This is a genomic window from Humibacter albus DSM 18994, assembly GCF_000421825.1.
Classification (GTDB): domain Bacteria; phylum Actinomycetota; class Actinomycetes; order Actinomycetales; family Microbacteriaceae; genus Humibacter; species Humibacter albus.
The window spans coordinates 57,672-173,014 of sequence record NZ_ATXT01000017.1; the positions used below are offsets into that span (position 1 = coordinate 57,672).

Genomic DNA, 115,343 nt, shown 5'->3' on the forward strand with positions numbered 1-115,343 from the left:
CTTCGGTGCAGATCTTTCGTGCAGAGAGTCGGAACGGAACGTCCCGTGACACCCTAAGCCCGGCACCGACCCGAAACCGGCAGCCGCGTCGGCCCGCCCGTGGCGACGGTCGTCCGATGCTTCGGTCGAGGTTGCCGGCCCGTCGACGGATGCGCGTCTCGAACGCGATCCGGGTGTCCCGTCTCGGTGCTCCGTCCCTGCGCGCGACCTAAGGTGGACGCATGAGCGCATTGCCCATCGACGACTTCTACTGCGTGATCCCCGCGGGGGGCGTGGGCTCCCGCCTCTGGCCGCTCTCGCGGGCCGATGCGCCCAAGTTCCTGCACGACCTCACCGGGTCGGGGACCACGCTCTTGCGCGCCACCTGGGATCGCCTCGCGCCTCTGGCAGGACCACAGCGTGTGATGGTCGTCACGGGGCGTGCGCACCGGGCTGCAGTGGAAGCGCAGATCCCTGCGCTCGCCGACGAGAACGTCGTGCTCGAGAGCGAGCCGCGCGACTCGACCGCCGCGATCGGTCTGGCTGCGGCGATTCTCGAGCACCGGCATCCGGGCGTGATCATCGGCTCCTTCGCGGCCGACCACGTCATCGGCAACATCCCGCTCTTCCGTGCGGCAGTGGTCGAGGCGGTCAACGCCGCGCGTGCCGGATACATCGCCACCGTGGGCATCACGCCCACGGAGCCGGCGGTGGGATTCGGCTACATCCATGTCGGCACACCGCTGGGAATCGACGACGCCGCTTCCGCCAAGCAGGTGCTCTCGTTCGTGGAGAAGCCCGATCTGAAGACCGCGAGGAAGTACCTGCACAGTGGCGACTACCTGTGGAACGCGAGCATGTTCATCGCGAAGGCATCGGTGCTCCTGGAGGAGATCGGTCGCTCCAATCCGGAGCTGCTCGCCGGCCTGCTCGAGCTCGCAGCGGCGTGGGACGATCCGGCCACGCGCGGTCCGGCCGTCGACCGCATCTGGCCGACCCTGAAGAAGGTCGCGCTGGACTACTCGGTCGCCGAACCGGCGGCGGCGGCGGGCAAGCTCGCCGTCGTTCCCGGCCACTTCTCCTGGGACGACGTGGGCGACTTCGCCTCGCTCACCAAGCTGAACTCCGGTGGCAGGGCCACCGACCTCGCCATCCTCGGCGAGAACGCCCGCGTGCTGTCGGATGCCTCCAGCGGCATCGTGGTCAGCCAGACCGGCCGCGTGATCAGCCTGATCGGCATCCAGAACGTGGTGATCGTCGATACCCCCGACGCGCTGCTCGTGACGACGAGCGAGAACGCGCAACGCGTGAAGTCCGTGGTGGAAGCCCTGCGGCTGACCGGTTCCACCGAGGTGTTGTAGCCCGCCATCTGCACTTTTGAGCACCCGGCTACCGGATCCTGCTCAAAAGAAACAAGATGATAACGGCGACGCGGGGAACTCGATGCCGCTGTCAAAGCCATTCGTAACGTTGAGTAACGCCGCTCGCCGATGTTCGGTGCGCTCGGCGCAGACACTTGACCTGGAGGACAACGTGACATCCAAAGTTCGCAAGGTGGCGCTCGCGGGGCTCGCCGCCGCCAGTGCGCTCGCTCTGCTCGCCGGCTGCGGCCAGGCGCCGTCGGAGAGCAAGTCGACCAAGGCGGCATCGAAGTTCCTGCCGTGCATGGTCTCCGACTCGGGCGGCTTCGACGACCACTCGTTCAACCAGCTCGGCTACGAGGGTCTCGTCGCCACGGCGAAGAAGCTGAACTCCAAGTTCAAGACCGCCGAGTCGAAGACGGCGAGCGACTTCGCGCCGAACATCAACAGCATGGTCGACCAGAACTGCAACCTGATCATCACGGTCGGCTTCAACCTCGCCGACGCGACGAAGAAGGCCGCGAAGTCGAACAGCGACACCGACTTCGCGATCATCGACGACAACTCGATCGATGCTCCGAACGTCAAGCCGATCATCTTCGACACCGCGCAGGCGGCGTTCCTCGGCGGCTACGCGGCGGCGAGCTTCTCCAAGACCGGCGTCGTCGGCACCTTCGGCGGCCAGCAGATCCCGACCGTGACCATCTTCATGGATGGCTTCGCCGATGGCGTCAAGTACTACAACCAGCAGAAGGGCAAGAACGTTCAGGTCGTCGGCTGGAACGTCGACAGCCAGAAGGGCTCCTTCACCGGTGGGTTCGACGCGAACGACACCGCCAAGCAGGTCGCACAGGGCATCATCGACCAGGGCGCTGACGTGATCATGCCGGTCGGCGGTCCGATCTACCAGTCGGCGGCGCAGGCCATCGACGAGGCGAACAGCGCGGGCAAGAGCATCTCGATGATCGGCGTGGACGCGGATGTCTACAACACCGACAAGAGCGTGCGCTCGATTCTGCTCACCTCGGTCATGAAGGGCATCAAGCCGTCGACCTCCGCGGTGATCGAGCAGTCCGCCAAGGGCGACTTCTCGAACACGCCCTACGTCGGCACCCTGAAGAACGATGGCGTAGGCCTCGCCCCGTTCCACGACTTCGCGTCGAAGGTCGACTCCAACCTCAAGGCGGAGCTCGACAAGATCAAGGCCGGCATCATCGACGGATCCATCACGGTCACGTCGCCGGCGTCGCCGAAGTCCTGATCGGCTCCACCCCTGCTCCCCGAGCGAGGCGCAGCCGAGTCGAAGGGCGCCGTAGTCGGCGCCCTTCGACTCGTTGCGCTCGCGCAGGGCGCATGACAGCACAACAGCAAGTCCGCGATGCCCGTTCGAGAAACGCACGAGCATGTCGGCGCCGCTCGCTCGGCACCGGTCCGGGCGCGGAGGCGTTCCACCGCCGAACGCTGCTTGCCGGCCCGCAGCGCAGCGGCCGGCGAAAGGTAGATTGACCCCTATGAAGCTCGAACTTCGCGGCATCACGAAGCGATTCGGCTCTCTCACCGCCAACGACCACATCTCGCTCACCGTCGAGCCGGGAGAGATCCACTGCATCCTCGGTGAGAACGGCGCGGGCAAGTCCACGCTGATGAACGTGCTCTACGGGCTGCTCGAGGCCGACGAGGGCGAGATCCTCCTCGATGACGTCGAGCAGCGCTTCGATGGACCGGGCGACGCGATGAAGGCCGGCATCGGCATGGTGCACCAGCACTTCATGCTCATCCCGGTGTTCACCGTGGCCGAGAACGTCATGCTCGGGCACGAGAGCACCGGATTCGCCGGGTTCCTCAACCAGAACCAAGCGCGTGCGCGAGTGCGCGACATCTCCTCGCGCTTCGGGTTCGACGTCGATCCCGACGCGCTCATCGAAGACCTTCCGGTCGGCGTGCAGCAGCGCGTCGAGATCATCAAGGCGCTCTCCCGCGACGCGAAGGTCCTCGTGTTCGACGAGCCGACTGCGGTGCTTACGCCGCAGGAGACCGACGAGCTGATGTCGATCATGAAGCAGCTGCGCGACGCTGGAACCGCCATCGTCTTCATCACCCACAAGCTGCGCGAGGTGCGCGAGGTCGCCGACCGCATCACCGTGATGCGACTCGGCAAGGTGGTGGGCGAGGCATCCCCGAGCGCGAGCAACGCGGAGCTGGCGTCGCTCATGGTCGGCCGTTCCGTCGAGCTCACCGTGCAGAAGCAACCCGCGAAGCCCGGCGAGCCGGCCCTGACGGTGAAGGGTCTCACGGTCGTCGATCCGATCGGCCAGCTCGTCGTGAACAACGTCGACTTCGAAGTGCACGCCGGCGAGGTGCTGGCCATCGCGGGCGTGCAGGGCAACGGGCAGACCGAGCTCACCGAGGCCATCCTCGGCCTGCAGCCTCGCGTCAAGGGCAGCATCGCGCTCGACGGCAAGGAACTGACTGGTCTGAACGTGCGCAAGGTGCTGGATGCCGGCGTCGGGTTCATTCCGGAAGACCGCAATGAAGACGGTCTGGTCGCCGAGTTCTCGATCGCCGAGAACCTGATGCTCGACCGAGCCGACGGAGCCCCCTTCGCCAAGGGCGGCAGCCTGCAGCTGCGGTTCCGCAACACGTTCGCCACCGAGAAGGTGCGCGAGTTCGACGTGCGGGCGCAGAGCATCGACACCCCGGTGGGCACGCTCTCCGGCGGCAACCAGCAGAAGGTGGTGCTCGCCCGTGAGCTCAGCCGCGAACTGCGGCTGCTCGTGGCGGCACAGCCGACGCGCGGTCTCGACGTCGGCTCCATCGAGTTCGTGCACAAACGCGTGATCGAGGCGCGGGACTCGGGCATCCCGGTCGTCGTCGTCTCCACGGAGCTCGACGAGGTGGATGCCCTCGCCGACCGCATCGCGGTCATGTACCGCGGCGGGATCGTCGGCATCGTCCCCGGCGGCACCGACCGCGAGACGCTCGGCATCATGATGGCGGGCGAGCAGCCGGAGACCCCCGCGCCGCAGGGCGACCCGAGAGGAGAGGCCGCGTGAGCCAGGAGCAGGACGGCGCACAGGCATCCGTCGACGAGTCTGCACTGCAGCAGGCCGGCGACGCGGATGTCGCGCTCGAGACGGGCGCGCAAGTCCCGCCGGAGCAGCAGGAACCGAACCGGTGGAACGAGGCGCTGCGCCAGATCATGGGCGGAAGCGTGGTCATCTCGATCCTTGCCGTGGTGCTCGCGCTCATCGTCGGCGCGATCCTCATCGCGGTCACGGACCCCGGCGTGCAGCAGGCGGCCGGGTACTTCTTCTCCCGGCCCTCCGACACGTTCGAGGCGATCTGGAATGTCGTTTCCGGCGCGTACACCTCGCTGTTCCAGGGCTCGATCTACAACTTCGGCCGCCCGACGTTCGCCTCCGGCATCCGGCCGTTCATGGACACGCTGACGTACGCCACACCGCTGATCGTCGCCGGTCTCGGTGTCGGCCTCGGGTTCCGCACCGGCATGTTCAACATCGGTGGTCAGGGGCAGATGCTCATCGCCGCCGCCTTCTGCGGCTGGGTGGGCTGGTCGTTCGACCTGCCGCCGGTCATCCACCTGGTCGTGGCCGTCGCCGCCGGCGTCGTCGGTGGCGCGCTGTGGGCCGGCATCGCCGGCGTGCTCAAGGCGCGAACGGGCGCGCACGAGGTGATCGTGACGATCATGCTCAACTGGATCGCGTTCTACCTCATCTCCTACCTGCTGCGCACGCCCGGCGCTCTGCAGGCGCACGGCTCGAACAACCCGAAGTCGCCGGCGATTCTGCCGAACGCGATCCTGCCGCAGATCCTCGGTCCGCAGTATCAGCTGCACTTCGGCTTCATCATCGCCATTGCGGCGACCATCTTCGTCTGGTGGCTGCTGGAACGCTCGAGCCTCGGCTTCAAGTTCCGTGCTGTCGGCGAGAACCCGCACGCCGCCCGCGTGGCCGGCATCAGCGTGAACAGCGCGATCATCTGGTCGATGGTCATCGGCGGTGGCCTCGTCGGCCTCGCCGGCGTGGATCAGGTGCTCGGCACCACGACAGGCGGATTCGGGTCGGCCATCGACGCCGGCATCGGATTCGACGCGATCACGGTCGCCCTGCTCGGCCGCTCGCGTCCGCTCGGCACCTTCATTGCAGGCGTGCTGTTCGGCGCCTTCAAGGCCGGCGGCTTCCTCATGCAGGCGGCCAACAGCATCCCGATCGACATCGTGTTGGTGGTGCAGTCGCTGATCGTGCTGTTCATCGCCGCGCCGCCCCTGGTGCGGGCCATCTTCCGGTTGCCCAAGCCGGGCCCGCGCCCACCACGCAAGCAGAAGCCGGCCACGCCGGCGCCCGTCGCCGAGGAGGTGGCCGCCCGATGACCACGACCGCCGAACACACCGTTCCGGATGCCACCCCGATCGTTCTCGAGAAGACCGTCGTTCGCAGCAGGAAGACGCCGATCACCCTGTCGGTCGTCGCCGTGCTCTCCATCGTGCTGTTCGTGATCTTCCGTCGAGGAGGAGACACGACGTTCACGTTCGCGGGCGGTCGGGTGGCGCCGTCGCTGCCCCAGGTGGTGCTGCCGACCACGCTGACCTGCGTGATCCTCACGGTCGTGCTGGTTCTCATGGCGGCAGCGAGCTGGTGGATCCTCGCTCGGCGCACGAAGGTGCCGCTGTGGTACTCGAGCGTGTTCGCGTTCCTCTTCGTCGTCGCGTTCCTCACCTGGGCCGCCGGCGCCAACTCGCGGCCGCTTCCCATCACGAGCCTGCTGCTCGGCGCAGTCAGCCTGAGCGTGCCGTACATCTTCGGCGCCCTCGGCGGGGTGCTCTCCGAACGCAGCGGTGTGGTGAACATCGCGATCGAAGGCCAGCTGCTCGCCGGCGCGTTCCTCGCGGCCATGGTCGCCAGCATGACGGGGTCGATGTGGCTCGGGCTGGTCGCGGCGCTCGTCGCCGGCGTGCTGGTCTCGTTCATCCTGGCCGCGTTCGCCATCAAGTACTACGTCGACCAGGTCATCGTCGGCGTCGTGATCAACGTGCTGGTGCTGGGGCTGACGAACTTCCTCTACAGCCAGGTGCTCGCCAAGGACCCCGAGTTCCTCAACAACCCGCCGCTGCTGCCGGCCATCCCGATCCCCGGTCTCAGCGCGATCCCGGTGATCGGCCCCGTGCTGTTCGACCAGTCGATCATCGTGTACCTCATGTACATCGCGGTCGTGGCCGTGTACGTCGGGCTGTTCCACACGCGATGGGGGCTGCGTCTGCGGTCGGTGGGCGAGCATCCTCAGGCCGCCGACACGGTGGGCATCAACGTGACGGGAACGCGGTTCTGGAACGTGTCGCTCGCCGGCGCGATCGTCGGTCTCGGCGGCGCATACTTCACGCTCGGCTCCGTCGGCTCCTTCAGCGAGGACATGACGGGCGGGCAGGGCTATATCGCCCTCGCCGCCGTCATCTTCGGCCGCTGGGATCCGGTGCGCGCCACGCTCGCCGCCCTGCTCTTCGGCTTCGCCAGCAACCTGCAGTACACGCTCGCCGCGGTCGGTTCGCCGGTGCCGAGCGAGTTCCTGCTGATGCTGCCCTACGTGGTGACGATCCTGGCCGTGGCAGGGTTCGTCGGCTACGTGCGCGGCCCGGCGGCATCCGGAAAGCCCTACATCAAGTCCTGACGTCGCCCCCGCGTGATCAGGCACAACCTCAAGGAACGGAAATCGACACGACGATGAGTGACGATACGACGCCCTTCTCGGGCGAGGTCGACTGGGGCGCGCTGCGCACCGAGGCCGAAGAGGCCATGAGAAGGGCGTACGTGCCGTACTCGAAGTACCCGGTCGGCGCCGCCGCGCTGGCCACCGACGGGCGCATCATCGCCGGATGCAACGTGGAGAATGCAAGCTACGGCCTCACGTTGTGCGCGGAGTGCTCGCTCGTCTCCATGCTGCACATGACCGGCGGCGGTCAGCTCGTCGCGTTCACCTGTGTGAACGGCGAAAGCGACGTCATCATGCCGTGCGGTCGCTGCCGTCAGCTGCTCTACGAGCACTCGGTGCCGGGGATGATGCTCGAGACCGTCTCGGGCATCCGCACCATCGACGAGGTGCTGCCCGACGCGTTCGGTCCGCGCGACCTCCAGCAGTACTCCGCCTGAATACCACAACACTGAATATCGCAACACTGAGCGACACAGCGCCGAATGCCGACCGAGTGCCACGAGCGCTCACCACCACTCGCTGCTCAGTGCCACTGGTCGCCCAGCACCACTGGGCGCTCAGCATCAGCGGCACGGGGCGACAAGTCCGACAAGGAGCTTCACATCATGGCTGAACGGTTCGACGCCGTCGATCTCATCCGCGCCAAGCGGGACAAGGGCGAGCTCAGCACATCCCAGATCGACTGGCTGGTGGATGCCTACACGCGCGGCTTCGTCGCCGACGAGCAGATGTCGGCGTGGGCGATGGCCGTGCTCCTGAACGGCATGACGCGACGCGAGATCCGGGACCTCACGCTGGCCATGATCGCCAGCGGCGACCGCATGAGCTTCGCCGACCTGGGCAAGCCGACAGTCGACAAGCACTCCACGGGCGGCGTCGGCGACAAGATCACGCTTCCGCTCGTGCCGCTCGTCGCCTCGTTCGGCGTCGCCGTGCCGCAGCTCTCCGGCCGCGGCCTCGGACACACCGGTGGCACGCTCGACAAGCTCGAAAGCATCTCCGGCTGGCGTGCAGCGCTCACCACCGACGAGCTCTTCGCCCAGCTGCGCGACGTCGGCGGCGCCATCTGTGCGGCCGGCCCGGGGCTCGCGCCGGCCGACAAGAAGCTGTACGCGCTGCGCGACATCACCGGCACCGTCGAGGCGATTCCGCTGATCGCCTCGTCGATCATGAGCAAGAAGATCGCCGAGGGAACGGGCGCGCTCGTACTCGACGTGAAGTTCGGCTCAGGCGCCTTCATGCACGACCTCGACAAGGCCCGTGAGCTCGCCCGCACCATGGTGGAACTCGGACAGGATGCCGGTGTCGCCACCTCCGCGCTGCTCACCGACATGAACGCCCCGCTCGGCCGCGCGATCGGCAACGCGAACGAGGTGCAGGAGTCGGTCGAGGTGCTCGCCGGCGGCGGACCGGATGACATCGTCGAGCTGACGCTCGCGCTCGCCCGCGAGATGCTGCGCCTCGCAGGCAAGCCCGACGCCGACGTCGAGGAGGCGCTGCGCTCCGGCCGGGCGATGGACTCCTGGCGCGCACTCATCCGAGCGCAGGACGGCGATCCGGACGCGCCGCTGCCGCACCCACGGGAGACCCACACCGTCGTGGCACCGCGAGACGGCGTGGTGACGCGGCAGGACGCCCTGTCGTTCGGGGTCGCCGCGTGGCGGCTCGGGGCGGGACGCGCACGACAGCAGGATCCGGTTCTGCATGCTGCCGGCATCCAGTTGCACGCCAAGGTCGGCGAGAGCGTCGCTGCCGGCGATCCGGTGTTCACGCTGGCGACCGACGACGAGGTGCGGTTCGAGCGCGCGCTCGAAGCGCTCGACGGCGCCTGGGAGCTGGGCGACAGCGCGCCGGAGCGCGGCCCGATCGTCGTCGACCGCGTCGGCTGAGCGGCCGACTAGGTGGGCTGCGTGGCTGGCGCGGCCGCGCGGGACTTCGCGAACCGCCCGAACCGCGTGAGCCTAGGGCCGAACGGGCATCACCGCTCAGAAGTGGCCGATGCCCTTGCCGATCAGGTTCACGCCCAGTACGAGGAACAGCACGGCCATGATCACGGCGTTCTCCTGCGCGAGCCAGCCGCGTAGCGAATCGAGCGGTGAGCGCAGCCGGTCGGCGGCGACCAGGTAACCGAGCACCGGCACGAGCACGGTGCAGGCCGCGATCACGGTGAAAATCACGATCGTCACGATGACCGCGCCCACACCGAGCTGTGCCGATCCGATCTCGACGCCGGCGCTCACCGCCATCAAGAGGTTCTTGGGATTGATCGCCGAGAGCAGGAACGCGAGCCCGAACGCGGCGATGAACGAGAAGCCGTCGATCGCCTGCATCCACTTCGGCAGCACCGGCTTGGCGCCGGGCTTCGGACGATGTCGCCACTGGCGCACGGCGAGCAGGAGCAGGAGCACGCCGAGCACGAGCTGGATGACGCCCTGGACCGGCTTGGAGGCATCCGGGTCGGTCGCGGGTATCACGCTGGCCAGCAGGATGAACACGATCACGGCGACGAGGATGCCCACCACCCAGCCGAGCAGGAACCCCACAGCGGTGACCCTGGCTCGCGGGGAGAGCAGCATGAGGATCGCCGCGATGATCGGTATCGGGCTGATCGCGATGCCGAGGGCCTGCGGCAGGATGCCTCCGATGACCTGGATCATTCCCGCCCTTCCTTTCGCGCGCACGTCGTCGCGTCACCAGAACGTACTCCCGCACGAGAAAGACGGCGCGGCCGCGGGCATCCGTTCGCCCGGATCGGACGAGAACGACGACCGTCGTGCGGCAGCCGTTCGTGCGGCGCGAACGCGGGTCATCGTGCGCCATCGATATCGACGGGAATCGGCGCCGATCGGGGAGTACGCAGCACCCGTCCGGTCGGTACGCTGGAACGATGAGTCCAGAGCCGGGCCGACAGGAGCCCCCCAGTAACCTCTCCCATGCCGCGCCCCTGGTCGATGGCGTGGATGTGCGCACGCTGCCGAAGGTGTCGCTGCACGATCACCTCGACGGCGGCCTGAGGCCGCAGACCATCATCGACCTGGCGGACGAGATCGACCTCGACCTGCCGGAGAGCGATGCCGACGCGCTCGGCGCCTGGTTCGAGAAGCAGTCGAACTCGGGTTCGCTCGTCGAATACCTGAAGACGTTCGACATCACCACCGCCGTGATGCAGACGCACTACGGTCTGGCCCGCGTGGCGCGCGAGTTCGTGCTCGACCTCGCCGCGGACGGTGTTGTGTACGGCGAGGTCCGCTGGGCGCCGGAGCAGCACCTCGGGCGCGGCCTGAGCCTCGACGACGCGGTCGAGGCAGTGCAGAGCGGCCTCGAGCAGGGCGTGGCGGATGTGCGCAACGGTGGCGCGGACATCCGCGTCGGGCAGCTCGTCACCGCCATGCGCCACGCCGACCGCGCGGTCGAGATCGCGGAGCTCGCCGTGCGGCATCGCGACTCCGGAGTCGTCGGCTTCGACATCGCGGGCGCGGAGGCCGGGTTCCCGCCCGCGAACCACCGGATCGCGTTCGACTACCTGGCCGAGAACTTCCTGCCCGTGACGGTGCACGCAGGCGAGGCCGACGGGCTGGACAGCATCCGGGGCGCACTGTTCGACGGTCGTGCCCTGCGCCTGGGGCACGGCGTGCGCCTGGCCGAGGACATCACCATCGAGCGCCAGGACGACGAGAACATCTACGTCTCGCTCGGCAGGCTCTCGCAGTGGGTGAAGGACCGGGAGATCACGCTCGAGCTGAGCCCGTCGTCGAATCTGCAGACCGGCGCGATCGCGGCCTGGGGGGACGAGCTCGTCGATCACCCGTTCGACCTCCTCTACCAACTGGGCTTCCGCGTCACGGTGAACACCGACAATCGGCTGATGAGCGCCACGACGATCAGCCGCGAGCTCGCCCTGCTGGCGGATGCGTTCGGGTACGACCTCGACGATCTCGAGACGTTCCAGGTGAACGCGGCACGGGCATCCTTCCTGCCGCTGGAAGACCGGGAAGACCTCGTGGAGACGATCGCCGACGGATTCGACGAGGTCTGACGCCGGCGCGGCCGTCGCACAGGCGCGCATCGAATCTGCTCGGCGTCTCCCCACGTCGCTTTCAGCGAGTGTGGAACATGCGTCGCGATACGCTTGAACACATGTCGCTTCCGCCGCTGCCCGACTCTGCCATCGACCTCGGTGTGCACGCGTCGGATTGGCGCGCCGCGGTGCGGTTCGCCGGTGTCGCGTTGCGTCGGTCGGGTGCGACGCGCGACAGCTACACGGAGCGCATGATCCAGGTCGTCGACGAGTTCGGCGCCTACATCGTGATCGCTCCCGGGCTCGCTCTGGCGCACGCCCGGCCGGGTCCCGATGTGCTCGCGGACGGCCTCTCGGTGGTGACGCTGGCGACACCGGTGACATTCGGGCATCCGCACAACGATCCCGTCAGCGTCGTCATCGGTCTCGCCGTCTCGACGCCGGATGCCCACGTCAACTCGGTCGCGGAGCTCGCGAACGTGTTCAACGACCCCCAGGCGATCCCGGCCCTCGCGCAGGCGACGTCGGCCGACGAGGTGTGGCGCGTCATCCAGGCGCCGACGGTGTCGGACGACGCCGAGCCCGTGCGCTGACGACCCGCTCGATGATGTCGAAGGAGGCACGGTGAAGATCGTCGCGATCTGCGGAGCCGGTGTGGGAACATCGGCCATTCTCAAACTGAACGCGGAGCGGGTGCTCGACCGGCTCGGCATCTCGGCCGACGTCAGCGCGTCCGACGTCGCGAGCGTGTCCACCTCGGGCGCCGACGCCCAGGTGATCCTGACGTCGCCCGAATTGGTCTCGCGCATTCCGAAGACCAACGCCGACATCGTCGTCATCGACAACTACTTCGACACCGACGAGCTCGAGCGCAAGCTCGAGGATGCCGTGGGCTGAGTCCGGCTCCGCCCGGCGGCCCGGCCTCCGCACGCTTCAGCTCGTGAGCGCGCGCATCCCGTCGGCGAGCACCGCGACCCGCGCCTGCGCGGCCGCCCGGCGCCCGGCGACGTCGGAGGCGGCGTCATCGAACGCGTCGATGTAGATCTTCAGCTTCGGCTCCGTGCCACTCGGACGAACCATGACACGGGATCCGTCGTCGAGCACGATGCGCAGTACGTCGCTCGGCGGAAGGTCGGCGGATCCACCGCTCAGGTCGTCGATCCGTGTCACGGTCACGCCACCGACTTCGCGCGGGGGAGCTTCCCGCAATGACGCCATGATGCGGGCGATGCGATCGAGGTCGGTCACCCGGATCGAGATCTGGTCAGAGGCGTAGGCGCCGAAGCGCTCCGTGAACTCGTCGAGCCGGTCGGCGATCGTGCGCCCCTGCGCGTGCAGCCGCTGGGCAAGAGCGATCGCGACGGTCGCCGCCGAGATGCCGTCCTTGTCGCGCACCGTCTGCGGGTTCACCAGGTAGCCCAGCGCCTCTTCGTAGCCGAACACGAGGCCGGGTACGCGGCTGACCCACTTGAATCCGGTGAGGGTCTCGACGAAACGCAGGCCGTAGGCATCCGCCACGGCACTCAGTGCGGGGGACGAGACGATGGATGCCGCGAGCGCCCCCTCGACATCGCCTCCCGCCGTCTGCTCCGCCGCGGTCCATCCCAGCAGCGTTCCGACCTCGTTGCCGCTCAGCCGGCGGTAGCCCTCCGGGCTCGACGCGTCAGGGATGCCGATGGCCAGGCGATCCGCATCCGGGTCGTTCGCGATCACCAGGTCGGCGTCCGAGTCGCGGGCGAGGGCGAACGCGAGGTCGAGTGCGCCCGGCTCCTCCGGGTTGGGGAACGAGACGGTCGGGAAGTCGGGGTCGGGGTCCTGTTGCTCGGCCACCGGGATCGGTGCGGGAAGGCCCGCGGCCGCGAACACGGCGCGCGCGGTCTGCCATCCGACGCCGTGCATGGCCGTGTAGACGTAGCGGAGTGCGGGGGAGGAGCTGCCGGTACCGTCGGCCGTACTCTCCGCACCCGGCGTGCGCGCCGCGCCTGCCGTGCCCTCCGCACCCGGGGTCCGTCCGGCCCTCAGCACTTCGCTCGCCACCGCCGCGGTCTCGGCCACGTACGCGTCGATCAGGGATTCGGCGGCGGTGTCATAGGCATCCGATCGGGGCAGGTCGGAGACGTGACCGGCAGCCACCCGCTCGATGTGCGCGGCGATCGCGGAGTCCGCGGGCGGCACGATCTGCGAGCCTGCATCCGCGCCGCCGAGGTACACCTTGTAGCCGTTGTCGCGCGCCGGGTTGTGGCTGGCGGTGACCATCACGCCCGCCGAGGCGTTCAGGTGCCGCACCGCGAACGCGAGCACCGGCGTCGGTAGCAGGCGCGGCAGCAAGACTGCCCGCACTCCAGCACCGGCCATCAGCTCGGCGGTGTCGCGGGCGAACACGGCAGAGTTCTTGCGTCCGTCGTAGCCGATCACGATCGACGGCGCGTCGTCACCGCGTTCGGATGCCTGCTCCACCAGATAGGCGGCGAGCCCGGCCGCTGCCTGTGCCACCAGCACGCGGTTCATGCGGTTCGGTCCCGCGGCGAGCTCGCCGCGTAGCCCGGCGGTGCCGAACGCGAGGCGCGTGTCGAAGCGCGAGTGCAGATCGGCGAGCGCATCGGCTTCGCCATCGACGGCGCGGTCGAGCACCGCCTGCAGTTCGGCGCGTGTTTCCGCGTCGGGGTCGTCGGAGATCCAGGCACGGGCGGTCGCGATGACCGAGTCGGCGGCCACGCCACCGCTCGTTCCTCCCGTCGCCGCGCTCACAGCTTCTCCACGATGCGCGCGAGCAGGTCGCTGATGACGGGCTCGGCGGCCACGCCGGCGGCGAGCACCTCCGCATGGTCCAGCGGCACCGGCGAGATGCCGGCGGCCGGATTGGTGATGAGCGACATGCCGAGCACCTCCATCCCCGCGTGCCGGGCGGCGATGGCCTCCAGCGCGGTCGACATGCCGACGATGTCGCCGCCGATGCGGCCGGCCATGCCCACTTCGGCGGGCGTCTCGTAGTGCGGACCGCGGAACTGCACGTATACGCCTTCGTCGAGCGAGGCATCCACCTGCCGGGCGATGTCGCGCAGGCGGCGCGCGTAGAGGTCGGTGAGATCGACGAACGTCGCGCCCTCCAGGGGCGAGCTCGCCGTGAGGTTGATGTGGTCCGAGATCAGCACGGGGGTGCCCGGTGCCCACTCGGGCTTGAGGCCGCCCGCGCCGTTGGTGAGGACCATGATCTTCGCACCGGTCGCCGCGGCCGTGCGCACGCTGTGCACCACGCGCCGCACGCCGTGACCCTCGTAGAAGTGCGTGCGTGCGCCGATCACCAGGGCACGCTTGCCGCTGGGCAGCAGAACGGAGCGGATCGTGCCGACGTGCCCCACGACGCTCGGGCGGCTGAATCCGACGATGTCGGTCGCAGGCACGCATGCCGTCGTCTCGCCGATCAGATCGGCCGCCTTGCCCCAGCCGCTGCCGAGCGTGAGGGCGATGTCGTGGTGCTCGACGCCGGTGCGCTCGGCGATCTGCTCCGCGGCGATGCGGGCGATCTCGAACGGGTCGGCGGCGGGGTCGTCGAAGGGATTCGCGAGGTCCTCTGATGCCATTGCACCACTCTAAACAGCGTCGGTGCCCCTCCGTCGCACGCGCTCACCTGCGCACGCGTGCGGGCCCGAGCGCGCTCACCTGCGCACGCGTGCGGCTGTGAACGGGCATCCTCAGGATTTGCGAGAATGGATGCCATGGCTTTCGAGTTCGAGCGCAAACAGAGGATCGCCGTACTCGGGGGCGGCCCGGGCGGGTATGAAGCGGCACTGGCGGGAGCCCAACTGGGCGCCGACGTGACGCTCGTCGAGCGCGTCGGTGTCGGCGGGGCCGCGGTCATCACGGACGTCGTGCCGTCGAAGACGCTGATCGCGACGGCGGATGCCACGCGCGCCATCGGAGAGGCCGCCGACCTGGGCGTGCAGTTCTTCGGCCGCACCGAGACGGGCAAGCCGATTCGACCCGAGGTCGCGGTCAACCTGTCTGCGGTGAACAAGCGTCTCCTCGGCTTGGCGCGACAGCAGTCCGAAGACATGCGCAGCGAGCTGGTGCACGCCGGCGTGCGGATCGTCACCGGCGAGGGACGCCTCGACGGACCCAACGCCCTCATCGTCGCCACCGCAAAGGACAACGGCACCGACTTCGACCGCGTCGAGGCCGACACGATGGTCGTCGCAGTCGGTGCGAGCCCGCGGCTGCTTCCGGCGGCGATGCCCGACGGGGAGCGCATCCTCACCTGGACCCAGCTCTACTCGCTCAACTCCGTTCCCGATCACCTCATCGTGGTGGGCTCCGGCGTGACCGGGGCCGAGTTTGCCAGCGCGTACACGTATCTGGGGGCGAAGGTCACGCTCATCTCCAGTCGCGACCGGGTGCTGCCCGGCGAGGACGCCGACGCTGCCACGGTGCTCGAGAAAGTCTTCAAGCGCAACGGCATGAAGCTGCTCTCCAAATCGCGTGCCGAGTCGGTGGAGCGCACCGACGACGGGGTGCTGGTCACGCTGAGCGACGGCCGCACTGTCGAGGGATCGCACTGCCTGCTCGCGGTCGGCTCCATCCCGAACACGGCCGGCATCGGCCTCGAGGATGCCGGTGTGCAGCTGACGCCGCGCGGCCAGGTACGCGTCAATCGCGTCGCCCGCACGTCCATGCCGAACATCTACGCGGCGGGAGACTGCTCGGATGTGCTGCCACTGGCATCCGTCGCCTCGATGCAGGGCCGCACGGCGATCTTCCACGCGCTGGGCGATTCGGTGACGCCGATCGAGTTGCGCAACGTGGCATCCAACATCTTCACGACGCCGGAGATCGCGACCGTCGGCTGGAACCAGCGCGAGATCGAGGAGGGCATCGCGCAGGGCGACATCTACAAGCTGGCACTGAAGTCCAACCCGCGCGCCAAGATGCAGGGCATCAAGGACGGCTTCGTCAAGCTGTTCGCGCGCACCGGCAGTGGCACCGTGATCGGCGGCGTGATCGTGGCGCCGAGGGCGAGCGAGCTGATCCTGCCGCTGGCGCTCGCCGTGGAGCACCGCCTCACGGTCGACCAGGTCGCCCGCGCGTTCTCGGTGTATCCGTCGCTGTCGAACTCGATCACCGACGCCGCGCGCGCGATGCACATCGTCCTGTAGCGGGCCCGCGTCTGTAATCTGCGCTCCGCGCCTCCGCGCCTCCGCGCTCCCGCGCCTCCGCGCTGCGCTCCCGTGTCCGACGTCCGTCCTGCGCGCCGTGTCACCGCGCTGCCGCGCCTCCGCGATCCCGCGTGCTGCGCTCCGCGCCCGGCGTCCGTCCCGCGCTCCGTGCTGGCGGGATCGTTAGGCCACCCCGCATCGAGCCACCCCTGAACCGTCGAGCCACCCCTGAATCGTCGGGCCACCCCTGAATTACCGGGCCACCCCGTTGTTCGCGCGAATTCGAGGGTGGCTCGTCGATTCAGGGGTTGCTCGATGCGGTAGGGGCGCGCAGTATCCGGCTGGACGCGGCGACGGCAGATCGGCCGGAATCGCTTCAGATCGAGACTGGGCGTCCGGCCCACCTGAGAAGACTCACAGGTGCCATCAGCCCACGCTCAGCGCGGAGTAACGTCCGCGTGGGGGCGCTCGTGATGCGAGTGCCCTACGCGCAATCCGAGACGGATCCGCCGAGTAAGGAGACGACGATGTCGAACACCCTGAAGCAACCCAGTACGAATCCGGTGGAGGTGAAACTCAAGCGGCACGTGGGCCCGATCGGCCTGTTGTTCGCCGCGATCGGCTCCATCATCGGTTCGGGGTGGTTGTTCGGTGCGTTCAACGCATCCGCGATCGCGGGCCCGGCGGCGATCTTCTCCTGGCTGATCGCCGGCGTGATGATCATGCTGATCGCGCTCTGCTACGCGGAGCTGGGGCCGATGTTCCCGATCTCCGGCGGCGTCGTGCGCTACCCGCACATGGTGTGGGGATCGTTCGGCAGCTACACGATGGGGTGGATCACCTGGATCGCCTCCGCCGCTGTGCCGGCCATCGAGGTCGAGGGCGCGCTGACATACGGAACCAAGTACGCGCCGTTCACCGTGCTCGCGAAGGACAGCGGAGCATCCGCTCACGTTCTGACGCCACTCGGCATCGTGGTCGCGATCATCCTGCTGGCCGTGTTCGGCGTGATCAACTACTTCGGTGTGCGGCTCTTCTCGCAGGTGAACACCGTGATCGTGTGGTGGAAGATCTTCGTCATCTGCCTCGTGATCGTGGTCTTCATTCTCACGGCGCTCGCCACGACCGCGCCGCAGGCGATCGGCAACTTCACGTCGCACGGCTTCGCTCCGAAGGGCTTCGCGGCCATCTTCGTCTGCATCTCCACCGCGGGCATCACGTTCTCGTTCCTCGGCTTCCGGCAGGGCATCGAGCTCGCCGGTGAGACGACGAAGCCGAAGCGCAACATCCCGCTGGCCGTGATCGGCTCCGTGGGCATCACCGCCATCCTGTACGCGCTGCTGCAGGTGGCGTTCACCATGATGGTTCCCTCGTCGGCGCTGGCGCACGAGGGCGGCTGGGCCGGTCTGGCGTTCAAGAACGACTTCGGTCCTCTCGCCGCACTCGCCACGATCGCCGGACTCGGGTGGCTGGCGTACATCCTGTACTTCGACGCCATCGTCTCGCCGCTCGACACCGGCCTCATCTACACCACGGTGACGTCGCGTGTGTCTTACGCGGTGGGCCGCAACAACAACGGTCCGCGTTGGCTGGCGACGAACAACAAGTTCGGCGTGCCGGTCTGGAGCCTCCTGCTCTCGTTCCTGGTGAGCATCGTTCTGCTGCTGCCGTTCCCGAGCTGGCAGCAGCTCGTCGGGTTCATCACCAGCGCGACAGTGCTGTCGTTCGGCACCGGGCCCCTCGTGCTGGCCGTGATGCGCCGCAAGCTGCCGAACCACGCGCGTCCGTTCAAGCTGCCCGGCGGCGACATCATCCCGTTCCTCGCCTTCTATTGCACGAACATGATCGTGTACTGGGCCGGATGGGCGACCAACCAGAAGCTGATGATCTCGATCCTGATCGGCTACGTGTTCCTGGTGATCTACGAGCTGGTGGCCCGCAAGCGGCCGAACCGTCCGAAGCTGGACTTCCGGGCGAGCGCGTTCTGGGTCATCCCGTGGCTCGTGCTCATGACACTCGTGAGCTGGCTGTTCGATCCGGCGACCCACCCCACCATGTTCTTCTGGGTGTTCCTGATCAACCTCGCGATCACGGCGGTGATCTACTTCATCGCGGTCAAGATCACGCTCCCGACGGAGAAGATCGAGGAATACATCGAGGATGCCGCGAACGAGTCGGAGATCGAAGAGAAGACTCTCGCAGGCGGCGCCATCCGCTGATCCCACTCCGGGAGAGTTTCAGGGCACCGTGGCGGCTTCGGCCGCTGCGGTGCCCTGTTCGTCGTCGAGCCGCCTGCGCCATCGTCGAGCCACCCGCTTGTCGTCGAGCCACCCCGTTGTCGTCGAGCCACCTTGTCGTCGAGCCACCTGTTTGTCGTCGACCCACCCGCTTGTCGTCGAGCCACCCTCGAAATCGCGCAAAGAGAGGGGTGGCTCGATAGCAAGCGGGTGGGTCGCCGGCAGGAGCATCGCCCGCCGGCGAGAGAGTCATTCGACGGCACGGAAAATTGGCCGCCGGCAGGAGGGAGGCTGGCGGTCGCCGCGGAGCAGGCGCGGAACGACGTCAGACGATGTTGAGCAGCAGGTGCCCGCTGGAGACCGTGGCGCCAACCGTGGCGTTCACGTTCGCGACGGTCCCGTCCTTGTGCGCGGTCAGCGGCTGCTCCATCTTCATGGCCTCGAGCACCAGGATCAGGTCGCCCTTCACCACCTGGTCGCCCTCGCCGACGGCGAGCTTGACGACAGTGGCCTGCATCGGCGCGGTCACGGAGTCGCCCGTGGCGGTGGTGACTGATCCGGAAGCCGACTTGCGCTTCGGCGCGTGCCCGACCGAGGCTGTGGCGCCACCGGCGATGAGCAGCCTCGTCGGCAGGCTGACCTCCACGCGCTTGCCGCCCACCTCGACGATGACGCTGTGGCGCGCCTCGGGCTCGGGCTGGTCGGCGGCTTCACCGCTCCACGGTTCGAGCTCGTTCACGAACTCGGTCTCGATCCAGCGGGTGAAGGTGCTGAACGGATGCCCGTCCTCCGGCGCGAACGCCGGGTCGCGCACGATCGTGCGGTGGAACGGGAGAACCGTGGGGAGACCGGCGACCTCGAACTCGTCGAGCGCGCGACGTGAGCGCTCGAGCGCCTCTTCGCGGCTGGATCCCGTGACGATCAGCTTGGCAAGCAGGGAGTCGAACGCGCCGGAGATCACGTCACCGGACTGCACGCCGGAGTCGACGCGCACGCCGGGGCCGGCGGCCGGCTTGAACACGTGCACCGGACCGGGTGCGGGCAAGAAGTTGCGGCCCGGGTCCTCGCCGTTGATGCGGAACTCGAACGAGTGGCCGCGCGGGGCCGGGTCGTCGTAGTCGAGCACGCCGCCCTCGGCGATGCGGAACTGCTCCCGCACCAGGTCGATGCCGGTGACCTCTTCAGAGACCGGATGCTCCACCTGCAGCCGCGTGTTCACCTCCAGGAACGAGACGGTCCCGTCCTGTCCGATGAGGAACTCGCACGTGCCGGCGCCGAGGTAGCCGACCTCTTTGAGGATGGCTTTCGACGAGCTGTACAGCTTCTCGCGCTGCTCGTCGGTTAGGAACGGCGCGGGCGCCTCCTCGACGAGCTTCTGGTGCCGGCGCTGCAGGGAGCAGTCGCGGGTGGAGACGATGACGACGTTGCCATGGGCATCCGCGAGGCACTGAGTCTCGACGTGGCGCGGCTTGTCGAGGTACTTCTCCACGAAGCACTCGGCGCGGCCGAACGCCGCGATCGCCTCGCGCGTGGCGGAGTCGAACAGCTCGGCGACCTCGTCCCGCTCACGGGCGACCTTGAGCCCACGGCCGCCACCGCCGAACGCGGCCTTGATGGCCACGGGTAGTCCGTACTGGTCGACGAACTCGAGCACCTCTTCCGCGTTCGCGACCGGATTGAGCGTGCCCGGCGCGAGCGGCGCGCCCACCTTCTCGGCGACGTGGCGTGCCGAGACCTTGTCACCCAGGCGCTCAATGGCCTCCGGCCCGGGGCCGATCCAGATCAGCCCGGCATCGATGACGGCGCGGGCGAAGTCGGCGTTCTCGGCGAGGAATCCGTAGCCGGGATGCACGGCATCCGCACCGGATCGACGGCAGACCGAGAGCAGCTTCTCGATGGAGAGGTAGGTGTCGGCGCTCGTGGCGCCGTCGAGCGCGTAGGCCTCATCGGCGAGCCGGGTGTGCACCGCGTCCCGGTCCTGATCGGCGTAGACGGCGACGGACGCGATTCCGCTGTCCCTGGCCGCCCGGATGACCCGTACTGCGATCTCGCCGCGGTTGGCAATCAGGACCTTCGAGATGTGTGGCACAGTGTTCAAGCCTATTGACGCGGGCACCCCTCGTTTTGAATGCGGTACACAAAACTGGACCGAAGGCCTTTCGGATGCCTACAACGGCTTCCCGAGCTCGGTGGGCGAGCGACGCGGGTCGAAGTGCGGTGTCAGCGCGCTCGAGGTGTCGGTTCAGTGCCGTCGACATGCCTCGATCAGCCGGCTCGCGTCATCCCCACAGGTCCGTCCACTCGTACCCGAGTCGCTTCACGAGCGCCCGCAGCGTGGAGAGCGAGAGCCCGACGACGGTGCTCGGGTCGCCTTCTACCCGCGTGATGAACGGCCCGCCGAGGCTGTCGATGGTGAACGCGCCCGCGACCTTCAGGGGCTCGCCGGTGGCGATGTACGCGTCGATCTCCGTGTCGTCGAGGTCATCGGCGAACGTCACGGATGCCTCGGCCACCTGGCCCACGGCCCCGTTCATCGCGCCGCCCGTGTGATCGATGAGCCAGTGGCCCGAGTGCAGCACGCCGGTACGACCGCGCTGTGCATGCCAGCGCTCCCGCGCCACGGATGCCTCGTGCGGCTTTCCATAGATCACTCCGCCGACCTCGAACGCCGAGTCGCCGCCGAGGATGAGCCCGTCGATGGGCTCTCCGCCGACGAGCGCGCCGACCACGGCCTCCGCCTTCGCCTGCGCGAGCAGTTGCACCATCTCGCCGGCGGGAAGCGGCCCGCGCACCGCTTCGGCCGCCGCGACCGCCGCGGGCTCGTCCACTCCCGGCGCGATCGTGAGTGGTTCGACGCCGGCGACGCGCAGCAGAGTGAGACGAGCGGGCGAGGTCGAGGCGAGGTAGAGGCGCACCTGCCCATTGTCTCGGTATCCGTTGCGGCCTCGGTACACGATGCGGTGTCGGTACCCGTTGCGGCGTGCTCGGCAACGCGGGCCGGTCACCGGCTCCGAGTCCAGCCGCGCGACGGTTGCGGGCTTCGCACCGCGTCGCGCGTCGGCGGCTGCCCAGCACCGGTATGGGACGATTTACGGATGCCTCGCCCCGACTCCACCCCCGACCGTCACCGCAACTCCAGCCGCAGCCGCAGCAACGGCCGCAGCCGCGGCTCGGCGGAGGGCCGCAGCCGTGGCGCAGGGAACAGCCACGGTCGCAATGCCGCCCGCAACCGCAGCGCAGGAGGCGACCGCAGCGCAGCCGCCGTCGCTCCCCGCGAACCGGTCGAGCTCGAGCTCGACGTCACGGGTGTCGCGCACGGTGGCGTCTTCGTCGCGCGCCACGAGGGCCGTGTGGTCTTCGTCAGCGATGCCATCCCGGGCGAGCGCGTGCTCGCCCGCGTCTCCGATACGCGGCACGACAGATTCTGGCGAGCCGAGACTGTGCGGGTGATCGAGGCATCCGCTCATCGAACAGGGCACGTGTGGCAGGCGGCATCCGTCGAGCGTGACCCGGCGGAGCGCGCCGGGGGCGCCGAGTTCGGCCACATCGCGCTGCCCCATCAGCGAGAGCTCAAGCGCCAGGTGATCGCGGACGCGTTCGGCCGCATGGCCGGCATCGACACCGCACCCGAGGTCGAGGCCGCGCCCGGTGACGACGAGCGCGACGGGCTTCGGTGGCGCTCGCGGGTGCGCGTGCAGGTGGACGAGGCGGGCCGCGTCGGCCCGTTCGCCGCCCGATCGCACCACGTCATCCCCGTGGACGACCTGCCCCTGGTCATCGACGCCGTCGAGCGCGCGGCGCCGCTGGGCGAGGTGCAGAGCCGTGCCGGCAGTGTCGACATCGCCGTGACGAGCGAGGGATTCGTGGCGGTGACGCGGCGGGATGCCTCGGGCCAGACATCCACGCCGACTCGCCTCATTCACGAACGCGTCGGCGACCGCCGGTTCGCTCTCGCGTCGACCGGGTTCTGGCAGGTGCACCGCAAAGCTCCGCAGGTGCTCACGGAGGCCGTGCAGGATGCCGTCGACGACTCGCTCTTCGACCCGCGCGCCTTCAACCTCGACCTGTACGGCGGCGTCGGCTTGCTCGCCGCCGCGATCGGTGACCGGTTCGGACCCACGACGCGCATCACGAGCGTGGAATCTGACGAGGGCACCACGGACCACGCGGCGGCGAACCTCGCCGAGTGGATCGGCGCACAGACCGTGACAGCACGGGTCGAGCACTACCTGCGCGACCTCACGAGCCGGTCCACGGCAGGGGAGCGCGCTCGGCTGAACGCGGGCACGGTGGTGCTCGATCCGCCGCGCAGCGGTGCCGGACGCGAGGTGGTCGACATGCTGGCCGGCATCGCTCCGGCACAGCTCGTCTACGTCGCCTGCGATCCTGTGGCGTTCGCCCGCGACCTCGGCTGGTTCCGGGAGCGCGGTTACGAGCTGCGCGGCGCGCGTGCCCTCGACCTCTTCCCGCACACCCACCACGTCGAGATCGTCGCCTCGCTCGTGCGTCGCGGGTAGCGCCTCGGGGCGTAAGGCCCGGGTCGGTGGCGGAGGCGGCCCGGCGCACGGCTAGCATGAATCCCATGGTTCGGGTGGGGATCGTCGACGATCACGAGTCCGTTCGTCTCGGGCTGCAGGCGGCCTGTCGCGACGCCGGATACGACGTGGTCGCCGCCGGCGCGACGGTGAGTGCGGCGCTCGACATGCTTCCCGACGCCGGATGCGACGTGGTCGTTCTCGACCTCTCGCTCGGCGACGGCTCGAGCATCACCGAGAACGTCAAGCGCGTGCAGGCGACCGGGGCCGGCGTTCTGGTGCACAGCATCGCGGATCAGGTCGCCAGCGTGCGCGAGTCCCTCGCCGCGGGCGCGGCCGGCGTCATCCCGAAATCCGCGCCGACCACCACCCTCGTCGCGGCGATCAAGTCCGTCGCGGCCGGCGAGGTTCTCAACAACCTCGAGTGGGCGAGCGCCATCGACGCCGACAGCGAGTTCGCCAAGGCGCAGCTCGGGCGACGTGAGCGCGACGTGCTGCACCTCTACGCGAGCGGCCTGCCGCTGAAGGCTGTCGCCGAGCAGCTCGGCGTGGCGCACTCGACCGCGCGCGAGTACCTCGACCGGGTGCGCACGAAGTACGTGGAAGTCGGGCGGCCGGCCCCGACCAAGGTGGACCTGCTGCGCCGAGCCGTGGAAGACGGCATCTTGCCCGGTTTGGCGCCCGATGCGCCCGGCGCGGGCGCTGCGCATGGCAAGCGCTGACTCCTCGCCGGGCCCGACGCCTCTGCTGTCGGCGGTGACCGCGACCCCGCTCACCCGGGCTCGCGTCGAGCGGCTCGCCGCCCGCGCGGTCGCCGGATTCAGCTGGGTCTTCGGCCTGCAGGTGGTGCCGGTCATCGTCGACCAGTCGCCGCACCTGAATCCCGTGTACACGGCCGTGGTCGCGTCGGTGCTGTTCGCGACGCTGGGCTGGCTCGGCGTGGCGTCCGTGATCGGGCGCACGGTGCAGGCATCCGCGCTGTCGTTCTGCGCCGCCTATGTGCTCGCGCTCGCCACCTGGCCGGCCGACATGACCGACGTCGCGTTCTTCGAGGGTGTTCGCCCCTGGCTCTGGTACCTGCTCACGGTCGCCACCGCGTGCGCCGCGCTGGCCATGCCGTTCGTCTGGGCCGCCGTCTACACGCTTCTCGTGCCCGCGCTCTATGCCGTCGTTCTCGTGCTCAGCGCGGGTCCGGAAGCCGTGCGCACCGCGCTGCTCGACGGCGTCTACGCGGTCGTCTTCGCGTCGATCCTGCTGGCCATCACGACCATGCTGCGCCAGGCGGCCAGCCAGGTCGACGCCCGCCAGAGTGCGGCGCTCGAACGCTACGAGGTGGCTGTGCGGGCGCATGCGCTCGAGGCCGAACGCGTCGAAGTGGATGCCATCGTGCACGACAGCGTGCTGACCACGCTTCTCTCCGCGGCAGGCGCCCGCACGCCCGAGTCGATGGCCATCGCCGCGTCGATGGCTCAGGATGCCCTGCGCCACCTCGACACGTCCGCCCCGCTCGCGCATCCCGGCCGCTCGCTCGACGCCATCCCGGTCAGCCGGCTGCGCGACCGCATCATCTCCGCGGCGCGCTCCTTCACCGTGCCGTTCTCGATCGTGCCGCGCGCCGGTCGCGATGCGCTGCTTCCCGTCGCCGCTGCAGAAGCGCTCTACTCGGCGACCGTGCAGGCCATGGTGAACAGCGCGCAGCACGCGGGCGGCGTGCTGGTGCGTCGCCGCCTGCGGGTCGAGGCGACCGCCGAAGGCGGCGTGATCGTGGAGATCGGTGACGACGGCGCCGGATTCGACATGGAGCGCATTCCGCCGGAGCGGCTCGGACTCGAGGTCTCGATCAAGGAACGCGTTGCGCTCGCCGGCGGAGAGGCATCCATCGTCTCGGTTCCGGGAACCGGTACCACCGTGCGGTTGCAGTGGCGGCCTCGGCGAGAGGAGGCGGTCGAGTGATCACCGTGTCCCGCGCCATGCTCGTCGCTCTCGCGGCGCTGTTCTCGGCGTACCATGTGGTGCTCGGCATCGTGTCGATGGGGGTGTACCGGCATCCCGCACCCGTGATCGTCGCGATCGGTCTCTATGCGGCCGCCACGGTGCTGTCGCTGTTGAACACGAGGCGCGTCGCGCTGGCGGTGTGGATCGCCGCCTTCTGCCTCGCCGTGTCGGTGGCGATGCCCGTTCTCGTCACCAGCCAGCTCGACCCGGCGCACGAGAACGGTTACGCCACCTGGTATGTAGCGGCGATCGGCACGCTGATGACCATCGTGGTCGTGCGCCGGCGCAACGCGTTCGCCTGGCTGGGCACGCTCTTCCTGGTGGTGCACACGCTCGTGTTCGCGGGAATCGTGGCGCTCGGCGCCTGGGGGGTCATCGGCAGCGTGGTGTGGGTCGCAGCGGCCACCGTGGTCACCAGGGCGCTCAGTGCCATGTCGAGGGACGGTGCGCGCTTCGCGCGCGCGGAACGCCAGGTCGTCGACTGGCACGCCGAGCAGGAGGCCCACGTGATCGAGCGGCAGCGCCGGCTCGATGAGACGTACCGCAGGGCGGCACCGCTGCTCATCCGGATCACCGAGACAGGCGGCGTGCTGACCGACGAAGAGCGCGCCGAGTGCCTTCTGCTGGAGGCTGGGATGAGAGACGAGATCCGCGGGCGTGAGCTCCTGGACGACGAGGTGCGCGAACGCATCTTGGATGCCCGTCGCCGCGGCGCCACCGTCTCGGTGCTCGACGACGGTGGGCTCGACGGCCTCAGGGAGGACGAGCTCGCGAGGATCCGTGCTCGCCTCGCCGACGCGATAGGGCATTCGCGGGCGACGAAGTTCATCGTGCGCACCGTCGAGCGCAGTTCGCCCGTCGCGGTCACCGTGGTGGGCCTGGTTCCGGCCACGCGCGCGCCGCAACCGGACGATGGGTCGGAAGGCCCGCGCAACGCGGTCGACACGGCGGCGGCGGAGTCCGAAGGCGAAGACGACGAGGTCGAGCTCTGGCTGGAGATCCCGCGGCGCGAAGAGGCGGCCGAAGACCCCGAGCACTCGACGAGCCTCCGGGAGGGTTAAGCATCGGAGGGCGCCGGTCCATGACCGACGCCCTCCGGAAACCCCGAGTCGGGGCGATAACCCGAATATCGCCCCGACTCGCCCCCAAAACACTCGCCCGCTTACCCTAGTCGGCGAATGAATGGCGGTGAATCTCAGAATGAGAGACACCTAGCAACATCAATAATGCGACCCCTCCCGCAAGAGGGAAAGTCGTCATTTAGGGGGACAATCGGGGGACAATTTTTCGGCACCGGGTCGGCATGGAACGGCGCCTGGTCCCCGATCGGGGTACAAACAGCGCGGATGATCGCGCTCTCTGCCGCCCGTGAGACAGGTCGAGGTCCTGCCAGCCTCGGCTCCGGCCCTCGTTGTACCCCGGTTGTGCAAGGGGATGGCCACGTCGAAGCAGCAGCGTGTCAGTTCCAGCGACGCCAGGCGCCCGGGCCGCGCTGAAGCGGTGCCCGGAGTCCACGCTGGCTGCGTCTCCAGGCCGTGTACGGAGCATCCGCGGTGGGGACCGCTGCCGAGGCCTGCTCGCGCAAGGCTGTCATGAGCACCGCGGTGACCGCGGCGATCTCCGTCTCGGAAAGGCCGGGGGTGCGGATGACGAGCTGCGAGGCATCCACCTCGTCTCGTGCACTGTGCGAGGCCATGTCGATCCTCCTCAGTCGCGCCGTGTTCCGGAACACGGCCTCGTCGTCGCGTGCGAGCCGGTCACAGCGGGATGTTCCCGTGCTTCTTCGGCGGCTGCGTTGCCCGCTTCGAACGCAGCGCCCGCAACGCCTTGACGACGGCCACGCGGGTGGCGGCCGGCTCGATCACGCCGTCGAGCTCACCGCGCTCGGCCGCGAGGAACGGGGATGCCACGTTGTACGTGTACTCGTTGGCCAGCTTCGTGCGCACGGCGGCGACGTCTTCGCCGGCCTCTTCGGCGCGCTTGATCTCACCGCGGTACAGGATGTTCACCGCGCCTTGTCCGCCCATGACCGCGATCTCCGCGGTCGGCCAGGCCAGATTGATGTCGGCGCCGAGCTGCTTGGAGCCCATGACGATGTAGGCCCCGCCGTATGCCTTGCGCGTGATGACGGTGACCAGAGGAACCGTCGCTTCCGCGTACGCGTAGAGCAGCTTCGCGCCGCGGCGGATGACGCCGGTCCACTCCTGGTCGGTGCCTGGCAGGTAGCCGGGCACGTCAACGAGCGTGAGGATCGGGATGGAGAATGAGTCGCAGAACCGCACGAACCGTGCCGCCTTCTCGCCGGCGTCGATGTTCAGCGTTCCCGCCATCGCGTTGGGCTGGTTAGCGATGATGCCTACCGATTGGCCCTCCACGCGCGCGAAGCCGATCACGATGTTGGGCGCGAACAACGGCTGCACCTCGAGGAATTCGCCGTCGTCGACGATGTGCTCGATGATCGTGGTGACGTCGTAGGGCTGGTTCGGGGAGTCGGGGATGATCTCGTTCAGCTTGCGGTCGGCATCCGTGACCTCGAGCTCCGCCTCGGCGTCGTAGATCGGCGCGTCGGTGAGGTTGTTGTCGGGCAAGAAGCTGAGCAGCGCGCGAGCGTAGTCGAGGGCATCCTGCTCGTCGGAGGCGAGGTAGTGGCTCACGCCGGAGATCTTGTTGTGCGTGAGCGCACCGCCGAGCTCCTCGAAGCCGACGTCTTCGCCGGTGACCGTCTTGATCACGTCGGGACCGGTGACGAACATGTGGCTCTTCTTGTCCACCATGATCACGAAGTCGGTGAGCGCGGGGGAGTACACAGCACCGCCGGCGGCCGGCCCCATGACGATCGAGATCTGCGGGATGACGCCGGATGCCTGTGTGTTGCGCCGGAAGATCTCGCCGTACTTGCCGAGCGCGACGACGCCCTCCTGAATGCGGGCGCCGCCCGAGTCGAGGATGCCGATCATGGGTACGCCGGTCTTGAGCGCGTGGTCCATGACCTTGATGATCTTCTCGCCGGCTACCTCGCCGAGCGAGCCGCCGAAGATGGTGAAGTCCTGGCTGAAGACCGCGACCTGACGGCCGTGGATCGTGCCGACACCGGTCACGACGGCGTCGCCGTAGGGGCGCTTGCTCTCCATGCCGAACGCGTGGGTGCGGTGACGCACGAACTCGTCGAACTCGACGAACGAGCCTGCGTCGAGCAGCAGGTCGATGCGCTCGCGCGCCGTGAGCTTGCCCTTGGCGTGCTGCTTCTCGACGGCGGCCTGTCCGCTCGCCGTCACCGCCTCGTGGTACCGCGCTTTGAGGTCGGCGATCTTGCCGGCCGTCGACGTGTCGGGCGTGGCGTCTTCGTCGGCGTCGGCAGCGGTTTCCTGCGTGGAGATGTCGGTCACCCGTTCACTTTACAAGCAGGTGTTCGGTCGAGTTCGTTGACGGAACTGCACAAAAGCGGGACCCAGATGAGGTGGAGTCGCTCACCCGTAGATGTTCCATCCGCTGGAGGCGAAGACCTGCCCTGTGAGTCCGAGATTGGCGGTGGGGCTGGCCTGGGAATAGAACCACAACGAGCCGTCTGCCTTGCGGCCGAGAATGTCCGCTTTGCCGTCGCCGTTGAGGTCACCGGCCACGAGCGTGTTGTAGACGTTCCAGCCTGCGCCGATCTGAATACCCCGGAGCACACCGCCCGTCCCCGTGCCGGCGTAGAACCACAGCGAACCGTCCGGCTTGCGCGCGATGATGTCGGGCTTGCCGTCTCGGTTGAGATCCGCTGTCATGAGCGAATCGAAGACATCCCAGCCTGCACCAATCTGAGTACTCCGCTGGAAGCCGCCTTTCCCGTTTCCCGGGTACAACCAAAGCGTGCCGTCCGGCTTGCGGACGATGATGTCGTCATTCCCGTCTCCGTTGAAGTCGGTGGTCATGAACGCGGTGAAGCTGTTCCAGCCTGCGCCGATCTGCACGCCCGAACGCACACCGTTGTCGCCCGTTCCCGCATAGAGCCAGAGGGTCGAGTCCTGCTTGCGTGCGATGATGTCGTCTTTGCCGTCTCCGTTGAAGTCCGCGGTCATGAGAGCGGTGAAGCTGTTCCAGCCCGCCCCGATCTGCACCGCGGCCCGCAGCCCGGCATTTCCTGATGCCGTCGTTCCCGTTCCCCGACAGACCCAGAGCGTCGAGTCGGCGTGACGCGTGATGACATCGGTCTTGCCGTCGCCGTTCATGTCGGCTTCGAGGATCGCCGTCATCGATTGCCAGCCACCGCCGCTCTTCACGCCGGACTTGACCGCGCCGATCGGACGTGCGGCGTCGCTTGTGCCATACATCACCCACATCGTGCCGTCGGGCGTGAGGGCCAACAGATCGGCTCGCTTGTCGCCGGTCACATCGCCCGCTGCAATCAACGTGGTGTATCCGCCGAAGGCGTGCGAGACCGTAGCCCCGTTCACGAGGCCGCTTACTCCGGCGGCGGTCGTGCCCAGGCCGGCGTAGTAGATGAGAGTGCCGTCGGGTCTACGAGCGATCAGGTCATCTTTGCCATCGCCGTTGAGATCACCAACACCCTCGACGTCTTCGTAGGTCTGCCATCCAGCACCCACCTGGGTTCCGCCTCTGACACCACTCGATCCCGACACGCCGCTCGTACCCGTGCCTGCGTAGTAGAAGAGGCGTCCGTCGGGCTTGCGGCCGAGGAGGTCGGGAACACCGTCGCCGTTGAGGTCTCCCGCGGCGATGACATCGGTGTAGGTGTTCCATCCTGCGCCGATCTGCACGCCGGACACGACGCCCCCAGTACCGGTTCCGGCGTAGATCCACAGACTGCCGTCCGGCTTTCGTGCGAGGATGTCCGGCTTGCCGTCGCCGTTCATGTCACCTGGGCCGAGGATCTCGTCGAAGGTGTTCCATCCCGCGCCGATCTGCACGCCCGGCGCGAACGTGCCTCCGGCTCCGAGCCCGGCGAAGAACCATAGGGATCCGTCCGGCTTGCGCGCGACCAAATCCGATTTGCCGTCGCCGTTGAAGTCGCCGACCCCGATCACCGGGTTGGGGAGGTGGGCCAGGCCAGTCCGCGCGAACGTCGTGAGCTGAGCGAGGGTGCCGTTGAAGACATCCTGGTCTCCGGGGAACGTTCCACCGTCCGCCCATTGCCAAAACGTGTAAGCGGACCAGCTCGCGGGCAGCGTGCCCACGGAGCCGGAAGTCGTGTATCGGGCGATGAAGAGCGGATTGTCGGGGAACGAAGGACTGTTACCGGTGCATCGGGTCCACCAGTCCGTCGTCGAATAGATGGCGGGAAGGCGACCGACGCGCGCGAGCACGGTGTCGGAGAAGTCTTTGATCCACGACACCATCGCCGACTGGCTGAGCCCGTAGCAGGTCGCGCCGTACGGGTTGTATTCGATGTCGAGGAGCGGCGGCAGCGTGCGACCATCAGCACTCCAGCCGCCTCCGTTCGACACGAAGTAGTTCGCCTGTGCTGCTCCTGACGACGTGTTGGGTGTGGCGAAGTGGTAGGCGCCGTGTGCGAGGCCGGCGCTATACGAGTCTGTGTACTGTTCGTTGAACTCGCCGCTCTTGTAGTCGGTCCCTTCCGTCGCCTTCACATAGACGAATCGCGCTCCGTTGTTATAGATGGTCGTCCAGTCGCCACGCGTCAGCGTCTGCCAGCCGCTGACGTCCAGTCCGGGGACGCCCGCGGGTTGGCCGACCTGCGCTGCCAGAGACTGAACGGAGAACGACCTCGCCAGTGGTGCTGCGCTCTCGGGATCCTCGGTGGCGACGGTGGACCCCATCGAGTGGTTGTGCGCGGCGTTCATCACGGCGAGAGAAGGGTCCTCGCCACCGGGGGAGGACGCGGAATCGCCTTCGTTCCCCGTACTTCCATCCGTCGTGCCGGAGGAATCAGAGCTCGAACCCGGTGCGGCACTCGGGGATGGTGTGGGAGTCGGAGCCGGTGTCGCCGTTGCTGTGGGCGCGGCCGTCGATGAATCGTCCGCGTAGGCGAGTGCCGTCGGTGTGCAGAGTGCCGCGACGGTCGCGAAGGCGACCAGCCCGATCGTGCACAGTCGTGTGCCTCGGATGCGCATGAATAGGTCCATCCCCCCGACGCCTCCCGCAGGCGCCTCGATCAAGGGTACGGCCCGGTAAAGCGCATCCCCTGTAACCAAAAGGGGGAGAATGCAACATGAGTTTTTCCCAGTCATCCCGGGCGGCTTCGCGACTCGTCGAGCTGCCTCGAGCGGCGTCCACGAACGACGAACTGGCTTCGCGGGCGAAGGATGCGTCCGACTGGCCAGAGTTCAGCGTCGTGGTTACCGAGGAACAGACGGCCGGACGGGGAAGACTCGGCCGTACCTGGAGCGCACCTGCAGGGACCATGGTGGCGATCTCGGTGCTGCTGCGCCCGGTCTCGGCGGGTATCCATGCTCCGGATGCCCTCGGCTGGATTCCCTTGATCGCCGGCGTCGCAATGACAAGGGCGTTGGTGTCGCTCGGTGCGGACGCGGAACTGAAGTGGCCGAACGACGTGCTGATCGGTGGGCGCAAGGTGTGCGGCATCCTCGCCGAGGCCGTCGCCCCCGACGCGGTGGTTGTCGGTTCGGGGGTGAACGTGGGCATCCCGGCGGATCAGCTGCCGGTTCCCACGGCGACCTCGTTGGGCATCGAAGGCGTCGAGACGGACGCCGATACGGTTCTCGCCGGATACCTGCGCGAGCTGCGTTCTTTCTACGGGGCCTTCGCTGAGCACGCGGGTGATGCGGCCGATTCCGGCGTGCGATCGGCCGTCGTCAGCACGTGCAGCACGATCGGGAAAGACGTTCGAGTCGAGCTCCCGGGGGGCAAGGAGCTGCTCGGTGTGGCGCAGGGTCTGGATGACGCGGGCCGGTTGGTGGTGGCATCCGATGGCGGGCTCACGGCTGTTGCGGCGGGAGATGTGACGCACCTGCGGTATTAATGGGCCTATGGCATTGTCCGACGGGTTCGCGGTGCCGCCCGCCGAGCGCGTGGTGGCACGGCTGCGCCGTCATGTGCGTCGGATGTTCTGGCCTTCGATCGCGTTGTTCGCCATCTGCGGGGTGGCCGCCTATTTCTCGTTCGTGTATTCGGGATGGCTGTCCATGGTGATCTGGGCCGCCGCAGGGCTGCTGGCGGTGCTGCTGTTCCTGCTTCCGCTACTCGGCTGGCTGAGCACGCGCTACACGGTGACGACGCGACGGCTCATCATTCGCACCGGGCTTTTCGTGCGGGAGCGCCGGGAGCTGCTGCACAGTCGCGGCTACACGGTCACGGTGCGCACGTCGTGGCTTCAGAGCATGTTCCGCAGTGGAACGGTAGTCATCGGAGCCGCGGACGAGAAGGCGATCGCCCGGCTCAGGGACGTTCCACACGTCAACGTCGTCACCGACGCACTGCACGACCTGATGGAGAACAGTCAGAGGCTCTACCCCGGTGGATGGCCGACGAACACGGCGGGTGTCGATCAGACGCAACAGGCGAACTGAGGCCCGGCGAACCGAGGCCCGGCGAACTGAGGCCTGGCGAACTGAGACCCGGTGAACTGAGACCAGGCGGGTCGAGAACAGGCGACCTGAGACCAGAGGGATTGAGACCGCAGAGTGGGGAACGGTCGTCGTCAGCTGAGGTCTCCTGCTTTGGAATCGAGGGTCAGGGGCGTGGACACGTCGTCGACCTCGGCAGTGGGCTCGTCGCTCCGCTCGCGGGCCGCCGCGCGGCGCGGAGAGTAAACCCAGAACTTGTAGAGCGCGTAGCGCACGATGGTGCCGAGCACGAGCCCGACCACGTTCGTGGCGATGTTGTCGGCGAGCAGCGAGTGGAAACCGAGAAGGTAGCGAGACACCGCGATGCACAGGAGCGGCACGCACATTCCCAGGAGGCTGGCGAGCAGGAACTCGACGCCCTCGCGGGCCGTGTTGCGTTGCCGATCAGCAGCGAAGGCCCAGTACCGGTTCCCGAGCCAGTTGACCAGGATCGCTGCCAGCGTGGCCACGACGGTGGCGAGCAGCGGGCCGTGGGGCACACGCTGGGGATTGAAGACCGTGAGCCAGAGGCCGTTGAACACGGCGAAGTTCACGACGACCCCGACGCCGCCGACCGCGCCGAACTTGATCAGCTGCACGAGCTGGGGGAGCAGGCGACTGCGAGCCTTGGTGGTGTGGTCATGGGAGAGTCCGGCACTCACGGACGAGTCCATGCGAGACCCCCTTTCCCTCCGATGGCGGACCGACTCGTGTTCGGTCCGTGCAGGCTGAGCGTATCCGGACCGGTTGTGATTGACCTAGGACGGAGCGTGCGACTGTGAAGGGGCGCACAGGGCCGTCGCGTGGGGACGAGGACTGTGGGACCGGATGCGTCGGTAGGATTTCAGGGTGACGAAGACAGTCGGTGTGATCGGTGGTGGACAGCTGGCGCGGATGATGATCGCGCCCGCGATCGAGCTCGGCGTCGAGATCAGAGTGCTCGCCGAAGCTCCCGGCATGTCGGCGCAGCTCGCGGCGACCGCGGTAGGCGACTACCGCGATCTCGACATCGTTCGTGCGTTCGCGCGCACCGTCGATGTCGTGACCTTCGATCATGAGCACGTTCCCCAGGCGGTGCTGCGGGCGCTCGTCGACGAAGGGATCCCCGTGCATCCGGGACCGGACGCCTTGCAGTACGCGCAGGACAAGTTGCTCATGCGCGCCAAACTCTCCGAGCTCGGCCTGCCGGTGCCGGACTGGGCCTCGGTCGAGACGCCCGAGGAGCTCGACGCTTTTCTGACGGATCACGGCGGCCGCGCCGTCGTCAAGACCGCCCGGGGCGGATACGACGGTAAAGGTGTGCGCGTCATCGACGGGCCGACCGAGGTGGACGACTGGTTCACCGCGCTCGCCGAAGACGGCAACGGTGGCGCTTTGCTCGTGGAGGAGCTCGTCGACTTTCGTCGGGAGCTGGCACAGCAGGTGGCTCGGCGGCCTTCCGGCGACATCGTCGCCTGGCCGGTCGTGGAGACCGTGCAGCGCGACGGGATCTGCGCGGAGGTGGTGGCGCCGGCGCCGGCATCCCCGGGCCGCATCGCAGAATTGAGCGAAGACATCGCCGTGCGCATCGCTGACGGGCTCGGCGTGACGGGGATGCTCGCCGTCGAGTTGTTCGAGACCACCGATGATCGCGTTCTCGTCAACGAACTGGCGATGCGGCCGCACAACAGCGGACACTGGAGCATCGACGGCTCGACGACAAGCCAGTTCGAACAGCATCTGCGGGCGGTGCTCGACCTGCCTCTCGGATCCACTGGCATCCTCCAACCGTGGTCGATGATGATCAACGTGCTCGGCGGGCCGGAGGGCGCGACCATGCCGGACCGATACGACGAAGCGATGCGCGAGCACCCGACTGCGAAGTTCCACAGCTATGCCAAGGAGTCACGGCCGGGGCGCAAGGTGGGCCATGTGACGGTGTGCGGCGACGATCTCGACGAGGTGGCCTACCAGGCGCGTGGCGCAGCAGGGTTCTTCAAGGAGTGACACCTAGCCTGGATGCCATGCCCAGCGTGAACTCCCCTGAGCCCCTGAGCGCCGTGCCGACATCCACCGTGCCCACGAGCGCACCGCTTGTCGCCCTCGTGATGGGATCCGACTCGGACTGGGCCACCATGAAGGCGGCGGCAGAGGCGCTGAGCGACTTCGGCGTTCCGTACGAGGTCGAAGTGGTCTCGGCTCATCGCACGCCGGAGAAGATGATCGCGTTCGGCAAGCAGGCGGCATCCCGCGGCATCAAGGTGATCATCGCCGGTGCCGGAGGAGCGGCGGCCCTGCCTGGAATGCTGGCCTCTGTGACCACTCTTCCCGTGGTGGGCGTGCCGGTTCCGTTGGCCAAACTCGACGGGCTCGACTCGCTGCTGTCGATCGTGCAGATGCCGGCCGGCATCCCGGTGGCGACCGTCGCAATCGGCGGGGCGAAGAACGCCGGCATTCTCGCCGCCCGCATCCTCGCGACCGGCGACGACGCCCTGGCGGCGCGCCTCGCAGGCTATGCGGCAGGTCTCATCGACCTCGTCGAGCAGAAGAACGAAGACCTCAAAGCCTCGCTATGACCATCGCGAACCCGATCCGGTACCCGAACGCGGGCTCCCGTGCGGTGATGACGCGGCGAGGCTGGTGGCTCGTCGCGCTCAACCTTCTCCTGCCCGGCAGCGCACAGGTGCTCGCCGGCAATCGCAAGCTCGGCCGGTTCGGCCTGGTCAGCACGTTCATTCTCTGGGCGTGCGTGATCGCCTTGATCATCACCGGGCTCGTGAAGCCGACAATCGTCGTCGGCATCTTCACGCAGACCGCGATGCTCTGGCTCGTGCAGATCCTCGCGTTCGCGTATGCGGTGCTCTGGGTCGTGCTCACGCTCGACACGCTGCGACTGGTGCGCCTCGTGAAGGCGCGCCCTGCTGCACGGGCGGGCATCGCGGCCTTCGCCGTCGTGCTGTTGGCGGTCGTCTCCGGCACTGCGGCCTACGGCGCCGTGCTGGCCGGCAGCGCACGCGGCGCGCTGAGCGGGATCTTCTCCGCCGCGGCATCCGAACCGCCGGTCGACGGACGGTACAACATCATGCTGCTCGGCGGCGACGCGGGCCCCGGTCGCGACGGCATGCGACCGGACAGCATGTCGGTGCTGAGCATCGACGCCTCCACCGGTCAGGCGGTCTCCATCGGCGTGCCGCGCGACCTCGACCCGGTGCCGTTCAGCGACGGCTCGCCGATGAAGAAGATCTACCCGAACGGCTACGGGTACGACGACTACTGCGACGTCGACGTCTGCCAGCTCAACTCCATCTACACCGAGGTCGAGCTGTACAAGCCGAAGCTCTACCCCGATGCGACGAAGCACAACAGCGAGCCCGGCATCGAGGCGATGCGTGACGCGCTCGAGGGCGTCACGGGACTGAAGATCCAGTACTACGTGCTCATCGACATGGAGGGCTTCTCGCAGCTCGTGGATGCGCTCGGCGGCGTGACCATCGACGTCAAGGAGAAGCTGCCGATCGGCGGTGACGCCCAGGGCAACGGCGTCACGGGGTGGATCTACCCGGGCAAGCAGCACATGAACGGGTACACCGCGCAGTGGTACGCGCGCTCTCGTGAGTCGACGAGCGACTACGACCGCATGGCGCGCCAGCGCATTCTCGAAGACGCCATTCTCAAGCAGTTCACGCCGGTCAACGTGGCGACGAAATTCCAGGACATCGCCAAAGCGGGCTCGCAGGTGGTCAAGACCGACATTCCGCAGTCGATGCTCGCGTACTTCGTCGATCTCGGATCGAAGACCAGAAGCCAGCAGGTGCAGAACCTCGAGCTCGTGCCGCCGACCGTCGATCCGACGGACCCGGACTACACGCAGATCCACTCGATGGTGAAGAAGGCGGTCACGCCGCCGACGTCGACCCCGACGCCGTAGCTGCACGGCGTCCCGGGCAAGATCACCCTGCGGTAGGGGGAACCCGATACCGCGGAGGGACGCGTCGTCGCACGGCTTCGCGGAGGCTGATGGTGTGCCGTCGCCGTGACGGTTCGACGAGAAAGGGAAGGTGATCCCGATCGACCTCCTCAACGCCTTCATCGCCGGCGTAGTCTCCTCGCCGTGGGTCCTGGTGCTCATCGCCGTCGTCGTGTTCATCGACGCGTTCTTTCCGCCGGTGCCGAGCGAGTCCATCGTGATCGCGGCGGCCGCGGCCGCCGTCTCGGTCGGAGAACCGAACATCGTGCTGGTCGTCGCATGCGCTGCGATCGGCGCCATCGCCGGAGACAACCTGACGTTCTGGATCGGCCGTGCCGTGGGGCTGGAACGCTTCGCGTGGATGCGCCGCCCCCGCATGCGCAGAGCCTTGCGATCGGCGAGCAACGGCATCGCGAGACGCCCCGCACCGTTCCTGATGACGGCGCGCTATGTGCCGGTGGGCCGGGTCGCTGTCAATCTGGTGGCAGGCGCCTCGGGATTCCCGCGTCGCCGGTTCCTCCCGCTCTCGATCATCGCGGGCGTCACCTGGGCGGTGTACTCCGTGGCCATCGGTCTGCTCGCCGGCCACCTGCTGCACGGCAACGCGCTGCTCGGCATGCTCGTCGGCGTGGCGGGCGGCATCGCCTCCGGAGTGATCGTAGATCTCGTCATGCGGCTGTCCTCGCGTCTTCACGCCCGTCGCGGCATGCGTCGTACCGGGACCGCCGATAGCGTGGCAGAGGTCGAGGCCACGACCGGCCCGCAGCCCACCGAGTACGTCGGAGCAGAATGACCAGCACGTCCCTTCGCGCGACCGGCGCACCCGAGCGGCCCGCACGCGCCAGTGCCGGTCGGATCACGCTGTGGGTGTTCGTGATCGTCGCCGCCGTGACGATCTTTCCGATCAGCGCCGCGTTGCCGGCCGCGGCCTACGGCGTTCCCGTGGCCATCACGCTGCTTCTGGCCATGGTTCAGGCGGGTGCGATGGTGCTCGTGCTGATCCGCCCCGTGCTCGCCTCCGCGCTGGCTGTGATCGGCGTGCTGGCATTCGCGCTGGTCACCCCGCCCGGCGGCCCGTGGCCGGTCATGGTGACGTCGATGCTCGCCATGACCGCCGTGATCATGCTCGCGAGCCGTGCGCAGTGGCCGGTCGGTCTGTGTGCCGGCGTCGTTGCTGTGCTCGGCAGTGAGGCGATCGCGCTGTGGGGCCCGGTCGCCAGGCAGACCGGTGCCGCGATCGCCGACTTGATCGTGTTCGCCAGCCTGTGCGCTGTCGCGTTGCTGCTCGGCCTGTTGTGGGGCAAGTGGGCGGCGGCGCGCGCCCAACTGGTGCGGGAACGCGCGGCGACGGCCGCCGAACTCGCCCGGCGCGAGGCCGTCGAGGAACGCACCCGCCTGGCCCGTGAGCTGCACGACGTGGTGGCGCACGGCATGAGCGCGATCCAGGTGCAGGCATCCTCAGCCCGATACCGCCTGCCCGCGCTCTCGGCGGAGGCCGTGGACGAGTTCGACTCCATCGCGGCGCTGGCCCGTCAGTCGATGAGCGAGATGCGCTCGCTGCTGGCGGTGCTGCGCAGCGAGGAGACCGAAGGGGAATCGGTGCCGCAGCCTACCGTTGCGCAGGTTCCGCAACTCGTGGCCGCCGCCGAGCGGTCCGGTTCGCGCATCGAGCTCGACGACCGGCTCTCGTCGGCCCAGGCGGCCGCGTTCGACCCGGTGCTCTCGCTGACGATCTACCGCATCGTGCAGGAGTCGCTGAGCAACGTCGCGCGGCACGCGACGGGTGCCGACACCCTGATCACGCTGGAGCAGCGCGACGGCGCAGTGAACCTCGAGGTACGGAACGCCGCCGCCCTGGCGACCACCGCGCCGTGCATGCTGCCGGATGCCGGTGGTCACGGCATCCGCGGAATGCGCGAGCGCGTCGCCCTGCACCATGGCACGCTGGAGGCGGTGCCCACCGTCGACGGCGGCTTCGTGGTGCGCGCTGTCATTCCTCTCGCCCAGGCCGTCTCGAAACGCGACTCCGACCTCGATTCCGACCAGAAGGACACCGCATGACCGTGAGCGTGCTCGTCGTCGACGACCAGGCGATGGTGCGCGCCGGCTTCTCGGCGATTCTGGATGCCCAGGACGGCATCAGGGTTGTCGGTCAGGCCGCCGACGGCGAGGAGGCGGTGCGCCTCGCGCGCGGCCTGCGACCCGACGTCGTGCTGATGGACGTGCGGATGCCCGTGATGAACGGCATCGACGCCACGCACGAGCTCGTGCACCCGAAGCGCGGTGATCCGCACATTCCCCGCGTGCTCGTGCTGACCACCTTCGACGCTGACGACTACGTCTACGACGCGCTCGCCGCCGGCGCCAGCGGATTCCTGCTCAAAGACGCGCTGCCCGACGAACTCGTGCAGGCCGTGCGCGTGGTCGCGGCGGGAGATGCGCTGCTCGCACCCAGCGTGACGCGCCGCCTGCTCGAACGGTTCGCCTCGCAGCGCCCGACGTCACCGCGTCCGGCCCCGGCGCTCGCCGACCTCACCGAGCGCGAGCGGGAGATCCTCGTGCTGATCGGGCGCGGGTTCTCCAATGCCGAGATCGCGGCGGAGCTGTTCATCGCGGAGCAGACCGTGAAGACGCACGTGAGCCGGGTGTTCACGAAGCTCGCCGTGCGTGATCGTGTGCAGGCGGTCATCCTCGCGTACGACTCGGGGCTGGTGTCACCGGCCTCCTGACACGGGCGGTCAGTCGACGCCTTTTAGGGTGCGATTGCAGTACCTCGGTACGGGTGCGAATGGCTCCGCACGCTGATGTCACGGCTCACACCTTGCCCATAGCTTCTCCTCGTCGGCCTGATACGGGCCGGTCGAGAGGAGAAGAAACACGTGTCGGTCGACATCCGCCCCCTCACTCCGCCGCTGGCCCCGACGCGCCACCGGAGGCGCGACGTCTCTGTGGACCTCGCGCGCGCCTGGTGCCTCGTCGTGGTCGTCTGCCTGCACGGCCTGATGGTCGGGGTAAGCGTGGGCGCCCACGGACCCGTGCTGCAGAACGCGCTGGCCGGATGGCCCGGGTTCGCCGCACTCTCGTGGTTCGTGCAGATCATGCCGTTGGTCTTCGTGCTGGGCGGCTTCGCCGCCTTCACGCAGTGGACCTCTCTGCAGGCGAAGGGGGCGACGGCATCGGACTACGTGGCACTGCGCCTGCGCAGGCTTCTGGGCCCGGCCGTCGTGGCGATCGCCGCAGTGGTGGTGACGTTGGCGGCCTTGAGCGCGCTGGGCGTGCCATCCGCGATCGTCGCGATCGCCGGCTTCCACCTCGGACAGCCGCTGTGGTTCCTCGGCGTCTACATCATGGTCACATCGCTCGCGCCCGTCATGGTCGCGCTGCACCGGCGTGCCCCGGTCGTCGTGCTGCTGGCGCTGGCCGCGATGGCGGCCGGCATCGACGTGGTGCGGGCGCTCACGGGCGTCACTGTCGTGGGCTTCGCGAACCTGCTTTTCGTCTGGCTGCTCGTGCAGCAGTTCGGGTTCTGGCTGGCCCAGGAACGGATGCCGCGGCGCCGATCGCGCCTCGCGCTGCTGGCGGCGGCGTCGTTCGGCGCGCTCGCACTGCTGTGCGCGCTCGGCGTGTTCTCGTTCGACATGCTCGCCGAGCTCAACCCGCCCTCGTGTGCGCTGGTGCTGCTCGGTGTGGGACAGCTCGCTCTGTTCACGCTGCTTCGCAGACCCCTGCGGTGGCTGCACGCGGTGCTTGTCGTCGGTGCAGTGAGCGCGTGGATGAACGCCCGCGCGATGACGATCTACCTCTGGCACATGCTGGTGCTGATCGCGTTGGCGGGCGTGCTGCTGATCGTGCGCGGAGCCGCCCTTCCCGATCCGCTCAGCGCTTCGTGGTGGGTGTCGCGGCCGATCTGGCTGCTCGTCGTCGTGGTGGCCGTCGCCGGTGCCGTGTGGGCGTCGGCCCGCTGGGAGCGCGACACGAAGCGGGAGGCGTCTCGACGTGGGATGGCTGCGGGAACGTCGCCGGCATCCGTTGTTCGCGTCGCCGCTGCCGCCGCGCTCGGTGCAGGCGGCGTGCTGGTCATCCTCGTCACCGGGTTCACGATGGCGGGCGGTGTTCTCGGGCTCTCCGGCGTGGCGGCCGCCCTTCGGCTGGTGACGCCGTCGGGCTCGCGCGGGCTGGTGGTCAGCCCGCCTGTGCGGCCAGCTGCGGGATGAGCCGGTCGAGCACCTCGATCGTGTTCTCCCAACCCGTGACCGCGCGCGTCGGCACACCCAGCGCGAGCACCGGGTAGTCGTTGCCTTCCGGGTCGAGCCGGTCGCCGATGAACAGCATGTCGGTCAGACGGATGCCCGTCAGCTGGGACAGCTTGCCGATGCCGTACGCCTTGTCGATGCCGCGCCGGGTGATGTCCACCGAGGTCGATCCGCCGGAGCGCACCTCGAGGTCGGGCAGCAGCTCTTGCACGGCGGCGCGCAGTGTGTTCTTCTTCTCGCCGGTCGGATCCCAGGCCGCCTTCGCTTCCACCGGAGCGGACTGGCCGAGCGCCGAGAAGGTGATCTGCGAGCCGCGATCCTCGAGAATCGGACCCCAGGTTTCGGTTTCCCAGAATCCGAGTCTGCGTGCTTCGGACTCGACCGCGGCCAATGCCCGGGACTTCTCGTCGTCGCCGAGGTCTTGCGCGTAGACCTTCGTCCACTCGCCGTCGGTGAATCGGTAGTACTGCGTGCCGCAGGTGGGCATGAGGTGCAGGCGCTCGAGATGGGCGGGGGAGGCATCCGGGAGCCGTTCCACGACCTGCGTCGAGAACTGGGCGAACTGGCCGCCCGAGATGACGCACACCGGCACGAGGCCGAGCAGCATGGTGAGACGCTCGGCCATCGCCGGATCGAGTGGAGACTTGGATGCCGCGAGCGTGTCGTCGAGATCGAACGCGACGAGCAGGGGGAGCGGGAGATTCGAGGGCATGGTCCTGAACGGTCTCGGGCACGCGCGGTGCGGACTAGGGCCGAGGAGTCGGCCGACAGGCGAGTTTATCGAGCCGTGCTGCGTGCACGGCGAACCAGTGCCCTCACAGCTCCGCGTGCAGCTGCCACACCAGCTCTGCGGAGGTGCGCCAGCTGAACGCCGCAGCGCGGTCCATGCCAGCGAAGCGCAGGCGCTCTCGCGCCTTGTCGTCGGCGAGCACGCCGGCGATCGCGTCGGCGAGACGGCCGGGATAGCCCTCGGCGTCCTGACGAGGCACCGAGACGCCGGCGCCGAAGGCGACCTCGCTCACGGCGGGATCGTCCGAGTGCACCACGGGAGTGCCGAACCGCATCGCTTCGATGACGGGCAGGCCGAAGCCCGAGGCGAGGTTCGGGTACGTGAACACCGAGGCCCTGCTCAGCACGACGGCGAGATCGGCGTCGCCGAGGGAGCCGAGAACGAGAACACGACCCTCGGGGAGGCCGGCTTCCATCGCCACGGTGGCGACCGATTCGCCGCGGAACTGCTCGGGACCGACGACGACCAGTGGAACACCGGCGAGCACCGGCGACGCCATGGCCCGGATCAGCTCGCGGAGGCCCTTGCGCGGATCGAGGCTGGAGACGGTGGCCACGTAGTGCTCGGGGAGCCGCAGAGTCTCGGCGCGGGCATCCGCGTCGGCGGGCACCCGAAGCGTGTCGGCGGGTGCGCCCCCGATCACCCGGATGCGATCACCGAGCTTCGCGACGTCGTTCAGCTGATCCGCGACCGCGTGCGTGGGCACGACGATGGCGTCGGCGAACTTGCGGGCGCGCTTGACCATCGCCTTCTGCCAGGCGGCCTCGACGACGCCGATCGAGTCGGGGGCCGTCCAGGCCGAGACGTCGTGCACCGTGACCGTTGTCTGGTCGAGCGCGGTCGAGGAGTCGTGCTTGAACAGCGGCGCGAGCAGGCTCGGCGCGTGAATGAGCCCGCCGCCGAGGGAGAGCTTGACGCCCATCTGCCAGGCCAGTGCGAGCTCGCGAGGGCCGACCGGGAGCGCGTGCACTCCGACCAGGCCGGGAAGGAGCTGCTGAATCAGCCGGCGTTCCGTTTCGCCGTGAGACGCCACGACCCCTTCGACGACGCAGCCGCGCGGAGCGGTCTCGATGAGCTGCCTGGTCAGTTCGAGGCTGTACCTCGAGACCCCGTCGGGAACATCCGTGAGCACATCCTCAACGATCACCCTCAGGGTTGTCATCGAACACCTTTCGCTCGAAGGCCTCGGCCAGCGCGTCTCGCCAGTCTCGCATCGGAGTCAGACCTGCCGATACCCACGCGTCATGCCCGAGCACGGAGTAGCCGGGCCGTGGCGCCGGTCTGACGAAATCGGCGCTGGTCGTCGGCCGAACACGCTCGGGATCGAGTCCGGCCAGCTCGAACGCCGCCCGGGCGAGCCCGAACCAGGTCGTCTCCCCACTCGCGGTGCCGTGGTAGACGCCCGCGGCGGCATCCGAATCGGCGAGAGCGACGAGCTGTGCGGCCAGGTCGGCCGTCCACGTCGGCTGCCCGCGTTGATCGTCGACCACGCTCACCGTGTCATGCGTGCGCGCGAGCCGCAGCATGGTGGCGGCGAAGTTCGGGCCGTGCTCGCCATAGAGCCATGCGGTGCGCACGATGAAGGTGCCGTCGGGATGCGCCGCTAAAGCGAGCTCCTCGCCCGCCGCTTTGGTGCGTCCGTAGGCGTTCAGTGGATGCCGCGGTGCCGTTTCCGGGTACGGCTCCTCGGCGTCTCCGTGGAACACGTAGTCGGTCGAGATCGTGATGAGCTTCGCGCCCGCATCGTGCGCGGCGATCGCGAGGTTCTCGGTGCCGAGCGCGTTGACGGCGTAGGCGGCATCCTCGTGCGCTTCTGCGTCGTCGACCTTCGTGTACGCCGAGGCGTTGAAGACGACATCGTGGCCGGCGACGGCATCCCGTACCGCATCACGGTCGGTCACGTCGAGCTGAGCGCGGGTGAGCGTGGTGACATCGCGACCCGACAACGCCCTCTGAAGGTCACGGCCGAGCATGCCGGCAGCACCCGTGACGAGGTAGCGAGTCATCTACTGCCCCTGGGCCTTGTATCGGTCTTCGGTGGCCTGCTTCTGCGGGCCCCACCAGTCCTCGTGATCCCGGTACCACCGGATCGTGGCCGCCAGCCCCGAGGTGAAGTCGGCGTAGCGCGGGGTCCAGCCCAGCTCGGAACGCAGCTTGCTCGAGTCGATCGCGTAGCGCAGGTCGTGACCCGGTCGGTCGGTGACCAGGTCGTACGCGTCGGCGGGCTGCCCGAGCTCGGTCAGGATGAGTTCGACGACCTGCTTGTTGTTCTTCTCGCCGTCGGCGCCGATCAGGTAGGTCTCGCCGATTCGCCCCTCCTGAAGAATCGAGAGCACCGCTGACGAGTGATCGTCGGCGTGAATCCAGTCGCGCACGTTCTCGCCCGTGCCGTAGAGCTTGGGACGCTCGCCGCGCAGCACGTTCGTGATCTGGCGGGGAATGAACTTCTCCACGTGCTGATACGGCCCGTAGTTGTTCGAGCAGTTCGAGATGGTGGCCTGCACACCGAACGAACGCACCCACGCGCGCACGAGCAGATCGCTTCCCGCCTTCGTCGACGAGTACGGGCTCGAGGGGTTGTACGGCGTCGAGTCGGTGAACCGAGCCGGGTCGTCGAGTTCGAGGTCTCCGTAGACCTCGTCGGTGGAGATGTGGTGGAACCTCGTGCCGTGCTCGCGTGCTGCCTCGAGCAAGGTGAAGGTTCCGACCAGGTTCGTCTGCACGAACGGGGCCGGGTCGTCGAGCGAGTTGTCGTTGTGACTCTCGGCCGCGTAGTGCACGACGGCGTCGTGATCGGCGAAGAGCCGGTCCACGAGGGGTGCGTCGGCGATGTCGCCCTGCACGAACGCGAAGCGGTCGGCCGGCAGGCCGTCGAGAGACGCGCGATTGCCGGCGTAGGTGAGCTTGTCGAGAACCGTGACCGTGTGATCGGTGTTGTCGATCAGGTAATGAACGAAGTTCGAGCCGATGAAACCGGCGCCGCCGGTGACGAGGATCTTCATGCGATGAGCGGATGCTTTCTTACTCGAGAGACTGCGGCCGATTCTATCGAAGGCCGGTTGGTAGACTCGCCCGGTGCAAATCCGCGAGCTGTCCGTGCCCGACGCATACGAGATCACCCCGGTGCAGCACCGGGACGACCGAGGGGTCTTCCTCGAGTGGTATCGCTTCGACCGGCTCGAAGAAGCGGTCGGTCATTCGCTGAATCTGCGGCAGGGAAACACGTCGGTGTCGCGCAGGGGATCGGTGCGCGGCATCCACTTCGCCGAGATTCCGCCGAGCCAGGCCAAGTACGTCACCTGCACGCGCGGCGCGGTGCTCGACTACGCCATCGACATCCGCACCGGCTCTCCGGCCTTCGGCACCTGGGACACCGTTCTGCTCGACGATGTCGACCGTCGCGCGATCTACGTCGCCGAGGGCCTCGGCCACTGCTTCGTCGCGCTGAGTGACGACGCGACGGTGAGCTATCTCGTGACGGATGTCTACAATCCGACCCGCGAACACGGCATCAACCCGCTCGACCCCGAGATCGCCCTCGACTTCCCGCTCGGCGCGGACGAGCTGCTCCTGTCGCCGAAAGACACCGACGCACCGGGACTCTCCGAGGCTCGTGATCAGGGCCTCCTTCCCGACTACGCGGCCGCCCGAACGTTCTACGACTCGCTGAACGGAGCGAACTGACATGCGCGGCATCATCCTCGCCGGTGGCTCAGGCAGCCGGCTCTGGCCGATCACCAAGGGCATCTCCAAGCAGCTGATGCCCATCTACGACAAGCCGATGATCTACTACCCGCTGTCGACGCTCATGATGGCGGGCATCCGCGAGATCCTGATCATCACGACACCGGAGTACAACGCGCAGTTCAAGGCGCTGCTCGGTGACGGGTCCGACCTCGGACTGCGGCTCGAGTATGCCGTGCAGCCCTCTCCCGATGGGCTGGCTCAGGCCTTCATCATCGGCGAAGAGTTCATCGGTGATGAGTCCGTCGCGCTCGTGCTGGGGGACAACATCTTCCACGGCACCGGTCTCGGAACAGCGTTGCGGCACGTCACGAACGACAGCGGCGCGACGATCTTCGCCTACCACGTGAGCAATCCGCGGGCCTATGGCGTCGTGGAGTTCGACGACGACTTGAAGGCGATCTCGATCGAAGAGAAGCCCGCCGAGCCGAAGAGCAACTACGCCGTCCCCGGCCTCTACTTCTACGACAACGACGTGGTGCAGATCGCCAAGACCATCGAACCGAGTGCGCGAGGCGAGCTCGAGATCTCCACGGTGAACGAGCGGTATCTCGACGCCGGCACGCTCAACGTCCAGGTTCTCGACCGCGGCACAGCCTGGCTCGACACCGGAACGTTCGAGTCGATGATGCAGGCATCCGAGTACGTGCGCGTCATCGAGGATCGTCAAGGGACGAAGATCGGATGCGTCGAGGAGATCGCCTGGAGGGCGGGCTGGATCGACACCCCGCAGCTGAGCGCGCTTGCCGCGCCGCTCGTCAAGAGCGGCTATGGCGCCTACCTCGAGCGGCTGATCGCCGACGAGTGATCGGCGCCGTCAGGCGTCGTCGCGCGTACTCTCGATGGTCTGCCGCCATTGCTCGGCCGACGTGATGCGGGGCAGCGCGGAGCGGTACTGCTCGCGCAAGCGGTCCCACTCGCGGCGGTAGCGCAGGTTCAGACGGATCGACTCCGTCAGGAGCTTGCGGAACTTCTTCGGGTCCCGAACGTGCCAGGTGGCGCCCGATCCCTCGGCGTTCGTGATCAGCACGCTGTCCCAGGTGGGGACCTCGAACCACCGGGCGTCCTGATAGGCCAGGTGCCCGTGCGGCGCGCTCACATCTGACGTGACCTTGCTGCCGTGCCGGCGCACCTGCTTCACGAGCCAGCTGACGAAGCCGACCCCGTGGGGCCCGGGGTTCACCGCGCGGTCGGTGAGCTCCTTGTTCTCCCGCGCGGAAAAGTGCGGGATGTCGGAGGAACTCCTGATCAACTTGGCTTCCGTGAAGCCTGCGCCCATCGCCCGCACCCTCGGAAGGCGATCGATCATGTCGGCGTGCAGCTGCTGCGGACCCTCGAAGACGTTGCGAATGGCCGCCATGCGCATCGCTATCGTGTAGTAGTCCATGGTCAGCAGGTTCTTCACATCGCTGGCGAGCATGGAACGCCAGAGCTTGCCGCCGCGCTTGTGCGGCGAGTGCAGCAGCGCCGTGATGAGGCGGTTGCGCTCGTGGAAGAAGGCCTGCCAGTCGTGCGTGTCGTCCTTGTCGACCCACGAGACGTGCCACACGGCCGCGCCGGGAAGGCTCACCGTGCCGTATCCGTGCTCACGGGCACGCAGGGAGTACTCGGCGTCGTCCCACTTGATGAACACCGGAAGCGAGAGGCCGATCTTCTTCAGGATCTCGACCGGGATCAGGCACATCCACCAGCCGTTGTAGTCGACGTCGTAGCGGCGGTGCATCCACCCGGTCTGACGCAGGTTGGACGTGCCGAAATCGTGACGCTCCGGGGTGAACGGACCCCACATGAACGGCGACCACTTGATGCCCTCCGCGAAGGCGTGCAACTGGGCCTTGTCGTACATGTCGAACATGTGGCCGCCCACGATCGTGGGTCGGTTGCAGTAATTGGCGAAGGTGACGACGCGTCGGATGCTCTCCGGCTCGATCTCGACGTCGTCGTCGAGCAGGATGACGTAGTCGGAATCGCCGGCGTCGAGCGTCTCGAGCATGCCGCGGCTGAAGCCACCCGACCCGCCGATGTTCGCCTGGTCGAGCACTCGGAGCTTGCTGCCGAGTGCGCTGACCGCATCGGCATAGCCCGGATTGTCGACGATCTTCTCCGTGCCCTGATCGATCACCTGCACGCGGTCGAGCACGGCCAGCGTGTCTTTGTCGTTGCCGATGGTCGCCAGCAGCCGCGTGCAGTAGTCACCGCGGTTGAGCGTGGTGATGGAGACCGTTCCCGTGCCGGTCGAGCGCTGAGATGCGCCTTCGGGAGCGATCCAGTCGGCCTGCACCAACTCGAGAGCGTCATCGCCGGCGATGAGATCGAACCAGAGCCAGCCACCGTCGATGAACGTCGTGAGCGGAATGGTGAACGTGGAGATGGTCGAGCCGTCGACCTCGACGCCGTCCACGCGCTGCACGACCGACCGGGCGTTCGATCGGTAGACCACGACGCGGCCGGGACCCGTCGTCTCGACGCGCAGTACGACGGACTCCAGTGACGTCCACGACTTCCAGTAGCTCGCGGGGAACGCGTTGAAGTACGTGCCCAGCGAGGTCGACTGGAACGAGGGCAGGCGCAGACCGCGCCGTCCGCGCAACCAGCCGAGGCCGTTTCGGTCCGTCAGGCGGGATGCGCGCTTCGGCTGCCGGATCGACACCACGCCGCGCATGCGGGCGAGGCGTTCCTCTCGTGTCTCCTCCCGCGTCGACCACGACCAGATCTCGGGGTCGAGGAACAGCGGCAGGGCCTGCGGGTCCCCGTGCACCGGGAACACGACGCGCTGCAGGATGTTGTCCAGCTCCGGCTCGGAGCCGGTGGCGGCATCCTGCGTGGTCTCTGCTTCGGTGTCGGCAATGCGTCGCGCCATGGGTGTCAGACCTCCGGGGAGAGCAGCGGCTTCAGCTTGTTCGTGTACATCGACAGGGCGGAGCCGATGGCCATGTGCATATCGAGGTATTGATACGTTCCCAGGCGTCCGCCGAAGAACACGTTCGGCTCGCCCGCCTGCAGTTCGCGGTAGCCGAGCAGACTCTCACGGTCGGCGGTCGTGTTCACCGGGTAGTACGGCTCGTCGTCGTGGTTCGCGAAACGCGAGAACTCGCGCATGATCACCGTCTTGTCGGTGGGATAGTCCCGCTCGGGGTGGAAGTGGCGGAACTCGTGGATGCGCGTGTACGGCACGTCCGCATCCGCATAGTTCATGACCGGCGTGCCCTGGAAGTCGCCGATGGGCAGCACTTCCTTCTCGAAGTCGAGCGTTCGCCACGACAGGGTGCCGCCGGTGTAGTCGAAGTAGCGGTCGACCGGGCCCGTGTAGACGACGGGGATGTTGCCGACGACGGCGCTCTTGTTCACCGGTTGCGACTCGTCGAAGAAGTCGGTGTTCAGTCGCACCTCGATGTTCGGGTGGTCGGCCATGCGCTGCAGCCACGCGGTGTAGCCGTCGACGGGAAGCCCCTCGAACCGGTCGTTGAAGTAGCGGTTGTCGTAGGTGTAGCGCACGGGAAGGCGGCTGATGACTTCAGCGGGCAGCTCGTCGGCGGGGGTCTGCCACTGCTTGGCGGTGTAGTCGCGGATGAACGCCTCGAACAGCGGGCGCCCGATGAGCGCGATGCCCTTCTGCTCGAGATTGGATGCCTCGTGCACGTCGAACTCGGAGGCCTGCTCCGCGACGAGTGCCCGCGCTTCGGCCGGGGAGTACGCCGAGCGGAAGAACTGGTTGATGGTCCCCATGTTGACGGGGAGCGGGTATACCTCCCCGTGATGGTTCGTGTAGACGCGGTGCACGTAGGAGGTGAACTTCGTGAACCGGTTCACGTACTCCCAGACCGGAACGTTCGACGTGTGGAACAGGTGCGCCCCGTAGCTGTGCACCTCGATGCCGGTCGCCGGGTCGGCCTCGCTGTAGGCGTTGCCTCCGATGTGAGACCGACGATCGATCACGAGAACCTTGAGCCCGAGGTCGTCGGCGACGCGTTCTGCGATGGTGAGACCGAAGAATCCGGAGCCGACGACGATGAGATCTGGGTTCACGGATGCGGGTCCTTTGCTTGCCGAATCGAAAGCGCAGGCCGCGCCATCGACCAGCAAGCGAGTCTACGGGACGTCAAGCGCCGTTATCTGGCCGCGCGCCGTGCGGCACTCGCGGGTTCCTCCCCCTCGGCGAATGCTATCGTGACGCCGTGGCCCGGCCGATACCCTTCCTCCGTCCTGCGCGCGCGCGAACGAACTTCGGCGACCTCCGCGCATGAGCTGGTGGGTCATAGTCCCCGCGGCGATCGCCGCCGGGGCGATAGTCCTGATTCCGGGGCTCGTCATCGCATACTCGGCCACGGCACGTGGCGTCACGGCGTGGGGCTTGGCCCCGCTGCTCTCGATGACCGTCTTCGTGGTCCTGTCGCTCGGACTCGGCGTCGCGCACCTCCCGTTCACGGCCGTCACGGCGGCGGTCGGTACCGCCGTCATCGTGGCGGTCACCGCGATCGTGCTGGTGCTCGTGCTGCGCCGGCGCGGGGTGCGGCCTCTGCACACGGACCGGCCGTGGATCAACGCCATGATCCTGGTCACAGTGGTCATCGCTCTGATCACCTTCAGCATCCGGTTCGCATCGGCGCTGGTGCACCCGGACGCGATATCGCAGACCTTCGACGATGTCTTCCACCTGAACGGCGTGCGGTACATCATCGACACGCACGACGCGAACCCGCTGACCTTCATCAATCTCGATGCCGCGTTCGGTGGTCCGGGCGGCTTCTACCCCAATCTCTGGCACGTTCTGGCGAGCCTCACGGCGCTGTATTCGGGAGCGAGCATCCCGGTCGCGCTCAACGCGCTCAACATCGTGATCTGCGGTGTGATCTGGCCCCTGGGATGCGTGCTCCTGGTGCGCAGTCTTGTCGGTCCGCGCCTCGTCGCACTGCTCGCCACGGGCATCCTCTCGGCGAGCTTCGGCGCCTTTCCGATGCTGCTCGTCACTTACGGCGTTCTCTATCCGAACCTTCTCGGGCTCGCCGCACTTCCTGCCGCGCTCGGCATCCTGGTGTTCGCGACGCGGCTGGCGACGAAGCCGACGCTGGTGCCCGTTCTGGCGTGGATCGCGTTCATCGCGACGATCCCCGGAATCGCGATGGCTCATCCGAACGCGTTCGTGTCGTTGCTCGTGGTCGGGTTCCCCCTCATGTTCGCGTTCGGTTGGCGATGGTTCAAGGACGCCAGAGCAGAGGGAGCATCTCGAGCCCGTTTGACGCGCGGCGCGGTCATCACGGCCGTCATTGCCGTCGTCGGGCTCGTTCTCTTCATCGTCTTGCGGCCGCCGCGCTCGACGGCCACCTGGGGTCCGTCGAAGGGGCTGTGGGATGCCATCTGGTCGGCCATCACGAACGGCCAGGACAATGCTGCGCAGTGGGCCGTCTCGATCCTCGTGCTGGTCGGCGTCGCGGCCGTGTTCGTGGCGCGACGCAACTGGTGGCTTGTCGGCTCTCTCGCGCTCGTCTGGTTCTTCTACGTCGCCACCGCGATCATGCGCGAGGGCGGGTGGCGCTTCGCCGTGACCGGTACCTGGTACAGCGACATCCACCGGCTCGTCGCCCTCGGTCCCGTGGTGCTCGTTCCCCTGGCGGTGATCGGCGTGCAGTGGCTGGCCGATCTCGCGGCGAGCCTCGGCGCCGTGCTTGCAGGGCGTCGCGCTCAGCCGGCGCTGGACGTCGATGCCGATCGGGCTGCGATTCCGGGCGATGAGGACGCGGCTGCCTCTGGCCGCCGATGGCCTGTGGTGTTCGGCACTGCCTTCGGACTCGTCGTGATTCTGGTGGCGGCCGTCGTCGCGCAAGTCGGCCCTGGGCTCGCCTCGATGTCGGGCTGGACAGGCGCCTCGTTCGCGCAGGTTCCGAACTCGTGGCTGCTCTCATCCGACGAGCGAGCGCTCATCGACCGGGTCCCGAACGAGGTGCCGAAAGACGCCGTGGTGGCCGGCGACCCCTGGACCGGAGCGTCTCTCGTGTGGGCGCTCGCCGACCGGCGCACGCTCGCTCCGCACATCTACGGTGCGCGCACGCCCGCCGCGAACCTCATTCTCGCGAGGCTGCGGCACGCAACGCCCGGATCGAAGGTGTGCGCCGCCTTGAAGAAGGAGAACGTGACCTATGCGCTCGACTTCGGCAGCAACGGCCTCTTCGGGCCGAAGCGCATCAACAAGGGCATGAACGGCCTGTCGGCGAGCCCCGTGCTCACCCTGATCGACCAGCAGGGTCCAGCCAAGCTCTACAAGGTCACCGGCTGCGACTGATCGACGATCCTCGGCTCTGCTCAGGACTCGGGCTCAAGAGCCGGTCGACGCGCCGTCCGCGACGCTGCGCTCGCCGGCGATCATCGTCCGGTATGCGCGTCGGCGCACCGGTTCCGGCACCAGTCGGTAGCCTCCGCGAACGACGATGTTGCGCAGGAACTGAGCGCGGGTGGTGAATCCCGTTTTCATGAACGCGCGTTGCAGCATCCATTCGCTGCGAAGCAGCTTGAATCCGCCGCGACGCTTGTATGCTCCCGATGACACCCGGTAGCGCACGAGGGCGTCGGGGGAGTTGACCGCACGTACGTCGGAGGCGAGCATGCGGGCGAAAAGCCAGTAGTCCTCCATCATTCCGAGCGGCTGGTAACCGCCGGCACGCGCTACAGCGGCCTTCGTGTAGACGACCGTCGGATGATTGAACGGGTCGTGGAAGCGGGCGTATTGACGAATGTCATCGGGCTCGGTGGGAGGCACGCGCCGCACTCCCAGCCGTTCGCCGTCTTCGGTCTCGGTGAACTCGTTCAGGCCACTCCCGACGAGCTCGTATCCCTGGGCGATGAGCTCGAGCTGCACGGAGAATCGGTGCGGTTCGGAGATGTCGTCCGCGTCCATGCGCGCGACGACCTCGAAGCTGCACTCGGCGAGGCCCGCGGTAAGCGCTTCGGAAAGGCCCCGGTTCTCCGGCAGAATCACGATCTTGAGCGGGACGGGAGTCGTCCGATCGAGCTCTGCGATCGCCGAGACGAGCGGTGCCGAGACCGGGCCATCTTGAACGAGCACCACCTCCGAGGGGCGGAGCGACTGGTCGATGACCGAGCTGCGGAACGCGCGGAGCAGGAACGGCGCGGAGTCGCCGTTGTACACCGGCATCAGTAGCGAGAACGAGGGGAGCGATGTCATCCGTGCATCACCTCGAACGCGGCCATCGAACCGTTGTCCAGCCCCAGCGAAGCCAGGTACTCGCTGTTGGGTCGAGGGCGCCGGCGGATGCCGTCCTGCCAGCCGGATCGGAACGTGCGCGCGATGGTCGCACGGTCAGGCGAGTGACGATAGGTGCGCATCCATCGCCGGGCAGTGGCGGCCAGGTAGAGCGGGCGCTCGTACCAGCTCAGCGCCCGTGAGGCACGGAACAGCCAGAGCTTGTTGCGCACCTCGTAGTAGAACCGTTCGCCGGGGTCCGCGTCGGTGTCGGCACGCGCCTTCGTCTTGTGCACCACGACGCTCGCGGGAATGAACATGCCGCGGCGTCGGCGCAGAATGCGGGCGCTGAACTCGAAGTCGTCGTTCCAGATGAAGTATTCGGCGATCGGGAGGCCGTCGACCTTCACTGCTGCAGCGTCGATCAGCATCGAGACGAACGACGACGAGCGCACCGCGACACCGCCGGCCGCCGCGGCATCGCGCCGCTCCGACTTCGAGGCGAGCGGCTTGCGACGCGGCGTGTTCATCGGGTGATCGAGCCCGTCGGTCCAGACGACCCGGGAGCCGAGGATGGCAGGAGTCTCAGGTGCGGCGGCGCGGGCCGCCAGGAGCGCTTCCAACGCCGTCGACGTGGGGATGGTGTCGTCGTCCATCACCCAGACCAGATCGGCCCGCTGCGCTGAGATGGCATGTTCGATCCCGACGGCGAATCCGCCTGCACCGCCGGTGTTGACATCGAGGCGCACGAGATCGACGTCGGGAGACGCTTCGGCCACGGCGTCGGCCGAGCCGTCGGATGACGCGTTGTCCACCACGACGACCGCGTCGAGAGGGCGCGTTTGCGCGGCGAGGGCTTCGAGGCATTCGAGCAGGAGCTCGCGCCGGTTGTATGCGACGACCACCGCGACAACGCGCACACGAAACCCTTCGAACTCGGCTGGACGCACGCCTGTCTCGACGATTGCGGACGCGTGCAGGGACCGATGGAGTTTATCGGGTCGCGCTGGGCGATCCCGGCCGCGGCTGAATGGCTCGCCTCAGCCTTGATCGGGATCGGAGGACAGCCGGTCCTTGTCGAGGAGCTGCCGCTCGAGCTCGCGGATGCGCAGCTCCTGCATCGCGGACTGTTCCGCGAGGGTGCGCGTCTTGGACTCCACCGTCGTCAGTTCGGAGCTGTGCTGCAGGCAGACCAAGAACAGGATGGCGATGCTCACGAAGAACACGAGGTTGGTCGGTACCTGCACGCCGACCAATTTCGCCGCCCACTCAAGCGTCTGAGGAAACACACCGGCGATAAGTGCGAGCACTCCCGCGACGAGCCACCAGAGCGCGTGACGTTCCCTCAGCCGACGACGACGGAGCATCTCGATCACGATGATCAGGACGAGCAACGAGGCGACGACTCCGAGCACGTAGCTGGCCGTGGTCATGAGGCATCTCCCGGAACGGGTGTCGCTGGCCGGATGAGGCCGACGAGCAGCGCGAGGGCGGCACGAGCCAGGTAAACCGTCGACTTGATCGGGTTCTGTGACGGCGTTCCACCGGCGCGTTCGCGCATCTCTGTCGGCACCTGCGTGATCGTGAGCCCCGCCTTGGCCGCGATAAGCAGGGCCTCGATCGTGTCGCCGAGGTATTCGGCCGGGTAGTTGGACGCGAACAGCGCGACGGCACGCGGGCCCATCGCCTTGAATCCCGACGTGGTGTCGCTGAGCTTGGTGCGAGCGACCCGGCTCATCACGACCGAGAGGAAGGACATCGCCCAGTGTCGCGGGCCTCTGACGACGTACGCACCCTTGCCCGCGAACCGGGCCCCGATGACGATGTCCGCCTGTTCGAGGCCCTCGACGAGGGTCGTGACCTCCGACGGATCGTGCTGACCGTCGGAATCCACTTGCACAACGTTGCGGTACCCGTGCTCCAGAGCGAACCGGAATCCGAGACGCATGGCGCCGCCGACGCCGAGGTTGAACGGCAGCTGGGCGACCTCGGCTCCCGCACGGCTCGCCTCGCGTGCCGTGTTGTCGCTGGATCCGTCGTCGATCACGATGCAGGACACACCCGGGAGCGTGGCGAGAACCTCGGTGACGACCGCCCCGACGTTGGGTTCTTCGTTGAGCGCAGGCATGACGATCAGCGTCCGCTCGAGGGCCGTGGGCATGTCCCGGATTCTACCGGGCGATGGCGGACGATCCGGGTGGCAGCGCAGCCGGTGAGCGAGAACGTTCGCGAGAGTGGTGAAGAATCGATTCGTGGTTACTCCTCCAGAGCGTCGCGTGGTCGCAGTGGTGTCGGTCTACCGGCCTGGCCGCGATGTGGTGGACAACGTTGCCGAGATCGTGGAGCAGGTCGATCACGTCATCGTCGTCGACGACGGCAGTGGCGACGGCTTCGAGCAGGTTTTCGCCGAGATATCTGCGGCGGGAGCCCGTCTTGTGATGCTGCCCGAGAACTCAGGCATAGCGGCAGCGCTCAACTCGGGGATCGACTCAGCCGATCTGACCGCAGCCGATGTCGTCGTCACCTTCGATCAGGACAGCAGCCTGCCTCAAGGATTTGTGGCGAGGCTTCTCGAGGCGCTCCGCCAATCCGAAGACGCTGGTCTATCTGTCGGGATCGTCGCTCCCGCCACATTTGCCGGCGTCGACCAGACGGGGGCCGAGGTGGCCCCCGGCGTGCCCGAGGCGTTGCGTCCGATTCAGTCGGGGATGCTCATCACCGGTTCGACGCTCGAGCGAATCGGCACCTTCGACGAAGGACTCTTCATCGACCTCGTCGACGTGGAGTTCTATCTCAGAGTGTTGGCCGCCGGTCTCACCTCTGTGGCGGCGCCGGGGCTGGATCTTCCGCACGAACTCGGACATTTCCAATCCATGTCCGTATTCGGCCGCAGGGTGAGCACGACTCTCAGCACCCCTTTCCGCTACTACTACCGTGCGCGCAACCGTGCCATTGTCACGCGGCGCTACCGAAAAATCGCAGGCGATCTCCTCCGCCGGGAGCGCGACCGCGATATCGCCCATTTCGTGGTGGCGGTAGCCTTTGCCCGCCCGAGGCGTGCATTGTTCACGGTGTTGAGACGCGGATGGCGAGACGGACGAAGGGGTACCGGGGGCCGCATCCCTAGCGATCTGAACGATATTGCCGCATCAGTTTCGTGGCGCGGGCAACGAATCGAGCGGCCAAGGCTCACAGCCTGACGTTTGCTCCGATCAGCGCTCTGGCACACCCATCGACCTGCCGCCGATGAACCAGCCGGCGATCCATCCGCCGAGATATTCGACGACGCTCCGTGCGGCGACGAGGTCTCGGCGGCGTGCTTCGCGGAGGAAACGGAACGTGTGCACCAGCCGGCGCTGTCTGCCATAGAGCGCCACGAGCTGCCCGATCGCCGTCGAGCGGGGTGCGCGCAACGCCAGGGTCTCGACCATGAGCTGACGCCAGCCGACCGAAACCTTGAAGACTGATCTCGCGACCGCCCGTGGGCCGTGGCCGCCTTCGTAGCGGTCGGAGATCGACCGCACGGTCGCCCAACTCGAGCCGGGATCGACCTTGCTTGCATCCGACAACATTTCGCCGATCGCGTTGCCGCCGTGCTGCACGTAGTCCTGCACGATGTCACTGGTGACTAGAGTTCCCGATTGTGTCGCGGCGCACAGGGCCAACCAGTGATCGTGCACCTCAGATGGTGTTGCCATGCGAGGGAACGGCAGGGCGGTGGCGAGTACCTCGCGTCGCAATACGCAGATGCCGCCCGTGAACTGGTTGGTAAGCGTGAAGTACGGGACGGTCAGATCGAGTCGTCGGGTATCGGCTGAGACGACGCGGTCGGAGGGATACTCCACCACCCTGGCCTGGCCGGAGACCAGCGAGTGGTCGGCAAGATGGGGGAGGAGCGTCTCGAGCTTGTTCGGATACCAGTAGTCATCCTGGTCGCTGAGCGCGACCCAGTTCGATTCCGGGTGCACCGCAGCGAGCACCCGTTCGAAATTGCCGTAGAAACCGACACGATCGTCGAATCCGATCACCCTGAACCGTTCATCGTGCCCGAGTGCCGCTTCAACGAGCTCCTCAACGCGGTCTGGTCGTCCGTCGGCGGAGATCAAACACTCGAAGTCTCGGTGCGTCTGGTCCCGGATGCTTCTCAGCTGTCGCGCGAAGAGCTCAGGATCCGGATTGTATGCGGCCATTGCCACAGTCCCGAAGCCGGCATGCTCGTCCATCGTGCTCCTGATTCAGCCTGGGTCTTGCGCCGGATCGCATCATGAGAGCCCGTAGACTCTGGTGGTCCGAAACTCGAGGGGAAGACCAGTGGCCCCGCGCGCGCTTATCAGTATCTCAAAGCGGATTGCCGGATTCGCTGTACCTGTGGCGGCGAGCACGGTGCTCGGCATAGTCACGATTCCGTTGCTCGTCCGGTCGCTCGGCGCTGCGGAATGGGGCTCTCTTGCCGTCGTGCAGGCGACGAGTCAGTTGGTGGGCATTCTTGTCGCGTTCGGCTGGGGCGCCACGGGGCCATCCGCCGTGGCGTCAGCCTCGAAGGCGGCGCGACCAGACCTGTATGCCCAGTCACTGATCGCACGTTCCTATCTCTTTGTGGTCGGCGTCGTCATCGGTGCGATCGTGCTCGTCTTCCTGACCAGGGGCGATGTCACCGTCGCAGTCGTGGGATCTGTCACGTATTTGCTTCCGTTCCTCGGAGCGAGTTGGTATTTCGTCGGCGAAGGGAGACCGTGGCGGCTCTTTGTCTACGACTCGTTGCCCACGCTCGTCGGCACACTAGCCGGCCTCGTCGCGGCGGTGACCACTCGAAGCCTGATCGCCTTTCTCCTGTTGCAGGCGGCGGGCAGCTTGGTGGCCGTGGCGTTGGATGCCTTCGTCGTGCTTCACGGCTCGGGCGCAAGGATCCGAGGGCGCACGTCGCCACGAGCAGCCGCGGCAAGCCTCTCCGGTCAACGTCACGCTGTGACGAGCGCACTCACCTCCGGCCTCTATGTGAACCTTCCCTTGCTGTCGATTCAGACCTTCCTGCCGGGATTCGTGCCGGTCTACGCGCTGGCCGACCGCTTCTTCCGGTACGCGAACGTGGCCTTTTCGCCTGTTCAGCAGTTCTTGCAAGGGTGGGTGCCCGAAACCGGCGAACGGCGCTCCTTCACCCGAATGAGATATGCGACCTGGGCGGGGCTGGGGTTCGGCATTCTCGGAGGTGCTCTCGTAGCCGCACTCACGCGACCTCTCGCCTGGCTGCTCTCCGGGGGAGAGATCGACGTGCCGCTCGCGTTGAGCATCCCGCTGGGCGCCGCATTCGTGTTCGTCGCATCGTCCGCCGTGATCGGTTACGCATGCCTCGTTCCGGTCGGCCGGGAGCGATCGCTCGCGGCCTCGACAGTCGTCGGCGCCCTGGCAGGCGCGCCGTTGATCATCCTCTTCGCTGTTCTTCAGCTCCCCGTCCTGGTCGCATGGTCCGTCGCCGTCTCAGAGGCGATCGTCGCCGTCTACCAGTTCTCCGTGCTGCGCAGCGAGCTTTCCCGCAGAGAGCGTCTTCTCGAGCCCGCTGGCGAGGCTCCCGGTGAGTGAGCGGGTGCCGGTCAGCGTCAGCGTCTGCATGGCCACGTATAACGGAGAACGGTTCGTCGAGGAACAGTTGAGGTCGATCCTCGATCAACTCCCGTCCGATGGCGAGATCCTCGTCGTCGACGATGCATCGACCGACGGAACTGTGGCAGTCGTCACGGGCATGGGGGATCCGCGCATCCGGGTCTTCGTGCATGCGGACAACAGGGGATACGTCTCGACCTTCGGGGAGGCGCTGGAACGCGCGGACGGAGCGGCCATTCTGCTCAGCGATCAGGACGACGTGTGGGTGCCCGGGCGACTCGATGTGCTCGTTGCAGCGCTGCAGCAAGTCGATGTCGTCGCGTCGAACCTCGCTTTGTATCCTGACGGAGCGCCGCTGCCGACTCCTTTGGGCGGCACGGACTGGAATCTGACCGCGTCGACCTCGACTCACCGAATACGCAACTTGCTCGGAGTTCTGACCGGTTCTATGCCCTACTTCGGGTGCGCGATGGCGATGACAGCGTCCGCGAGAAGCCGCATTCTCCCGTTTCCCGCGTTTCTCACGGAATCCCATGACCTTTGGATCGCACTATGCGGCAATGCGGACCGATCTATCGCGCACGTCGAGCAAATCACGGTATTGAGACGACTGCACGATGCGAACACGTCACCCTCTCGCCCTCGAGATCTCGGCACGGTAATGAAGGCGCGTTGGATGCTTGTGCGCGCCATTCTCGTTGCGTATCGCAGGGCGAGACGCGGGCGCTGAGCCGGCCTACCGGAAGGCGTGTCCGAGCAGCGCGCGCACGCCCGCCCCGTCCCGCTGGGAAACCGCCCCGACGAGGTTCGTGAGTGCGTTCAGCCGGGACGTCACATGAACACGTGCCGCACGAGCGGCTCGCCTCCAGCCCAAGCGGTTCGCTGCCTCGGTGGCTTCCGCGAACAGTGCCGCCTCCTCCTCGAACCGAGCGCCGTTCGCAGCGGTCCACGACGACACGCTCGCCGAATGCCTGCGGTAGCGGAAAGTAGTCGCCGAGAAAAGCACGAGGGAACCGCCGTCCATCAAGATCTCGAGTTGCAAAGCGAGATCGAGGGCCACTTCGAATTCCGGTCGGAATCCCCGGTGGATCAGTTCTGTTCGACGCCAGCAAATCGAAGGGAAGTACGCCCAATCGCCTCGCAGAAGCCCAACCGCCAAGGGCTCTCCGCGTAACTCGGCGATGTCGGCGACCTTTGGGCGCAGCACTGCCTTGAGCCGGTCTGCAAGTGGCATCACCGATCGGCCTCTCGCATCGATGACGTCAACGCCTGGATGGTAATACGAACCCTCAGGAAATCTGGCGATGGCCTTCTCGAGCTCTTCGACGTAGTTGGGGAGCATCAGGTCGTCGCACCCCATGATCACGACGTGATCGGCCCGGGAGAGGTCGACCGAGCGTTGGAAATTGCCGGTGACTCCCAGGTTCTCCGAGTTACGGACATACGTGACACGCGGGTCCGTTATGCCGAGCACCCATTCGCCCGGTGCGAGGTCCGGGAAGCAGTCGTCGAGCACCGTGAGGTGCCAGTCGGGCGAGGTCTGGGCCAGCACGCTGCGCACGGCCTCCCGGAGCAGTTCGGGATCGCCGTAGAACGGCATCATGATGTCGATCGTCACGATGCCACCCTGAAGATTCGTTGTTTGACCACGATGAGCTGATAGACCAATACCACGATTTCAGACAACGCAAGCGCAGACGTGACGCCGATGAGACCGAAACCCAGCGCGGCCGGGATCAGGCAGAACACCCCGATAATGGCACCCGCAACAGTGCTCCATGCAAGAGCGGATGTCAGGCGGTAAGTGGTGAGCACGGCGAAGCCCGTCACCTGCGAGATGAGCATCGCGCCCAATGCGAAGCCCATCGTGATCGCGATCGGATACGAGATCGATAATTCTCCGCCCGAGAGTACGAGGCCCGCCCACGGCGCCAGCACCGCATACAGCACTCCCCCGACGATGCCGAGGTAGATCGTCAGCATCGTGATACGTCTCGCCCTGTGCAGCTGCTCGGCCGGGTCCTTTCTCGGGACGTACCCCTGCGATACCTGCACGTATGGCCGGGTCGCGTAGAGCGCGAGGCGCATGATGCGTTCCGCGAGCGCATACACGGCCGTGAAGCTGGGCAAGAAGATCTGTACGACCACGATCGGAAGGTTCACGTAGAGCGTCGACACAGCCGACATGGACACGGCCGGCAGGTGCGAACGCATACGAGTGATCGCGCGCACGAGCGAGAGGTCGAGGCTCCATCCGGGATACCGGCGCAGGATGCTCGAGCTCGCGATCGCGGTCGCCGCAACACCGCCGACCAGCTGGAATCCGACGAACCACAGCGCGTCGCCCGTCCAGAACAGGAGCAGTGCACCGACGACGGAACCGACCTGCCGCGGAATGGTTTCGATGAACAGGAAGCGCAGGGGGCTCGATTCGCCGACGAAGAACCAGCCGCCCGAGAGCCCGGGCAGAAGCGCCGCGATGAGCGTCACCACGGCGATCAGAGGCTGCTGCGGTAGGAGCACCAGAGTGATCACGGTGCAGACCGCCCCGACGCCGATGAGCAGCCAGCTGCGGCTCACCAGAGACCCGATGTAGGACTGGCCGCGCTCCGGGGCGTCCATGCTCGCCACTTCAGTGGGCCCCGTCACGCCCCAGCCGGCGCCCACGAGCACCACGCCGAAACCTGCGACGCCCTGAGCCACGGCGATGGTCGCCCAGGTGTGAGCGCCCGCGACGATGATGACGACCGGGATGACGGCGACGCTGATGATGCCGCCGGTGATCACTGACAGACCGTATCCGCTGAATGAGCGCGTGATGCTTCGTGCGCTCACCATCGGCGCGTCGCCGGATTCACTCGTCGGTACCTCGTGCTTTCACAGATGGATGCGCCGCAGAGGGCGCGGACATGCGGGTCGGGTACCCGTACAGCCATCGCAACATAGTAGGGCGTCGCGGGTACGCATCCGCCTCTGGCCCGCTCACCGGGGCGACTCTCACCTGGGACAGAGCCCTCGACTAATACAATCGCCGGGTGTCTGTTCTCGTGACGGGCGGAGCGGGCTACATCGGCAGCCACGTGGTCCGCCTTCTGCTCGACCGCGGTGACGAGGTCGTCGTGGTCGACAGATTGTCGACCGGACGACGAGAGCGCATTGACGGAGCAACGCTGCTCGAAACCGACCTCGCCTCACCAACGGCCGAGGATGAGATCCACGAGATCGTGCGGGAGCATGGCCTCACGGGCGTGCTGCATTTCGCCGCGTTGAAGAGCGCCCCGGAGTCGGTGCAGGAGCCCGAACGCTACTACCGGCAGAACCTGGACTCGCTCGCCAACCTGCTCGCCGGCATCCGTGACTCCGACGTGCAGGCGTTCGTGTTCTCGTCGTCCGCGGCGGTCTACGGCGAAGTCTCCGACGAACCGGTGGGGGAGGATGCGCCGCTCGCGCCGATCAATCCCTACGGCCAGACCAAGCTCGCGGGGGAATGGCTGGTGCGTGCCGCGACGGCGGTAGCCGGCATCCCGTCGGTGAGCCTGCGCTACTTCAACGTCGGCGGCGCCGGTTGGCCCGATCTCGGCGACGAGCAGGTCGGCAACCTCTTCAGCATTACGATTGAGCGCGTTCTTCGTGGCGAGCCGCCGATCATCTACGGCGACGACTACGCGACCCGCGACGGCACGGGAGTGCGCGATTACGTGCACGTGCTTGACGTCGCTGAGGCGCACCTCGCGGCGCTGGGAGCGCTGCGCGGCGGACTGCAGCACGACGTGTACAACATCGGCACGGGCACCGGCGCGAGCGTGCGCGAGGTGATCGACGCCGTCGCCGCGGCCTCGGGACGATTGCTGCACCCCGTCGTGTCGGAGCGGCGGCCAGGCGATCCGGCGAGCGTCGTCGCGGATGTCTCGCGCGCGTCGCGCGAGCTTGCCTGGCGTTCGCGGTACTCGTTGTCCGAGATGGTGGAGTCCGCCTGGAACGCGCGGGCCGGCGCGGCTCGATCCGGCGCAGGTGAACGGATCCGGCCGGAGGCCGAACAGTCGTGACCTGGATCGAAGCAGTGCCCGCCCTCATCGCCGCGCTGGCGATCCTCTATGTTCCCGGAGCGTTGCTGGGAGCGGCTGCCGGCTTGCGCGGGGTCAGGCTCTACGCGGCGGCGCCCGCCGTCACAGTGGCGCTGCTTGCGATGCTCGCGATCGTGCTTCCCTGGATTCACGTCGACTGGTCTCCCGTGTGGGTGTTCCTCGCCGCGTTCATCGTGATCCTTCTCGTGGCCGCCGTGCACCTGCTGATCGTGCGCAGGGGCAGACCGGAGCGGAGGAATTCCGTTCCACGCCCGGTCGCCGAGCAGGCGACGCCGTGGATTCTGGCGGCGGCGATCGGAGTTCCTGCGATCGTCATCGTGGCCCAGACGATGGTCGCGTTCGTCTCCCCGGACTCGATCTCGCAGACGTTCGATGCTGTCTTCCATCTGAACGCCCTGCGCTTCATCGAGGACACCGGCAATGCGTCCTCCTTCCACATCGATCAGCTCGTGCTCCCGCCGGGAACCCACGCGTTCTATCCGGCGGCCTGGCACTCGCTGACCTCTTTGGTGGTCGAAACCACCGGCGTCGCCATTCCGGTCGGCGCCAACGTAACGAACGTGGTGATCGCCGCCTTCGCCTGGCCGGGGAGCGTTATCCTGCTGGCACGCACGCTGGTTCCGCGCAGCCGTGCTGCGCTCGTCGCCGCTGGCGTGCTCGCCGCGGCCGTGCCCGGCTTTCCGCTCCTGATGCTGACGTTCGGGGTGCTCTATCCGTACTTCCTGGCACTGGCGTTTCTCCCGCTCGCTCTGACGCTCGGGGCAAAGGTTCTGCAGCACGGATTCCGGCTCGAGTGGAAGCAGGCCATCGCGCACGGCTGGCTCCTGGTCGTGGCGCTCATCGCGATCGGGCTCGCCCAACCGGCCGTCGTGTTCGCGTGGGCCGCACTGCTGGTCCCGCTCCTGGCCGTGCTCGTCGTCGGTCTAGTGCACACGCTGCGCACGCCAGCGCCCAAGGTTCTCGTCTGGGTCGCCTTCGGCGTCGTGCTGCTCGTACTCGCCGCGGTGTGGATCTACGAGGGGCGTCTCGGATCCACGACGCCCTGGGCCAACTACACGAGCCCACAGGCGGCACTGTGGGAGGCAGTCACCTACTCGAAGTCGGGCGCACCGCTGGCGATCGCAGCAGGCATCCTCACCGTGCTGGGTGTGGTGCGCCTGGCGATGACGCCCGGTAAGCGGTGGTACCTGGGCAGCTGGGCGATCGGCCTCTTCTTGTTCGGCGTCGCCGCGTCGGTTCCGTCGTGGAAGCTGCGCTGGATCATCACCGGCCTCTTCTACAGAGATCCGCCACGCTTGTACGCGCTGTTCACGGTCGTCAGCATCCCTGTCGCCATTGTCGGCGCCGTGTGGCTGTGGCAGCTGGTGACTTCCTACGTGCGCGCACGAGGTGCTTCCGCAACGGATGCCGATGCCGCGCAGACGAGTACTGTCGCTGGCCGAGGCGGCGCGCTGGTCGCGACGCTCGGAGTGATCGGGGTCATCGTGCTCGTGGTTGCGACGCAGAACTGGGCCATGTGGTATCAGGTGCAGGCGACGCGCGTGACCTACACGGCAGGCGCCAAGGCGCCTGTGCTCTCCACTGACGAGCGCACGCTCATCGACCGCCTCCCCTCCGAGGTGCCGCGATCGGTGCTCATCGCCGGCGACCCCTGGACCGGCGCCGCGTACGCCTACGCACTGGCCGACCGGCCTGTGCTCACGCCGCACTTCGGTGCACGAATCTCGCCCTACGCCGGCGTCATCAACGCGGGATTGAACAAGGCGAAGTCCGACCCGGCCGTGTGTGCGGCCGTTCGCGCACTTCACGTCGAATACGTGCTGGACTTCGGCAGGTTCGCCAAGGACGCGGGCAAGACGGGCTACGGGTTCAATTTCACCGCGGGATACTCGGGTCTCTTCGGACTGGTGAAGGCGGGAGTGGCATCCGAAGTCGACAGCGAGGGGTCAGCTCGGTTGCTGAAGATCACGGCCTGCCCCTGATCGACTGTCACGCGCCGCCGGACGGTTCGGAGCCGTCCGACTCCTGCTCGGCGCCGAGCGCGCTCCGCTCGGCATCCTCCGCTCGCGCCTCGGCCAGAGTCACGGCGCGGGTCAGCAGCGTGATCTTGCGATCGAGGAGCACGTTGCGTCGATAGGTCGTCGAGACGAAGACGAGGAACGCGATCACGAGAACGTAGAGCAGGAGATCCGTTCCGCGTCCGACCCCGATGAGGTGCGCGAGCGAGGTGAGCCAGTTCGGCAGCAGAACCGCCACGATCGCGACCGCGACGAGGAACACCATGAACAGCCGCCGCAGGGCGAGGTGTCTGTCGCCGCTCGCCGGGCGGGCCAGCAGCACGCCGATGATGATGATGCCGACGACCAGGATGATCTTGATCAACATGGCTGGGTCCTAACGGATGAGCAGATCGACGAGAATGTTGATCGAGTTCCAGAGCGACTGCCCCTTGGCCCTCGAGTACTCGGTGTACAGCACCTCGACCGGGTACTCACCCCACGGCAGCCGCGTGCGCGACAGCTGAAGCACGATCTCCGTCGCGTGCGCCATGCGGTCCTGCACGAGATTGACCTTGCGGGCGGCATCCGCACGGATGACACGCAGACCGTTATGCGCATCGCTTAGCCTCAAGCCGGTGGTCTTGTTCGTGACCCAGACGGCGGTCTTGAGAACGATGCGCTTGGCCCACCCGGCCTTCGTGCGATTGTCGAGGAACCGGGACCCGAACACAATGGCCAGGTCGCTCGCTCGCGCCAGCTCGAGCATGCCGAGCACGTCTTCGATGCGGTGCTGACCGTCTGCGTCGAAGGTGACCAGATAGGCGATGCCGGAGATATCCCTGGCATAAGAGATGCCCGTCTGCAGCGCGGCTCCCTGTCCCAGGTTCACGGGATGCCGCAGCACGCGCGCGCCGGCGCGCGCGGCGATGGCTCCGGAGCCATCGTGGCTTCCGTCGTCGACGCATACCACATGCGCGAAGTGCTTGCGCAACTGGGCGATCACGCCGCCAATGACGGGCGCCTCGTTGTACAGCGGAACGACGATGCAGACGTCACCGATGGTCGACCCGTCCTGACGGAAAGGGGCGGCCGAGCTCATGACGTCCATTCTGGCAGGGGCGGTGTGTTCGACAGGACTTCGGGCTCGACTGAAACTGTGTCGCGCACTTCTTCATTCATGTGAGGTTGGCACCGGCCGAGGCGCCGGTGCGGCCTTTGACGAAGGCGTCATATGCGTCGCAGACCTCGTCGACGTCGCCGTCGGCGACGAGCAACCCCTTGTCGATCCACAGCACCCGGGTGCACATCACGCGTATGGACGCGAGCGAGTGTGAGACGAAGAAGACCGTGCCGGCGTTGTCGCGGATCTGCTCAATGCGTTCGGTGCTCTTCTTGCGGAACGAGGCGTCGCCCGTTGCCAGCGCCTCATCGATCATGAGGATGTCTGGCGTTTGCATCGTAGAGATCGCGAATCTCAGGCGAGAGCCCATGCCGGACGAGTACGAACTCATCGGCAGATAAAGGAAGTCGCCCAATTCTGCGAACTCTGCCACTTCTGGAGTGTGTTCGCGCACTTGTCGCATGCTCAGACCGAGTGCCAGGCCACCGATCGTGATGTTCCGCTCGCCGGTCAGCCTGGGCAGCAGGGCTGCGTTCACGCCAAGAAGGGCCGGCTCGCCAGAGACGAAAACACGGCCTTTGGTTGGTGGCAACAGACCCGCGATCGCGCGAAGGAGTGTCGACTTGCCGGATCCATTGGTCCCGACGATGCCGATCGACTCGCCGTGCCGCGCGACGAAGGACACCCCTCGCACCGCACGCACTTCGGTGATCGGCCCTGTATCGGGGCGGCCAAGGCTGATGGCGCGATTGAGTAAAGGCGTCTTCGTCTGGGTGGTGCTGCCCTTGCGGGCACCGAAGACGCGGTAGGTGATGTGCACGTCGTCGACGATGACCGAGGGGGCGCCCAGCGGTCGCTTCTTCATCCGCTTGGGCAGATTATCCGCGTCGATCTCGTAGTCGATGTCGTCAGTCACGGCCGTACGACTCCTCTGCACCCCAGAAGAACAGGAATCCGATGACGAAGACCCCCACGGCGTACACCGCTGCGAGCAGCCACAGGCCGGGGCTCATCGGGATGAGCGGCTCGTTGCCGAATACCGATCGGAACAGCTCCAGGAAGACCTGGACGGGCTGGTACAGCAGCAGAGGACGGAACCAACTCCCCGCTGCGGTCAGGCCCGCGATGGAGAACGTGGCGCCCGATGCGAAGCGGCCGAGCGAGAGGAAGAAGGGAACGACGTTGGCGATGTCGGGCGTCCTTGCGCCGAGCCGGGCGAAGAAGAGCGCCACGCCTGCCGAGAACATCGCGAGCAGGGCCGCCGCAACCGGCAGCAAGAGCCACGACCAGTGCGGATAGACCGGGCCGCCCATGTCGGGCAGGAATCCTGTCAGGACAACGAGGACCACCATCGCGATCATGATGGGTCCGAAGAGCACGGTCTCTGTCATGACCGATGCGAGTGGTACGACCGCTCGGGGGAATTGGTGAGATCGAATGAGTTGAAGATCGTTGCGGATCGATCCAATGCCCGCCATCACGATGCCCTGGAACAGACCGTACGCGAACGAACCGATGACGATGAACGCAGCCCGGTTCTGAATGCCTGGCGCGCTGCCGTGGAACACGAACCCGAAGATGATGATCATCGTCGCCGCGTCGAGGATCGGTCTGAGCACCGTCCAGGCCTGGCCGAGATACGAGCCCTGGTTGCGCACGTAGGCCCGCGATGATGACAGGTTCCAGATGAATGAACGTCGGCCCCACAGTGCGCGAATGTAATGACCGAGCGGAGGACGGACGCCCATCTGTCGCAGTGACGACTGACGCGCGAGCGCTTCCGCCTCTTCAGAGGTCAGGCGCGGCGCGAGCGCCACCCCCGGCTTCGGATCGGTCAAGCTCGGTTCCTCTTTTCCTAGTTCCCCGTCACACCTGGATACGGATTCGGCCGGGTACGTCTTCAGCCTCGCGTGGCTACGATCGTTCTCCGTGACGTTTGAGACGGGTGCGCATCCGGTTACGACGGTGGTCATGCCGGCGTTCAACAGCGCGCGGACCCTGCGTGACTCGGCTCAAAGCGTACTTGATCAGAGTGTGGACTCCCTTGAGTTGATCATCATCGACGACGGCTCCACCGACGGCACGGTGGCGATCGCCGAGGCACTCGCTCGCGATGACGCACGTGTGCGGGTCATCCAGCGACAGGTGAGCGGCGGTCCGGCCGTGGCTCGCAACAGCGGAATAGTCGAGGCACGAGGCCGCTACCTGGCGTTCTGCGACTCCGACGACCTCTGGCTTCCGATGAAGCTCGAGCGTCAACTCCATGCGGCGACAACGACCGGTGCGACGCTGCTCTTTAGCGCCTATTACCGCGTCGATGCCGACTTCGACGGAGAAGCGATCGGCTTCCGGCCGAACGGACGCGTGGTGCATGCCCGCGCCGACCTAACCCACGCGCAACTGCTGCACAGCAACGTGATCGGATGCCTGACCGCCGTGGTCGATCTCGACCAGACCGGTCCCGTGTCGATGCCCGATATCCCCGGTGCAGAGGATTGGGCACTGTGGCTGCGGATCCTGCGTGATGGCGGAAAAGCGGTCGGTATCGACGAGCCTCTTGCGCTGTACCGTGCTGCCCAGCCCGGCTCTCATTCCGCCCGACGCTGGAGCGCGATCCGTGCTGTCTGGCGGGTACTCCGTGCAGAGGAAGGCCTCTCGATTCCGCGCGCGGCCATTCATCTCGGCACGGACGCCGTCGCGGCAATGCGCAAGGCCCGCGTCTGAGGCGCGCGACCCGCTGACCTCGCCATGGCTAGGCTTCACTTGCCGAAGCCCGGTACGGGCTCCCCTCGAGAAGACGACACTTCGAATGATTCTGATCTGCACCAACGAACTCTCCGGCACGACGGGGTATCACAAGTCGGTGGTCGAGTTGGCGAACGGGCTACATCGGGCGGGGTATCCGCTCGCGATCCTGAGCTTTCTCGGCACTTCGGACGGTTCGGCCCGTGCGCTGTCGCGCTGGCCATTGGACGCAGGTATCCCCGCGTTCGTGTTGCAGACCCTTCCGGCCGACGGTGGACGGCTGTTGCACCGCAACTATCATCCAGTCTTCACGGCGCGCCTGGGGGCGGCAGCATTCGAGTTCACCGAAAACCAGCTCGCCGTGTTGCGTCAGCTCAATGCAGCGCTTACCGAAGAAGACACAATCCTCTTCACCGCGCCGATTCCCGCTTACGTCTTTCATCACGCGTTGGGCGGCGCACCCCGAAGTGCGAAGACCGTCTTGCAGATCCATAGCGATTACCGCTTTCACGATGGGCTGTGGGAGATGCTCACGGAGTCGAGAGCATCCATCGATCGTCTCCAGACGGTGTCGGATCGCCAGCGTGCACAGTTCACCCCGCTGTTCGATTCGAGTCACGTCGTCTTCGTCCCTAACTTCCCTGGGCACCACGGTCGGCCGATATCGCTCGCACCTCACGATGGAGTGAACATCGCATTGCCGGCGTCCTTCCAGCCCCGCAAGAATCAGTTGGATGCAGTACGGGCCCTCGCACTTATCGAGGATGAGCGCGTTCATCTCACGCTTTGGGGGAACAACGGTCGTCGCAATCCGTACTTCGTTTCGGTCGAGCGGCTCGCCCAGGAGCTCGGCGTCGCGAGTCGCGTGCACACCCCGGGGTTCGGGGCGGAGGCCGATGTCTACTCGACTGCCGATATCGTGTTGATGACCTCGCTGTCGGAAGGGTTCCCCTACCCGCTCGTGGAGGCGATGTATCACGGAAGGCCGACCGTCTCCTACGACTTCGAGCACGGTCCGCGAGAGGCGATCGAAGACGGTGCGTCTGGATACATCGTCCCGATGGGTGAAGTCGAGCAACTCGCCGACAGGCTCGCATCGGTGGCTGCGGACCACGCTTTGCGTGCTCGTTTCGGAGCCCGTGCGCGCGAGTTGTTCGAGGAGCGGTTCAGCACCGATGCAGTCACGGAGAGATACCGAGGGCTCCTTGGTCCTGTAGGCCGTTCGCTGGACGTGGTCGACGCCTTCTCGACCGACGGGGGAGACCCGGTCGCGACGCAGGCGATCGGGCACCGTCATCGCCGGGTGAAAGGCCGGGGGCGGCATCGGGTTACAGTGCGCTCGACGCTCGAGCTGCACGACATCGAGGTCGACAACGGCGAACGCGTGATGGCGGCTTCGGTAAGACGATTGCGCGGCGCAACCCGCATCGAATTCGAGGCGGAAGGTGATGAGGTCATCTCGTATGCGACCACGTCGAAGAGTGATGACCGGCATTACCTCGCCAACACGAAGGGCAGCAGACTCGAGGTGCTGCCGTACCTGTGCCGAGGTGCAAGTCGAGGCGAAGGCACGACCTCCGGCCTCGATGTGATCTTCGCGGCCAGCGGCGGAACCAGGATGCTTACTCGTAGAGAACGGGCAGAAATGTCGAGGGCGATGATCGTACGGATCTCGCGAGACATCCTCTGGAAGCTTCGCCAGTTGGCCAAGCCCGCACGCCCGACGATGCCGCCCGCGGACGCGTCCCCAGTTCTGCCGGTCGGCAGCGAGCGCGTCGACGACAAGTCCTCCAGCGCATCCGAACAGATCGAGGGGCCACGATCTCTGCGAGAGAGCGGCGGCGGGGCGAGCTCGGAGATGACGACATCAGCCGACTCGAAGACCTCCTCGGTCGCGGGTCTGGTGTCGAGGTACCGTGCGGACTCCCGTGACCGTGAACTGAAGTCGGCTGTCAACGCCGCGACACCGACGCGGCGCGAGATCGCACGACATCCCTGGTTTCCGGTCACGTCGGGCATGGATAACTTCGGCAGCCCCATCAATGAGCGAGGCGGCGTCGAAGTCAGCAACAGTGGTTCTGTCAGACGCCCGACCGTCAGCATCAGGGGTGAGTATGACTGGGTCCTTCTCCGGGATGGAGCGGGGGAACGCCGAGTGGAGCCGCCGTTCGGCTACGGAGAGTTGTTCGAGAGGATTTGCGCAGCCGAACGGGACCACGGGCTGTTCGACATCGCCACGCGAGACGGCGTGTATCCGTGGGAACTGGGACGCGCAGCCGTCATTCTGCAACTCGCCGAGTCGCTCGGGATGTGGAGTAAAGACAACGCGACTGGCGAACCCGCGAAGGATGTCTACGGAGGCCCTAAGCGACTGACGGCAGCACCGACAGCACCTCGAGTCGTGCTGGACTATCCACGACGAGGCCAGAGCGCATATCGCACCGTTGCGCACAGGGGCGATGACACGCTCTTCGTCGTCCATCCGACCCCATCGGGATACCCGGAGGTCGACGACGACAATCTGGTGTACCCGATGCACGAGTTCTTGCAGTGGCGGCAGAACCCGGAGCGTAAGGCCGCGCTGCTGCGCGCCGCCGATGTCGACAGACGTCCGTTCGAGAAAGCGCTCAGCGATGCGCTGGGCCTCCGGGTGGATCTGGGGAATCATCTGCGAAATCGTCTTCTGGCGTTTCTGGACCAACGCGACTTCTGGACGCCGGTCTTCGAGCGGGTCAAGCCCGAAGAGGTGCTCATCGCCTCGAGTCACTGGTGGGCCGGTGTGAGCCTGGCCGCTCGACGGGTGGGAGCGCTCGTGTCTGACATCCAGTACGCAGACACCGGTCAATACCATCCCACCTTCTGGTTCGGAGGTACTCCGCATTACGGAGCGACGCGCTTCTACGCGTGGTCGGAATTCTGGGCCGCGCGCACGAATGTATACAAAGAGCACGTCATCGTGCCTCGACCACAGCCGGAACTCTACGCTGAGCCCTGTCGCGAAGCAGGCGATCTGATTTGGGACGTCTGCGTCATTACCCAGCCACGGGTGCAGCGCCGCATCCTGGCGTTCGTCGACCGCCTGGTGCGAGAGCGCGGAGACCTCAAGGTCGTCATCGCGCCGCACCCGTCCAATCGTCACGAGATGCCGCGTGACCTTGCTGCGGTGGGGCTGGCGGACAAGGTATCGATCTCTCCTGACGACACTCTCACCACAGTGCAGAAGTCAGTCCTCTCCGTTGGAGGGTATTCGACTTCACTGTGGGAGGCGGTCTCGCTCGGCTGCCCGACGTATGTCATCCCCGTCCCCGGCCACGAGTTCACACTCGCAGACGTTGAGTCAGGACTCTTCCGGCTTGCGAGCTCACCGCACGACCTCGTTCCCTACGACGTGCCAGATTCTCGTCGGAGCATCTTCGGCGCAGGGTGAGGCGAGGCTGTGTGCGCAGCTAAACTCTATGTGTCGACGTCCCGGCACTGCACGGCCAAGGAAAGCAGCTCACCACCGCATGATCCTGATCTTCGTCAACGAACTCGCGGGGCCCACTGGGTATCACAAGTCAGTAGTCGAGACCACCAACGCTTTGCATAGGGCTGGCTATCCGATAGCGGTCCTGAGTTTTCTCGGTAATGCGGATGGCTCAGATGTGGCCATACCTGGTTGGCCCCTTGACCCCGAAGTCCCGGTGTTCACATTGCAGACACTGGCCGCCGAGGGCGGGCGGCTACTGCATCGCAACTACCACCCGGTATTCACCGCTCGGCTCGGGGCCGCCAGTCATGGATTCACGGAGAATCAGCTTGCGTCCTTGCGGCAACTCAATGCATTACTATCCGAAGACGACACGATCATCTTCACGGCACCGATTCCTGCGTTCGTCTTTCACCACGCAGTGGGTAACAGCAAGCGCCGAGTAAGGACGGTCCTGCAGATCCATAACGATTACCAATTCCATGACGGATTATGGAAGATGCTTTTGGGCTCGCGTGGCTCGATTGATCGTCTTCAGACTGTCTCCTCGGGGCTCAGGCCGCAATTCGTTCCACTCTTCGATGATGCGGACGTGGTGTTTGTCCCGAACGTTCCCGGAACAGCAATGGCGACGATCGAGCCGATAGAGCGTCAGTTTGTCAACATCGCGCTTCCTGCTTCGTTTCAGCACCGCAAGAACCAGTTGGACGCTGTTCGGGCACTCGCTCTCATTCCTGACGAATCTGTTCATCTCACCCTATGGGGCACGATCAGTCCGCTGAACCCGTACTATCTCGCCGTTCGCCAGGAGGTCGAGTCACTCGGCCTTACCGGTCGCGTGCATATGCCGGGATTCGGTTCAGAAGCCGAGATCTATTCTTCGGCCGACATCGTTTTACTTACATCGCTGTCGGAGGGGTTCGGATATCCGCTTATTGAAGCCGCATATCACCAGTTGCCAGCCGTCGCGTTCGATTTTGAATTTGGACCTCGAGACGCAATCCTGGATGGTGAATCCGGATACATTGTCCCGCTGGGTGATGTAAAGCAACTCGCTGACAGACTCTCACATCTTGCCGCCGATCCAGTACTTCGAGAGCGTTTCGGACATCGGGCTCGTGAACTGTTTGATCGAGAATTCAGTGTTGAGGCTGTGGTCCAGCAGTATCTTCGTTTCCTCGGTCCCCTTGGGCGGCCAATTGACCTCATTGAGGTTTTCTCTGCGCGCGGAGGTGAACTTGTCAGTATGGATTCGGTCGGGCACAGTTATCGAAAAGTACGCGGCCGCAACAGACATCGTGTCACCGTGGCTACCATGGCCGAGTTGCATGATGTCCACGTCGATGACGGCACGCGCCTTGCTGAGCCGAAGGTCGAGCGCGTCGGCGAACGGATATTAATCGAGTTTCACGCGCGCGGCTCCGAGGTTATCTCCTATTCAACTGAGCCGGGGTCAGATGATCGACACTACCTGGCCAACACGAGGGGCCACGATCTTGAAATACTCCCATACCTGCGTCGTGACGCAGGCTATGGCGAGTCACCGGTACAAGACGCGATCTTTGCTGCCAGCGGCGGGGCGCGTCGTCTTTCTGCCCGTGAGTTTGGTCGTTTCGCTAAGGGCGCCACCGGAGACGTCATATGGAAGATCCGCCAGTTGCGGGAAGCGGCTAAGCGATCGGCCCACCCCGAGGCTTCACCCGAGTCTTCCGAGAAGCAGAACACTCCTGGAGGAGTTCAACGTCCGCAGAATAACAATGGGATCGCGCGAGCGATCGGCGTGCCGAACGCAACGTTGGTGTCAATCGGCCAAGTCGCCACAGCCGCTGCGCGACGGGGTATTACGTTGGTTGTGCGGCGGCTTTCCTCGATTCCGCCGGCGCCGACTCGGCGCGAAATCGCACGCCATCCATGGTTCCCTGTCACTTCCGGAGTCGACAATTTTGGTAACGCGATCAATCAGGCTGGCACCGTTCAAGTGCGAAATGACGGCTCGCGGGACCGCCCAACGGTGAGCATTCGGGGTGAATACGACTGGGTAGTTCTCCGTGATGCGCAGTCTGAACGTCGAATATCCGCACCGTACAGCTATGGCGAGATATTCGAGCGGATCTGCGACGCCGAGCGCTCCCGGGGGCTGTTCGAAATCACTTCTCGCAATGGCGTGTACCTGTGGGAACTCGGAAGATCAGCGCTGATTATTCAGCTTGTCGAAGCGGCTGGGTTGTGGGGTCCGAATGAGGCGCTCGGGTCTCAGACTCTGGACGCATATGACGGCCCGAAGCGTTTGACGACGGCGCCTCGTGCGCGTCGTGTGGTGTTCGATTATGCGCGTCGAGGGCAGAGCGGTTACCGGACTGCGGCTCACGTGGATGACGAGACGTTGTTCGTAGTCCAGCCTGAGGCGACGGGTTACCCGGAGGTCGACGACACGAACCTGGTGTACCCGTTTTATGAGTTTAATCGGTGGCGCGAGAGCCTTCGGGGCAGGTGGTCACAGCTACGTGTTCCTGAGGTCGATGCGCGTCCGTTTGAGGCGGCTTTGACGGAAGCGTTGGGCGTTCGTGTGGATTTGGGGGATCACTTAAGGAATCGTCTTGCGAAGTTCCTCGCGGAGCGGGAGTTTTGGACGCCGGTGTTCGAAAGGGTGAAGCCCGAGGAGGTTTTGATCGCGTCGAGTCACTGGTGGGCGGGGATCGCGGCGGCTGCGGAGCGTTCAGGTGCTCGGGTGTCGGACATCCAGTACGCGCTGACCAGTCATTACGCTCCGAGCTTCTGGTTCGGCTCCACTCCCCACTACGGAGCGACGCGCCTCTACGCCTGGTCCGAGTACTGGGCCGCACGGACGAACGTCTATCAGGAGCATGTAATCGTGCCGCGGCAGCAGGAGGAATTCGCTGCCAGCCGGCTGCATAACGCTGAGAAACACGTGTGGGATGTGTGCGTCATCGCGCAGCCTCGAGTTCTGCGGCGCATCCTCGCATTCGTTCAGGATCTGGTTCGTGAGCGCCCGGATCTCAAGGTCATCGTGGCTCCGCATCCGGCACAGCGCCTCATCATCGCGGACGAGCTGGCCGCAGCTGGGCTTGCAGGGAAGGTGGCGATTGCTGAGGATGACACGCTCACGACGATCGGCCGGTCGGCATTGAGCGTAGGCACATTCTCGACATCGCTCTGGGAGTCTGCCGCTCTCGGCTGCCCAACGTACGTGATCCCGGTTCCCGGATACGAGGAGACCCTCCAGGACATCGAGTCCGGACTATTCCGGCTCGCCAGTTCGCCTTACGACCTCGTGCCGTACGACGTGCCGGAATCACGCCACGCCATCTTCGGCAATGGGTGACCGACACCGATGGACATCCAGAACCACTACTACGGTCACAGCGCGGCTCTGGCCCGTCACGCTGGGCTGAATTCGATACGACACATCGACGGACTGGTCCAGCACGGGTGGACGGTGGCATCACCATCACTCGTCCATTTCGCCGACTTCGCGCGCCTTCCTCGAACGGCTCGTCGATTCGTCTGGAGTCATTCGGCGCGTGGTTGGGACCCGAGCGCGGACCCTTTCGAGACCGTGCCCATCGGTGCGCCGTTCCTCTATCTCAGCGCGCTCGCATCGACGGACGTTCCCCATCAGAGGAAGTCGACCGTGGTCTTTCCCACGCACGACACCAGGATCGTGAGGCTCGACAACGATGAGTCCGCCTTCGCTCGGGAGATTGCGGAACGTGAGGGTTCCGCAATCATCTGTCTGCACCCCGAGGACCTCGATCGTCCGGAAAAGCGCCACGTGTGGACACGATTCGGTCATACCGTCGTAAGCGCCGGCTCGCGGCGCGATCCGTTATTCCTCGGTCGAATCCTTGCACTCGTTCGTTCTGCCCCTCGAGTCGTCTCCAACCTCCTGTCGACGGCCGTGATATATGCCGCCGCTGAAGGGACCGAGACCGCGATTTATGGCCCGGAAGTCTCTGTCGGGACCCTGAGCACGGGGGTGGCGCGACGCACACGTGAACTCTGGCCCGAGTTCCACGAGGAGACGGGCACTGGTGTACGCAGGCAGATTGCGCTCGCTGAACTGGGGCGAAAGTATCTGCTCGCTCCGGAAGACCTGCGAGAAACGCTCCGGTGGAACCGGCGATCAGTAGGTCCGTTCATTCAATACTGGGCCGGCGCTCCGCTCCGGAAGGCCGGCGCCGTCCTCGGACTCGTCCGGCGTCCTGACGGCGCCCAGGATGCGGGCTCATCGGCCGCGCCCTCGGTTTTCCTCAGGCACCCCCTGAGTCATCTCCCCGCGAAGCTTCCTCCGCTCCCGCTGCAGGCGGATCTGCTGCCCGAACCGCTCACGCCGAGTTCGTTAAGCACCGACCCGGCGGAGTTTTGAGAGCGGGGCGAGTTCGCCCGGGAAGACGCGCTTGACACCATCACCCAAGGCCTCCTCAATGACACGAATGTCACGCACGAGGTGACCGAGACCCTGCGGTTCGAGAGACGCTGCCTGGTCGCTACCCCACATGGTTCGATCGAGCGTGATGTGTCGTTCGACGGCGACCGCACCGAGGGTCACCGCCGCCAGGGAGATCTGCAGCCCGGGCTCGTGTCCGGAATAGCCAATCGGGACAGGCTCGAAACGATCGCGGAGAGTGTTGATCATACGCAGATTCGCTTCTGCGGCCGGAAGCGGGTAGGTCGATGTCGCGTGCAGGATGACGAGTGGTGATCCCTGAAGCGCCGCGACTGCTCGGTCGATCTGCTCCATCGTCGACATACCGGTAGACAGGATCACTGGCTTTCCGGTGGCTCGGATAGCCTCAAGCAATTCGGAGTCAGTCACCGAGGCCGAAGCGACCTTATACGCGCAGACGTCCAACTCTTCGAGGAACTCCACCGAAGGCACATCCCACGGGGACGCGAACCAATCCAGGCCACGCTCGTCGGCATAGTCGCCGAGCTCCGCATACTCGTCATGATCGAACTCGACCCGGTACCGGTATTCAAGGTAGGTCATCTCGCCCCAAGGCGTCTGCCGCGGCGTGTTCTTCATGTGCTCCGGCGTGGATATCGCCGGTGTGCGCTTCTGGAACTTCACGGCTTGGGCGCCGGAATCTGCGGCGACATCGATGAGACGCTTCGCGATGTCCAGGTCGCCATTGTGGTTGAGCCCGATCTCGCCGATCACGTAGACCGGATGGCCCGTTCCGATGAGCGAAGAGCCGATGCGAACGGCGGTGTCGGTCATGAGTTTGCCTTCTGTTCGAGGATCAGCTCTGCGAGTTCGCGCACCGCGCCGGCGCCACCTCGCGACGAGAGCACGTGTCGCGCCGCGGCCATGGCAAGAGGATGCGCGTCTGCGACCGCGAAGGGCCAGCCGACGGCACGAAGCGCACCGAGATCGTTGATGTCGTTGCCCAAGTATGCGACCCGACCGAGCCGGAAGCCATTTTCCGCCGCCCAGTGTGTCAACGCGGCTCCCTTGTCGTCGACGCCTTGAAGCACCTCAACACGAAGCTTCGCACCACGCGCTCCGACAACCGGGTTCTGTTCGGTGGAAAGAATGAGAACGCGAATGCCCGCCTCGCGCAGCAGACGCACGCCCAACCCGTCGCGGCGATTGACGGTGACAGATTCGACGCCGTTCTGATCGACTTGAAGCGTGTCGTTCGTGTGCACGCCGTCGAAGTCCGTGACGACCGCCTCGACTGATGCCAAGCGGACAATCCTGCCTTCCTCATGCTCGGTCGTGTCGTCGACGAGGTCCTGAGCCGATTCTGAAAGGCCGAGTGTGGAGGGATTCGCCGTGATGCCACCGCGAGGACTGGAGGACATCGTCGCAGTCTCGGAAAGGCGCGCGATGGCATCCGCGAGCCGGAGATCATCCTCGGTGTCGATGTCGATGGCGTTCGGAACGACCGCCACTCCGACGCGCCCGAAGAACCGATGACCACTGCGCCGGAAGCCGGCTGCGTTGAGCACGTAGAAGGCGCCTGTCTCCTGGTATTGCGGCTCGAGGTCTTGGCGCATCGGCCGGAATGCCGGGTCATGGTTGATGCCCTGAGCGCAACCGTCGGCATCCAGTCTCCAGATGAAGGTGTGCGTCTCAACGGCCGCAAAGATGGAGTCACTCTCACCGGAGCGTACGCGGTCGACAGCGGCGTCGATGTCGACGGGCCGGGTGAACGGGCTCGTTGCCTGCATGAACACGACGATGCTGGGCTCGACCCCGCGTTCAGCGAGTGCATCGAGCGCGTGCAGGACCGCGCTCTCGCTCGATGCCGTGCCGGTCGAGAGCGCAGCGGGCCGTGTGACGATTTCGGCACCCGCCTGCTCGGCCACCGAGGCGAGCTCGATGCCGTCGGTCGAGACCACGACGTGATCGATGGATGACGTTGCTCGAGCGCAGGCGATGGCACGTCCCACGAGCGTGACTCCGCCCACTTCGCGAAGGTTCTTGCCCGCCACGCCCACGGACCCCGCCCTGGCGGGAATCACCGCCACAACAGGGCCCAGCGCATTGGACATGAACACACGCTACCAAGGCGCGAGGAGCGCTCCGCACCAGCGGGCTCAGTCCGTTTCCGCGAGACGAGGACGTCTCGGGCCTGGCGCGGTGGATCAGGCCGATCATGTGCGGCAGAGCGGGCTGCGCTCTACCTGAAGGCACCACGCACCAGAACGTCGAACTCGCCGTCGCGCCTGGCGGGATCGAGAACGTACCCGCGGCCCTGGAACAGCCGCTGAGAGGGCACATTGTCGGGTAGAACCGCCGCGATGATCCTCGAATCCGGGTGCTTCGTCAGGAACGCCTCTTCACCGGCGGCCAGCACGAGCCTGGACAGTCCGTGCCCGCGGGTCTCGGGGGCGATCGTGATCGAGACTTCCCACTCCGCCGTTCGGTGTTGGTCGAAGCGCACGGTTCCGATGGGGACGTGACCTCGTTCGACCACGAAGAGCTCGCGCGATGCGTCGTCGAGGACGCGCTGGAACCAGGTCTCGTGCCCGTGCAGCGAAACGGCGGAAGGGCTGCGCGACATGGTCCGAGTCACAGGGTCGTTGCGCCAACGCAGCAGCATCAGCGAGTCGTCGGGCGCCGCCGGTCGTGCCTTCACGGAGGCATCGGCGCCCTCGATTCTGCTTTCGAGAGCCGACTCCCAGGCGTCCACGATTCGGGCCGCACCGCGCCCGTCGACCTTCTGCAGGCCGAGGGGAGACCATGACGCGCCCGCGTGGAGTGCGGCGATGGCATCGGCGATGCGGGATGCCGCTGCATCCGGACGCGCGCGCACCTCATCGAGTGTGCCGAGCCCGCGCGCCACACCCTCCGCGACGGCGGCATCGAGTCCGGCGCGCTGATTCTCGACGACCGCGACGAGCAGGCTCGGCACACCGATGCAGACCAGCTCCCACGACGTGGTGCCGGCGGCGCTCACGACCAGATCGGCATCGGCCGCCCGGTCGAGGAAGTCGATCGACGGTTCGATGAGTTCGACATCGTGGCCGGCGACCTCGCGCACCGCATCCCAGTTCTGACGGGGAGCGATCACCGTGAGCTCCCCGACACCGGCGGCGGAGCGGCAGACCGCGGCGAGGGTCGCGGCCGCGCCCATGGCATCCGTGCCGCCCATCACAATCAGCACTCGCGCGGGTGAATGCGGCGGCAGATTGCGCGCTGCACGGCGTTCCCGCGCCGCCAACACCTGGGCCCGCATCGGGGCGTACGCGATACCGCGCAGGACCACCGGGCTGCCATCGTCGGGCCGATCTGTGGTCTCGGCACGCACCGTCGAGTCGACGACGACGTCGCCTGGGCGTCGGCCGAATTCGCCGTCTTCCATCGACGAGAGGAGGGCGCCCGATTGTCTGACCAGGGGGAGGGCGTCGCGAGAGACGTCGTAATTGTCGACGTGGACCACCGAAGCGCCCTGCTCCGCCGCCAGCACCCCGAGATCATCGGGGGCGTCGACCACGTCCAGACCGGCACGGGTAACCATCTCGACGGCCAGCGCCGATTCGATGCGTCCCGTCAGAACGACAGTGTGCCCTGCCTCCCTGGCGGCGTCGGCCACGGAGATCGCGCGCACGAGGTGGCCGACACCGCCTCGAGGGCTCGCGTCGCACCGGATGGCGATGTGTGTCATCCGTCGGCCAGTGACTTCTGCCGCACGTCCGCGTTGATGCCGACGATGTCTGGCCGGGAGCGAAGCAACTCGACGACCTCGCGCCACGCCGGGGGCCTGTCCCCGAGCTCGGTGACGATCGCGTCGAGTGTTGCGGCGTCTTCTGCCGTGTCGAGCGTGACGCGTAGATCGTTGGCCGGCGGGGCCACCACGAGACCCATGGTTCGGAACTGGCGTGGCCCAGCGTAGAGGTACGACGTGACATGCGTGCGGTGATAGTCCTCCGCCTCGCGATCGGCTTCCGCGAGCGCGGCCTTCGAGACGAGCTCGACGTCGAGTCCGCGGGGGAGGGTGCGCACGAGCGTGGTCGCGACGTAGTCGAGGCTCGGGTCCGAGCGCCACACCGCCACAACTGACGAGATGAGTGCGGGATCGGCGAGCGGGCAGTCCGCGGTGAGCCGCACGAGGGCATCCGCCCCGGTCTCCGCCCTCGCAAGCACGAAGCGCGACAGGACGTCGTCCTCGCTGCCGCGCACCACACGCACACCGAGTCGTTCGCCGAGGCTTGCCACGGCATCATCGCCGCTCGCCGTGGACGTCGCGATGATGATTTCGTCGACACCGTCGGACGCTCGTGCCGCCCGAACCATCCACTCCAGGACGGGCCTGCCGGCGAGCGGTCGCAAGACTTTACCGGGGAGTCGCGATGACCCGGTTCTGGCTTGGATTGCGGCCACGACGCGTGCTTCTGTCACCCCCAAATCATGACATGCACCGGTGCGTGACCGGCCGACGCGGTCGCGCCCGCGGGGCCCGGCTGCGGACTGAAGATCCCTTCGCGGGCGCGGCTACACTGAGTCGGTGACTTTCGACAAGAGCATCAAGATCGCCCGGCACACGATCGATGAAAGTTCCCCCGTGTTCGTCATCGGCGAGATGTCGGGCAACCACAACGGCAGCCTCGAGCGAGCATTGGACATCGTCGACGCAATCGCCGAGAGCGGTGCTCAGGCACTGAAGATCCAGACCTACACGGCCGACACACTCACGATTCGCTCCGATGCTCCCGCGTTCAGGGTCGCGGGCGGGCACGGCCTCTGGGGCGGACGCACACTGTACGACCTCTACGAGGAGGCGCACACGCCCTGGGAGTGGCACGCGCAGATCTTCGAGCGCGCGCGGGAGCGGGGATTGGTTCCTTTCTCCACCCCGTTCGACCCGACCGCAGTCGCCTTCCTCGAAGATCTCGGGGTCGAGCTGTACAAGACGGCGTCTGCCGAGATCGTCGACCTCCCGCTTTTGCGCGAGGTCGCGAGAACGGGCAAGCCGATGATCGTGTCGACCGGTATGGCGACCATGGGCGAGATCGACGCGGCGGTCAACGCCATTCGCGATGCGGGTGGAAACAAGCTCGTCCTCCTCGCGTGCACTGCTGCGTATCCGGCGGAGCCGGCCGAGGCGCATCTGGGTAACATCCGAACGCTGCGTGATGCCTTCGATGTGCCGGTTGGCCTCTCGGATCACACACTCGGCATCGGGGTCGCGGTGGCGGCAGCCGCTCTGGGGGCCGTCGCCATTGAAAAGCACGTCACGCTCGATCGTGCGGATGGTGGAGTCGACTCAGCTTTCTCGCTCAGCCCGGAGGAACTGTCGCAGCTCGTGGTCGCATCGGAGCAGGCTCGTGTAGCGGTCGGCAGCGGGACAGGTTTCGGCCCGACACCGCAGGAGCAGACAGTGCTGAAACTGCGCCGCTCACTGTATGTCGTCGAGGACGTCGCCGCAGGTGATCCGGTGACGCGAGACAACGTGCGTTCAATCCGTCCTGCCGGCGGCCTTTCAGCCGACAGCATCGAGATCGTTCTGGGGCGTCGCTTCGCCAAGGATGTCTCGCGCGGCACCGCGCTGACGTGGGACCTCGTCTAGCGAGCTTTCGAAGTCACGTCGTTTGCGTCGTAGCGAACGGGTCCGACAGCGAATTCCTCACCGGAGCGCCAGGTCGGCGTCGATATGATGGATGGCGTTGTCGCCAGCGAAACGCCACCGAGCTCCGAGAATCCTGGCCGTCCCAACCACGAATTCCGAGGAGTAAGCGTGTCCGTTCTCGAAGGTTCGAGCATCCTGATCACCGGTGGCACCGGTTCATTCGGCAAGGCTTTCATCGCTTATGCATTGGAACACCTCAACCCCCGTCGGCTGGCGATCTACTCCCGCGACGAGCTCAAGCAGTACGAGGTGCGCAACCTGTTCCGCAACGATGATCGGCTGCGCTGGTTCATCGGAGACGTCCGCGACGAGCGTCGGCTCTCTCGTGCGCTGCACGGCGTCGACTACGTGGTGCACGCCGCCGCTCTGAAGCAGGTTGACACGGGGGAGTACAACCCCTTCGAGTTCATCAAGACGAACGTGCTGGGCAGCCAGAACGTGGTGGAGGCATCGATCGACGCCGGCGTGAAGAAGGTGGTTGCGCTCTCCACCGATAAGGCATCGAGTCCGATCAACCTCTACGGCGCCACGAAGCTGACCGCCGACAAGATCTTCACCCTCGGCAACAACTATGCCGCGAACTACCCAACCCGGTTCTCGGTGGTGCGCTACGGCAACGTGACGGGGTCGCGCGGTTCGATCATTCCGAAGTGGCGCGCGATGAACGAGCGCGGCGAGAAGCTGCCGATCACCGACCTGCGATGCACGCGCTTCTTGATCACACTGCCCCAGGCAGTGCAGATGGTGGTCGACACCTTCGATCTGATGCAGGGCGGCGAGTTGCTCGTTCCGCACATTCCCTCGCACAAGGTGGTCGATCTGGCGCGTGCCGTCGCCCCCGGGGCGGAGTTCGTCGACATCGGACTACGGCCGGGCGAGAAGCTGCACGAAGAGATGATCAGCCCTGACGAGGGCCGTCGGGCCGTGAGCATCCTGGATGACAAGTACTACGTGATCGAACCGGAGTCGCCGCAGTGGGGCTACGTCCCCATCGCAGATGCCGTGCCGGTGCCGGAAGGCTTCCACTGCTCGTCCGACAAGAACGACATCTGGTACGACGTGGATGACCTGCGTGCGGTGCTCGAGGCGGGCATCTGATGCTTCCCTACGGTCGTCAATCGATCGATGAGGAAGACATCGACGCGGTCGTCCGGATCCTTCGCGGCGACTGGCTGACGACCGGGCCGACGGTCGCCGAGTTCGAACGGGCGGTCGGCGAACTCGCCGGTGGACACCGCGCCGTCTCGGTCACCTCGGGCACCTCGGCGCTCCACGCCGCATACTCGGCGCTCGGACTCAGCGACGGTGACGATGTCGTGACCACCCCGATGACATTCGTCGCCACTGCCTCCACCGCGTCGGTGCTCGGCGCGAACGTGATCTTCGCCGACATCGACGACGAGACCGGACTGATCGATCCCGCAGCGGTCGACGCCGTGGCGACCGATCGCACCCGAGTTATCGCCGCCGTGGACTACGCCGGCCAAGCCGCAGAGTACGACCGCCTCCAAGCGATCGCCGACCGCGTCGGTGCAGTTACACTCGACGATGCGGCCCACTCGATCGGCGGCACCTACCGGGGACGCCCCGTGGGCGATCTCGCCGACGTCACCACGTTCTCGTTCTTCCCGACGAAGAACATGACGACCGGCGAAGGCGGCGCCGTCGTGTGCAAAGACCCGGCGCTCGCCCAGCGTGTTCACGAGTTCCACTTCATCGGGCTCGTGCGAGACCCGGATCGGTTCGAGATCACCGATGAGGGACCGTGGCACCAGGAGGTCCATGAGTTCGGACTGAACTACCGGTTGACAGACATCGCGAGCGCTCTCGGGCTGGCCCAGCTGAAGCGGCTGGAACGGTTCAAGCAGCGCAGAACCGAGATCGTCGCCCGCTACAACGCGGCGTTCGCCGACGTGGAAGGCGTGCGCACCCCGGGGCAGCGAGACGACACCGACCCGATGTGGCACCTGTACCCGTTGCGGGTGCTTGACGGGCGTCGCCGGGAAGTGTTCGAAAAGGTGCGGGCCGCTGGCGTCGGCGTGCAGGTGAACTACATTCCGGTCTACTGGCATCCGGTCTACGCGAACGCGGGCTACCGCCGGGGCATGTGCCCCAATGCGGAGGCCTTCTACGCCGAGGAGCTCTCGCTGCCGATCTTCCCCGACCTCACAGACTCGCAGGTGGACCAGGTCGTCGAGACCCTCGTCGGGGCGCTGCGCTAGAGGCGTCCGTCGGTGTTCGCGGGCGCCGCCGGCAGCGCCTGCCGCCACGACATGCCCTGCGACGCCTTCACCGTGCAGATGACCAGGAGCATCCAGCCGCTCTCGGTGAGGATGGTGCTCTCCGCCATCGAGGTGCACAGCAGCGCGATCAGGATGAGCGGCGGCCATGCGTAGATGACGCTGCGCTTGTTGGAGCCCAGCAGCCAGGAGCGGCCCATGGCGAGGCCGAGCAGCAGCAGGAACAACAGGAAGCCGACGAGACCGACCTGCAGCCAGACATCCAGGAACGCGTTCAGGCCGTTCGCGTGCGGGGCGCCGGTGAGCACGTTGATCAGCGAGTACGGGGGCAGCGTGCCGCGCCAGAAGCCGATCCAGCCCCAGCCGAGCAGCGGCTGCACCGGAATGAGGTGCCACATCTGGATCCACACGTCGTAGCGCACGTTGAGCACGTCGCGGCCGTGCAACAACTCGATGATCGGCGCGCGGAAGATGAACGCGAGCACGGCCAGCGCCAGCGCCAGCGCTGCGAATGCGACCTGCACCGAGAACTTCCAGCGTTCGTTGCGAATGTGCCGCACGCCGAACAGCACCGCGGTGGCGATCAGCACGATCACCAGCACGATCGCGATCACCGGTGAGCTCGTGAACGCCAGGCACAGCACCGCCAGCACGACGGAGAAGAGCGCCATCGCCGTGGTGACCGACCGGGTGCGCCACTCCACGACGAACGTCACCGCGGCGATCAGTGCCACCAACCCGAGTTGGTTGCGACTGCCGAACAGGCCAGAGATGGGTCCGCCCTGGGCCAGGTTGCCGGCGATGCCGAGGAACTTGATCGGCGCATCGATGAGCAGTCCGCTGAACACTTCGAGCGCCAAGGATGCCGCCAGCAGCACCCGGAGCACGTCACCCACCACGCGCACGATCTGAATCGCGTCGCGCACCAGCGCCAGGTAGATGGCGAAGAACGCGAACACCCACTGGTAGAGCACCGCAGCCAGCGTCGCCCACTGGTAGGTGCTCCACACGATCGAGACGGCGCACCACGCCATGAACACGATCAGCGAGATGGGCAGCAGCCCCTGCCACTCGACCACGCGCCAGTGCGCCGCGAACGATCCGGCCGCGAGCACGACCAGCGCGCCGAGAACACCGAGCACGCCGGGCCACCCGATCACGTCGCGGATGGCCGTGGTGAGGAACGCCGAGCCGACGATGCACAGCGAGAGCGCGCGCGAGAACTTGGCCGACTCGAACAGGGCCCTCGTGAGGGCGAACCACTGCGGAACGCGCCGCGACTGAGCTGTCACCGGTGGGCGCATCCCACGCTCGACGGTTCACGGGGCGAGGCGGGCATGCTTCATCTTAACGGCGGCCGCAGCGCGGATCAGGGATGCCCGGACTGCGAGCCCCGAGCCGAGACCAACGAGCCGAGACCAACGAGCCGAGATCCACGAGCCGCGATCTACGGACGCCCCAGCTTCGTCTTCACGCTCAGCAGCACGAGCAACGCGAATCCGGCCTCGATGAGCATCCTGCTCTCCGCGAAGGACTGCGCGATCATCGCGGCCATCACCAGCAGGGGGAGCAGCGTGAGCGCGGTGTACGGAACGTTCTCGGCGACGGTGCCGCGGGCATCCAGCGGGGAACGGTCGACCGCGATGAACCACGCGCGCCCGAACGTGGCGAGCACGAGCAGGATGAAGATCACGAGACCGACGATGCCGATCTGCAGCCAGACATCCAGGTAGGCGTTGTGCGCCTGCAGGTACTCCACCTTGTGCCTGATGGCGAGGCCCTTGAAGGGCTCCACCCAGGGCGCCCAGTAGCTCACCCAGCCCCACCCCAAGGCCGGCTTCTGCTGCGCGAGGTCGATCACCTTCGCCCAGATGTCGGTGCGGCCCGTGAGATCGGCGCTCTTGCCGAGCAGCCCCGCGATGCTCGACCAGAACAGCGTGATGGATGCCACCCCCACCACGATCACGGCGGCGCCCGTCGCGTAGATCGGCACCCTCCTGCTCTGCGGAACGCTGCGTCCCCACCACGCGAACAGCAGCACGAGCGCCGTCGCGAGCAGCGCCACGATCACCGTCGACGACCGCGTGAGCAGGAACGTGACGGCGGCCAGCACGAGCCACACGATGCCGGCGGTGCGGTTCACGGTGCGATCGGCCAGCTGGATACCGAACACGATCAGCGCGAACAGCGTGATCATGCCGAGGATGTCGCTGTTGCCGACGATGCCCTGGATCTTGCCGCCGTGGAACAGCAGGTCGCGACTCCAGTAGAAGGCGTCGGGCAGCTTGCCCGGGGGGTACTGGTAGGTCGTGAAGATGGGCAGCACGTGGTGCCGGATCACGACGGAGACGAACAGCTCGAAGAGGAGCGAGAGGCCGATGATCCAGCGGAACGCGGCGCCCAGCGCGCGCAGCACCTGCTCCCAGCTCAGGCACAGTGCGAAGAAGACGCCGGCGGTGGCCGTCGCCAGCTGGGCGATGGCGCCGAGCACGGTTTCGAGCCGGTACGACGACCACGCGATCGAGACCACGCAGAGCAGCAGGAACAGCACGAGCGTCTTCGGCCACTTGCGCGGCGGCAGCCGGGGCTTGGTGCGCACCAGGAACGCGATGCTGCCGGCCAGGCAGAGCAGCACCACGATGAGCCAGCCCGTCCAGCTGATGCTGTCGCGCCAGAAGTCGCCCGCGAACAGCGTGAAGAACGTGAAGCCGGCGAACGCGAGCATCCAGCCCTGCCCGGAGGGCGCGGTGCGGGTAGCCGTCACCGGCGCGGACTGCAAGGCCATGGGTTCACTGTATCGGGGCAGAGTGGGCCGGCACTCACGGGGATTGGTACTCTGCCACAGACCGTCTCGGAAGGGCAGGCCAGGATGTTCGTGCGCATCGACAACGTTCCTCGCGACTACGCGTGGGGTTCCCTGCACGGCATCGCCGACCTGCTCGGCCGCCCGGCATCGGGCAAGCCGGAGGCGGAACTCTGGCTCGGCGCGCACCCCGCATCGCCGAGCGTGCTCGTGCCGCCGACGCCGGAAGCGACGACGCTGCCCGAGCTGATCGCGGCGGAGCCCGCGCAGACGCTCGGCCCCGACTGGCGCGCCGGCGAGTCGTACGAGGGCCGGCCACGCCTCGGCTACCTGCTCAAGGTGCTCTCGGCGGCCGGACCGCTCTCCATCCAAGCCCACCCGTCGCCCGAGCAGGCCCGTGAGGGCTTCGCGCGCGAGAACGAGCTCGGGGTCCCGATCGATTCCGCGGAACGCAACTACAAGGATCCGTTCCACAAGCCCGAACTGATCTTCGCCCTCACGCCGTTCGACGCGCTCTGCGGCTTTCGCGACGTGGCCGTGACGCTCTCGGTGCTGGACCGCATGATCGCCACCGGGCGGGCGCAGAACCTGCCGATCGACGAGGTGGACGTGCTGCGCGGAATGCTCGCGGTGGCAGAAGACGATGAGACCGCGCTGCGGGCCGCCGTCGGCCTGCTGCTCGGCGGCGGAGAGGCCGCTGAAGAGATCGTGGCGCAGGCGACGGCGATCGCACGCTCGCCGCGGGGCACCGAGGCCGCGGAGTTCGACGTGGTGCGTGTGATCGCGGATGCCTACCCCGGTGATCCCGGGGTCGTGCTCGCCCTGCTCCTGCACCGAGTCGCGCTGCAGCCGGGCGAGGCGTTGTATCTGCCGGCCGGGAACATCCACGCGTACCTGAACGGTACGGGCATCGAGCTGATGGCGGCGTCCGACAACGTGTTGCGCGGCGGACTCACGCCGAAGCACATCGACGTGCCCGAGCTGCTGCGCGTGCTCGACTTCACGCCGGTGCCTGCGCCCCTGCTGGCGCCCTCGCGCACGGGAGCGCTGGAGCTGTTCCAGCCCGACGTGCCCGACTTCGAGCTCGCGCACGTGCGAGGGGATGCCTCGCTCGAGCTGACCGGTCCGGCCATCGTGCTCTGCACGGCCGGGTCGGCCTCGGTGCAGGGGTCGAGCACAGCAGTGACGATCCAGCGCGGCCAGGCGTACTTCGTCTCGCCCGACGAGGCGAACCTCGCGTTCGCGCTGCACGGCGACGCGGAGCTGTTCGTAGCGCAGCACAACGGCTGAGCGGGCGGGCCGGCGTCGGTCGAGACACCGGCGGTCTGCCGGACCATTCGCCTCGGCTGCGGGCATTCGGCTGGCGTGAATCGAGGTCTTCTCGCGCCGGTAGGTTGGATGCCATGGCTTGGTTGGTGACCGGCGGTGCCGGCTACATCGGTTCTCACGTGGTGCGCGCCTTCGGGGCGGCCGGCATCGATACCGTCGTCATCGACGACCTCTCGAGCGGCCACGAGTCGTTCGTGGCGCCGCAGACGGCGTTCGTGCGCGGCACGATCCTCGATGGAGCGCTGCTCGCCGATGTCTTCGCGCAGCACTCGATCACGGGTGTCATGCACATCGCCGGCTTCAAGTACGCGGGCGTGTCGGTGCAGCGGCCGCTGCACACCTACGAGCAGAACGTGACGGGTACGGCCACGCTGCTGGGGGCGATGGAGCAGGCGGGCGTCGACACCATCGTGTTCTCGTCGTCGGCGGCCGTGTACGGCACGCCCGACGTGCAGCTCGTCACCGAGGACACCCCGAAGAACCCGCAGTCGCCCTACGGCGAGTCGAAGCTGATCGGGGAGTGGCTGCTGCGTGACCAGGGCGTCGCGAAGGGGATCAAGCACACGAGCCTGCGGTACTTCAACGTGGTCGGCTCCGGCGACGACGACCTCTACGACACCAGTCCGCACAACCTGTTCCCGCTCGTGTTCGACGCCCTTCTGGCCGGTCGCACCCCGCGCATCAACGGCGACGACTATCCGACGCCGGACGGCACCTGCGTGCGCGACTACGTGCACGTCGCCGACCTGGCGCACTCGCACGTCGCCGCGGCCCGCCGGCTCGAGGCGGGCGACCGGCTCGAGCCCGCGTACAACCTGGGCAGCGGCGACGGCGTCTCGGTTCGCGAGATCATGACGACCGTGGCCGAGGTGACCGGCATCGACTTCACGCCGGAGATCGCGCCGCGTCGTCCCGGTGACCCGGCGCGCATCGTCGCCTCCGGCGAACTGGCGGCACGCGACCTCGAGTGGGAGATGCGGCACTCGCTCGCCGACATGGTCTCGAGCGCGTGGAGAGCGCGCGAGGCGGCGGCGACGTCGGCCGGCTGAGATCGTTGCCCGTTCTTCGGCGCGTCGCAAACCCTCCAGCATGGGTTGAGCCTTTACGATTCGCGACTTGACGAAAAGCGAACTACACCGGTGTAATTAGGGGAGCGTGCTGAGCACGTGGCAACACAGGTGGGGAGATCGATATGGCGAATAGCGAATATCGACCGGGGGTACCCGATAACTGGTTCGTCGATCCCATTCGGCTGGGGGTGCCGGGGGTTTCGTCGCGCGGTGAAGAGGATGAAGAAAATCCTCTGGCGTGGCAATCGGATGCGCTGTGCGCGCAGACCGACCCTGAAGCCTTCTTTCCGGAAAAGGGCGGCTCGACCAGGGATGCGAAGAAGATCTGCGAGTCGTGCGAAGTGCGCGCGCAGTGCCTGGAATACGCACTGCAGAACGACGAGCGGTTCGGCATCTGGGGCGGCCTCTCGGAACGAGAACGTCGCAAGCTGCGCAAGCGCGCGGTCTGACAAGGGGCGCGCAGCGCGCTGCCGCTCGCTGAGGGAGTGATCGTGCTCGCGCAGCGAGCGCGTAGCGCGGAGTCTGCGCGAGCTCGCTGAGCGGAGTGCGGAGCGCGCAGTCGAAGTGGTCTGCGGGAGGGCCCCTTCGACTCGCTTCGCTCGCTCAGGGAGCACGAACGCTCGCTCAGGGAGCACGAACGCTCGCTCAGGGAGCACGAATGCTCGCTCAGGGAGCACGAACGCTCAGGGGGGCACGAGCGCTCGCTCGCGCCGGGACGGTCGGAACGCCCGGCCGACCAATTCACGGAGCACGCGACCCCGGTCCGCGGTAAACGGCGAGCGACTGCCTAGGCTGTCCGCGATGCCTCCGACAGTCACCGCCATCCTCGTCGCGCACCGCGGTGCAGAGCACCTGCGACGAACCGTGGATGCGCTCTCCGCCCAGACCCGCCCCGTGGACTCCCTGGTGGTGCTCGGCGTGCTCTCCGACGAGGCGACCACGAGCGTCGCTGCGGGCGCTGCAGCCGACCAATTGCTGGCATCCAACGAGAAGCTCCCGTACGGCACCGCCCTCTCCGTCGCCTCACGCGTGGTACCGCCTGCCACCTCCGACGACGAGTGGCTGTGGTTCCTCGGGCAGGATGCCGCGCCCGAGCCGGATGCCCTCGCCCGCCTCATCGAGACGGTCGCGGTCTCGCCGTCGGTCGCCATCGCCGGCCCGAAGCTCGTGGACTGGGACGAGACCGCCGTCATCCGCGAGCTCGGCGTCTCGATGACACGTTTCGGCGCCACGATCGTGCCTGTCGAGGACGAGTTCGACCAGGCGCAGCACGACCGCACGAGCGACATGCTCGCCGTGCCGTCGGCGGGCATGCTGATCAGGCACAGCGTGTGGGAGAAGCTGGGCGGCTTCGACCCCGCGCTCCCCGTGTTCGATGACGGCCTCGACCTCTGCGTGCGCGCCCGCTTGGCGGGGCATCGCGTCGTGATCGTGCCCGCGGCCCGGGTCGCGTCGGCAGGGGACGGCGTGAGTGTGCCGGCACGCACGCCGAAGGGGCGGGTACGCCGCCGGCAGCATCGGCAGAAGCGCGCCGCTCAGCTGCATCGCCGCATGGCGTATGCGCCCGCGTTCGCCCTCGCCTTCCACTGGCTTTCGCTGGTGCCGCTGGCGGTGATCCGCTCGCTCCTGTTCCTGATCGGCAAGCAGCCGGGACTCATCGGCGGCGAGTTCGCGGCGGCGTTCGCGACCGCGTTCGGAGGCGGTCACGTCGGCCAGGCGCGATCGGCGATCAAGCGAGTGCGCGCGGTCAAGTGGAAGGCCATCGCGCCGTTGCGCATCCCGCGCGCCGAGGTGCGGAGGATGCGCGCCCTGCGCCGCGAGACCAGCCTCGTGCGCATGCACGGCGAGCGTCGCGACGTGAACTTCTTCACCGGGGGCGGCGCGTGGGTCGTGCTCGCCATGGTTCTGATGAGCATCGCCCTGTTCGCGCCGTTCCTCGGCACGTCGCAGCTCGGCGGCGGCGGCCTGCTGCCGCTGAACGGCGTCGGCGGGCTCTGGGCCAACCTCGGATACGGCTGGCGCGACATCGGCATCGGATTCGTCGGCGCCGCGGACCCGTTCACGGGAGTGCTGGCGGTGCTGGGCTCGCTGACGTTCTGGCAGCCGTCGTTCTCGCTCGTGCTGCTCTGGTTCGCGGCACTGCCGCTGAGCGCGCTCGGCGCGTGGTTCCTTTCCACCCGGCTCACGCATCGGCCGGTGCTGCGCGCGACGTTCGCGCTGGTCTGGGCGCTGGCGCCGATGCTGTTCGACGCGCTGCAGCAGGGCCGGCCCGCCGCGGTGATCGTGCACGTGCTGCTGCCGTGGCTGTTCTACGCGGGTACGGCGGCCAAACGGTCCTGGGCAGCGGCGGCGACCACGGGCATCCTCACCGCGGCGGTGCTGGCATGCTCGCCGTCGCTGGCACCTGCGCTGCTCGTCATCTGGGTGATCGGCTCTGCGCTGGCGGGACGCGGGGTCGTGCGCGTGCTGCTCGTGCCGATTCCGGCGCTCGTGCTGTTCGCGCCGCTCGTGTGGCAGCAGGTCGTGCGCGGCACGCCGCTGGCGGTGTTCGCGGATCCGGGAGTTCCGCTGCCGGGTGCCACCGGGCATCCATTGCACGCCGCACTCGGGTTCGCTGACGCCGACCTCGGCGGCTGGCAGAGCCTGATGAGCATATTCGGGCTGAGCAGCCTGGTGCCGTCGATCGTGGTGCCGATCCTGATGGCGCCGATCGCGATTCTCGCGCTGCTGTCGCTCTTCCTGCGCGGCACGATCCGCGCGACGCTGTGTCTCGTGGGCGCGCTGCTCGGCTTCGCGACGGCGATCCTGGCGCTGCAGGTCTCGGTGGCGACCACCGGATCGCAGGCCGTGCCGCTCTTCCCCGGGCCGGCGCTGAGTCTCTACTGGCTGGGCCTGATCGCGGCGGCGACCATGGCACTGGTGGCAATGGGACGCTTCGCCATCGCGCCGGCCACCGTGACGGTGGCGCTCGCCGCGGTGGCGGTGGCGCCCCTGGCGATCGCTGTGCCGTTGCAGACCTCCTCCATCACGGAAGGCGTCGCGAACGCCCTGCCGGCGTACGCCGCGGCGCAGGCAGAGACCAAGCCCCGCCTGGGCACGCTGCTGCTCACGCCCCAGGACGACGGCTCGCTCGCCGCGCAGCTCGTGCACGGCACGGGCGACACGCTCGACGATCAGAGCACGCTCAGCGACACGACTCGCACGCTCTCGCCGGACGAGAAGAAGCTGGCCGCTCTCGCCGGCAACCTCGCCTCGACCAGCGGGCTGGATTCCACCGCGCTGCTGAAGCACTTCGGCATCTCGTTCGTCATGCTCCAGACGACCGCAGGCGAGGGCATCTCACCGTCGTCGCAGACGCAACTGCGCGCCGAGACCGCGTTGGACGGCAACCCGGTGCTCACGCAGGTGGCGTCGACCGACGACTCCGTGCTGTGGAGCGTGCCGCGCCAGAAGGCGACGGTGGCTGTGCCCGCGGATGCCGGTGGCTGGCTGCGCGTCGGAGTGCTGATCGCGCTTGGCGTCGTCTTCGGCCTCACGCTGCTGCTCGCCCTGCCGACCGGGCGCACGGAGCGCGGCACCCTGCGGCGTCCGACCGCCGCGGAGGTGCTGGGGCAGAGGGCGAAGAAGAAGGAACCGGAGCCTGAGCCGGATCCGGCAGAGCCGGAGCCGACCGAGTCGGAGGCCGCAACGTCGGAGGCCGCAGAGTCGGAGACGAGAGATCCGGAGACGACAGATCCGGAGACGGTCGAGTCTGCATCCGTCACAGACGAACAGCGCCAGGCGGTCGACGCCGCGAGCGGCGGGACCGACTCGGAGGCCACCACGGAGACCGCGCCGACACCCGTCGTCGGGCAGAGCGCCGAGTCCGAGGCGGGCGCGGAGCCGTCGTCGGGTGCGAAGCCAGACGCGAGCACCGAGTCCGACGCGAGCACCGAGCCCGACGCAAGCATCGAGTCCGAGACGAGCACCGAGTCCGACGCGAGCATCGAGTCTCAGGCGAGCATCGAGCCGGGGGCCGGAGTCACCGAAGAACCGGATGCCGACACCGTGAGCGAGGGGGACCGCAATGCCGAGTAAGCGTTCGATCGCCCGCGGAGGCGTGCGCATCCTGGCCGGAGTGATCGGCGTCGCCGTCGCGGCCGGCGCGCTCGTCGGAGCGGCCCTGGTGCCACTGCCCACGCTGCGCGTCACGCCGCCGGCTGCCAAGGTGACGCCGGTCGCGGCCGACCAGCAGCGGGTCTGCCCCGGTGGCCTCCTCGACCTCGCCGACGCGACGGATGCCTCGTCGCTGTCTTCGATCGGATCTCCGTCCATCACGACCGACGCCTCCACCTCCATTACGCAGCGCTCGCTGAAGACGCCGAACGTGAGCGGTGGCGGCGCCCCGCGTGTGATCGCCACGCAGTCGAAGAACGGGGGAGAACGACCGCTGATCGCGGGTGCGCAGTCGCAGAACGCGACCGAGGCGGACATCGCCGGACTGGCGGCATCCTCGTGCGGAGAGGCCACGTCCGACGGCTGGCTCGTCGCGGGGGCGACCACCCTCGGCGCCACGAGCCTCATCATGCTGAGCAACCCGTCGGCCGTGCAGGCCACGGTCAACCTGACGGTGTACACGGAGGCGGGTCAGGCGGAGGCGCCGGGCGCGCGAGGGCTCGTCGTGCGGGCGCAGTCGCAGCTCGTCGTGCCGCTCGCAGGCATCGTGCCGAACGCGCAGGCATCCGTGGTGCACGTGCAGGCCTCCGGCGGGAGCGTGCTCGCCTCGCTGCAGCAGAGCACGGTGCAGGGCCTCGCCCCGCAGGGCGTCGAGCTCGTCGGGCCCACGGCGACTCCGGCGAAGCACCTGGTCATCCCCGGCATGACGGTGGCCAACGTCGCGCGCGCCGCCGGTGGAGCCGAAGGCGCGTCCAGCAGCCTGCCCTCGGTTCGGCTGCTGGTGCCGGGCACGACCGAGGCGCACGTGACGGTCACCGCGACGTCGGAGACCGACGCGGGCATCGTCGGGACGCAGAGCATCACGCTGCAGGGCGGCACGGTGCGCGAGGTGACGTTCGATCACCTGATCGACGGCGCCTATACCGTGCGCGTGGCATCCGATCAGCCGGTGGTCGCGGCGGCGCGCACTGTGGATGCCGCGGCGACCAAGTCGGGCGGGTCGGCGACCGAACAGGCGGAGGCGGCGACGCAGGACTTCGCGTGGTTCGTGGCATCCGCTCCACTGCTCGACAGGACGCTGCTGGCGGTGCCGTCTGGTGCATCGCCGAAGCTGCACCTGGTGAACGACAGCGACACGGATGCCACGGTGAAGGTGAGCGAGACCGGCGGAAGCACGCACTCGGTCACGGTCGCCTCCGGCAAGGCGGTCGCCGTCACGGTCTCGGCGCAGCAGACGTACACGCTCGACGGCACGAAGGGGCTGCGGGCATCCGTGAGCCTGACGGCGGATGCCGCGTCGTCGGCTTTCGCGCTCAACCCGCCGGGACCGCTCGCTCAACCGATCGTGGTGTACCCGAAATAGGCTGCGGTCGGTGGGACGCGCTCAGTAGTGGCCGAAGCGCCCCGGGGCCAGGTCCCACGGGTCGCGGCCCAGCATTTCGGCTACGGCGCGGAAGACGCAGCTCTCGACGAGCAGCTTGCGGTGCAGGTCGTCGTCGCGGTGCAGCTTGGCGAGCCGCTCGATGGGGACGCGATAGAGCGTGATCGTCTTGTGCGCGGGGTCGACGCCCCAGCGCTGGACCTCGTCGTATCCGAGAGCGGCAGACGGGGCCGCGGCGATCAGCACGCGCATGTCGGAGAGCTCGTCCGGCCAGACGCCCTTCAGGAAGTCGGCGGTGGTCGCGACCGTCATCTCGAAGACGTCGATGCGGTCCTGCAGCAACGGCAGGTGCGGTCCGGTGACCGGCCCGCGCGCCCCGCGACCGTGGCGATCCGATCGGCGCGCCGGCATCGCGTACCGCACGGGACGGGATCGAGGCATGCCGACCATCCTACGGCGCAGTGACGGTCCGAGCGGTGTCGCACCGGACCGGCCGCGTCGACGCCGTGCGACGACGGTGGAGCCGAGTAGTCTGGTGCCCTGATGACGGCTCGAACGTGCTCCAAGGTCGCGTGCTCTCGTGAGGCCGTGGCCACGCTGACGTACGACTACGCCGACTCGATGGTGGTGCTCGGTCCGCTCTCGATCGTGCACGAGCCGCATACCTACGATCTATGCGCTGTGCACGCGGACCGCCTCTCGGCGCCGCAGGGCTGGCAGGTCGTGCGTCATCAGGTGGTCGGCGAGCCGTAACACTCGCGCCGGCGTCGGGGATCGCGGCCCTGAGCGGGTTGCGGCCCTGAGAGAATGGGCGCATGACTTCTCTCACCGCTCCCGAGGTCGCCGACACGACATCGCATCCGTTCGAATTCCGTGTGCGCGACCTGGCCCTGGCGGAGGCCGGGCGTCACCAGCTGCGGCTGGCGGAGCAGGAGATGCCCGGGCTCATGGCGCTGCGTGCCGAGTTCGCGGATGCCCAGCCACTGGCCGGCGCGCGCATCGCCGGCTCCCTGCACATGACTGTGCAGACCGCGGTGCTCATCGAGACGCTCGTGGCGCTCGGCGCCCGAGTGCGCTGGGCGAGCTGCAACATCTTCTCCACGCAGGACGAAGCGGCGGCCGCCGTCGTGGTCGGCCCGCACGGCACTGTCGAGCACCCGCAGGGGGTTCCCGTGTTCGCCTGGAAGGGCGAGAGCCTCGAAGAGTACTGGTGGTGCACGAGCCGCATCTTCGATTGGAGTGCGGAGGCTCGGGCGCAGGCCTCGTCGTCGACAGAGGCATCCGGTGCTGACTTCATCGGGCCGAACCAGATCCTCGACGACGGCGGTGACGCCACGCTGCTCGTGCACCTCGGTGCGCAGTTCGAGCGCGAGGGTGCGGTTCCGGATGCCGCTGCCGGCGACTCGCACGAATATCGCGTCATTCTCGACACGCTTCGCGAATCCCTCGCGCAGATGCCCGACCGATGGACTCGCATCGCGGCCGACCTGGTGGGCGTCACCGAGGAGACGACGACGGGCGCACACCGGCTGTACGAGCTGGAGCGCGACGGGAAGCTGCTGTTCACGGCCATCAACGTGAACGACTCGGTGACGAAGTCGAAGTTCGACAACAAGTACGGCATCAGGCACTCGCTGGTGGACGGGCTGAACCGTGCCACCGACGTGCTGATCGGCGGCAAGGTGGCCTTCGTGGCCGGCTACGGCGACGTCGGCAAGGGCGCCGCCGAGGCGCTGCGCGGCCAGGGTGCTCGCGTGATCGTGAGCGAGGTCGACCCGATCAATGCGCTGCAGGCGGCGATGGACGGTTTCCAGGTGTCGCGGCTGGAGTCCGTGATCGGCGAGGTGGACATCCTGATCACCGGCACAGGCAACAAGGACGTGGTGCGTCTCGAACACCTGCTGGGCTTGAAGCACCTGGCGATCGTCGCCAACGTCGGACACTTCGACAACGAGATCGACATGGCGGCGCTGGAGTCGCTCGAAGGTGCGACGAGAATCGAGATCAAGCCCCAGGTGCACGAGTGGCGGCTGCCGAACGGTCGCAGCGTGCTGGTGCTCAGCGAGGGTCGGTTGATGAACCTCGGGAATGCCACGGGGCATCCGTCGTTCGTGATGAGCAACTCGTTCGCGAACCAGGTGCTCGGCCAGATCGAGCTGCACCGCAACCTCGACGCCTACCCGCTCGGCGTGCACACGCTGCCGAAGGTGCTCGACGAGAAGGTGGCGCGTCTGCACCTGGATGCCCTGGGCGTCGAACTCACGTCCCTCACCCCGGAGCAGGCGGCCTACATCGGAGTCCCGGTCGAGGGCCCGTACAAGTCGGACCACTATCGGTACTAGCTCTCGGTCGCGCGGTACTAGACACCTCGGTCCCGATCAGTTGTTGATCGGCCGGCGCGGTAGGTCAACATGACAGACCGCGCTCTCCTGCCGAGAACATGCCACCTCGGCATGTTCTCGGGCGATTGTCCTGTCGATGTGAGGCGGCGGCGGGCTGGCCGCGTGCCGCTGCGATGAGGCCACGTCGGCTGCCGATTAGTGATGGCCGCGCACAGCTGGTGGAATCGGATGCCTGTGGCGGGTCTCGCGCCGGGTGTCGCAATTTACGCAAACTGCGCGTTTTGCGTATTCCGTTCTGAGTGGATGCTGGTCCGAGCCGAGCCGAGCCGAGCCGAGCCGAGCCGAGCCGAGCCGAGCCGAGCCGAGCCGCCCCTCAGCGGCGTGGAAAGCCCGGCGGCATCGCCTTCAGCGCCGCGGCGACGGAGTCGAGGCGTGCACGCTCTCCGCGCAGAGCCGCGGCCTCCCGATCGCGCCGCACGGCGGCGACGGCGATGACGAACGACTCCGCGTCGGTGTTCGGCAGCGGGGACACGTACGGGGATGCCTCACGCGCGAGCTCTGTCGAGACGCGCAGGCGGGCATCCGGGGTCAGAGTTGCGGCATGGCGGAGGAATTCGGCGATGCGGCGCGCCAACCGTGGCGGCAGCGCGGCGACGTCCGCGACCGTGGCCCAGCCGGACAGGTATGCGGGCAGAGGGGGCGCAGGCGGCGGGGGTGGAGGCATCCGCTGCAGTTGGGAATAGGTGCCGGCCATGAGGTCGCCGATGCGCTTGGAACGCGGCGACAACAGACCGGCGAAGGCGGCGATGCCGCCGAAGGTCATGTAGATCTCGACCACGCCGATCAGAGAGCGCACGAACGCGTGACGGAGCTTCTCGGCCCCGCCGTCGTCGCGCACGATGCGGGCGCCGATCGCGAGCTTGCCGAGACTGCGACCGTGGCTGAGTGTCTCGACGAGGGTGGGTGCGACGAGGAACACGAGCACGATGATCACGACCTGGATCGCTGCCGTCGCCGAGGCGTCGAGCAGCGATCCGGCCGCCGACAGCGCCAAGAAGAGCAGGAACAGCACGACGTATGCCGCGACCACGTCGATGACGAGCCCGGCCGCGCGCAGAATGTAGCTCGTGGCCCGCGCGTCGAGCGCGACCGCCTCACCGGTGAGCTGAAGATCACCGTCGCCGTACTCGGTCGCCGACGTGTCGACGTACCGCGGCGTTCCCGCCGTCGCGCTCGTCATGGCTACCATCTAATCAGTCATGGATGCCGACGCGTACGCCGCCGCCCACAGCGCCGAGTGGGAGCACCTCGACGCGCTCGCGAGGCGGCGCAGGCTCGACGGCGAGGCATCCGACGACCTCATCGCGTCGTATCAGGCGGCCGCCTCGCAGCTCTCGGCGCTCAGCTCCGCCGACGGCGACAGCGCGTACACCGACCGGCTCTCCACGGTGCTGGCACACGCCCGGCTGCGCTTCACCGGCGCGAGCTCGAGCGCCGCAGGCGTCGTGGCACGGTTCTTCGTCATCGTGCTGCCGGCCGCCCTCTACCGGGTGCGCTGGGTGACGCTCGCCGTCGCCGTCGGCACCATCGTGATCGGGGCGCTCGCCGCGTGGTGGCTCGTCTCGGATCCGCGAGCGCTCGCCGCCGTCGGAAACGAGGCGGACCTCAAGCAGTACATGAACCACGACTTCATCGACTACTACTCGAAGAATCCCGCCGCGTCGTTCGCCGGCCAGGTGTGGACTAACAACGCGTGGCTGGCGGCGCAGAGCATCGCGTTCGGCATCCTGGGCGTCTACGTGCCCTACATCATCATCCAGAACGCCGTGAACGTGGGCGTCGCGGCCGGCATCTTCGCGCACTTCGGCCACCTCGATGTGATGTTCTCGTACATCCTTCCGCACGGGATGCTCGAGCTCACCTCGCTCTTCGTCGCCGCGGCGGCCGGACTGCGCATCTTCTGGGCCTGGATCGCGCCCGGCGCCCGCACCCGCGGGCAGGCGCTCGCCCAGGAGGGCCGCACGCTCATCGCCGTGGCGGCGGGCACCGCGATCAGCCTGTTCTGCTCGGGCCTCATCGAGGGCTTCGTCACGCCGTCACCGCTGCCGGTCTGGGCGAAGATCACCATCGGCGCGCTCGCACTCGCCGCGTTCCTCGTCTACATGCTCGTACTGGGACGGCGAGCCGTGCTGGCCGGTGAGACCGGAGACCTCGCCGAGCCGGATGCCGGTGGTCGCCGCCTCGTCGCCGCGTAGCGTTCTTCGTGGCCGAGCGCGGGCAGCCTTCGTGCCGAGCGCACGCAGCCTTCGCGCTGAGCGCAGACAACGGTGCGCCGCATGAACCGAAGTCCGTGCGGCGCACCGTGGACATGCTGGCAGGCCGGCGCCAGGCCGGCGCCAGGACAGCGTCAGGACAGCGTCAGGACAGCGAGGAGCGCGCCTTGGCGATGCCGCCCATCATGGGCTTGAACGTGAAGCCGGCGAGCAGTCCTCCGATGGACGGGAAGATCAGGAAAAGCCAGACCTGCGCCAGGTTGTCGGGCCCGCCGTAGATGGCGGCGGCGAGCGAGCGTGCCGGGTTCACCGACGTGTTGTCGACGGGGATGGCGATGAGGTGGATCAGCGTCAGCGTGAGGCCGATCGCGAGGCCGGCGAATCCGGGCGAGGCGAGCTTGCTCGTGCTGCCGATGACCGAGTAGAGGAACACGGCGGTGAGGATGACCTCGATGATCATGGCCGCGCCCATGCCGAACCCGCCGGGCGAGTGCTCGCCGTAGCCGTTCGACGCGAAACCGGAGGCGACAGTCTTGTGCAGGAAGCCCTTCGGCCCGTCGGACGCGATCCAGAACAACAGCGACGAGCCGATGATGCCGCCGACGAACTGCGCGACGATGTAGCCCGGCACATCACGCCACGGGATACGTCCCGCCGCCGCCATTCCCAGCGCGATCGCCGGGTTGAAGTAACCTCCCGAGATCGGTCCGAAGGCGTATACGCCGACGAGCACGGTGAGGCCGAACGCGAGCGCCACGCCGAGGAAGCCGACGTTGAGGCCGCCGACGCCGTTCTTGAATCCTGCGGCGAAGATCGCCGTGCCGACGCCTCCGAACACGAGGACGAGCGTGCCCAGGGCTTCGGCCAAGAGCCTCGAGCGGTAGGCGGGTTTCGGCGGACTGACTGCGGTAGTTGCTTCGGACATGACGTTCCCCCCGTCGGTCTGAGAATGACTCTGCTCCGAGCACGCCGAAGAGACGACACGCTCGTCCTTGTCGCACGATAGGACACCGCCGCACCGCGAACTCGCCCGCCGGCGGGCGTGTCGTGTACTTGCGGGTCGTGTTATCCTGAATCAATCAAGATAAGCGGCGACGGCGGTGCCGATCACATCGGTCTCGATGCCGTGACTGTGCGTGACAAGCACGGATGACATCAGTACGGGGTGGCGAATGATCGAGTCGGTGAATCCGGACCTTCACGATGCCCTGCACACGCTGGGCCTGCGCGTCACGGAGCCGCGGCTGGCCGTGTTCGAAGCCGTGCAGTCGCATCCGCATGCAGACACGGAGACGATCCTCGACGCCACCCGTGCCGCACTTCCGAGTGTGTCGCACCAGGCGGTTTATGACGGCCTGCGCACCTTGGCCGAAGCGGGCCTCGTGCGGCGCATACAGCCCGCCGGATCGCTTGCACGCTACGAGGTGCGCGTCGGCGACAACCACCACCACCTGGTGTGTCAGGTCTGCGGGCGCGTCGAGGACATCGACTGCGTGGTCGGCGAAGCGCCGTGCCTGACGCCGAACGACGACCACGGCTTCGTCGTGCAGCAGGCGGAGGTCACGTTCTGGGGAACGTGCGCCGATTGCGCACCGGACGCAGACCGAGCGGCGGACGCCGGCCGAACGGCGACCGATGACCGAACGACAAGTGCCGACTGAGTACCCGCCGACCGGCTACCCGCCGATCGAGACATCTTCCATCACCGAGAAGGGACACCACATGACCGACAACGTCATCGACGAGTCTGAGGGCATCATCCCCACGCCCACCGACGAGGAGCACGCGGTCGCGGCCGAGGAGGCCACCTGCCCCGTCGTGCACGGCGTGAGCCGGGCCGGCGGCTCGAGCGCCCGCAACTGGTGGCCGAACCGCCTGAACCTGCGCGTGCTGGCGAAGAACCCCGCGGAGACCAACCCGCTCGACGCCGGCTTCGACTACCGCGCCAACTTCGCGAACGTCGACCTCGACGAGCTGCGCAAGGACATCGAGGAGGCCCTCACCACCCGACAGGACTGGTGGCCGGCCGACTTCGACAACTACGGTCCGTCCGTCATCCGCATGGCCTGGCACAGCGCCGGAACCTACCGCGTCACGGATGGCCGCGGCGGCGGAAACAGCGGACAGCAGAGGTTCGCGCCGCTGAACAGCTGGCCCGACAACACCGGCCTCGACAAGCCGCGGCGCATCCTGTGGGCGGTGAAGAAAAAGTGGGGCAAGCAGATCTCGTGGGCCGACCTGATGATCTTCGCCGGGAACGTGGCGCTCGAGCAGATGGGCTTCACGACCTTCGGCTTCGCCGGTGGCCGCGTGGATGCCTGGGAGCCCGATGACGACGTCTACTGGGGTTCCGAGAACACCTGGCTGGGCGACGAGAAGCGCTACACGCCCGGCGAGAAGCGCGAGCTCGAGAACCCGCTCGCCGCAGTGCAGATGGGGCTCATCTACGTGAACCCGGAGGGCGTGGGCGGCAACCCCGACCCGCTCGAGCTGGCCGGCGACATCCGCGAGACGTTCGCCCGCATGGCGATGAACGACGAGGAGACCGTGGCGCTCATCGCCGGCGGCCACACGTTCGGCAAGACGCACGGCGCGGGGCCGGCCGACCTCGTGGGCCCTGCTCCCGAAGACGCTCCGATGGAGCAGATGGGCATCGGCTGGAAGAACGCGCACGGCACCGGCAAGGGCGACGACCAGACCGCGAGCGGCCTGGAGGTCACCTGGACCTATCACCCGACGCGCTGGGACAACGAGTTCTTCCACATCCTCTACGCCTACGAGTGGGAGCTGATGGACAGCCCGGCCGGCGCCAAGCAGTGGCGACCGAAGAACGGCGAGGGCGCCGACATGGTGCCGATGGCGCACGACGCCACGAAGCGTCGCGAGCCGCGCATGCTCACGAGCGACCTGTCGCTGCGGTTCGACCCGATCTACGGGCCGATCTCGAAGAAGTTCAAGGACGACCCGGAGGCATTCGGCGACGCGTTCGCCCGTGCATGGTTCAAGCTGACGCACCGCGACCTCGGCCCGAAGACCCGGTACCTGGGCAAGCTCGCACCCACCGAGGAGCTCATCTGGCAGGACCCCGTGCCCGCCGTGGACCACGCGCTCGTCGACACCGCGGATGTCGCGTCGCTGAAGGCCGAGGTGCTCGCGTCGGGTCTGAGCGTGTCGGAGCTCGTCGCGACCGCGTGGGCTTCGGCGTCGACCTTCCGCAACAGCGACAAGCGCGGCGGCGCCAACGGTGCCCGTCTGGCCCTCGCCCCGCAGAAGGACTGGGAGGCGAACAACCCGGTGCGCTCGGCCAAGGTGCTCGAGGTGCTGCGCGGCGTCAAGGAGCGCTTCGACGCCGCCCACGAAGCGGACGGCAAGAAGGTGTCGCTGGCCGACCTCATCGTGCTGGCAGGCAACGCCGGCGTCGAGAAGGCGGCCAAGGACGCCGGGTTCGACGTCGTCGTGCCGTTCCGTGCGGGACGCACGGATGCCACGCAGGAGCAGACGGACGTCGACTCGTTCTCCTACCTCGAGCCGGTCGCCGACGGCTTCCGCAACTACGTCGGACCGATGGCCGCCGCGGCGGACCTGCCCGCCGAGTTCCTGCTGGTCGACAAGGCCAGCCTGCTGAACCTGACGGCGCCCGAGATGACGGTGCTGGTCGGCGGTCTGCGCGCCCTCGACACGAACTGGGACGGCTCGAAACTCGGCGTCTTCACGGACCGCCCCGGCGTGCTCACGAACGACTTCTTCGTCAACGTGCTCGACATGGGCACGCAGTGGAAGCCCGTCGACCCGGGATCGCACGCCTTCGCGGGCAGCGACCTGGTGACCGGTGACCAGAAGTGGATCGGCACCCGCGCCGACCTCGTGTTCGGCTCGAACTCCGAGCTGCGCGCGGTCGCCGAGGTGTACGCCGCCGACGACGCCGCACAGAAGTTCGTGAACGACTTCGTCGCCGCATGGGTCAAGGTCACCGAGCTCGACCGCTTCGACCTCGCCAACAAGTAGCCACACTGCAGAACGCCCGCACCGGCATCTGACATGGATGCTCGTGCGGGCGTTCCGCGTGTCTGCCGGCGTGTTCAGGCCCTCGCGTTCAGAGCCGGCCGGATGCCTTCAGCGCCAGATACCTGTCGGCCAGCGCGGGCGGCAGCTCGGCCGGCTCCGCGGAGACGACATCGGCGCCGAGCTGCCGCACCGCCTGCGCGACGCGATCCCGCTCGAGCATGGCCCGCTCCGCCGCCGCAGCGAGGTAGAACTCGTCGACCGTGTCGCGTCGTCGGGCGGCACGAGCCGGCTCCGGGTCTGCGACGGACGCGACGACGACGGTGTGCGATCGGGTGAGCTGCGGGAGGGCGGCCAGGAGGCCGCTCGAGGATGCGGGAGCCGAGGCATCCGTCAGCAGCACCACGAGAGCGTGCCGGTGGGTGAGGGACCGCACCTGTGCCGGGATCGCCGCCCAGTCGCTCTCGATCAGCTCGGGTTGCACATCGGCCAGCGCCGTGACCGTGCGCGAGAGCAGTTCGGCACCCTTGGCGCCCATGATGCGGGCGCGCATGCGGCGGTCGAACGCGAGGATGTCCACGCGATCGCCGCCGCGATCGGCAAGGGCCGCCAGCAGCAGCGCGGACTCGAACGCCGTGTCGATGCGCGGCTCGTCCGCGATGCGGGCTGCCGACGTGCGCCCGGTGTCGATCACGATCACGACGCGGCGATCGCGCTCCGGGCGCCAGGTGCGCACCATGATGCCTGAGCCGGCGCGCGCCGTCGAGGCCGTGCGTGCCGTGGCACGCCAGTCGATGGAGCGCACGTCGTCGCCGGCGACGTACTCGCGCAGCGAGTCGAACTCGGTTCCCTCGCCCCGCACGAGCACCGCCGCGGACCCGTCCAGCTCGCGCAGTCGCGCGAGCCGGGACGGCAGATGCTTGCGGGAGAGGAACGGCGGCAGGACCCTCAACTCACCGGGGGCCGCGAGTGTGGCCTGACGTGAGAACAGACCGAGCGGGCCGAGGGAACGGATGGCGACGAAGCCCACGCGGCGGGTGCCGCGGCGGCGCGGGGTCAGCGTGAGACTGAGCATCCGTCGCTCGCCGGCCGGCACGTGCAGCGCCACGCGGGATGACGAGAGCCCGGCCGACGGCGACCAGCCGTCGCGCAGCGTGCCGTGCAGGGCGCGAGGGCCGAGGTTCGTGACCGCGACAGTCTCGGTGACGCTCTCGCCGAGACGGACGCGGCCCGGGAGCATCCGCTCGATGCGCACGCGTCGCGGTGAGGATGCCGCCAACAGGTCGATCACGCCCAGCGCGCAGCAGAACACCAGCCAGCACGCCAGCACGAGGTAAGCGATCGAGGAGGACGCGCCGAAGATCACCAGGGGCACGAGCCCCACGGCGAGAAGAACGGCGAAACGCCCGCTGACGGCCACGTCTCGCCCCTACAGGGGAACCTGCACCTGTTGCAGCACGGAACGCAGAATGCCGTCGGCCGACACCCCTTCGAGCTCCGCCTCGGGCTGCAGCTGCAAGCGGTGCCGCCAGGCCGCAGGAGCCATCGCCTGCACGTGGTCGGGCGTGATGGCGTCGTAGCCGCCGAGCCAGGCGTAGGCCTTGGCCGCCGCGAGCAGCGCCGTCGCACCGCGCGGGCTGACGCCGAGCCGCACCGACGGGCTCTGCCGGGTGGCACGGGCCAGGTCGACGATGTAGGTCAGCACGTCGGCGCCGGCGCCGACATCGCGCACCGACCGGCGGGCGCGCAGCACGTGCGCCGCGTCGATGACGGGGTGGATGCCCGCGGCGTTCAGCGCGCGCGGGTCGAAGCCGGCCGAGTGGCGGCGGAGCACCTCGAACTCGGTGTCGCGGTCGGGAACCTCGAGCACCACCTTGAGCAGGAACCGGTCGAGCTGCGCCTCGGGCAGCGTGTAGGTGCCCTCGTACTCGATGGGATTCTGCGTGGCCGCGACGAGGAACGGATCGGGCAGCGGCAGCGTCTCGCCGTCGGCGCTCACCTGGCGCTCTTCCATCGCCTCCAACAGCGCGGCCTGCGTCTTGGGCGGTGTGCGGTTGATCTCGTCCGCCAACAGGATGTTCGTGAACACCGGCCCGTGCCGGAAGACGAAGGACGACGACTTCGCGTCGTAGACGGTCGACCCGGTCACGTCGCCGGGCATCAGGTCGGGCGTGAACTGCAGGCGCTTCGACTGCAGCGAGAGCGAGGCCGCCAGCGAGCGCACGAGCAGGGTCTTCGCCACGCCCGGAACGCCTTCGAGCAGCACGTGCCCGCCGGTCAGCAGGGCGACGAGAAGGCCGGTGACGGCGCCGTCCTGGCCGACGACGGCTTTGGCCACCTCGGCGCGCACCCGGGCGAACGCCTCGCGCTCGCCGACGGGCGCGGCGGGCTCGGCGGGATCAGCGGGCCTGGCGGGCTCAGCGGTGCCGGTCGAATCGGTCATCGGGCGGTCAACTCCTCGTCGGTGGGTCTGAAATGCGAGCGTAGCGCTCGGTCAGGGAGCGCGATCGACGGCGGCGCGCACCGCGGCCTCGAGTGCGGCCAGCCGGGATGCCTGTTCCCGGGCTTCCGCGTCGGCGCGCGGCGTGGCATCCAGCAGCACGTCGCGCACGGTCTCCATCGGCGTGCCGGTGACGGCGGCCGCGGCCGAGACCACCTGCTCGACGGGCGCGTGCGGCGGCAGCCCGCAGAGCGTGCCGATGCGGCGAAGGGCGCCGAGGCGCAGCGAATCCAGGGCGTGGATGCGTGCTCCCGCCGCCCGGTAGAGCCGCGCGCGCCCCTGCATGGTCTCGTCCGCCTTCACGGGCACGGGCAGATCCTCGATCACGAGCGGCCCGAACCGCCGCCCTCGCCACAGTGCCGCGGCGATCGTCACGACGATCAGCAGGAGGATGGCCGGCGTCAGCCAGCCCGGCGTGATCTGCGCCAGCGTCGGCGCGCCCGACGCCTTCACATCGTCCTCCGACGGTAGGTACCAGACGAGCGTGCGGTGCGCGCCGAGCAGCCCGATCGCCAGCGCCGCATTGCCCGCGCGGTCGATGCGTTGGTTGTCGAACAGTGTTGCGCCGACCACGGAGACCGTCGCACCGCGATGCTCGGTCTGGGCGAGAGCGTAGGCGTCGCCGAGGTAGAAGCAGCCGACGGCAGCGTCGCTCACGCGGTAGCCGGTCTGCACGCCGCGCACGGAACCGGCGCGTCGTGCCGCCGCTACGTCGCAGCGGGCCGAGGACGAGCGCGCCTTCTGCGGCGTGCCGGCGACGGCGACACCGGGCGCGAGCGCGTTCAACTGCTCGAACGGGGGCGCGATGGCGACCACCTCGGCGCCGAGCGCGAGCAGTGAACGGGACTGCGAGGCATCCAGATACCCGTTCGGGTCCGAGACCAGCACTGTCGTGTCGCGGCGGTCGGATGCCTTCTGCCGCGCTTGGTCGAGCGTGCTCACCACGCGCACGTCCACGCCGCGCTGCGCCAGCACCCGGGCGAGCGCCTGCCCGCCCTGTGGACCGGGGTTGGAAGCACCCATCGGGTCGGCCGACGAGGAGGCCAGCGAAAGCTGGATCGCGGTCGCGATCGCCGAGCCGATGACGAGGATCGCCACCAGGATGATCCAGCCGCGCGCCCGTCGCAGGCTCTGTGCTGGCGTGCGCGAGAGCGCCGGTGCCGCTGTCGCGGTCATCGCGGTGCTCCGTCGGTGCTCTGCAGCGCGCTGAGCTGCGGGCGAGCGGCAGCCAGGTCGGTGTCGAGCGTGGCGAGTCCGGCGTAGTCGTCGGCGCTCGCGTGCCGGTTCAGGTAACGCACGCCGTCGAACAGCACGGCGGCGTCGTGCAATCGCCGAGTGAACGCGGGCAGCGCCCGGGATGCCTCGATCGCCAGTTCCTGCGCCGTCGTTCCCGGTAGCACGAGCACGACGGTCCGTTCACCGAGCGAGCGTCCGATGGCGCGGAAGAGGTCGCGCACCGCGTCGTCGTACCGGCCGACCGCTGCAGCCGCCCGGGCGTCGGCGCGCAGTGCGCGGGCGTCGCGCGAGTCGCGCTCGTCGAACACCTCGGCGACGCGAGTGCGGCGACGCAGCCGCGGGAGGCCGAAGACGACGAAGGCACCGATCAGGATCGCGACGATCAGGGCGATGCCGATGCTCGCCAGCACCCAGCCGGCGTCGCCGCTGACGTGTACGCCGAGGGATGAGAACCATTCCGCTATCTGGTGCGCGATGCGGTCGAACCAGGTCGGCTTCGCCGCCTGGTATTCGGAGTGCTCGAGCTCGTGCCGCAACCACTGCTGCGCGGTCGGGCCGTCCGGGGTGAGCGGCGGCGTGTCCCGCGCGGGATCGGCCAGGAGCGGACCGGCGAGAACGTGACCCACCGCGCTGGCGGCGAGCACGGCGGCGTTCACGATCACCACGGATTCCGGTACGTCGTCGGCGCTGCCGGAGCGGAGGCAGGCGGGAACGGGGCGCGCGATGCGAACGGAGCAGGCGTCGCGAACGGGTCCGAGGCATCCGGCAGGCCGGCGGCGCGCGCGTCGGTCACCCGCCGCAGCTCGGAGTCGAGGCCCTCGCGGCGCATCCGCAGATCGAGGTAGACGGTCGTGGCCGCGGCCGCCTCGATCACGGCGGTGACGGTACCGATGAGCGTGCTGAGCGTGAGCGAGACGGCGTAGTACACGATCGTCACGGTGAGGGCGCCGCCCTCCTGGATGCTTCCGGTCGGGCTGATCACGGCCAGCACCACGCTGTAGATGAGCTGCAGGGGCACCGCCACCACGTAGCTCGCGAAGGAGCACACGACCGCGATGAGCGCGAGCGTACCGAAGGTGCGCCAGAACGAGCGGCGCGTGAGCACCCACGAGCGGCGGACGGCGACGAAGACGTTCGCGTGCTCGACGACGATCGCGCTCGGTGTGAGCGCCGTCTTCGTGCCGAGCCAGATCCAGAGCGCCACCAGGCCGGCGACGGCCAGCAGCACGACGAGCACGATGAGCAGCACGGAACCCGTCGAGGCCGCCGCGGCCGCGAGGAGCCCGGCGATCAGCAGGGAGACGATGGCCGCGGCCGCCACGAGCGCGGTCCAGCCGATGAGGCGCCAGCGGGAGCCGCGCGTCGCACGCCACAGCGCTCGCAATGTGAGCTTCTCGCCGAGCGCGCCGCGCGCGACCTCGGAGGCGACCAGACCCTGCACGAGCGCCGTTCCGATCAGCGAGATGAGCACCGAGACGAGGGCGGCGAGGATGACGATGGCGACGGTTCCGGCGATGATCACCTGCTGGTCACCCGGCGATTCGACGTCGGCGGAGACCACGCGCGTCACCGCGAAGACCGTGGTGAGGCCGACGACCAGCACTGTCGCGAACGTGGAGATCAGCTGCACGATGAGCGAACCGCCCACGGTGGCGCGCGGGTTGTGACGCAGCACGCGGAACGGGGTGCCGAAGAGCGTTCCGAACGGCATGGGTCGCAGCGGGAAGAGGCCGGGCTTCGGCGGGGGCGTCCAGCCCTGCTGGCCGGCGCCGGCATATGGCGCGCCCTGCTGCCAGGTCGGTTGTTGTTGCCAGCCCGGCTGCGGGGGGACCGCGGGCGGCGCGACCGGGGGAGGCCACGACGCGGGCGGGCTCCAGGCATCCTGATCGGGGCGCGCGGTCGCGTCGCCGTCGGACGACGTCGGACCCTGGGATTCGCTCACCGCTTCGCTACCTGCCGCTGCTCGTGGCCGGGAATGCGGTGATTTCGCGGCGGAATGACGCCGGATGCACCGCACACGTGGGGTCTCCCCATCCTGGCACAGCGGCTCCGCCTCCCGAGACGACGGAATCGCCGTCGACTAATGTTGTGCCATGATCTCGCCCGCGTGGTCGTCTTCCGTGGGCGCTGAAGAGAAGTCAGGACCCCTGAACGCAATGAACGCGAAGATTCTGGTTGTCGATGACGACACCGCCCTGGCCGAGATGATCGGCATCGTGTTGCGCACCGAAGGCTTCGAACCCAGTTTCTGCGCCGACGGCGCGATCGCGGTCGACAGCTTCCACGCCACCAAACCCGACCTGGTGCTTCTCGACCTCATGCTGCCCGGCATGGACGGCATCGAGGTGTGCTCGCGCATCCGTGGGGAATCCGGCGTACCCATCATCATGCTGACGGCCAAGTCCGACACGGCGGATGTCGTCAAAGGCCTGGAGTCCGGCGCCGACGACTACATGGTCAAACCGTTCAACCCGAAGGAGCTGGTGGCCCGCATCCGCACTCGGCTGCGACCGGCGGCATCCTCACCCGCCGCCGAGACGCTGCGGGTCGGCGACCTCGAGATCGACGTGGCGGCGCACGAGGTGCGCCGCGGAGACGGCCGCATCAACCTCACCCCGCTGGAGTTCGACCTGCTCATCGCGCTCGCCTCGAAGCCGCAGCAGGTGTTCACGCGGGAGATGCTGCTCGAGCAGGTCTGGGGTTACCACTACAAGGCGGACACGCGCCTGGTGAACGTGCACGTGCAGCGCCTGCGCGCCAAGGTCGAGGACGACCCCGACAATCCGAAGATCGTGATGACCGTGCGCGGCGTCGGCTACCGCGCCGGCGCAACGCCCTGACGGAGCGCGGCGTGATCCTCGGCGTCGACTGGCGGCGGTGGCGGGAGTGGCCAGGGCGCATCGCCCATCTGTGGCGCACGTCGCTGCAGTTCCGCACCGTGCTCATCACCGTCGCGCTGACGCTGCTGGCGGTGCTCGCCGCGGGCTTCATCGTGTCGTTCATCGTGGGGAACGGCCTCTACCAGGCGCGTCTCGATCAGGCCTACCGCGACTCCGCGCGCGCGACGACGGATGCGCAGAAGAAGCTGGATGCCTCCGACGCGACCGATCCCGAAGCCATCGACAACCTCTTCCTTCAGGTCTTCGGCGACGTGAAGAACTCCTCGGCCACCGGCCTGGTGGCCTCGTTCCGCGTTCCGGGGCAGGGGATCGATGCCGCAGCGCCGGTAGGCGTGTCGACGTTCGGATCCGGCAAGTCGGTGATCACGAAGAGCCTGCGCAAGGCGGTGCAGGCATCCCCGCGCGCCGTGTTCGCGCAGTCGGTGGCGCTGCCGAACAACGACGGCAGCACGCGTCCCGGCATCGTGGTCGGCTCGCAGCTGCAGCTGCCGACGGCGGGCAGCTACGAGCTGTACATCGGGTACGACCTCTCCGACTCCGAAGAGACGCTGCTGTTCGTGCAGCGCACACTGCTCGTGGTCGGACTCGTGCTCGTGCTGTTGATCGCCGCGATCACCTATCTCGTGGTGCGCCTGGTGGTCACGCCGATCCGGCTCGCGGCCGAGACCAGTCGACGGCTCGCCGACGGTGATCTCGAGGTGCGCATGCCGCTGGCCAACGAAGACGCGTTCGCCACGCTCGGCCGCTCGTTCAACGGCATGGCGGATGCCCTCCAGCGCCAGATCACGCAGCTCGCCACGCTCTCGAAGCTGCAGCAACGCTTCGTCAGCGACGTCTCGCACGAGCTGAGAACACCCTTGACCACCATCCGGCTCGCCGGCGATGTCATCTACGACCAGCGCGAGGACTTCCCGCCCGCCACCGCGCGCACGGCCGAGCTGTTGCACACCCAGATCGAGCGCTTCGACCTGCTGCTCTCCGATCTGCTCGAGATCAGCCGCTACGACGCCGGAAGCGTGGTGCTCGAACCGGAGCCCACGAACCTCGTGCGACTGGCCGAAGACGCGGTGGACGACATGCGGCCGCTCGCCATCACTAACGACTCGCCCCTGCGTCTGGATGCCCCAGGCGGCTACTTCGAGGTCGAAATGGACCCGAGACGCGTGCGTCGCATTCTGCGGAACCTGCTCGGCAACGCCATCGAGCACGGCGAGGGGCGCCCGATCGTGGTCACTGTCGACAGCAACGCGACGGCGCTCGCGCTCGGCGTGCGGGACTACGGGCTCGGCATGAACGCCAACGAGGTGGAGCACGTCTTCGACAGGTTCTGGCGCGCCGACCCGTCGCGCAAGCGCACCATCGGCGGCACCGGACTCGGGCTCGCGATCTCGTTGGAAGACGCCACGGAGCACGGCGGCTGGCTGGATGTCTGGTCCAGCCCGCGAGAAGGATCGCACTTCCGCCTCACCCTGCCGCGCGTGCCGGGCCAGCCCATCGAGGCCTCGCCGCTACCGCTCACCCCCGTCGACGCGCCGCGCGACCCCGAGGGCCATCTCATCGGGCACGAGCTGATCGGCACGCGACACGGCGACGATGGTGATGGCGACGAGGGATCCGAAGGCCGCGCGCGCCGCGGTGCCCCCAAGGGCCGCCGAGGCGGACGGAACGGCACCAGGAACGTCACGGAGAAGCACGCGAGCAAGCGTGCTGAGAAGCACGATGAGAAGCGCGCCGAGAAGCAGTCGGACAAGCACGGCGAGAAGCGCGCCGAGAAGCAGTCCGTCAAGCACGGCGAGAAGCGCGCCGAGAAGCAGTCCGACAAGCACGGCGAGAAGCGTGCCGGCGGGCGCGGCGACAAGCGCATCCAGGAACCCGGCGGCCGGAACGGCGAGAATCACGAAGGACCGGACGATGACGAGCGCGAGGGGACGGTGAAGGCATGAAGCACGGCGGAACGTCACGGGCGGGTCGCGGGCCGACCACGCGGCGACGCGACGGGCGGTGGCGGGGGCTGCGGGCATCCATCGTCGCCGTCTCGGCTCTGGCGCTGATCGCCGGGTGCGCGCAGATTCCGACGAGCAGCGCGGTCAAAGAGGTCGGTCCGATCAGCGAGCAGGACAACGATCTCGGGCAGGTCGACTTTCTGCCCAGCGGCCCGCAGACCGGCGCGACGCAGGACGAGATCCTGAAGGGGTTCATCCAGGCCGCCGTCTCACCGCAGGGCGACTACTCGGTCGCCCGCGACTTTCTCACGACAGGCTTCGCGACCCGCTGGAATCCGGATGCCTCGGTCACGGTCGACACGGGATCGGACCGCGACTATCGCACGCTCGGCGCTGACCAGAAGCAGCTCACCATGACGCCCGTCGCGTTCGTGGACGCCGACGGCAGCTACCGGCGCGCGGAGACGTCGACGGCGATCGAGCAGGAGTACACCTTTGTGAAGCAGAAGGGGCAGTGGCGCATCTCCAAGGCCCCGAACGGCGTCATCATCGACAGCTCGCGCTTCACCAACGTGTTCGCGCCGCACTCGCTCTACTTCTTCAGCCCCGACCTGGCCTACCTCGTGCCCGACGAGCGCTGGTTCCCGAACTCCCCGGCATCACTGCAGACCCGCATCGCGAAGGAACTGGTCGGAGGACCGGCGAAGTGGCTCGACGGCGCGTACGTGACCGCGTTCCCGCAGGGATCGCAGCTCACCTCGGACTCGGTGACCGTGAGCGACGGCGTCGCCGACGTCGACCTGAACACCACGGCGGGCGCGGTGGATGCCCTCACCCTGTCGCGCATGCAACTGCAGCTCTCCGAGTCGCTCGCCTCCGTCGCGGGCATCAGCGACGTGCGCATCTCGATCGCCGGCGTGCAGCGTCCGGTGCAGACGGCCGTTGACCCGGCACCGATCCAGAACCCGAGCGTGGACAGCAACGCGCTGGTCTCGCGCAACGGCAAGTTCGGACTGCTCTCCGGCTCGAGTGTGAGCGAGATACCCGGGGTCTCGACCAAGGTCGAGGCGCTGTCGCCGCGCGCGGTGACGCTTTCGGCCGACCACCGCGCCGCTGCCGTGCTCGCTGCCGGCGCGAGCTGGCTGGTTTCCGCGGACACCGATGACCCGAAGAAGTTCGACGCGCGACACGGCGTCGTCGCGCCGACCCTCGATCCGTCGGGCTACGCGTGGAGCGGTTCCGCGGATGCCCCGACGGACCTTGTGGTTGCGGCTCCCGGCGGCACCACGTCGACGCTGAACGCGGCCTGGCCCGACGCGCGCTCGCTGGCGGGCATCGCCATGTCTCGGGATGGCACCCGGCTGGCGGCTCTGGTGCGCACCGATTCCGGCACCGACATCATGGTCGCCGGCGTGGTGCGCAACGCGGGCGGCAAGCCGCAGAGCGTGTCGACGCCGGTTGACCTCGGCCCGGTGTCCGCGGGCGCGGCGACGTCGCTCACCTGGCTCGACGACCTGACCGTGGCCGCGCTGTCCACAACGTCGACGGGCAACAGCTCCATCGATCTGCAGACCGTCGGCGGCGAGAGCGAGATCGAACAGGGCCCGGGTTCCGGTGCGTCGATCGGACCGGTCGGGGCGTCCCCGTACTACTGGGTGCTCACCTCAGCCGGTTCTCTTCAGTGGCCGCGCGGCACGGGATGGCAGCAGCGCATCGACGACGTGCAGCTTCTCGGCCAGCAGCTGGGCAAGCCGGACTGATCCGGCAGGCCGCCACGGCGTGACCGGATCGTGGCGCGCCCAGCCGGCCGAGAGGCGAGGCAGGCCGAGGCTGTCGCGCACGCGCTCATGACCGAACGGCTACAGGCCCAACGACCCGACTACCCCGGCGGACCGGCCGAGTGGCCCAAGACCGATTGGCTTTTGGACTACACACATAAGCACTTTTGGAGTACAGTAGTCTTATGGCGATCGAGTGGGCGAGCACCGCTGACAAGCACGGAGTCCCGCACGAGGATGCCTTGCACGCCGTATTCAACGCGACGTGGCACGTGAGCAACTTCGAGCCGTCCCGAATCCCCGGAGGGATCGACCCGGACGGTTGGATCGGCCCCAGCCGCACGGGGGAGGAGTTGGAAGTCTTCGCCGAGCTCGGCCCAGCGCCGCGAGTGTTCATCTTCCACGTGATGCCCGCCCGTGAGGTCACACGACAGAGTTCCGCAGAGTGATGAACAGGAGGAAGAACCAATGAGCGACAAGCACACGGCTAGCGCGCCCATCGCCGCAACCGACGAGGAACGCGCACGGCAGGCCAGCGAATGGATGGAATCCGCCGACTTCGACATCCCCGACCACGCCAAGGTCACCCAGGGTGAAGAAGCAGCCGCATCCGGCCGCGCCGCCCTTATTGCTGCCCTCGGCAGCGAGGAAGCGGTACAGGAAGCCATCCTCGGCCGGCCCAGCCTCAGCGGCACCATCGGCACCGGACCTTCACCCAAGCGACAGGTACGACTCCCGATCGACCTCGACCAGGCGCTCACTGAGCGCGCCGAACGCGACCACCGCAACGCCAGCGACATCATCCGAGACGCCCTCGACGCCTACCTCCGCGCCTCGTGACGTAGTTGTACCCGTTGGTTTCCTGCCCTGAAGGATCACGGTGCCTGAATCGGCCGATGCTGGAGTCGTAGTAGCGGGTGCCGAGTTCGGTGAGGCCGTTGGGGTGTCGGATGAGTTGCGCCCGGGTGTTCCTTGCGCGACTCGTCGTCCCCAGGTGCGCCGGTCCCGTCTGTTCTTCACTGATCTACCGGTGCGTCGTTCCCGCCGGGCGCGTGCAGGCAGTCTCGTGGAGTGAGCGAATCCCGAGGCAGTGTCCCCGTCCGATCCGGCGTGTCGGCGCCGCGGCCGAGCGCCGCACTGCCGACCTGCCGCGAGGCGCTCCTCGACGCTCTGGCGATCGTCGTCCCGACAGCGTGCGCCGGGTGCGGTGAGCCCGACCGCACCGTCTGCGACGACTGTCGCCGACGGCTCCGGCCCCGGGTGCGATTCGTCGAACTGGACGGGCTGCGTGTCGCGCACGCACACGACTACGGCGGCATCGTGCGCTCCGCGCTCGCCGCCTTCAAAGACGGCGGCCGAACGGATGCCGCGCCGCACCTCGCTCCGTCGCTGCGCGCCGCCGTCGCCGCCGCGCTGAGTCTCGCGCGTTCGGAGCAGGATGCTCCTGCTCGCGCTCCTGCTCCTGCTCGCGGTCCTGCTCCCGCTCGCGTCGATGCCGCACCGCCTCGTCCCATCCATCTCGTGACGGTGCCGTCTTCCCGGGCGGCGTTCCGGGCGCGCGGCTACGTGCCGGTCGCACTGCTCCTGAAGCGGGCCGGACTGCGTCCGGAGAAGGCCCTCGTGGCGCGGCGAACGGCGGACGATCAGGCCGGGCTCACGGCGGAACGACGGCGCGCGAACCGTGCCGGCTGGCTCGAGGCGCGCGGCGGAATGGTGGGGAAGCGGGTGCTGCTGGTGGACGACATCCTCACGACCGGATCGACGCTGCTCGAGGCCCGCAGAGCGCTGACCGCCGGCGGTGCCGACGTGGTCGCTGCCGCC

General features: G+C 67.5%; 98 protein-coding genes (1 of these 98 only partly in view). 56 read left to right on the top strand and 42 right to left on the bottom strand.

Features of this window, described 5'->3' with window-relative positions:
• Window positions 1–221 precede the first annotated feature (221 nt).
• The 7 genes from H623_RS0113735 (at window position 222) to H623_RS0113765 (ending at window position 8,953) form a co-directional block, all read left to right on the top strand.
• On the top strand, window positions 222–1,340 hold the full coding sequence (locus H623_RS0113735; protein ID WP_022901511.1) for a mannose-1-phosphate guanylyltransferase: 1,119 nt from the start codon (window positions 222–224) through the stop codon (window positions 1,338–1,340).
• Between the two features lie 172 nt (window positions 1,341–1,512).
• Window positions 1,513–2,601 (top strand): BMP family lipoprotein, encoded by a 1,089-nt coding sequence (locus tag H623_RS0113740; RefSeq protein WP_026940348.1) that lies wholly within the window; start codon window positions 1,513–1,515, stop codon window positions 2,599–2,601.
• A gap of 250 nt (window positions 2,602–2,851) precedes the next feature.
• The gene (locus H623_RS0113745; RefSeq protein ID WP_022901513.1) at window positions 2,852–4,393 is read left to right on the top strand and encodes an ABC transporter ATP-binding protein; all 1,542 of its coding nucleotides are present in this window, start codon (window positions 2,852–2,854) and stop codon (window positions 4,391–4,393) included.
• Window positions 4,390–5,730 carry an ABC transporter permease gene (locus H623_RS0113750; RefSeq protein WP_022901514.1) on the top strand — a complete coding sequence of 447 codons (1,341 nt, stop codon included), beginning with the start codon at window positions 4,390–4,392 and terminating at the stop codon, window positions 5,728–5,730. The genes H623_RS0113745 and H623_RS0113750 overlap by 4 nt, the downstream gene beginning before the upstream one ends.
• Entirely contained in the window at window positions 5,727–7,022 is a 1,296-nt protein-coding gene (locus H623_RS0113755; RefSeq protein WP_022901515.1) for an ABC transporter permease, read from the top strand. Before H623_RS0113750 ends, H623_RS0113755 begins: the two co-directional genes overlap by 4 nt.
• A 53-nt stretch (window positions 7,023–7,075) precedes the next feature.
• Window positions 7,076–7,501 carry a cytidine deaminase gene (locus H623_RS0113760; protein ID WP_022901516.1) on the top strand — a complete coding sequence of 142 codons (426 nt, stop codon included), beginning with the start codon at window positions 7,076–7,078 and terminating at the stop codon, window positions 7,499–7,501.
• A gap of 168 nt (window positions 7,502–7,669) precedes the next feature.
• Window positions 7,670–8,953: a thymidine phosphorylase gene (locus H623_RS0113765; protein ID WP_022901517.1), complete on the top strand. Its 1,284-nt coding sequence runs from the start codon at window positions 7,670–7,672 to the stop codon at window positions 8,951–8,953.
• Window positions 8,954–9,049: 96 nt separating this feature from the next.
• Here H623_RS0113765 and H623_RS0113770 read toward each other — a convergent pair whose 3' ends face one another.
• The gene (locus H623_RS0113770) at window positions 9,050–9,721 is read right to left on the bottom strand and encodes a GAP family protein (protein WP_022901518.1); all 672 of its coding nucleotides are present in this window, start codon (window positions 9,719–9,721) and stop codon (window positions 9,050–9,052) included.
• A gap of 230 nt (window positions 9,722–9,951) precedes the next feature.
• On the opposite strand from H623_RS0113770, the gene H623_RS0113775 reads away from it, so the two are divergent.
• The 3 genes from H623_RS0113775 to H623_RS0113785 all read left to right on the top strand — a co-directional run bounded on the left by H623_RS0113775 (window position 9,952) and on the right by H623_RS0113785 (window position 11,979).
• A complete protein-coding gene (locus H623_RS0113775; RefSeq protein ID WP_051143262.1) occupies window positions 9,952–11,100 on the top strand; it encodes an adenosine deaminase in 1,149 nt (382 codons plus the stop codon).
• A gap of 101 nt (window positions 11,101–11,201) precedes the next feature.
• Entirely contained in the window at window positions 11,202–11,675 is a 474-nt protein-coding gene (locus H623_RS0113780; protein ID WP_026940351.1) for a PTS sugar transporter subunit IIA, read from the top strand.
• Between the two features lie 31 nt (window positions 11,676–11,706).
• Window positions 11,707–11,979 carry a PTS sugar transporter subunit IIB gene (locus H623_RS0113785; protein ID WP_026940352.1) on the top strand — a complete coding sequence of 91 codons (273 nt, stop codon included), beginning with the start codon at window positions 11,707–11,709 and terminating at the stop codon, window positions 11,977–11,979.
• 36 nt (window positions 11,980–12,015) lie between these two features.
• On the opposite strand, the gene H623_RS0113790 is transcribed toward H623_RS0113785, so the two are convergent.
• A complete protein-coding gene (locus H623_RS0113790) occupies window positions 12,016–13,797 on the bottom strand; it encodes a phospho-sugar mutase (protein ID WP_022901520.1) in 1,782 nt (593 codons plus the stop codon).
• Between the two features lie 29 nt (window positions 13,798–13,826).
• Window positions 13,827–14,663: a purine-nucleoside phosphorylase gene (locus H623_RS0113795; RefSeq protein WP_022901521.1), complete on the bottom strand. Its 837-nt coding sequence runs from the start codon at window positions 14,661–14,663 to the stop codon at window positions 13,827–13,829.
• Window positions 14,664–14,798: 135 nt separating this feature from the next.
• On the opposite strand from H623_RS0113795, the gene H623_RS0113800 reads away from it, so the two are divergent.
• Both H623_RS0113800 and H623_RS0113805 read left to right on the top strand, forming a co-directional pair.
• Window positions 14,799–16,232, top strand: coding sequence for an NAD(P)H-quinone dehydrogenase (locus H623_RS0113800; protein WP_026940353.1), 1,434 nt, complete (start codon window positions 14,799–14,801; stop codon window positions 16,230–16,232).
• Between the two features lie 527 nt (window positions 16,233–16,759).
• Window positions 16,760–18,451: an APC family permease gene (locus H623_RS0113805; RefSeq protein ID WP_026940354.1), complete on the top strand. Its 1,692-nt coding sequence runs from the start codon at window positions 16,760–16,762 to the stop codon at window positions 18,449–18,451.
• Window positions 18,452–18,794: 343 nt separating this feature from the next.
• On the opposite strand, the gene H623_RS0113810 is transcribed toward H623_RS0113805, so the two are convergent.
• Both H623_RS0113810 and H623_RS0113815 read right to left on the bottom strand, forming a co-directional pair.
• Window positions 18,795–20,558 (bottom strand): acetyl/propionyl/methylcrotonyl-CoA carboxylase subunit alpha, encoded by a 1,764-nt coding sequence (locus H623_RS0113810; RefSeq protein WP_022901523.1) that lies wholly within the window; start codon window positions 20,556–20,558, stop codon window positions 18,795–18,797.
• Window positions 20,559–20,748: 190 nt separating this feature from the next.
• The gene (locus H623_RS0113815; protein ID WP_022901524.1) at window positions 20,749–21,384 is read right to left on the bottom strand and encodes a Maf family protein; all 636 of its coding nucleotides are present in this window, start codon (window positions 21,382–21,384) and stop codon (window positions 20,749–20,751) included.
• Window positions 21,385–21,564: 180 nt separating this feature from the next.
• Between H623_RS0113815 and H623_RS20050 the strand changes: the two genes are divergently transcribed.
• The 4 genes from H623_RS20050 (at window position 21,565) to H623_RS20060 (ending at window position 26,060) form a co-directional block, all read left to right on the top strand.
• Entirely contained in the window at window positions 21,565–22,986 is a 1,422-nt protein-coding gene (locus H623_RS20050) for a class I SAM-dependent RNA methyltransferase (protein WP_022901525.1), read from the top strand.
• A 65-nt stretch (window positions 22,987–23,051) separates the two neighbouring features.
• Window positions 23,052–23,726, top strand: coding sequence for a response regulator transcription factor (locus H623_RS0113825; protein ID WP_022901526.1), 675 nt, complete (start codon window positions 23,052–23,054; stop codon window positions 23,724–23,726).
• Window positions 23,727–23,760: 34 nt separating this feature from the next.
• Window positions 23,761–24,957, top strand: coding sequence for a sensor histidine kinase (locus H623_RS20055; protein ID WP_157560989.1), 1,197 nt, complete (start codon window positions 23,761–23,763; stop codon window positions 24,955–24,957).
• The gene (locus H623_RS20060) at window positions 24,954–26,060 is read left to right on the top strand and encodes a hypothetical protein (protein ID WP_022901528.1); all 1,107 of its coding nucleotides are present in this window, start codon (window positions 24,954–24,956) and stop codon (window positions 26,058–26,060) included. The genes H623_RS20055 and H623_RS20060 overlap by 4 nt, the downstream gene beginning before the upstream one ends.
• A 398-nt stretch (window positions 26,061–26,458) precedes the next feature.
• On the opposite strand, the gene H623_RS0113840 is transcribed toward H623_RS20060, so the two are convergent.
• From H623_RS0113840 to H623_RS21830, 4 genes are all read right to left on the bottom strand, one after another.
• Window positions 26,459–26,695: an acyl-CoA carboxylase subunit epsilon gene (locus tag H623_RS0113840; RefSeq protein WP_022901529.1), complete on the bottom strand. Its 237-nt coding sequence runs from the start codon at window positions 26,693–26,695 to the stop codon at window positions 26,459–26,461.
• Between the two features lie 61 nt (window positions 26,696–26,756).
• A complete protein-coding gene (locus H623_RS0113845; protein WP_026940356.1) occupies window positions 26,757–28,376 on the bottom strand; it encodes an acyl-CoA carboxylase subunit beta in 1,620 nt (539 codons plus the stop codon).
• 90 nt (window positions 28,377–28,466) lie between these two features.
• On the bottom strand, window positions 28,467–30,803 hold the full coding sequence (locus H623_RS21220; protein WP_051143254.1) for an FG-GAP-like repeat-containing protein: 2,337 nt from the start codon (window positions 30,801–30,803) through the stop codon (window positions 28,467–28,469).
• Between the two features lie 85 nt (window positions 30,804–30,888).
• Window positions 30,889–31,050: a hypothetical protein gene (locus tag H623_RS21830; RefSeq protein ID WP_157560990.1), complete on the bottom strand. Its 162-nt coding sequence runs from the start codon at window positions 31,048–31,050 to the stop codon at window positions 30,889–30,891.
• Window positions 31,051–31,171: 121 nt separating this feature from the next.
• Here H623_RS21830 and H623_RS0113865 point away from each other — a divergent pair, with 121 nt between their 5' ends.
• Together H623_RS0113865 and H623_RS20075 are read left to right on the top strand one after the other, a co-directional pair.
• Window positions 31,172–31,942: a biotin--[acetyl-CoA-carboxylase] ligase gene (locus H623_RS0113865; protein ID WP_022901531.1), complete on the top strand. Its 771-nt coding sequence runs from the start codon at window positions 31,172–31,174 to the stop codon at window positions 31,940–31,942.
• 7 nt (window positions 31,943–31,949) lie between these two features.
• Window positions 31,950–32,489, top strand: coding sequence for a PH domain-containing protein (locus H623_RS20075; RefSeq protein ID WP_051143255.1), 540 nt, complete (start codon window positions 31,950–31,952; stop codon window positions 32,487–32,489).
• A 131-nt stretch (window positions 32,490–32,620) separates the two neighbouring features.
• Here H623_RS20075 and H623_RS20080 read toward each other — a convergent pair whose 3' ends face one another.
• On the bottom strand, window positions 32,621–33,199 hold the full coding sequence (locus H623_RS20080; protein WP_022901532.1) for a GtrA family protein: 579 nt from the start codon (window positions 33,197–33,199) through the stop codon (window positions 32,621–32,623).
• 175 nt (window positions 33,200–33,374) lie between these two features.
• Between H623_RS20080 and H623_RS0113880 the strand changes: the two genes are divergently transcribed.
• From H623_RS0113880 to H623_RS0113910, 7 genes are all read left to right on the top strand, one after another.
• Window positions 33,375–34,511 (top strand): 5-(carboxyamino)imidazole ribonucleotide synthase, encoded by a 1,137-nt coding sequence (locus H623_RS0113880; protein WP_022901533.1) that lies wholly within the window; start codon window positions 33,375–33,377, stop codon window positions 34,509–34,511.
• A gap of 17 nt (window positions 34,512–34,528) precedes the next feature.
• Window positions 34,529–35,080 carry a 5-(carboxyamino)imidazole ribonucleotide mutase gene (gene purE, locus H623_RS0113885; RefSeq protein WP_022901534.1) on the top strand — a complete coding sequence of 184 codons (552 nt, stop codon included), beginning with the start codon at window positions 34,529–34,531 and terminating at the stop codon, window positions 35,078–35,080.
• The gene (locus tag H623_RS0113890; RefSeq protein ID WP_022901535.1) at window positions 35,077–36,432 is read left to right on the top strand and encodes an LCP family protein; all 1,356 of its coding nucleotides are present in this window, start codon (window positions 35,077–35,079) and stop codon (window positions 36,430–36,432) included. The genes purE and H623_RS0113890 overlap by 4 nt, the downstream gene beginning before the upstream one ends.
• A gap of 130 nt (window positions 36,433–36,562) precedes the next feature.
• On the top strand, window positions 36,563–37,264 hold the full coding sequence (locus tag H623_RS20085) for a DedA family protein (protein ID WP_022901536.1): 702 nt from the start codon (window positions 36,563–36,565) through the stop codon (window positions 37,262–37,264).
• On the top strand, window positions 37,261–38,532 hold the full coding sequence (locus H623_RS20090) for a sensor histidine kinase (RefSeq protein WP_022901537.1): 1,272 nt from the start codon (window positions 37,261–37,263) through the stop codon (window positions 38,530–38,532). Before H623_RS20085 ends, H623_RS20090 begins: the two co-directional genes overlap by 4 nt.
• Entirely contained in the window at window positions 38,529–39,200 is a 672-nt protein-coding gene (locus H623_RS0113905) for a response regulator (RefSeq protein ID WP_022901538.1), read from the top strand. Before H623_RS20090 ends, H623_RS0113905 begins: the two co-directional genes overlap by 4 nt.
• 150 nt (window positions 39,201–39,350) lie before the next feature.
• Complete coding sequence (locus tag H623_RS0113910; protein ID WP_022901539.1) at window positions 39,351–40,685, top strand: acyltransferase family protein; 1,335 nt, start codon at window positions 39,351–39,353, stop codon at window positions 40,683–40,685.
• On the opposite strand, the gene H623_RS0113915 is transcribed toward H623_RS0113910, so the two are convergent.
• The 4 genes from H623_RS0113915 to rfbB all read right to left on the bottom strand — a co-directional run bounded on the left by H623_RS0113915 (window position 40,654) and on the right by rfbB (window position 44,516).
• Window positions 40,654–41,436, bottom strand: coding sequence for an HAD-IIB family hydrolase (locus H623_RS0113915; RefSeq protein ID WP_022901540.1), 783 nt, complete (start codon window positions 41,434–41,436; stop codon window positions 40,654–40,656). The two genes, H623_RS0113910 and H623_RS0113915, sit on opposite strands and share 32 nt — an antisense overlap.
• 103 nt (window positions 41,437–41,539) lie before the next feature.
• On the bottom strand, window positions 41,540–42,676 hold the full coding sequence (locus H623_RS0113920; protein WP_026940359.1) for a glycosyltransferase family 4 protein: 1,137 nt from the start codon (window positions 42,674–42,676) through the stop codon (window positions 41,540–41,542).
• Window positions 42,651–43,520: a dTDP-4-dehydrorhamnose reductase gene (gene rfbD, locus H623_RS20095; RefSeq protein WP_022901542.1), complete on the bottom strand. Its 870-nt coding sequence runs from the start codon at window positions 43,518–43,520 to the stop codon at window positions 42,651–42,653. Before rfbD ends, H623_RS0113920 begins: the two co-directional genes overlap by 26 nt.
• Window positions 43,521–44,516: a dTDP-glucose 4,6-dehydratase gene (gene rfbB, locus H623_RS0113930; protein ID WP_022901543.1), complete on the bottom strand. Its 996-nt coding sequence runs from the start codon at window positions 44,514–44,516 to the stop codon at window positions 43,521–43,523.
• Between the two features lie 73 nt (window positions 44,517–44,589).
• Between rfbB and H623_RS0113935 the strand changes: the two genes are divergently transcribed.
• Together H623_RS0113935 and rfbA are read left to right on the top strand one after the other, a co-directional pair.
• Entirely contained in the window at window positions 44,590–45,198 is a 609-nt protein-coding gene (locus H623_RS0113935) for a dTDP-4-dehydrorhamnose 3,5-epimerase family protein (protein ID WP_022901544.1), read from the top strand.
• Window position 45,199: 1 nt separating this feature from the next.
• On the top strand, window positions 45,200–46,066 hold the full coding sequence (gene rfbA, locus H623_RS0113940; protein WP_026940360.1) for a glucose-1-phosphate thymidylyltransferase RfbA: 867 nt from the start codon (window positions 45,200–45,202) through the stop codon (window positions 46,064–46,066).
• A gap of 9 nt (window positions 46,067–46,075) precedes the next feature.
• On the opposite strand, the gene H623_RS0113945 is transcribed toward rfbA, so the two are convergent.
• Together H623_RS0113945 and glf are read right to left on the bottom strand one after the other, a co-directional pair.
• Complete coding sequence (locus H623_RS0113945) at window positions 46,076–48,118, bottom strand: glycosyltransferase (protein WP_033372025.1); 2,043 nt, start codon at window positions 48,116–48,118, stop codon at window positions 46,076–46,078.
• 5 nt (window positions 48,119–48,123) lie between these two features.
• Window positions 48,124–49,284: a UDP-galactopyranose mutase gene (gene glf / locus H623_RS0113950; protein WP_022901545.1), complete on the bottom strand. Its 1,161-nt coding sequence runs from the start codon at window positions 49,282–49,284 to the stop codon at window positions 48,124–48,126.
• A gap of 214 nt (window positions 49,285–49,498) precedes the next feature.
• On the opposite strand from glf, the gene H623_RS20100 reads away from it, so the two are divergent.
• Complete coding sequence (locus H623_RS20100) at window positions 49,499–51,535, top strand: DUF6541 family protein (RefSeq protein ID WP_022901546.1); 2,037 nt, start codon at window positions 49,499–49,501, stop codon at window positions 51,533–51,535.
• A gap of 33 nt (window positions 51,536–51,568) precedes the next feature.
• Here H623_RS20100 and H623_RS0113960 read toward each other — a convergent pair whose 3' ends face one another.
• The 4 genes from H623_RS0113960 to H623_RS0113975 all read right to left on the bottom strand — a co-directional run bounded on the left by H623_RS0113960 (window position 51,569) and on the right by H623_RS0113975 (window position 54,614).
• Complete coding sequence (locus H623_RS0113960) at window positions 51,569–52,435, bottom strand: glycosyltransferase (RefSeq protein WP_026940362.1); 867 nt, start codon at window positions 52,433–52,435, stop codon at window positions 51,569–51,571.
• Window positions 52,432–53,373: a glycosyltransferase gene (locus tag H623_RS0113965; RefSeq protein ID WP_026940363.1), complete on the bottom strand. Its 942-nt coding sequence runs from the start codon at window positions 53,371–53,373 to the stop codon at window positions 52,432–52,434. The genes H623_RS0113960 and H623_RS0113965 overlap by 4 nt, the downstream gene beginning before the upstream one ends.
• 120 nt (window positions 53,374–53,493) lie before the next feature.
• Window positions 53,494–53,886 carry a DUF2304 domain-containing protein gene (locus tag H623_RS0113970; protein WP_022901547.1) on the bottom strand — a complete coding sequence of 131 codons (393 nt, stop codon included), beginning with the start codon at window positions 53,884–53,886 and terminating at the stop codon, window positions 53,494–53,496.
• Window positions 53,883–54,614, bottom strand: a complete 732-nt coding sequence (locus tag H623_RS0113975; RefSeq protein ID WP_022901548.1) for a glycosyltransferase family 2 protein — start codon at window positions 54,612–54,614, stop codon at window positions 53,883–53,885. The genes H623_RS0113970 and H623_RS0113975 overlap by 4 nt, the downstream gene beginning before the upstream one ends.
• A 73-nt stretch (window positions 54,615–54,687) precedes the next feature.
• On the opposite strand from H623_RS0113975, the gene H623_RS20105 reads away from it, so the two are divergent.
• Complete coding sequence (locus H623_RS20105; protein WP_084486044.1) at window positions 54,688–55,653, top strand: glycosyltransferase; 966 nt, start codon at window positions 54,688–54,690, stop codon at window positions 55,651–55,653.
• Between the two features lie 12 nt (window positions 55,654–55,665).
• Here H623_RS20105 and H623_RS20110 read toward each other — a convergent pair whose 3' ends face one another.
• Window positions 55,666–56,643, bottom strand: a complete 978-nt coding sequence (locus tag H623_RS20110) for a glycosyltransferase (RefSeq protein WP_022901550.1) — start codon at window positions 56,641–56,643, stop codon at window positions 55,666–55,668.
• 178 nt (window positions 56,644–56,821) lie between these two features.
• On the opposite strand from H623_RS20110, the gene H623_RS0113990 reads away from it, so the two are divergent.
• Window positions 56,822–58,030, top strand: a complete 1,209-nt coding sequence (locus H623_RS0113990; RefSeq protein WP_022901551.1) for a lipopolysaccharide biosynthesis protein — start codon at window positions 56,822–56,824, stop codon at window positions 58,028–58,030.
• Entirely contained in the window at window positions 58,023–58,781 is a 759-nt protein-coding gene (locus H623_RS0113995; RefSeq protein ID WP_245558996.1) for a glycosyltransferase, read from the top strand. Before H623_RS0113990 ends, H623_RS0113995 begins: the two co-directional genes overlap by 8 nt.
• A 6-nt stretch (window positions 58,782–58,787) precedes the next feature.
• On the opposite strand, the gene H623_RS0114000 is transcribed toward H623_RS0113995, so the two are convergent.
• Together H623_RS0114000 and H623_RS0114005 are read right to left on the bottom strand one after the other, a co-directional pair.
• Window positions 58,788–59,669: a glycosyltransferase family 2 protein gene (locus tag H623_RS0114000; protein WP_022901553.1), complete on the bottom strand. Its 882-nt coding sequence runs from the start codon at window positions 59,667–59,669 to the stop codon at window positions 58,788–58,790.
• Window positions 59,666–60,838, bottom strand: coding sequence for an MATE family efflux transporter (locus tag H623_RS0114005; RefSeq protein ID WP_169514927.1), 1,173 nt, complete (start codon window positions 60,836–60,838; stop codon window positions 59,666–59,668). Before H623_RS0114005 ends, H623_RS0114000 begins: the two co-directional genes overlap by 4 nt.
• A 248-nt stretch (window positions 60,839–61,086) precedes the next feature.
• Between H623_RS0114005 and galE (H623_RS20115) the strand changes: the two genes are divergently transcribed.
• A complete protein-coding gene (galE, locus tag H623_RS20115; RefSeq protein ID WP_022901555.1) occupies window positions 61,087–62,097 on the top strand; it encodes a UDP-glucose 4-epimerase GalE in 1,011 nt (336 codons plus the stop codon).
• The gene (locus tag H623_RS0114015; protein WP_022901556.1) at window positions 62,094–64,118 is read left to right on the top strand and encodes a DUF6541 family protein; all 2,025 of its coding nucleotides are present in this window, start codon (window positions 62,094–62,096) and stop codon (window positions 64,116–64,118) included. The genes galE (H623_RS20115) and H623_RS0114015 overlap by 4 nt, the downstream gene beginning before the upstream one ends.
• A 7-nt stretch (window positions 64,119–64,125) precedes the next feature.
• Here the strand turns inward: H623_RS0114015 and H623_RS0114020 are convergent, their stop codons facing one another.
• The 4 genes from H623_RS0114020 to H623_RS0114035 all read right to left on the bottom strand — a co-directional run bounded on the left by H623_RS0114020 (window position 64,126) and on the right by H623_RS0114035 (window position 67,094).
• Complete coding sequence (locus tag H623_RS0114020) at window positions 64,126–64,521, bottom strand: DUF2304 domain-containing protein (protein ID WP_022901557.1); 396 nt, start codon at window positions 64,519–64,521, stop codon at window positions 64,126–64,128.
• A gap of 9 nt (window positions 64,522–64,530) precedes the next feature.
• Window positions 64,531–65,235 carry a glycosyltransferase family 2 protein gene (locus H623_RS0114025; RefSeq protein WP_026940364.1) on the bottom strand — a complete coding sequence of 235 codons (705 nt, stop codon included), beginning with the start codon at window positions 65,233–65,235 and terminating at the stop codon, window positions 64,531–64,533.
• Between the two features lie 76 nt (window positions 65,236–65,311).
• Window positions 65,312–66,172: an ABC transporter ATP-binding protein gene (locus H623_RS0114030; RefSeq protein ID WP_022901559.1), complete on the bottom strand. Its 861-nt coding sequence runs from the start codon at window positions 66,170–66,172 to the stop codon at window positions 65,312–65,314.
• Window positions 66,165–67,094: an ABC transporter permease gene (locus H623_RS0114035; RefSeq protein WP_022901560.1), complete on the bottom strand. Its 930-nt coding sequence runs from the start codon at window positions 67,092–67,094 to the stop codon at window positions 66,165–66,167. Before H623_RS0114035 ends, H623_RS0114030 begins: the two co-directional genes overlap by 8 nt.
• A gap of 127 nt (window positions 67,095–67,221) precedes the next feature.
• On the opposite strand from H623_RS0114035, the gene H623_RS0114040 reads away from it, so the two are divergent.
• The 4 genes from H623_RS0114040 to H623_RS0114060 all read left to right on the top strand — a co-directional run bounded on the left by H623_RS0114040 (window position 67,222) and on the right by H623_RS0114060 (window position 75,857).
• A complete protein-coding gene (locus tag H623_RS0114040) occupies window positions 67,222–67,980 on the top strand; it encodes a glycosyltransferase family 2 protein (protein ID WP_425402095.1) in 759 nt (252 codons plus the stop codon).
• An 85-nt stretch (window positions 67,981–68,065) separates the two neighbouring features.
• Window positions 68,066–71,428 (top strand): glycosyltransferase family 4 protein, encoded by a 3,363-nt coding sequence (locus H623_RS0114045; protein ID WP_022901562.1) that lies wholly within the window; start codon window positions 68,066–68,068, stop codon window positions 71,426–71,428.
• Between the two features lie 79 nt (window positions 71,429–71,507).
• Window positions 71,508–74,813 carry a glycosyltransferase gene (locus tag H623_RS20120; RefSeq protein WP_033372026.1) on the top strand — a complete coding sequence of 1,102 codons (3,306 nt, stop codon included), beginning with the start codon at window positions 71,508–71,510 and terminating at the stop codon, window positions 74,811–74,813.
• 9 nt (window positions 74,814–74,822) lie between these two features.
• A complete protein-coding gene (locus H623_RS0114060; RefSeq protein WP_022901565.1) occupies window positions 74,823–75,857 on the top strand; it encodes a hypothetical protein in 1,035 nt (344 codons plus the stop codon).
• Here H623_RS0114060 and H623_RS0114065 read toward each other — a convergent pair.
• The 4 genes from H623_RS0114065 to H623_RS0114080 all read right to left on the bottom strand — a co-directional run bounded on the left by H623_RS0114065 (window position 75,831) and on the right by H623_RS0114080 (window position 80,342).
• On the bottom strand, window positions 75,831–76,712 hold the full coding sequence (locus H623_RS0114065) for an N-acetylneuraminate synthase family protein (protein WP_022901566.1): 882 nt from the start codon (window positions 76,710–76,712) through the stop codon (window positions 75,831–75,833). The two genes, H623_RS0114060 and H623_RS0114065, sit on opposite strands and share 27 nt — an antisense overlap.
• Window positions 76,709–77,992 carry an acylneuraminate cytidylyltransferase gene (locus H623_RS0114070; protein ID WP_033372050.1) on the bottom strand — a complete coding sequence of 428 codons (1,284 nt, stop codon included), beginning with the start codon at window positions 77,990–77,992 and terminating at the stop codon, window positions 76,709–76,711. The genes H623_RS0114065 and H623_RS0114070 overlap by 4 nt, the downstream gene beginning before the upstream one ends.
• 128 nt (window positions 77,993–78,120) lie before the next feature.
• Window positions 78,121–79,608, bottom strand: coding sequence for a bifunctional UDP-2,4-diacetamido-2,4,6-trideoxy-beta-L-altropyranose hydrolase/GNAT family N-acetyltransferase (locus H623_RS0114075; RefSeq protein WP_022901568.1), 1,488 nt, complete (start codon window positions 79,606–79,608; stop codon window positions 78,121–78,123).
• Window positions 79,605–80,342 (bottom strand): cytidylyltransferase domain-containing protein, encoded by a 738-nt coding sequence (locus H623_RS0114080; RefSeq protein ID WP_245558997.1) that lies wholly within the window; start codon window positions 80,340–80,342, stop codon window positions 79,605–79,607. The genes H623_RS0114075 and H623_RS0114080 overlap by 4 nt, the downstream gene beginning before the upstream one ends.
• Before the next feature lie 106 nt (window positions 80,343–80,448).
• Between H623_RS0114080 and pseI the strand changes: the two genes are divergently transcribed.
• The 3 genes from pseI to H623_RS0114095 all read left to right on the top strand — a co-directional run bounded on the left by pseI (window position 80,449) and on the right by H623_RS0114095 (window position 83,792).
• On the top strand, window positions 80,449–81,510 hold the full coding sequence (pseI, locus tag H623_RS0114085) for a pseudaminic acid synthase (protein WP_022901570.1): 1,062 nt from the start codon (window positions 80,449–80,451) through the stop codon (window positions 81,508–81,510).
• Window positions 81,511–81,678: 168 nt separating this feature from the next.
• A complete protein-coding gene (gene pseB / locus H623_RS0114090) occupies window positions 81,679–82,668 on the top strand; it encodes a UDP-N-acetylglucosamine 4,6-dehydratase (inverting) (protein ID WP_022901571.1) in 990 nt (329 codons plus the stop codon).
• Window positions 82,668–83,792 (top strand): DegT/DnrJ/EryC1/StrS family aminotransferase, encoded by a 1,125-nt coding sequence (locus H623_RS0114095; RefSeq protein ID WP_022901572.1) that lies wholly within the window; start codon window positions 82,668–82,670, stop codon window positions 83,790–83,792. Before pseB ends, H623_RS0114095 begins: the two co-directional genes overlap by 1 nt.
• Here H623_RS0114095 and H623_RS20125 read toward each other — a convergent pair.
• Window positions 83,789–85,102 carry an O-antigen ligase family protein gene (locus H623_RS20125; protein WP_245558998.1) on the bottom strand — a complete coding sequence of 438 codons (1,314 nt, stop codon included), beginning with the start codon at window positions 85,100–85,102 and terminating at the stop codon, window positions 83,789–83,791. The genes H623_RS0114095 and H623_RS20125 overlap by 4 nt on opposite strands.
• 155 nt (window positions 85,103–85,257) lie before the next feature.
• Window positions 85,258–86,595, bottom strand: a complete 1,338-nt coding sequence (locus tag H623_RS0114105) for an O-antigen ligase family protein (protein ID WP_026940370.1) — start codon at window positions 86,593–86,595, stop codon at window positions 85,258–85,260.
• An 84-nt stretch (window positions 86,596–86,679) separates the two neighbouring features.
• Between H623_RS0114105 and manA the strand changes: the two genes are divergently transcribed.
• The 5 genes from manA (at window position 86,680) to H623_RS0114130 (ending at window position 94,530) form a co-directional block, all read left to right on the top strand.
• Complete coding sequence (manA, locus tag H623_RS0114110) at window positions 86,680–87,903, top strand: mannose-6-phosphate isomerase, class I (RefSeq protein WP_022901574.1); 1,224 nt, start codon at window positions 86,680–86,682, stop codon at window positions 87,901–87,903.
• A gap of 113 nt (window positions 87,904–88,016) precedes the next feature.
• Complete coding sequence (gene galE / locus H623_RS0114115) at window positions 88,017–88,991, top strand: UDP-glucose 4-epimerase GalE (RefSeq protein WP_022901575.1); 975 nt, start codon at window positions 88,017–88,019, stop codon at window positions 88,989–88,991.
• 143 nt (window positions 88,992–89,134) lie between these two features.
• Window positions 89,135–89,461, top strand: coding sequence for a WhiB family transcriptional regulator (locus H623_RS0114120; protein ID WP_084486048.1), 327 nt, complete (start codon window positions 89,135–89,137; stop codon window positions 89,459–89,461).
• A 352-nt stretch (window positions 89,462–89,813) separates the two neighbouring features.
• On the top strand, window positions 89,814–93,089 hold the full coding sequence (locus H623_RS20130; RefSeq protein WP_022901577.1) for a glycosyltransferase: 3,276 nt from the start codon (window positions 89,814–89,816) through the stop codon (window positions 93,087–93,089).
• Window positions 93,079–94,530 (top strand): DUF5719 family protein, encoded by a 1,452-nt coding sequence (locus H623_RS0114130; protein WP_022901578.1) that lies wholly within the window; start codon window positions 93,079–93,081, stop codon window positions 94,528–94,530. The genes H623_RS20130 and H623_RS0114130 overlap by 11 nt, the downstream gene beginning before the upstream one ends.
• Before the next feature lie 21 nt (window positions 94,531–94,551).
• Here the strand turns inward: H623_RS0114130 and H623_RS0114135 are convergent, their stop codons facing one another.
• Window positions 94,552–94,989, bottom strand: a complete 438-nt coding sequence (locus tag H623_RS0114135; protein ID WP_026940372.1) for a metallopeptidase family protein — start codon at window positions 94,987–94,989, stop codon at window positions 94,552–94,554.
• A 102-nt stretch (window positions 94,990–95,091) separates the two neighbouring features.
• On the opposite strand from H623_RS0114135, the gene H623_RS0114140 reads away from it, so the two are divergent.
• Entirely contained in the window at window positions 95,092–95,301 is a 210-nt protein-coding gene (locus tag H623_RS0114140; RefSeq protein WP_022901580.1) for a DUF3499 family protein, read from the top strand.
• A 62-nt stretch (window positions 95,302–95,363) separates the two neighbouring features.
• Window positions 95,364–96,890, top strand: a complete 1,527-nt coding sequence (gene ahcY / locus H623_RS0114145; protein ID WP_022901581.1) for an adenosylhomocysteinase — start codon at window positions 95,364–95,366, stop codon at window positions 96,888–96,890.
• Between the two features lie 373 nt (window positions 96,891–97,263).
• Here ahcY and H623_RS20135 read toward each other — a convergent pair whose 3' ends face one another.
• Complete coding sequence (locus H623_RS20135; protein ID WP_022901582.1) at window positions 97,264–98,130, bottom strand: RDD family protein; 867 nt, start codon at window positions 98,128–98,130, stop codon at window positions 97,264–97,266.
• A gap of 19 nt (window positions 98,131–98,149) precedes the next feature.
• Here H623_RS20135 and H623_RS0114155 point away from each other — a divergent pair, with 19 nt between their 5' ends.
• Complete coding sequence (locus H623_RS0114155; protein WP_022901583.1) at window positions 98,150–99,145, top strand: stage II sporulation protein M; 996 nt, start codon at window positions 98,150–98,152, stop codon at window positions 99,143–99,145.
• Window positions 99,146–99,308: 163 nt separating this feature from the next.
• Here H623_RS0114155 and aqpZ read toward each other — a convergent pair whose 3' ends face one another.
• Window positions 99,309–100,088, bottom strand: a complete 780-nt coding sequence (aqpZ, locus tag H623_RS20140; RefSeq protein WP_022901584.1) for an aquaporin Z — start codon at window positions 100,086–100,088, stop codon at window positions 99,309–99,311.
• Window positions 100,089–100,335: 247 nt separating this feature from the next.
• Here aqpZ and H623_RS0114170 point away from each other — a divergent pair, with 247 nt between their 5' ends.
• Both H623_RS0114170 and katG read left to right on the top strand, forming a co-directional pair.
• Entirely contained in the window at window positions 100,336–100,824 is a 489-nt protein-coding gene (locus H623_RS0114170; RefSeq protein ID WP_022901585.1) for a Fur family transcriptional regulator, read from the top strand.
• 61 nt (window positions 100,825–100,885) lie between these two features.
• Complete coding sequence (gene katG, locus H623_RS0114175) at window positions 100,886–103,168, top strand: catalase/peroxidase HPI (protein ID WP_026940374.1); 2,283 nt, start codon at window positions 100,886–100,888, stop codon at window positions 103,166–103,168.
• Between the two features lie 88 nt (window positions 103,169–103,256).
• Here katG and H623_RS0114180 read toward each other — a convergent pair whose 3' ends face one another.
• The 5 genes from H623_RS0114180 to H623_RS0114200 are packed head-to-tail and all read right to left on the bottom strand — an operon-like array spanning window position 103,257 to window position 108,843.
• Window positions 103,257–104,585, bottom strand: a complete 1,329-nt coding sequence (locus H623_RS0114180) for a DUF58 domain-containing protein (protein ID WP_022901587.1) — start codon at window positions 104,583–104,585, stop codon at window positions 103,257–103,259.
• 9 nt (window positions 104,586–104,594) lie between these two features.
• Window positions 104,595–105,608, bottom strand: coding sequence for an AAA family ATPase (locus tag H623_RS0114185; protein WP_022901588.1), 1,014 nt, complete (start codon window positions 105,606–105,608; stop codon window positions 104,595–104,597).
• Between the two features lie 51 nt (window positions 105,609–105,659).
• Entirely contained in the window at window positions 105,660–106,841 is a 1,182-nt protein-coding gene (locus H623_RS0114190) for a DUF4350 domain-containing protein (RefSeq protein WP_022901589.1), read from the bottom strand.
• Window positions 106,838–107,566, bottom strand: coding sequence for a DUF4129 domain-containing protein (locus H623_RS21840; RefSeq protein ID WP_022901590.1), 729 nt, complete (start codon window positions 107,564–107,566; stop codon window positions 106,838–106,840). Before H623_RS21840 ends, H623_RS0114190 begins: the two co-directional genes overlap by 4 nt.
• A complete protein-coding gene (locus H623_RS0114200; protein WP_022901591.1) occupies window positions 107,560–108,843 on the bottom strand; it encodes a DUF7847 domain-containing protein in 1,284 nt (427 codons plus the stop codon). Before H623_RS0114200 ends, H623_RS21840 begins: the two co-directional genes overlap by 7 nt.
• Before the next feature lie 214 nt (window positions 108,844–109,057).
• Here H623_RS0114200 and mtrA point away from each other — a divergent pair, with 214 nt between their 5' ends.
• The 5 genes from mtrA (at window position 109,058) to H623_RS0114225 (ending at window position 114,362) form a co-directional block, all read left to right on the top strand.
• Entirely contained in the window at window positions 109,058–109,741 is a 684-nt protein-coding gene (gene mtrA / locus H623_RS0114205; protein WP_022901592.1) for an MtrAB system response regulator MtrA, read from the top strand.
• An 11-nt stretch (window positions 109,742–109,752) separates the two neighbouring features.
• The gene (gene mtrB / locus H623_RS20145; protein ID WP_022901593.1) at window positions 109,753–111,744 is read left to right on the top strand and encodes an MtrAB system histidine kinase MtrB; all 1,992 of its coding nucleotides are present in this window, start codon (window positions 109,753–109,755) and stop codon (window positions 111,742–111,744) included.
• Entirely contained in the window at window positions 111,741–113,504 is a 1,764-nt protein-coding gene (locus H623_RS0114215; protein WP_022901594.1) for an LpqB family beta-propeller domain-containing protein, read from the top strand. Before mtrB ends, H623_RS0114215 begins: the two co-directional genes overlap by 4 nt.
• Window positions 113,505–113,707: 203 nt before the next feature.
• Window positions 113,708–113,971: a hypothetical protein gene (locus tag H623_RS0114220; RefSeq protein WP_022901595.1), complete on the top strand. Its 264-nt coding sequence runs from the start codon at window positions 113,708–113,710 to the stop codon at window positions 113,969–113,971.
• A gap of 19 nt (window positions 113,972–113,990) precedes the next feature.
• On the top strand, window positions 113,991–114,362 hold the full coding sequence (locus H623_RS0114225; protein ID WP_022901596.1) for a ribbon-helix-helix protein, CopG family: 372 nt from the start codon (window positions 113,991–113,993) through the stop codon (window positions 114,360–114,362).
• Here H623_RS0114225 and H623_RS22385 read toward each other — a convergent pair.
• Window positions 114,322–114,546 (bottom strand): RHS repeat-associated core domain-containing protein, encoded by a 225-nt coding sequence (locus tag H623_RS22385; protein WP_157560998.1) that lies wholly within the window; start codon window positions 114,544–114,546, stop codon window positions 114,322–114,324. The two genes, H623_RS0114225 and H623_RS22385, sit on opposite strands and share 41 nt — an antisense overlap.
• Window positions 114,547–114,593: 47 nt before the next feature.
• On the opposite strand from H623_RS22385, the gene H623_RS20150 reads away from it, so the two are divergent.
• Window positions 114,594–115,343, top strand: the 5' portion of a protein-coding gene (locus H623_RS20150) for a ComF family protein (RefSeq protein ID WP_157560993.1). 51 nt of this gene lie beyond the right edge of the window; 750 of the gene's 801 nt are visible here — the first part of the coding sequence; the start codon lies at window positions 114,594–114,596; its stop codon lies off the right edge, out of view.

Bases quoted from the DNA above. Each gene is read 5' to 3' on its own strand.
- H623_RS0113735 (WP_022901511.1), top strand. From the start codon at position 222: ATGAGCGCATTGCCCATCGACGACTTCTACTGCGTGATCCCCGCGGGG.
- H623_RS0113745 (WP_022901513.1), top strand. From the start codon at position 2,852: ATGAAGCTCGAACTTCGCGGCATCACGAAGCGATTCGGCTCTCTCACC.
- H623_RS0113755 (WP_022901515.1), top strand. From the start codon at position 5,727: ATGACCACGACCGCCGAACACACCGTTCCGGATGCCACCCCGATCGTT.
- H623_RS0113760 (WP_022901516.1), top strand. From the start codon at position 7,076: ATGAGTGACGATACGACGCCCTTCTCGGGCGAGGTCGACTGGGGCGCG.
- H623_RS0113765 (WP_022901517.1), top strand. From the start codon at position 7,670: ATGGCTGAACGGTTCGACGCCGTCGATCTCATCCGCGCCAAGCGGGAC.
- H623_RS0113770 (WP_022901518.1), bottom strand. From the start codon at position 9,721: ATGATCCAGGTCATCGGAGGCATCCTGCCGCAGGCCCTCGGCATCGCG.
- H623_RS0113775 (WP_051143262.1), top strand. From the start codon at position 9,952: ATGAGTCCAGAGCCGGGCCGACAGGAGCCCCCCAGTAACCTCTCCCAT.
- H623_RS0113780 (WP_026940351.1), top strand. From the start codon at position 11,202: ATGTCGCTTCCGCCGCTGCCCGACTCTGCCATCGACCTCGGTGTGCAC.
- H623_RS0113795 (WP_022901521.1), bottom strand. From the start codon at position 14,663: ATGGCATCAGAGGACCTCGCGAATCCCTTCGACGACCCCGCCGCCGAC.
- H623_RS0113800 (WP_026940353.1), top strand. From the start codon at position 14,799: ATGGCTTTCGAGTTCGAGCGCAAACAGAGGATCGCCGTACTCGGGGGC.
- H623_RS0113805 (WP_026940354.1), top strand. From the start codon at position 16,760: ATGTCGAACACCCTGAAGCAACCCAGTACGAATCCGGTGGAGGTGAAA.
- H623_RS20050 (WP_022901525.1), top strand. From the start codon at position 21,565: ATGCCTCGCCCCGACTCCACCCCCGACCGTCACCGCAACTCCAGCCGC.
- H623_RS0113825 (WP_022901526.1), top strand. From the start codon at position 23,052: ATGGTTCGGGTGGGGATCGTCGACGATCACGAGTCCGTTCGTCTCGGG.
- H623_RS0113840 (WP_022901529.1), bottom strand. From the start codon at position 26,695: ATGGCCTCGCACAGTGCACGAGACGAGGTGGATGCCTCGCAGCTCGTC.
- H623_RS21220 (WP_051143254.1), bottom strand. From the start codon at position 30,803: ATGAACGCCGCGCACAACCACTCGATGGGGTCCACCGTCGCCACCGAG.
- H623_RS0113865 (WP_022901531.1), top strand. From the start codon at position 31,172: ATGAGTTTTTCCCAGTCATCCCGGGCGGCTTCGCGACTCGTCGAGCTG.
- H623_RS20075 (WP_051143255.1), top strand. From the start codon at position 31,950: ATGGCATTGTCCGACGGGTTCGCGGTGCCGCCCGCCGAGCGCGTGGTG.
- H623_RS20080 (WP_022901532.1), bottom strand. From the start codon at position 33,199: ATGGACTCGTCCGTGAGTGCCGGACTCTCCCATGACCACACCACCAAG.
- purE (WP_022901534.1), top strand. From the start codon at position 34,529: ATGCCCAGCGTGAACTCCCCTGAGCCCCTGAGCGCCGTGCCGACATCC.
- H623_RS0113890 (WP_022901535.1), top strand. From the start codon at position 35,077: ATGACCATCGCGAACCCGATCCGGTACCCGAACGCGGGCTCCCGTGCG.
- H623_RS20090 (WP_022901537.1), top strand. From the start codon at position 37,261: ATGACCAGCACGTCCCTTCGCGCGACCGGCGCACCCGAGCGGCCCGCA.
- H623_RS0113905 (WP_022901538.1), top strand. From the start codon at position 38,529: ATGACCGTGAGCGTGCTCGTCGTCGACGACCAGGCGATGGTGCGCGCC.
- H623_RS0113915 (WP_022901540.1), bottom strand. From the start codon at position 41,436: ATGCCCTCGAATCTCCCGCTCCCCCTGCTCGTCGCGTTCGATCTCGAC.
- H623_RS0113920 (WP_026940359.1), bottom strand. From the start codon at position 42,676: ATGACAACCCTGAGGGTGATCGTTGAGGATGTGCTCACGGATGTTCCC.
- rfbD (WP_022901542.1), bottom strand. From the start codon at position 43,520: ATGACTCGCTACCTCGTCACGGGTGCTGCCGGCATGCTCGGCCGTGAC.
- rfbB (WP_022901543.1), bottom strand. From the start codon at position 44,516: ATGAAGATCCTCGTCACCGGCGGCGCCGGTTTCATCGGCTCGAACTTC.
- rfbA (WP_026940360.1), top strand. From the start codon at position 45,200: ATGCGCGGCATCATCCTCGCCGGTGGCTCAGGCAGCCGGCTCTGGCCG.
- H623_RS0113945 (WP_033372025.1), bottom strand. From the start codon at position 48,118: ATGGCGCGACGCATTGCCGACACCGAAGCAGAGACCACGCAGGATGCC.
- H623_RS20100 (WP_022901546.1), top strand. From the start codon at position 49,499: ATGAGCTGGTGGGTCATAGTCCCCGCGGCGATCGCCGCCGGGGCGATA.
- H623_RS0113960 (WP_026940362.1), bottom strand. From the start codon at position 52,435: ATGACATCGCTCCCCTCGTTCTCGCTACTGATGCCGGTGTACAACGGC.
- H623_RS0113970 (WP_022901547.1), bottom strand. From the start codon at position 53,886: ATGACCACGGCCAGCTACGTGCTCGGAGTCGTCGCCTCGTTGCTCGTC.
- H623_RS0113975 (WP_022901548.1), bottom strand. From the start codon at position 54,614: ATGCCCACGGCCCTCGAGCGGACGCTGATCGTCATGCCTGCGCTCAAC.
- H623_RS20110 (WP_022901550.1), bottom strand. From the start codon at position 56,643: ATGGCCGCATACAATCCGGATCCTGAGCTCTTCGCGCGACAGCTGAGA.
- H623_RS0114020 (WP_022901557.1), bottom strand. From the start codon at position 64,521: ATGTTGATCAAGATCATCCTGGTCGTCGGCATCATCATCATCGGCGTG.
- H623_RS0114025 (WP_026940364.1), bottom strand. From the start codon at position 65,235: ATGAGCTCGGCCGCCCCTTTCCGTCAGGACGGGTCGACCATCGGTGAC.
- H623_RS0114045 (WP_022901562.1), top strand. From the start codon at position 68,066: ATGATTCTGATCTGCACCAACGAACTCTCCGGCACGACGGGGTATCAC.
- H623_RS20120 (WP_033372026.1), top strand. From the start codon at position 71,508: ATGATCCTGATCTTCGTCAACGAACTCGCGGGGCCCACTGGGTATCAC.
- H623_RS0114060 (WP_022901565.1), top strand. From the start codon at position 74,823: ATGGACATCCAGAACCACTACTACGGTCACAGCGCGGCTCTGGCCCGT.
- H623_RS0114065 (WP_022901566.1), bottom strand. From the start codon at position 76,712: ATGACCGACACCGCCGTTCGCATCGGCTCTTCGCTCATCGGAACGGGC.
- H623_RS0114070 (WP_033372050.1), bottom strand. From the start codon at position 77,992: ATGTCCAATGCGCTGGGCCCTGTTGTGGCGGTGATTCCCGCCAGGGCG.
- H623_RS0114075 (WP_022901568.1), bottom strand. From the start codon at position 79,608: ATGACACACATCGCCATCCGGTGCGACGCGAGCCCTCGAGGCGGTGTC.
- H623_RS0114095 (WP_022901572.1), top strand. From the start codon at position 82,668: ATGCTTCCCTACGGTCGTCAATCGATCGATGAGGAAGACATCGACGCG.
- H623_RS0114105 (WP_026940370.1), bottom strand. From the start codon at position 86,595: ATGGCCTTGCAGTCCGCGCCGGTGACGGCTACCCGCACCGCGCCCTCC.
- manA (WP_022901574.1), top strand. From the start codon at position 86,680: ATGTTCGTGCGCATCGACAACGTTCCTCGCGACTACGCGTGGGGTTCC.
- galE (WP_022901575.1), top strand. From the start codon at position 88,017: ATGGCTTGGTTGGTGACCGGCGGTGCCGGCTACATCGGTTCTCACGTG.
- H623_RS0114120 (WP_084486048.1), top strand. From the start codon at position 89,135: ATGGCGAATAGCGAATATCGACCGGGGGTACCCGATAACTGGTTCGTC.
- H623_RS20130 (WP_022901577.1), top strand. From the start codon at position 89,814: ATGCCTCCGACAGTCACCGCCATCCTCGTCGCGCACCGCGGTGCAGAG.
- H623_RS0114130 (WP_022901578.1), top strand. From the start codon at position 93,079: ATGCCGAGTAAGCGTTCGATCGCCCGCGGAGGCGTGCGCATCCTGGCC.
- H623_RS0114135 (WP_026940372.1), bottom strand. From the start codon at position 94,989: ATGCCTCGATCCCGTCCCGTGCGGTACGCGATGCCGGCGCGCCGATCG.
- H623_RS0114140 (WP_022901580.1), top strand. From the start codon at position 95,092: ATGACGGCTCGAACGTGCTCCAAGGTCGCGTGCTCTCGTGAGGCCGTG.
- ahcY (WP_022901581.1), top strand. From the start codon at position 95,364: ATGACTTCTCTCACCGCTCCCGAGGTCGCCGACACGACATCGCATCCG.
- H623_RS20135 (WP_022901582.1), bottom strand. From the start codon at position 98,130: ATGACGAGCGCGACGGCGGGAACGCCGCGGTACGTCGACACGTCGGCG.
- H623_RS0114155 (WP_022901583.1), top strand. From the start codon at position 98,150: ATGGATGCCGACGCGTACGCCGCCGCCCACAGCGCCGAGTGGGAGCAC.
- aqpZ (WP_022901584.1), bottom strand. From the start codon at position 100,088: ATGTCCGAAGCAACTACCGCAGTCAGTCCGCCGAAACCCGCCTACCGC.
- H623_RS0114170 (WP_022901585.1), top strand. From the start codon at position 100,336: ATGATCGAGTCGGTGAATCCGGACCTTCACGATGCCCTGCACACGCTG.
- katG (WP_026940374.1), top strand. From the start codon at position 100,886: ATGACCGACAACGTCATCGACGAGTCTGAGGGCATCATCCCCACGCCC.
- H623_RS0114185 (WP_022901588.1), bottom strand. From the start codon at position 105,608: ATGACCGATTCGACCGGCACCGCTGAGCCCGCCAGGCCCGCTGATCCC.
- H623_RS0114190 (WP_022901589.1), bottom strand. From the start codon at position 106,841: ATGACCGCGACAGCGGCACCGGCGCTCTCGCGCACGCCAGCACAGAGC.
- mtrA (WP_022901592.1), top strand. From the start codon at position 109,058: ATGAACGCGAAGATTCTGGTTGTCGATGACGACACCGCCCTGGCCGAG.
- H623_RS0114215 (WP_022901594.1), top strand. From the start codon at position 111,741: ATGAAGCACGGCGGAACGTCACGGGCGGGTCGCGGGCCGACCACGCGG.
- H623_RS0114220 (WP_022901595.1), top strand. From the start codon at position 113,708: ATGGCGATCGAGTGGGCGAGCACCGCTGACAAGCACGGAGTCCCGCAC.
- H623_RS0114225 (WP_022901596.1), top strand. From the start codon at position 113,991: ATGAGCGACAAGCACACGGCTAGCGCGCCCATCGCCGCAACCGACGAG.